Genomic DNA, 115343 nt, shown 5'->3' with positions numbered 1-115343 from the left:
CGGGCAAAGCTGGGCAGGCGCTCGACCTCAACGCGACGCTGGCCCGCGTCCCGATCTCGATAGCCAACAGTTTTTCGCCGGGCCTCGATGCCGCCGGTTCCATCTCGGGCACGGTGAAGGTGACGGGTGCGCCGGCCAATCCGGCCGTTGCTTTCAAGATCGATGCAGCAGGCGTTCAGACGTCGCAGACCCGTGGTGCAGGCTTCGGCGCCATGGGCGTTTTATCCTCAGGTACGTATTCGGGCAACAGACTGACCTTCGACGCCAACATGAGCGATGCCGCCGGCCTCGGTCTCAAGGGCGGCGGCACGATGACGACATCAGGCGCGCCCACCCTTGATCTCAACTTTTCCGGCAAGGTGCCGTTCGCATTCCTCACCAGGACACTCGCCGCGCAAGGCTTGTCCCTGAGCGGCACGGCCGACGTCGATATACAGGTACGCGGCCCGGCGACGTCGCCGGTGATCTCAGGCACGGTCCGCACGTCAGGCGCCCGCCTGCTCGACGCGCGTTCGGGGCTTGCGATCAACGACATCACTGCCGATGTCGCCGTCGGTGGCGGCGTGGCAAGGATCAATCGACTGACCGGCACGCTGTCGACGCGCGGCAGCCTTTCGGCCAGCGGCACCGTCGGCATCGATCCGGCTAAGGGTTTTCCGGCCGATCTGTCGATCAAGCTTGTCGACGGCCGCTATACCGACGGCAAGGTAGTCACCGCCAATCTTGGCGGCGACCTGACCGTTAAGGGGCCGCTCACCTCCGCGCCGATGATTTCCGGTACCGTCAACCTGGCCAAGACCGTCATCACCGTACCCGAAAAACTGCCCGGCTCGCTGGCCGAGCTCAACGTCAAGCACAAGAATGCGCCGGCCGCCGTGCGTGCGCAGGACAAGGCGTTGCGCCCGGCCGCTGCAAGCAGCGGTGGCGGCGGCAGCGGCCTCATTCTCGACGTCACGGTCAATGCGCCGAGCCAGATCTTCATCCAGGGCAGGGGCGTCGACGCCGAACTCGGCGGGTCGTTGCGGCTGACCGGCCCGGCATCGTCACCCCAGGCGGTCGGCACCTTCACCTTGCGGCGCGGTCGGCTGACGATCCTTGCCAAGCGGCTGACCTTCACCGAAGGCACGGTCGGCTTTTCCGGCTCTCTGGTGCCCTACCTCAATCTCACGGCGCAATCGAAGACGACCAGCGCCACCGTGACCATCGTGGTGTCGGGCGAGGCGACCAACCCGAAATTCACCTTCTCCTCGGTACCGGCGCTGCCGGAGGACGAGGTGCTGGCGCAGCTGATCTTCGGCCGTTCGATGTCGAACCTGTCGCCGCTGCAGATCGCTCAGCTTGCCGAGGCTGCCGGACAACTGGCCGGCATCGGCGGCTCGACCTCCCTGCTGCAGAACCTGCGCAGCGCGATCGGCGTCGACGACCTCGACGTGATCACCGACGAAGAGGGCGGCACCGCCGTCTCGGCGGGCAAGTATCTCAACGACCGCACCTACGTGACGATCCAGAAGGGCGACAGGCCGGGCTCGGGCAAGGCAACCGTCGATCTCGACGTTGGGCGCGGCGTCAAGCTGCGTGGTGAGGCAACCGACGCCGGCGAAGCCAAAGGCGGTGTTTTCTACGAACGGGAATATTGAAACCGGCCGTTCGCGCAGAACAGCTGGTTGCCCGATGAACGAGCGGCGCAGCAGCAAATGTCCCGGTTTAATTGCCCGTGGAGATTTCGGGCGAAATCCCTGGCGCACTAGCAAATTTGCGCCAAGACTGTCGTTAACGCGCGAACCGGCCTGCTTCCAAAGTTGCACATTCCTTGGCATGTTCCCAATCCGTGCCGTCTTTGACATCATGGCGCGGATGCGGAATGTTAAAAGGCAGAAAGCCAACAATGGGAGTTAGTCATGACGATCTACAAGAGTAACGGCGACCGCGTTCCCGATCACATCCTGGCCATGGCCGAAGACGCCAAGGCAGGCAAGATGGATCGTCGCGAATTTCTGGCTCTCGCCAGCGTCTTCGGAGCCTCGACGGCGATGGCCTATGGCATGCTTGGCCTTGCAGACCCGACGCCGGCCAAAGCGGAAGAGGTCCAGGGCAAGAAAGGCGGCGTGTTGAAGGTCGCGCAATGGATCAAGGATCCGAAGGATCCGCGCAAGGCCGACTGGTCGGAAATCGCCAATGCCGAGCGCCAGGCGCTCGAGCCGCTGGTCAAATATACCACCGAATACACATTCCGCCCCTATCTGCTGGAGAGCTGGGACGTGAATGACGACGCTACCGAATACACGCTGCATGTGCGCAAAGGCGTCACCTGGAACAACGGCGATCCGTTCACCGCAGACGACGTCATCTTCAACCTCAAGCGTTGGGCCGACAAGAAGGCCGAAGGCAATTCCATGCCGGGTCGCCTCGGTTCGCTGGTCAAGGACGACAAACTGGATGAGAGCGCGGTGACCAAGGTCGACGACCACACGATCAAGCTGACGCTCAGCAAGCCGGATATCGCCCTCATTCCCAACGTGTGCGACTATCCCGGCCTCATCGTCCACAAGACGTTCGATGAAAAAGGCGGCGACTTCAAGTCCTGCCCGATCGGCACTGGGCCGTTCGAGCTGGTCTCCTACGATGTCGGCCAGAAAGTGGTCTACAAGCGCCGCGAAGATAACAAATGGTGGGATGGTGAGGTCTTCCTCGACGGCATCGAGTTCGTCGACTACGGCACCGATCCGGCGGCCATGGTCAGCGCCTTCGAAGCAGGCGAGGTACACACCAATTTCGAGACGTCGGCCGACTATGTGTCGATCCTCGACGGCATGGACCTGGTGAAGTCGGAGATCGTCACCGCCTCGACGATCGTCTGCCGCACCAATGTGACCAACAAGCCTTATGGCGACCAGAAGGTTCGCAACGCCCTGCAGCTCGCGGTCGACAACAATGTCGTCCTCCAGCTCGGCTACGGCAATGCCGGCACGGTTGCCGAAAACCACCATGTCGCCCCGATCCATCCGGAATACTACGAACTGCCGAAGATTGCTCGCGACCCGGCCAAGGCGAAGGCGCTGATGGCGGAAGCCGGCCAGGCCGATTTCGAGCACGAGCTGATCACGGTCGACGAGGACTGGCACAAGAATACAGGCGATGCGATCGCCGCGCAGATGCGGGACGCCGGCATCAAGGTGAAGCGTACGGTGCTGCCGGGTTCGACCTTCTGGAACGACTGGACGAAGTATCCGCTGTCGATGACCAACTGGAACATGCGGCCGCTCGGCGTCCAGGTTCTGGCGATCGGCTACCGCACAGGTGAAGCCTGGAACGAGACGGCCTGGTCGAATCCGGAGTGGGATGCCAAGCTCAACGCTGCGCTCGCAGTCGCCGACGCCGCCAAGCGCAAGGAAATGATGAAGGATATCGAGCAGATCCTGCAGGATTCCGGCATTATCATCCAGCCTTATTGGCGCAAGCTCTACAGCCATTCGGTCAAGGCGGTGCAGAACTACAAGATGCACCCGACCTTCGAGCGCGACTATGGCAAGGTCTGGCTCGAGCAGGCCTGACCGGACGATCCGGAAAGGGGCGTCTCGCCCCTTTCCGTCGCTCTTTGCATGATCCATGGACCGGAAGTCGGCGCAGCAAAAAGTTGCGGACTCTTCGGCCGGGGTCTGCAATAAAAGGGTATTGCATCTGGGACTGGTCTGAAGGCTTGTTCTGCCGCTGGCGGCAGGGCGGCTTGCAAACCGGTTCCAACCCCCAACCCGACCGGCAGGGGACCGCCATGCTTTCTTTCGTTATCAGGCGTCTCGGCACCATGGCATTGACGATGCTGTGCCTGACGATGATCGTCTTCTTCCTGGTCAATCTCGGGCCCAATCTGAAGAAGCTGGCGATCAGCCAGACCGAAATGCACACATCCGCCGAGCAACTTGAGGCCTGGCTGGTCAACCATGGCTATCGGCAGAATTTCTTTGTCCGCTACGGCCAATGGCTGGGCATCATGCCAAAGCAGCCGGTGACCGACCCGGCGACCGGCAAGCCCGCACAGCGTTTCTCCTTCTGCAACGATCCGGTCGTGCCGACATTCTCCGGCATCCTGCAAGGCGATTTCGGATGCTCGACCAAGTTCAAGACGACGGTCGCTTCGAAACTCTTTCCGGCGCTCAGCGCCACCGGCATCCTGATGCTCTGCGTGCTGGCCGTAATGGTGCCGATCTCGCTTTTGATCGGCATTCTCGCCGGCATGCGCGAGGGCTCACGCACCGACCGTACATTGTCGGTGGCTTCGATCGCCTCGACGGCGACGCCCGAATACGTTTCGGGCGTCATCTTCACCGTGATCTTCGCCTCCTGGCTCGGCGTGCTGAACGGTTCGGCGGCCTCGGCCAGCCAGGGCATCACCTTCTACAATTTCACCTTGCCGGTAATGACGCTGGCGATCTACGGCATCGGCTACATCGCCCGCATGACCCGCGCCTCGATGGTGGAGGTGATGACACAGCAATATATCCGAACCGCCCGGCTGAAGGGCCTCTCCTTCGGCAGCGTGGTGATAAAGCACGCTCTGCGCAACGCGCTGATCGCACCGTTCACGGTCATCATGCTGCAGTTTCCCTGGCTGCTCACCGGTGTCGTTATCGTCGAGGTGATGTTCCGATACCAGGGTTTCGGCTACACGCTGGTCGAGGCTGCCGGCAACAACGACATCGATCTTCTGCTCGGCTGCTCGCTGGTCTCGGTGTTTATCGTCTTGATCACACAGCTCATCTCCGATGTCGGCTACGCGTTCCTCAATCCGCGCATCAGAGTTCAATAGGAGACCGGGCGGATGCAGGTCGAATATCTCAGCGCCCTCAACGTCGTACTCGGCGTGCTTGCCCGCTTCTGGCCGGTCTGGATCGCTCTTGCCCTGGTGATGGGAGCGAGCTTCGGCTACAAGAAGAAACTAGGCCTTTACGGCCAGCTTTTCGACAGCGGCGTCGGCATCGTCGGCGTCGGCATCTGCCTGTTCTGGCTGTTTACGGCGATCTTCGCGTCGACCATCTCGCCCTTCGATCCGCTTGCCCAGGTGCCGATCATGAAGGACGCGCTGCCGGGCGCGATCGAGCCGGCGTCGAAACTTGTATACTATTTCGGCGGCGACAAGCTCGCCCGCGACGTGTTCTCCCGCATGGTCTATGGCAGTCAGATCGTGCTGATCATCGCGCCGGCGGCGACCGGTTTTGCGCTGATGGTCGGTATTACGCTCGGCCTGCCGGCCGGCTATTATGGCGGCAGGATCGATACGGTGCTGTCCTTCCTCGCAAACCTTGTGCTGGCCTTCCCGGTGATCTTGCTGTTCTACCTGCTGGTGACGCCGGGCATCATGGACACGCCGATCCCCTACGCGATGGCAGGGCTGTTCTTCCTGTTTCCGATCATCTTCTTCAGTGTGTTGTTCTGGACGCGCTACAAGAACCGTCCCGACCGCCTCTATATCCTGCTTGGCCTGACGTTGGTGCTTGGCGGCTGGATCTATGCCGGCCTTGTCTTCGATGCCGATCCGTTCAAAATCATCCACATCGATCCCAACCAGCTCAACATCTTCGTGGCGGTGGTGTTCGCCTCCAGCCCGGGCGTGTTCCGCATCGTGCGCGGCCTGGTCATGGACATCAAAACGCGCGACTATGTTGCGGCGGCTCAAACGCGCGGTGAATCGCCCTGGTACATCATGCTGTGGGAGATATTGCCCAATGCGCGCGGGCCGCTGATCGTCGACGCCTGCCTGCGCATCGGCTACACTACGATCCTGCTCGGCACGCTCGGCTATTTCGGGCTGGGACTAGCGCCGGAAAGCCCGGACTGGGGCACGGCGATCAAGGATGCAAGCCGGCTGCTGCGCTCCTTCATCCACCCGGCGCTGCCGCCGACGATCGCGTTGATGTCGTTCGTGCTCGGCCTCAACCTCCTGGCGGATTCGCTGCGCGAACAGTCTATGAAAGATTGATGCCGGGAAAGATTGACGCCGGGAAGACCGATGCCGGGTTCGGCCCGACGTGCCTGAAGAACAAGGATTGGAGCGACCCATGAATGAGGCAGTTCGAAATCCCGCCAAGCCGACCAGTGGGCCGACCAATGAGCCGATCATCGAGATCGAGAACCTGTCGATCTCCTTCTTCACCCGTAAGGGCGAGATCCCGGCGGTCATGGATTTTTCCTGCACCGTCATGCCCGGCGAGGCAATGGGCATTGTCGGCGAATCCGGTTGCGGCAAGTCGACCGTGTCGCTCGGCATCATGCGCGACCTCTCCAACATCGGAAAGATCGTCGGCGGAAAGATCAAGTTCCAGGGCAAGGACATGGGAGAACTGTCCGATGAGGAACTGCGCGCCATCCGCGGCAACAAGATCGCGATGATCTACCAGGAGCCGATGGCCAGTCTGAACCCGGCAATGAAGGTCGGCCAGCAGCTGATGGAAGTGCCACTGATCCACGACAAGGTGTCGAAGGACGAAGCTTATAAACGCGCCTTGGAAATGGTGCGCGCGGTGAAGCTGCCGGATCCCGAACGCATGATGCGTTCCTATCCGCACCAGCTTTCGGGCGGCCAGCAGCAGCGCATCGTCATTGCCATGGCGCTGCTGTCGAAGCCGGCGCTGCTCCTGCTCGACGAGCCGACGACAGCGCTCGACGTGACGGTGGAAGCCGGCATCGTCGACCTGGTCAAGGGGCTGGGCGAGAAGTTCGGCACCTCGATGATCTTCGTGTCGCACAATCTCGGGCTGATCCTGGAGACCTGCGACCGCATTACGGTGATGTATTCGGGCGAAGCGGTGGAGACCGGCAAGATCAAGGACGTCTTCGACCGGATGCGCCATCCCTACACGCAAGGCCTGTTCCGCTCGATCCCGCTGCCCGGCGCCGACAAGAATTCGCGGCCGCTGATCTCGATCCCGGGGCAGTTGCCGCTGCCGCACGAGCGGCCGAAGGGCTGCAATTTCGGCCCGCGCTGCCACCATTTCGTCGAGGGCGTCTGCAACGCCGCCGAAATTCCGATGATCGCGGTCGAAGGCCATGACGGGCATTTCTCGCGCTGCGTGCGCTTCAACGAGATCGACTGGGAGGCGCTGCCGCCCGGCGCCAAGAAGGTCAACGAGCGCGTGGTGCCCGGTGCGCCGGTGCTCCAGATCGAAGACCTCAGGAAGTATTACAAGGTCGGCGGCAGCGAAGTGTTCGGCTCGAGCGAGGGCCGCGTCGTCAAGGCCAACGAGACGATCTCCTTCATGGCCCGCGAATCCGAGACCGTCGCTATCGTCGGCGAATCCGGCTGCGGAAAATCGACCCTGGCCAAGGTGCTGCTCGGCCTCGAAACGGCAAGCTCCGGCCGCGTTAAGCTCGGCAACAAGGAGATCCAGTCGACCGGGATCGAGAAGCGCAGCGTCGACACGGTGTCGTCGATCCAGATGGTGTTCCAAAATCCGTTCGACACGCTCAATCCCAGCCATTCGGTCGGTTCGCAGATCATCCGTACGCTGGAAAAGTTCAATGTCGGCAACACGGTGGCCGACCGCCGCAAGCGGATGCTGGAGTTGCTCGACCTGGTGAAGCTGCCGAGGGCGTTCGAGTCGCGCAAGCCGCGCCAGCTTTCAGGTGGCCAGAAACAGCGCATTGGCGTGGCGCGGGCTTTTGCAGGCGACGCCAAGGTGGTGGTGGCCGACGAGCCGGTCTCGGCATTGGATGTGTCAGTGCAAGCGGCGGTGACCGAGCTGCTGATGGATATCCAGCGCAAGAACAAGACGACGATGCTGTTCATCAGCCACGATCTGTCGGTGGTGCGCTACATCGCCGACCGCGTCGTCGTCATGTATCTCGGCTATATCGTCGAGCAAGGCACGACCGACCAGATCTTTTCGCCGCCCTATCACCCCTACACCGAGGCGCTGCTGTCGGCGATCCCGATCGCCGACACCAGCGTGGTGAAAAGGCACATCGTGCTTGAAGGCGACATTCCGTCGGCAATGAACCCGCCCTCGGGCTGTCCGTTCCAGACGCGCTGCGGCTATAAGAAGCTGGTGCCGGACAATCTTTGCGAAACCAAGGTGCCGCCGGTCAAGCATCTCGGCGACGGCCATATGAGCCTGTGCTGGCTGGCCGACGACGTGCTGGCGAAAATGGAGCCGGTGATCAAATTCGACAAGGAGCACGCCGCGAATGAGGGCGTGCCGGACGATGCGTCGCACGGTACTGGTCCGGGCTTTGCCGGTGATCCGCCCAAGCGTCCACACGGCAAGACCGGCAGCGCGGAAGCTGATGCCGAGGGCGAGGTAGCGGAGAATGGAGAAGCGGTCGCCAAAGCCCGCCGTCATGAGGTTCGCGACGAGGTTTCAGAGACCGGCGGCACCTCAAGCTCTGCCGATAGCGCGTCGGCACCAATCATGCCGCCGACAGTCGGCGACGGCCGCCAGGCGGACGACGCCACGCGCAAGCCACGCAAACCCAAGGGCGGCTGAGAGCCGTTAGTAGGCTAGGGCGCGCATTGCCGTAGCTGAGCGGCGTAGTCCTGCGCCATCTGCTCCGTGGCGTGCGCATAGCGCTGCACGTCGGCGTCGCCGCGACTGCCGCGCTTGTAGGCATTCCAGCCGAGATAGTAGGCGAGATACAGATTGTATGTGTCGTTGCGGGCGACGCCGAGCGTGTCGGCGGTCTTGGAATGATACCAGCCGACAAAATCCACGGCATCGGCAAACCTGGTGCGGCGCGCCGCCCAGCTGCCGGTCTCGTTCTGGTATTGCGCCCAGGTCCCGTCGAGTGCCTGCGAGAAGCCGGTGGCGCTGGAGATATGTTTCCAGGGAATGAAGCCCAGCAGCTTGGTGCGCGGCGGCCTGGCATTGCTCTTGAAGCCGGACTCCTTGCGCACCGTCGCCATCAGCACGGGAACCGGCACACCGTACTTCTGCTCGGTGCGTTGTGCCGCCGCCTGCCAATTGTCGAACCAGCCGTCATTCTGGTCGAAAACGGCGCACACATCGTTGATGTGGTTCGGCGGCGTCGCGCAGGCCGAAAGCGCCAGCGGCACGGCAATCGCTACAATTTTACTAAAACTCGACCTACGCATTGGAAAAGCATTAGGCCGAAAACATAAAAGGAATCTTGCTGTCTTCCTTAACGGCTCATCGGCCGCTTTGGCCGACACTGAACAGGTATAAATATTCCGACGTTTGCTGTCGCTTTTACCGACGTGAAATTCTCACAATGGCGCCTTGGCTAAAATCACGCCCGCAGGTGGCGGATTCTTGACAGCCCGATGCTCATGCCGGCGCTTTGATGCGCCGCATGAGCGAACCAAGACGCAAGCGCGGCGCCGAGCGAACCAGCAACAGGGGACCGACCGCCATCCCACAACTGCCGCTCAGGCGGGTGACAAACCCTTATCCGCCGATGGCGATGCTCTCGGCCGACCAGATCGAGGCGATCCATGAAGCCTCTATGCATATTTTGGAGAATTTCGGCATCGAGGTGATGAGCCTGCGGGCACTGTGGCTATTCGAGAAGGCCGGGGCCAAGGTCGATCATGCCTCGATGAACGTCCGCATCGATCGCGGCATGATCGAGGAAGCGCTGAAGACGACGCAGTCCAGCTATACGCTTACGCCGCGCAATCCCGCCCATGCCGTCCACCTCGGCGGCAATACCATCAACTTCACGCTTGTCGCCGGGCCGCCGAATGTGCACGACATGGAGCGCGGCCGCCGTGCCGGCAATTTGCGCGATTATTCCGATCTCGTCCGGCTGGCGCAGCATTTCAACTGCATCCACATGCTAGGCAACCAGGTCTGCGCGCCGGTGGAATTGCCGGCGAATTCCCGTCACCTCGACACCTATTTCGCCAATCTGACACTGACCGACAAAAGCTTTCACGTCTCGGCCATCGGTCGCGGCAGGGCGCTCGACGGCATCGAAATGATGGCAATCGCGCGCGGACTGACGCCTGACGGGATGCGCGACGATCCCGGCGTCACCACGATCATTTCGGTCAACTCGCCGCGCCGCTTCGACGAGATGATGGCCGAGGGGCTGATGACAATGGCCGAGTTCGGCCAGTCGGTGGCGGTAACGCCATTCACACTGATGGGGGCGATGAGCCCGGTGACGCTTGCCGGCGCGCTCGCCCAGCAGAATGCCGAGGCGCTGTTCGGCGTGGTGCTGACGCAGCTCGTCCGCCCCGGCGCGCCGGTGATGTATGGCGCCTTCACCTCCAATGTCGATATGAAATCGGGAGCGCCGGCTTTTGGCACGCCTGAAAACACCAAGGCGAATATAGCGTCCGGACAGTTGGCGCGGCGCTACAAGCTGCCTTACCGCACGACGCCGGGCTCGGCTTCCAATGCCGCCGACGCGCAAGGCGCCTATGAGACGCTGATGGCGCTGTGGGGCGCGGTGCTCGGCCACGGCAACCTCATTTACCACGCCGCCGGCTGGCAGGAGGGCGGGCTGACTGCGTCGTTCGAAAAGTTCATCATCGACGTCGAGATGATCCAGCACATGATGGAGTTTTTGCGCCCGATCGAAGTCAACGAGGCCGAGCTCGCCGTCGAAGCTCTGGGTGCGGTACCGACCGGCGGCCACTTCTTCGGCGAGCCGCACACGTTGGAGCGCTACGCCACGGCCTTCTACCAGCCTATGCTGTCCAACTGGCAAAATTTCGAGGCCTGGCAGGAGGCTGGCGGGCTCGATGCCACGGCGCGGGCGACGAGGCTTTGGAAGAAGGCGCTGGAGGACTATGTCGAGCCGGTGATGGAAATCTCCAGGCGCGAAGCGCTGGAGGCATACGTGGCCAAGCGCAAGGAAGCGATCGGGCAAAGCGAGCCGTGATGATCGAAGGCTCGCGCTCGTGGGGCTCCTCCCCGAATTCATCGTTTCCATCCAACTCGTTGACGTCAGAGAGAATCCCATGAAATCGCATGCAAAGGTCGTGGTTATCGGTGGTGGCGTCGTCGGGTGCTCCGTGCTGTTCCATCTGGCCCGGCACGGCTGGACCGACATCGTGCTTCTGGAGCGCGATGAATTGACCTCCGGCTCGACCTGGCACGCCGCCGGCGGCATGCACACCATCAATGGCGATCCCAATGTCGCCAAGCTGCAGAAATACACAATCTCGCTCTACAAGGAGATCGAGGAACTGTCCGGCCAGGCGACCGGCGTGCATTTGACTGGCGGCGTCTTGCTGGCAGCGACGGAGGCGCGGCTCGACTGGCTGCGCGGCGTCGTCGCCAAGGGCCGCTATCTCGGCATCGAGCTCGAGGAGATATCGCCTGACGAGGCGGCCGAGCTGATGCCGTTGCTCGATCCCAAGCAGTTCGTCGGTGCCGTGCGCAACAAGGAGGACGGTCATCTCGATCCGTCCGGCGTTACCCATGCCTACGCCAAGGCGGCGAGGAAGCTTGGTGCCGAGGTCGAGCGTTTCACCAAGGTCGAGGACATTGTGCGGCGCGCCGACGGGTTGTGGCGTGTCATCACCAACAAGGGTGAGGTGGTGGCCGAGCATGTGGTCAACGCGGGCGGCCTGTGGGCGCGCGAGGTCGGCCGCATGGTCGGGCTGGAGCTGCCGGTGCTGGCGATGGAGCACATGTACCTGATCACCGAGGACATGCCGGAAGTCGCCGCCTGGAACCAGAAGACCGGTACCGAGATCATCCATGCAGTCGATTTCGACGGGGAGCTCTATCTGCGTCAGGAGCGCGGCGGCATGCTCATGGGCACTTACGAAAAGGCCAACAAGCCATGGTCCGAGTTCCAGACGCCATGGAATTTCGGCCACGAACTGCTCGAACCCGACATCGACCGCATCGCACCGTCGCTGGAGGTTGGCTTCCGGCATTTCCCGGCATTCCAGAACACCGGCATCAAGCAGATCATCAACGGACCCTTCACCTTCGCGCCGGACGGCAATCCGCTGGTCGGGCCGGTGCGCGGCCTGCCGGGGTTCTGGGTGGCCTGTGGTGTCATGGCGGGGTTCTCGCAGGGCGGCGGCGTCGGCCTGGCGCTGTCGAACTGGATGATCGAGGGCGATCCCGGCGCCGACATCTGGGCGATGGATGTGTCGCGCTACGGCGACTGGGCGACGATGGCCTATACCAACGCCAAGGTGCGCGAGAATTATTCGCGGCGGTTTTCGATCCGCTTCCCGAACGAGGAGTTGCCGGCTGGGCGACCGCTCAAGACGACGCCGGTCTATGATCTGCTGTCGGCCGAGGGCGCGCAATGGGGCGTCGCCTATGGGCTGGAAGTGCCGCTGTGGTATGCGCCCGAAGGGGTCAAGGACGAATTCTCCTGGCGCCGCTCGAGCGACTTCGAGCATGTCGCGAAAGAAGTGGAGACAGTTCGGCAACGCGTTGGTCTGTCGGAAATCTCGTCATTCGCCAAATACAGAGTCACCGGTTTGGGCGCAGCAACCTGGCTCGACAGTATGCTCGCGTGCAAATTGCCAAGGCCCGGCCGCATGACGCTAGCGCCGATGCTGAAGGAAGACGGCAGGTTGATCGGCGATTTCACGCTGGCCAACCTCGGCGGTCCAAATTCTGCAAGTAAGGATTGGTTCCTGGCCGGCAGCGGTGTCGCCGAGCAGTACCACATGCGCTGGTTCGAAGCGCATCTGCCGAAGGACGGCTCTGTTAGCATCGAGGCGCTGGGAGCAAAACTCACCGGCCTGTCGATCGCCGGGCCGACCGCGCGGAACCTTCTTGAAAAGGTCACACGGTCGGACGTGTCGAATACGGCCTTTCCGTTCATGGCCATCAGCAAAATGGACGTCGGCATGGCGCCATGCCTGGTCGGGCGGGTCAGCTACACCGGCGATCTCGGCTACGAAATCTGGGTCGCGCCGGAATATCAGCGCGCCGCCTATCAGACGCTGATGGCCGCGGGGGAGGAATTCGGCATCGGCCTGTTCGGCTCGCGCGCGCTCAACGCATTACGACTTGAGAAGAATTACGGCTCATGGGCGCGCGAATACCGGCCGATCTATGGACCGTTGGAAGCCGGGCTCGACCGCTTCGTCGCCTACGGCAAGCAAGCCGATTTCATCGGCAAGCAAGCGGCGTTGGCCGAGCGCAAGCAAGGCGGCAGACTGCGGCTGCGGGCCTTTGTCGTCGATACTGTCGATGCCGACGTCATCGGCGACGAGCCAATCTGGTACGGCGGTGCCGTGCGCGGTTGGGTCACGTCGGGCGGCTACGCGCATCATTCGAAAAAGTCCGTCGCCATCGGCTATGTGCCGAAAGAGATTGCCGACGAAGCCGACGGCTTCGAGATTGAGCTTCTGGGCAAACGCCACGCTGCGCGCATGCAGCCGATCCCGCTGTTCGACGCGAATTTCGAGCGGATGCGTGGGTGACGTTTCAGGCACCGCGGCGGTTGTCCAGCGCCAGGGCGCCGGCGCCGGCAAACACCAGATAGAGGAAGATGAAGCAGAACGAGATCGCCGAATCGCCGCCATTGTTGACCGGGAAGAAACCCTGCGGCATGTGCGCCATGAAATAGGCGATCGCCATTTCGCCGCAGAGAAGGAACGCCACCGGCCTGGTCAAAAGCCCCAATGCCAGCAGGATGCCACCGGCGAATTCAAGTAGGGCAGCGGTCAGCGTCAGCCCGGTCAGAGCGCCCGCGTGATCGCTGACGGGAAAATTGAACAGTTTCTGGGTACCATGCTCGATGAACTGCAGCGCCGTCATGATGCGCAATGCGGCCAAAGCCTGCGGCTGATATCTGGCAAGACCGTCAAAAAGCTTCATCTAAAACTCCATTTTACCCCTCCCGGACCGGCCATAAATTATCGCCCGGAAATGGACTACTCACTTCCCATGGCCTGCCATCAACAATCGGTGATTGAAAATGATTCCCCAGTCTGACTTTCATATGTGCTCTCTCTATGGTTGCATTTACATATCTATGGTTGTATTGATGCATAGATACTCCAGACACGTGGGTTCACTTCGCCACGAAAAAAGTCGTCATCAGCCTATTCGCAATCCTTGCAGGTACCAGCTTCGCCATGGCCGGGGACGCCGGCTGTGATGCCTTCAAATGGCCGGTGACACGCGAGCAGGCATTGTTTCCGGCATTGCCCTCCGCACAGTCCGGCGGTGCCCTGACGATCGGGCAGGCGGTGGATTTCACGCTCGCAGCGGTCGATACGATCGGCTTTGCTGTTCCGCCGGAACGTGCGCCTGCAGCCGGTACATTCGGCGCGACGGCAAGCGTGGCCGTGCCCCTGGAGGGAGAGCTCCAGATCAGCCTGTCTAATGAGGCCTGGATCGATGTCGTTCAGGACGGCAAAGCCGTGAAGTCGGCGGGGTTCAGTGGTATGAAGACCCGTCCGGGGATCCGCAAGAGCGTGCGCTTTAAGCTGGCCGCCGGCCCGGCGACTATCCAGCTCAGCGGCGCCAAGAAAGAGACCCTCAAGGTTGCGGTGCTGGCGCCGGAATGACTTTGCGCCCTGAGACAATTCATTTGCTCGCATCGCACCAACGGTGCGGTGCGGCTGTTCAATTTTGATAGGTATCGGGCTGGTTCAGCGTCCCGGCGCGATCAGCGCGAAATGCGGGCGAACCGCCGCCATGGGCACGATAGATTTCGCCTAAAGAACGTCACCCGGATCGAATGGTACTCCGGCTCCCCGAAGCTCTTTCGCTAACTCGCGCTCCCAATTCTTGCCGTCGCCGAACGACACATAGCCGATGCCATCAAAGTCTGAAGGTCTCTCAACACCCTCGCCCATGAGTGCGCAGACGTTCTTTGATTCGAGCTTGCCGATGAAAAATCCTAGCTCGAACACTACGTTTTGTCGGGCTCGCTTTCCTGGGGTTGCACCCGCCAAGCCACCAACGTCTTCCGGCATCATGAGAACGACGGCGAACGAAGCACCCTCGGCTACCTCTTGGAACTTCGTCAGGAGCGATCTGCCCGCATTAGCACTCCGGTGAAGGATAATCGGTTCAAGCTTGAGGCGTCGCAAGAACACCTCGACTTCGTTCAGCGAACTTTTGTCGCGTCCATGAACGACAAACACCTTCCGCGATTTAGGTTGTGGCACTTCTGGTGGCTCCTTAACGGGCATCGCTGTAGATGAGCCGAGAGCCGCGCCCAAATCGCGCACCTGATCAGCGGTGAGTTGACCAACGGCTTTGTCAAATAGCGCTGGGTGAACGTTGCGAACACTTCGCACCGGGTCGCCAAAAAGAATTCTCGTGCCCAGTCCTGTGCTTACCGCATTCTTTGGCACCAGTTTGCCGTCGAGCATCTTCAAACCTTCGGTGTCCAACGCGATCCAAAAATCCATGCGGTTTTGAGCACTGACGTCGTTCAAAATTCCGTTGGGATAGTTCCTGTCCAAGTTCCCCGCTTTCTGGACAAGAAAAATATCCAACCGCTCCCCGTCCAAAGTCAATTCGGATGAGTTAGCTACCGCAAATCTTGCCAGCGCCATTGCACGCGCGAGACGGCCTCCCTTGTCTCGCCCAGCATCTATACCGTCGAGCCCAATCTCCAATATGAGTTGATCAAACTCAGAATGGCCTAGCGAGGCCAAAATGTTGCAAGCGCCGAGCACAAGCTTTCGCGCCAATTTGAATTCAAGCATAACTTCAATGCCTCGCCCAAAACCTCAGGCGCAACAATATACGAAGCGCCGAACGAACCGTAACCGATTTGGGACACGTTAACAAAAAGCACAAGGAAAAAACCTTGGCCGATCAGGCCAAAGCTCATTGGTTAGGGTTGATTTATTTCACAAATCGTCATCAGCCTATTCGCAATCCTTGCAAGCACCAGCTTTGCTATGGCCGATGATGCTGCGCCACCTTTAAATGGCAGGTTGCGCGTGAGCAGGCGCTGTTTGCGGCCGCGCACGCCGCGCCAAGAGGCGTAACAGAACGGCCAAGGCTCTAATCGCCACTGGATGACAGTTCAGTGGCAGGTCACTGGCACTCGTGCCGGTTAATACGATCAGCTTTGCCGTGCCGCCGGAACATACGCCCGCAGCCGGCACGTTCGGCGCGACGGCAAGCGTGACAGTGCCGCCGGAGGCGAGCTCCAGATCAGCCTGTCCGGCGAGGGCTGGGTCGATGTCGTTCAGGACGGCTATGCCGTCGCTCGGTCGATTTCAGCGGCGTGAAACCCTGTCCTGGCATTCGCAAAAGCGTGCGTTTCACGCTTGCGGCGGGTGCGGCGACCGTCCAACTCAGCGGCGCCAAAAAGGCCGGTCTCAAAGTTGCGGTGCTGATGCTGGAATGATCCAGCAGCAGCACTCGGTTGGTCAGGACGCCTACCGCACCGGCGCCATCAGCGCGAAATGGGCACCTTGCGGGTCTGTGCACTGTACGATCCAGCTGCCGCCGGGGACCTCCATCGGACCCATCAGGATCTTGCCGCCATTGTCGGTGACGCGCTTGGCTGCCGCGTCGATGCCGGGCACGTTGAAATAGAACTGCCAGACCGGCGCCGGGATCTGCTCGGGCTTGTTCATCATGCCGCCAACGGGCTCGCCGCCGAAGGCGAAAAGCTGGTAGACGCCCATCGGACCCATGTCCATGGCGTCGCCCTTCTCCCAGCCGAACTGGCTGGAATAGAAATCGAACGCCGCCTTCCAGTCTGACGTGTAGAGCTCATGCCAGCCGATGTTGCCGGGGGTCGCCAACGGTAGCGGCGGCTGGTCGGGGCCGCTGGGCTGCAGGAAGTTGAACATCGCGCCTTGCGGGTCTGCAACGACGGCGAAGCGGCCGACGCCAGGAATGTCGTCGGGTTCGCGGTGAACCGCGCCACCAGCCTTCTTGAGGGAGGCCGTTGCGGCATCGACGTCCCTGGTGAGGATATAACCGACCTAGGCCGGCGGCATGCCCATCTTGCGCGCGTCATCGGGCAGCGTCATCAACCCGCCGACGCCGCGCTCGCCGACATTCATGACGATATAGCGCGGCATGCCCTGGGCCCCTTCGAAAGGCTGCCCCCTCCAGCCCACCACGGAGGTGTAAAACGCCTCGGCGGCGTCGAGATCGGTGGTCATCAGCTCGTACCAGAAGAAGGGCATGGGGGACTGTGGCATTGTCGTGCTCCTTGCGGTTTGTACATCGATCATGCGCGATCCATTCTAGGACGATCTTCACGACGAAAATCCGACAGCGGCCAAAAAAGATGACGGCAAATTGGAAATGTTACCGGGTTGCGCGCCCTGCGGTTTTCGACTTTGCTCTCAGTCAACGAGGGGTTGTTGATCCATGCGCCGGATGTCGCTCATTCCCTGACCAGAGCGGACCATCACCAGTCTAAGGCCTATCCCGCTGCCCGGAATGGTTGTGGAAGGCGTGGTGCGAAGCGAGGGGTCAGATCCAAGCAGCTATGGCTTCACGAGCAATCACCTCTACCGTGCATTCGAGACTGAGCAATAGGAAATGCGAACAGTCGTCTGTCGGCCCGGGTATTGATCGCAACCAGTGCGAGTTCTCGACTCGGAGGAGGGGCCATCTATAGGAGGCTTGCCCGCCAGAGCCAATCAATGGGATTGAGCTGCTAGCGCTGACATGGGTCACTCCCAACATGTCGTCATGAGCCGAAAGTGCTAGCACTCCGTGGAAGTTGATCTTGAGGGTTCGTTCGGATGCCCCGACGAAGAAGTCGCCTTCGACGGCCAATTCAAAGTAGTTGTCGGATTTCAGACGTCACACCTGACAGGCAGCCAGCGGTAAATCTTCCACAGGCTCCCACCGCTGAACCGCCTCCTGAACAATGTCCATCACCTTCTCCAATGTTTGAAAATCGCGCACGATGCTCAAGCGCCTACCGCCCCGTAAGCGCTTTCGAACAGCTTGTCGCCACTGGTAGCCAATTCTGGGCGCCGCATCCATTGAGGCGCAACGGACGGTGCTCAAAAACATGAGTGCATTTATCATGTTTTTATCGAGAGGTTTCAGCAGTTGCGCCGAAAATTGACCAATTGATAAAAAAATAAAACGTGCTAGCCTTCCCCAAAACAAGAACATGGGGAACTGACGATGCCAGAAGGCCAGTTCAAGCAAGGCATTGCCGGCGGGCGGCTCTCGCCGGACCAATATGCCGACAATTTCGCCGACCTGCACCCGCCGCTCGATCATCACGAGGCGCTGGTCGAGTCCGACCGCTGCTATTTCTGCTATGATGCGCCGTGCATGAATGCATGCCCGACCTCGATCGACATCCCGCTGTTCATTCGCCAGATTTCGACGGGCAATCCGATCGGCTCGGCCAAGACTATTTTTGACCAAAACATTTTGGGCGGCATGTGCGCCCGCGTCTGCCCGACCGAGACGCTATGCGAAGAAGTCTGCGTGCGCGAGGTGGCCGAAGGCAAGCCGGTGCAGATTGGTCGCCTTCAGCGCTACGCCACCGATGTCGCCATGGCCGAAAACAAGCAGTTCTACAAGCGCTCCGAACCGACCGGCAAAACGGTCGCCGTGGTCGGCGCCGGACCGGCCGGGCTTGCGGCCGCGCATCGGCTTGCCCGTCATGGCCACGACGTGACCATCCTGGAAGCCCGCCCGAAGCCCGGCGGCCTCAATGAGTACGGTATAGCCGCCTATAAAAGCGTCGACAATTTTGCCCAGGCCGAAGTCGACTATGTCACGTCGATCGGCGGCATCGACATCCAGAACGGCAAGGCGCTCGGCCGTGATTACCAGCTGTCGGACCTGACCAGGAATTACGATGCGGTGTTCCTCGGCATGGGGCTTGCCGGCGTCAATGCCTTGCGAGCGGATGGCGAGGAGGCCCCGGGCGTCAGCAATGCTGTCGAGTTCATTGCCGAGCTTCGTCAGGCCAGTGATCTGGCCAGCCTGCCGGTCGGCCGGCGTGTTGTCGTCATCGGCGGCGGCATGACGGCGATCGACGCGGCGGTGCAATCGAAGCTGCTCGGAGCCGAAGAGGTGACGATCTGCTATCGGCGCGGCCCGGAGCACATGAATGCCTCCGAATTCGAGCAGGATCTGGCTGCAGCCAACGGCGTCATCATCCGGCACTGGTTGCAGCCGAAGCGGGTCATTGCCGACGCTGGCAAGGTGTCGGCGATCGAGCTCGAATACACCGCGATGGACGGCGACCGGCTCGTCGGCACCGGCGAGCGGCTGACGTTGACCGCCGACCAGGTGTTCAAGGCGATCGGCCAGAGTTTTGTCCCGGCTGCGCTCAACGGCAGCGGTGCGGAGGTCGCGCTGGAAGCCGGCCGCATCAAGGTCGATGCGGAAGGGCGCACCTCGCTGCCAAACGTCTGGGCCGGCGGCGACTGCATTTTCGGCGGCGATGACTTGACTGTTTCAGCTGTCGCGCAAGGCCGCGATGCGGCGGAGAGCATTCATCGGGCACTGACCTCGAACGGGAGGGCATGAGCATGGCAGACATCCGCAACAATTTCGTCGGCATCAAGTCGCCGAACCCGTTCTGGCTGGCTTCGGCGCCGCCGACCGACAAGGCCTATAACGTCATCCGCGCCTTCAAGGCGGGCTGGGGCGGCGTGGTATGGAAGACGCTCGGCGAAGAGGGCCCGCCGGTGGTCAACGTCAACGGTCCGCGCTACGGCGCGATCTGGGGCGCCGACCGTCGTCTGCTCGGCCTCAACAACATCGAGCTGATCACCGACCGCGACCTGCAGGTCAATCTGCGCGAGATCAAGCAGGTCAAGATGGACTGGCCCGACCGGGCGATCGTCGTCTCGCTGATGGTGCCTTGCGAGGAGCATGCCTGGAAGGCGATCTTGCCGGTAGTCGAGGAGACAGGCGCCGACGGCATCGAACTCAATTTCGGCTGCCCGCACGGCATGTCGGAACGCGGCATGGGTGCGGCAGTCGGCCAGGTGCCGGAGTACATCGAAATGGTGGTGCGCTGGTGCAAGGCCAACACCCGCATGCCTGTCATCACCAAGCTGACGCCCAACATCACCGACATACGCAAGCCGGCACGCGCTGCCCTTGCCGGCGGCACCGACGCGGTATCGCTGATCAACACCATCAATTCGATCACCGGCGTCAATCTCGATAGTTTCGCACCGGAGCCGACGATCGACGGCAAGGGTTCGCATGGCGGCTATTGCGGCCCGGCGGTGAAGCCGATCGCCATGAACATGGTGGCCGAGATCGCGCGCGATCCGGAAACGCATGGCCTGCCGATCTCCGGTATCGGCGGCATTACCACCTGGCGCGACGCCGCCGAGTTCATGGCGCTCGGCGCCGGCAATGTGCAGGTGTGCACGGCGGCGATGACCTATGGCTTCAAGATCGTGCAGGAGATGATCGCCGGCCTGGAAAACTGGATGGACGAGAAGGGCCATGCCTCGCTGGACGACATCGTCGGCCGCGCCACGCCCAACGTCATCGACTGGCAGTATCTCAACCTCAACTACGTCGCCAAGGCGCATATCGACCAGGACGCCTGCATCAAATGCGGCCGCTGCCACATCGCCTGCGAGGACACCTCGCACCAGGCGATCACCAGCATGGTCGACGGCGTCAGGCATTTCGAGGTGATCGAGGCCGAATGCGTCGGCTGCAATCTCTGTGTCAATGTCTGTCCGGTCGAGAATTGCATCACCATGGAGCCGCTGGCGGCCGGCGTGATCGACCAGCGCACCGGCAGGCCGGTGTCGCCGATCTATGCCAACTGGACGACGCATCCGAACAATCCGATGGCCAAGGTGGCGGCGGAGTAGCATTGCGGAAAAAAAACGGCGTTCATGGGCGCCGCTTTTTAACTTTCCTATTGCAGATAAAAGTTATCCACGATAATCTATATCCATGAACAGGAGAGCGAAATGAAGCTGGGCGAAGGGGTCGAGGCGGCTATTCATTGCGCCGCTATGCTTGCCGGCGTTGATGGCGCCGCGACCTTGCCAGGTGCTGCCATGGCCGAAGCGTTCGGGCTGTCGCCGAGCTATCTGCTTAAGCATCTCAACGCGCTGACTGCGTCCGGCATTCTGGATTCAGTGCCGGGGCCGTCCGGCGGCTACCGGCTGGCGCGGCCGGCGGAGCGCATAACGCTGCTCGATATCGTGCTGGCCGTCGAGGGGCGTGAACCGGCGTTCCGCTGCGCCGAAATCCGCCAGCGCGGCCCAGCGAAGCTCGATGCCTCGGTCTATGTCAAACCCTGCGGCATCAACGTAGCCATGCTGAAGGCCGAGCGTGCCTATCGCGCCGCGCTCGCCGACGCCCGGCTGTCCGACATCGTTGCAGAATACACGGCCGATGCCGATCCCCGTTCGGTCGCCGCGAACTGCGCCTTCGTCGAGCGCCATCGGCGGCCGCAGAAATCAAGTTCAACCAAGCAAGCATGAAAGGCTACAGACGATGAAACAGAGGCTGCAATTTTTCGGCGCGGCGCCGGAGATCATGAAGGCGGTGTCGGCGCTCAACAAGGCAGTCGACGAATGCGGGCTCGAAAAAAGCCTGTTGCATCTGATCAAGCTCAGGGCGTCGCAGATCAACGGCTGCTCGTATTGCGTCGAGATGCATAGCCGCGAAGCGCGCCGCGACGGCGAAAGCGAGCAGCGGCTCTATCTCGTCTCCGCCTGGAAGGAATCGCCGCTGTTTTCAGAGCGCGAACGCGCGGCCTTGGCCTGGACCGACGCGCTGACCAGGATTGCCGACAACGGTGTGTCGGACGAACTCTATGCAAGGACGCTCGAATATTTCTCGGAAGAGGAGCTGGTCAAGCTCTCGGTGGCGCTCGGCATGATCAACACCTGGAACCGGCTTTGCGTTCCGTTCCATGCAATCCATCCGATGCCAGCGGTCTTGGCCGCCTGAGGACAAGGTGCGCGGCCTTGCGCCGCGCGCCTCTTTTCTGCCCAAGGACCCCCGACAGCATGTTTTTAAACTTTGATAGTGAGATCCTATTCGCCGCCCGCCTGCTGCTTGGCGGCGCCTTTGTCTTTGCCGGCCTGCGCAACATCCAGAATGCGGCGTTGGTGAGCCAATTGATGACGACGCGCGGCGTGCCGCAGGCACGGCCGGTGCTGTGGCTGGGGATCGTCCTGCAGATCATCGCCGGAGCACTGGTGATCGCGGGCATCTGGACCGCTCCGGCGGCGGCATGCCTGATCCTGTTCCTGATCGTCGCCACGCCGATGTTCCATAACTTCTGGGATCATCAGGGCCCGGAGCGCGCGTCCCGCATCAATGGCTTTGTCGGCAACGTCGCGCTGGCCGGAGGATTTCTGGCGCTGATCGCGCAGTCGCTTTGACAACGACTGATGCCTCTTGGAGGCAGCCGCTCACGCCGCATACCGCAAGCCGCCGTCGCAGGTCAGGATCTGGCCGGTGACGAAGCTGTTCGAAACCAGGAACGCGATCGCCTCGGCGACGTCCTCGGCGCGGCCGATGCGGCCGACCGGCGTCCTGCCGGCATAATCGGCAAACACCGCATGGCGCTGTTCATCGGGTAAAAAGTCCCACCAGGGCGTGTCGATGACACCTGGCGCCACGACATTGACGCGTAACGGCTTCAGCTCCATTGCCAGGATCGGCACCACGGTCAGCAGCATGCCGTTGACGGCGGCGATGCCGGCGACACCCGGCGCCGACAATTGCGCCGACACCGCCGAGATGAAAGTCACCGAGCCGCTCTTGTTCAGCGTCGGCAAGGCGGCCTGCAGGCAGGAGAGCTGTGGCCGGACTTTCTCGTCGACGCCGCCGCCGATGTCGGTCAGGTCAAGCGTTTCGAACGCGCCGAGGCCCTTGCCGCCGCTGGCGGCCAGCACCAGGTGATCGAAAGGGCCGAGATCGCTGAAGAACCGGCGAACCTCGTCCGGCTTCGCGGCGTCGAAGGCAGCTTTTTCGACTGTGCCGCCAAGGCTTTGCCATGCGTTGTCGAGCTTTTCCCTGCTGCGCCCGGTGATCGTCACCTTCATCCCCGGGCCGAGCAGCTTTGTCGCGGTGGCGAGGCCGATGCCGGAGGAGCCGCCGACGATCACGGCGTGCTGCGTTTTCTCGATCATGAATTTTCTTTCTTCGATGTTGCGGAAGCGGGTGCGAGCCCGACAAGGCCGAGGCTCAATTCGCGCAACTGCTGCCTCGCCTTAGCGTCATAGGCTTGCGCATCGGCGCGGGATTTTCTTTGGCCGTCGAAATAGAGGCCGCTTCGCCCCTCAAGCGCCGGCGATGTGGCGAGGTTGATGATGGCCTCGGCGCCGGTTTCGACGGAGCTCCAGGGTGTGATGCCCGCCTGCCGCACCATCGTAGTGTTCATGTAGCTTGCCGGATGCAGGCTGTTGACCGTGACACCGGTGCCGTTCAGCTGCTCCGCCAGATCGATGGTGAACATGATCTGCGCCAGCTTGCTCTGGCAGTAGGCACGGACGCCGCCATAGGAGCGGGTCAGCATGACGTCGTCGAAGTCGATCGCCTGCTGGCCGGCCGAGGCGACGTTGACGATGCGCGCCGGCACGCTGGACTTGAGCAGCGGCAGCAGCTCCGTGGTGAGCAGGAAACCGGCGAGATAGTTGACGGCAAAGCGCAACTCGTAGCCGTCGGCGCTGACCTGCCGTTTCGCGTTTGGGCCGGCGGTGCCGACGCCGGCATTGTTGATGAGGACATCGAGCCGCTTGGTCCTTGCGCGCACGGCCTCGGCGAGGCGGCGAACTTCCGCCAGGGAGGAGAGATCGGCGACCAGCAGCTCGGCCTTGCCGCCGGCGGCTTCGATTTCGGCCCCGATCGCCTTGCCCCTTGTCGCGTCGCGGCCATGCACCAGGATGCGCGCACCGCCGGCGCCGAGCCTTTGCGCGACGACGCGGCCGACGCCGTCGGTAGACCCTGTGATGAGGATTGTCTTGTTTTTCAGTTCCATGTTCGGAGCCTCCATCTCGTAGCTCTGAGCGGAAAGATGGGGCACCAGCCACTTGCCAAACAGTTCAAACTTTATCCTGGTATCGGTACTGCTATAATAGCGCCGATGGATTCCACCACGCATTCCGCCGAAGACAGCCGCCGCCGCGAGCTTGGCGCCTTCCTGCGCTCGCGGCGCGAAAGGCTGACGCCTTCGGCCACCGGCATATCGACCGGATTGCGCCGGCGCACGCCCGGGCTGCGGCGTGAGGAAGTGGCGATGATCGCCGGCGTCGGCACGACCTGGTACACCTGGCTGGAGCAGGGCCGCGACGTTCGGCCATCGGCAGAGGTGCTGACGGCGCTCAGCCGGGCGCTGCGCCTGGACACGGCCGAGCAACGGCATCTGTTCATCCTTGCCGGCCGACCGCAGCCGGAGCGTCGCGTCGACGCGCCGGAAAAAGTCGATAGCCCGTTACTGCACATGCTGCAGAGCCTGGTCCTGCAGCCGGCCTATGTCCTTGGGCGGCGCTGGGACGTGCTGGCCTGGAACTCTGCCGCGGCAGCCGTGTTCGGCGACTATGGTCTGCTGGAGGGCGATGCCCGCAACATCGTCCATATGGTTTTCACCAGCCCGCAGCACCGGCGCCTGCTCGTCGACTGGGAGGAACTGGCGCGTGCCGTGCTGGCGTCATTCCGGGCAGAAAGCGCCAGATATGTCGGCGATCCGGATTTCGAGCGGCTGATCGCGCTGATGACGCGCTCGAGCCCGGAGTTTCGCGCCTGGTGGCCGCTACGCGACGTGGCCCGCAACCTATCGGGTGTGAAGCATGTCCGGCACCCGATAGCGGGCGCCATGGCGTTCGAGCATATGAGCCTGTCGATCGACGACGGCTCGGACATGAAGCTGATCGTCTACACGCCGCTCGCCGAGCAAAACTCGATCGCCAAGCTCGAACAACTGCTGGAGACGCTTCCGGCCGAGCGGCGCAGCGCGTGATGCCCATCGCTTCGCTGAAGCCTCAGCCCTTCGGCTTCAGCCCGTCAATGAACAGTTGCTCGAGAAACCTTGCGGCATCCTCGAAGCGGCCGTCACCGCCGCGATCGGGGCCGAGCACGGCGCGGACCTGGACGTCGAAATCGGCATAGTGCTGCGTCGTCGCCCAGATCGAGAAGATCAGGTGCCAGGGGTCGGTGCGGGCAATCTTGCCGGCGCGCATCCAGCCCTTGATGACGTTGGCCTTCTCGTCGACCAATGTCTTCAATTCGCCCTCCAGCATCGGCATGATGCGCGGCGCGCCCTGCAGGATCTCGTTGGCGAACAGCCGGCTCTCGCGCGGGAAATCGCGCGCCATTTCGAGCTTGCGCCTGATATAGCTGCGCAGTTCGGTCAAGGGATCGCCAATGTCGTCGAGTTCGCGCAGCGGTGCCAGCCAGGTGTCGAGAAGCCGCTGCATCAGCGTCTCGTGGATGTCCTCCTTGCGGCGGAAATAATAGAGCAGGTTCGGCTTCGACATGCCGGCGGCTTCGGCGATCTGGTCGATGGTCGAGCCGCGAAAACCGTTGGTGGAGAAGACTTCGAGCGCTGCCTCTAGGATGAGCTCGCGCTTTTCCAGCTGGATGCGGGTGCGGCGAGGAGCGGAGCTTTCGACCGCCCCCGTCACCTCGAAAAACCTTCGCCGCGAGGAGTGTCTGGACCAATTCTCTGGACCAGTTTTTCTCCGCCCTGTGGAGCGCACTTCGAAAGCCGCATTTCCGCTAGTAATCCCTTGACCGCTGATAAGGCGGTGCTAACGTTTGTCCAACCGGTCAAAAATTTGCGTAGCACGAAAACGCAGCAAAGACCAAGTGTTGGAAAGACCAGGCGTTAGCCGCACCGAAACGGGTTACAAGGGGAAGTCTTGGTCATGTCCAACCGGCTGAAAGTCACGCCGAACGATCTCAGCGCATTCTGGATGCCGTTCACGGCAAACCGGCAGTTCAAGCAGGCGCCGCGCATGTTCGTGTCCGCCAAGGACATGCATTACACGACCAGCGACGGGCGCAAGGTTCTCGACGGCACCGCCGGCCTGTGGTGCGTCAATGCCGGCCACTGCCGTCCGAAAATCACCGAGGCGATCCAGAGCCAGGCGGCAGAGCTCGATTATGCGCCGGCGTTCCAGATGGGTCACCCGATCGTGTTCGAGCTTGCAAATCGGCTGGTCGATATCGCGCCGAAGGGCATGGACCATGTGTTCTTCACCAATTCCGGATCGGAATCGGTCGAGACCGCGCTGAAGATGGCCATCGCCTATCACCGCGCAAAAGGCGAGGGCTCGCGCACCCGCCTGATCGGCCGCGAACGCGGCTATCACGGCGTCAATTTCGGCGGCATTTCGGTTGGCGGCATCGTTACAAACCGCAAGATGTTCGGCACGCTGCTCGGCGGCGTCGATCACATGCCACACACCCATCTGCCGGAAAAGAACTCCTTCACCAAGGGCGTGCCCGAACATGGCGCCGAACTGGCGAACGAATTAGAGCGTATCGTTGCCCTGCACGACGCCTCGACAATCGCCGCCGTCATCGTTGAGCCGGTTGCCGGTTCCACCGGCGTCATCCTGCCGCCGAAGGGCTATTTGCAGAAGCTTCGCGAGATCTGCACCAAGCATGGCATCTTGCTGATTTTCGATGAGGTCATCACCGGCTTCGGCCGTCTCGGCACGCCGTTTGCCGCCGACTATTTCGGCGTCACGCCCGATATCATGACCACCGCCAAAGGCGTCTCCAACGGCGTCATCCCGATGGGCGCGGTGTTCGTGAAGAAGGAAATCCACGACGCCTTCATGACCGGGCCCGAGCACATGATCGAGTTCTTCCACGGCTACACCTATTCGGGCAATCCGATCGCCTGCGCCGCGGCGCTGGGCACGCTCGACACCTACAAGGAAGAGGGGCTGCTGACGCGCGGCGAGGAACTGGCGCCGTACTGGGAGGACGCGCTGCATTCGCTGAAGGGCGAGCCGAATGTCATCGACATCCGCAATATCGGCCTGATCGGTGCGATCGAACTGGCGCCGATCGCCGGCCAGCCGACGAAACGCGCCTTCTCGGCTTTTGTGAAGGCGTTCGAGCGCGGTGCATTGATCCGAACCACCGGCGACATCATCGCGCTGTCACCGCCGCTGATCATCACCAAAGGCCAGATCAACGAATTGATCGACCATGTGCGCGAAGTGCTGAGGGCGGTGGATTGAAGAACCGGGCGCGGATATCCCTCCCCCTTGAGGGGAGGGTGGCCGCGAAGCGGCCGGGTGGGGTCGGTGCGGCAGTGCGCCGACCTGATCTTTTGCTGCGAGGTCGTTTTTGATGCCCCGTACCCGTGTGAGCTTCGAAATGCGCCAAAAGGCACGGGCGCTGCGAGTTCACGCGACCAAGGGCGAATCCCTGCTTTGGTATGAACTGCGCGAGCTGAAATCGGCCGGCATCAAGTTCCGGCGCCAGTGCCCCATCGGACCGTATATCGTCGACTTCGCTTGCCTCGCTGTAAAGCTGGTGGTGGAAGTGGATGGCGACTTGCACGAACAGGAGAAGGGCAAACGGCACGACGCCGTCCGTGATGCCTATCTGCGATCGCTTGGGTTCGATATCTTTCGCGTCGATGAGCCCGATGTCATAAACACCGCTTGGCATGTCGCACAGGTGGTCAAGGAGAAGGTCGCGCGCATGTCAGCCGACCCCACCCGACCGCTTCGCGGCCACCCTCCCCTCGAGGGGGAGGGGGAGGCTGGCGTGCCGCAACCGATGAGGTTTTAGAATATGGCCGCCCCCGGCGAGAATCTGCGAATCAATTCAGACCGTTTGTGGGATTCGATAATGGAGATGGCGAAGATCGGCCCCGGCATCGCCGGCGGCAATAATCGCCAGACCGTTACCGACGAGGACGGCGAAGGGCGGCACCTGTTCAAGCGCTGGTGCGATGAGGCGGGGCTCGAAATGGGCGTCGACGAGATGGGCACGATGTTTGCCCGTCGGGAAGGCGCCGACCCCAGCCTGCCGCCGGTCTATGTCGGAAGCCATCTCGACACCCAACCGACCGGCGGCAAGTATGACGGCGTGCTCGGCGTGCTCGGCGGCCTGGAGGTCGTGCGCTCGCTCAACGATCTCGGCATCAAGACCAAGCACCCGATCGTCGTCACCAACTGGACCAACGAGGAAGGCGCGCGCTTTGCGCCGGCGATGATGGCGTCGGGGGTATTCGCCGGCGTGCTCGACCAGGCCGACGTCTATTCACATGTCGACAAGGACGGCAAGAAATTCGGCGAGGAACTCGAACGGATCGGCTGGAAGGGCACCGAGAAAGTCGGTGACCGCAAGATCCACGCCTTCTTCGAATTGCATATCGAGCAGGGCCCGATCCTCGAGGACGAGGGCATCGACATCGGTGTCGTCACCCATGGGCAAGGGTTGAAATGGCTACAGGTGACGCTGACCGGCAAGGAGGCGCACACCGGCTCGACGCCGATGCCGAAGCGGCGCAATGCCGGGCTCGGCATGGCGCGGGTGATCGAATTGGTGCACGAGATCGCCATGGACTACCAACCCGACGCCGTCGGCGCGGTCGGCCATATGGAGGTCTATCCGAACTCGCGCAACATCATCGCCGGGCGCACCGTCTTCACCATCGACATCCGCTCGCCGGAAAAGGAGGTGCTGGACGCCATGGACGGGCGCATCCGCGAAGGCATCGACACGATCTGCGAGGCGCTCGACATCAAATATCAAATCGAGCAGGTCGGCCATTTCGACCCGGTCACCTTCGACGCGGGCTGCGTCAAGGCTGTGCGGGATGCGGCGGAGCGCTTGGGATATACGCATCGCAATATTGTCTCGGGCGCCGGCCATGACGCTTGCTGGATCAACCGCGTTGCGCCCACCGCAATGGTGATGTGCCCTTGCGTCGACGGTCTCAGCCACAACGAGGCCGAGGAAATCACCAAGGAATGGGCAGCGGCCGGCGCCGACGTGCTGTTCCATGCGGTGGTGGACACGGCGGAGATCGTAGGGTGAGAGGTTTGGGCTGGAGCAGACGGATTCTTGCGAAGAGGGACCCCCACCCTAACCCTCCCCACAAGGGGGAGGGAACTCCTGTCAGCGCCGATTTGCGGCAAATTACCAACGTTTCCAACGCCAAGGTCGTAAGTCGGATTGCGCGGCAGCATTCCCTCCTCCTTGTGGGGAGGGTTAGGGTGGGGGTCCCTCTTCGCAAAAAATTCGTACGCGATTTCTCTGCCTTTGCGGGAAGAGATTGAGGGTGGGGGTACTCGTTTTGGCACCGACCGGTATCGACCCCGCCGCCATCAAACGTGCCAGGGCATTACGCCGAAACATGACGGATGGCGAACGCAAGCTCTGGTCGGAATTGAAAGAGTTCCGTCATCTCTACGGCCTGCATGCCAGGAAGCAGGCGCCAATCGGGCCTTACATTGCGGACTTCGTTCTGCATGAGAAGAACCTCGTCATCGAAGTAGACGGAGAGCATCACTTCACGCCGGAGCAAATGGACAAGGATCGGATACGCGATGCATGGTTTAGCCGGCAGGGCTATCGTGTGCTGCGGTTTTCGACCGGAGATCTGGCGGAATCTTTCGACGGGTGTATCGAAGAGATACTGCGGGAAGTTGGAGTCATGTAGAGGCCATTTACAGCCCCGTTGGTCCTGACCCCACCTGTAACACCAACAAGACGCTCACAAGAAGCGCGAGAGAACAAGGGAACAAGAAAATGACCAAAGTCATCCGAAACGGCACCATCGTCACAGCCGACCGCACCTGGAAGGCCGATGTGCTGATGCAGCACGGCAAGATCGTCGCCATCGGTTCCAATCTTCACGGCGACCATGAGTTCGACGCCAGCGGCTGCTATGTGATGCCGGGCGGCATCGATCCGCACACCCATCTCGAAATGCCGTTCATGGGCACCTATTCGGCCGATGACTTCGAATCCGGCACCCGCGCGGCCCTTGCCGGCGGCACGACGATGGTCGTCGATTTCTGCCTGCCGTCGCCGCAGCAATCGCTGCTCGAGGCCCTGCAGATGTGGGACAACAAGACCTCGAAGGCGTCCTGCGATTATTCCTTCCACATGGCGATCACCTGGTGGGGCAAGCAGGTGTTCGACGAAATGGCCACCGTCGTCGACAGGGGCATTACCTCGTTCAAGCATTTCATGGCCTACAAGGGCGCGCTGATGGTCGACGACGACGAGCTCTATTCGTCGTTCCAGCGCTGCGCCGATCTTGGCGCGCTGCCGCTGGTCCATGCCGAGAATGGCGACGTGGTGGCCGCCCTGTCGCAGAAGCTGCTGGCGGCGGGCAACAACGGCCCGGAGGGGCACGCCTATTCGCGCCCGCCGGAAGTGGAAGGCGAGGCGACCAACCGCGCCATCATGATCGCCGACATGGCTGGCGTGCCGCTGTATGTCGTGCATGTCTCCTGCGAGCAGGCGCACGAGGCCATCCGCCGCGCGCGGCAGAAAGGCATGCGGGTGTTCGGCGAGCCGCTGATCCAGCATCTCACGCTGGACGAGAGCGAGTATTTCAACAAGGACTGGGACCATGCGGCGCGCCGTGTCATGAGCCCGCCCTTCCGCAACAAATGGCACCAGGATTCGCTGTGGGCCGGCCTGCAGGCCGGGTCGCTGCAAGTGGTGGCGACCGACCATTGTGCCTTCACCACCAAACAGAAGCGCAACGGCGTCGGCGACTTCACCAAGATTCCGAATGGCACCGGCGGGCTCGAGGATCGTTTGCCGGTGCTGTGGACGACCGGCGTCAACACCGGCCGGCTGACGATGAACGAGTTCGTCGCGGTGACCTCGACCAACATCGCCAAGATACTCAACATGTACCCGAAGAAGGGCGCCATCGTCGAAGGCGCGGACGCCGACATCCTCGTCTGGGACCCGAAGCGCAAGAAGAAGATCACGGCCAAGAAGCAGCAGTCGGTGATCGACTACAACGTCTTCGAAGGTTTCGAGGTGACCGGCCTGCCGCGCTTCGTCTTCTCGCGCGGCGAACTGTCGATCGAGGAAAACGAAGTCAAGGCAAAGCCCGGCCATGGCGAGTTCGTCGCTCGCGAGCCCAACGCGGCGGTCAACCGGGCACTGTCGACCTGGAAGGAGATTTCCGCGCCGCGCAAGGTGGAACGTACAGGCATCCCGGCGACGGGCGTTTGAGCTTGGCGAGCCACGGTGTGATTATCTCACTGGCCGCGGTGATCCTTGCCGCCGGGCCGGCGGCGGCTGACGTCCTTGCCGGTTCCTATGGCAATGAGGTCGGTTGCGCCGGCGTACGGCTCGGTTATCAGGACAGCGACGATTATGTCGTGCTGACCGCCGACGGCGTCGAAACCTATGGCAGCGGCTGCGAGTTCGCACAGCGATTGACGACGATGCCTGGCACCCAGTTGTTGAACTCCACCTGTTTCGCCGAGGGCGAGGAGGGGACGACCACGGATGTCGTCAAGGTCGTCAACAAACGAGAGGACGGTTTCTTCGTGACCATCCCCGGCCTTGATGAGATAGGGCCGCTGAAATCATGTTCGTGACGGTGCCGATGACGGCCGCCGCCTCGATGCCGGCTTCAGGCGACCAACCCGTCCAGTGCCGGCAGCAGGACGACGCTTTCCTGTTCGTTGGGATCGGTGCGGGCAATGACCGCCGAGGCGGGGCTGTCGCTCAGATTGGCCGGCAGATGCGGCACGCCGGCCGGAATGTAGAAAAGATCGCCGGCCTTGACCACGATATGCTGTTCAAGCCGGTCGCCATACCAGGTATGGACTTCGCCGGAGAGCACATAGATCGCGGTTTCATGGTTTTCGTGCAAATGCGCCTTGGCGCGGGCACCCGGCGGCATGGTCAGCAGATGCATGCAGATGCCGGACGAGCCGACTGTTTCGGCGGCGATGCCGGCGAAATAACTCAGGCCCTGTTTGCCTTCATAAGAGCTTTCAGGGCGGATAAGATGGCACGTCGGTTTGGGCGACATCGGGGCAACTCCGGGCGTCTATCTGATGGGACAAGGGCGCGTCGAACTGGGGCGAGTAGGACTGGGCGAGTGGAAAGCAACATCGGGGTAAAATCAATGGGATTCCGGCCGGCGCCGCAGTGGCCGGAAGCGACAGGCTACGGCCGATGACGGGAGTATCGCCAGCCGTTGTTTCGGCAAGCAAGCTTGGCCTGACCTTCCAGACGAACGATGGTCCGGTGCAGGCGCTGTCTAATGTCGACCTGACCATCGGCAAGGGCGAATTCGTGTCCTTCATCGGGCCCTCCGGCTGCGGCAAGACAACTTTGCTGCGCGTGATCGCCGATCTGGAGAAGCCGACATCGGGAGCCATCTCCGTCAACGGCATGACGCCCGAGCAGGCGCGCCAGAGCCGCGCCTATGGCTATGTCTTTCAGGCGGCCGCACTTTATCCGTGGCGCACGATCGAGCGCAATGTGGCGCTGCCGCTGGAGATCATGGGCCTGTCCAGGGCCGAGCAGGCGGCGCGCATCAAGCGCACGCTCGATCTCGTCAACCTCTCGGGCTTCGAGAAGAAATATCCCTGGCAGCTGTCGGGCGGCATGCAGCAGCGCGCCTCGATCGCACGGGCGCTCGCTTTCGATGCCGACCTTCTGCTGATGGACGAACCGTTCGGTGCGCTGGACGAGATCGTGCGCGACCATCTCAACGAACAGCTGCTGGAGCTTTGGGAACGGACCAACAAGACCATCTGCTTCGTCACCCATTCGATCCCCGAGGCGGTCTATCTGTCGACGCGCATCGTGGTCATGTCGCCGCGCCCCGGCCGCGTCAGCGACGTCATAGACTCCACGCTACCGAAGAAGCGGCCGCTCGACATCCGCGAGACACCGGAGTTCCTGGCGATCGCCGCACGGGTGCGCGACGGGCTGAGAGCAGGGCACAGCTATGATGATTGAGGCGGCGCGGAACGGGCTTGCGCGTTCGGAGGTGCATCGCCCTCGCGAGGGAGGCGCTAACCGTGCATTCGTCATCCTAGGGCGGAGCCGCCGCGAAGCGGCGTGCGCAGAGCCTAGGATCCATGCCGTGACGTCGGCCGAAACGCGCAAGCGGTCGAGAATAAGCGCCGGGCAAGCCAGCGCAAGCGCCGTTCCTTCCAGAGAGGGAGCTATTTTCAGCACCGCTTCGGAACGGGAAGGTAACGGAATGGATCCTTGGGTCTGCGCCGCGTCGCTTCGCTCCTCGCTGCGCCCTAGGATGACGAAGGGGTGGTTGGGGGCGCCCTTTACGCACGCCGCTTCGCGGCTGCTCCGCCCTTCGAAAGAAACGAATGCCGGGGCGAAAGTGCCCGGCCTCCGCTTCGCTCCAGCCACCCTCTCCCCGTTGGGGAGAGGAGGGCGCTTACCCGGCGAGGCCTGCTAGAATGGACTCGTTTCGCGACAAGATCGTTCCGGTGACCTCGATCCTCCTGGGCGTCGTCGTCGTCTGGTACGTTATGGCTGTCATCCTCAACACGCCGTTCCAGCGCGATCTCGACCGCCGCGCCAATCAGACACCGGGTATTGTGGAATTCATCGGCAAGACGCTGGCGCAGCCGAAGCCGACGCTGCCGGCGCCGCATCAGGTGGCAGTGAATTTTTTCGAAAACACCTTTCTGCGCAGCATCACCTCGAACCGCAGCCTTGTCTACAATGCCTGGGTGACGCTGTCGTCGACGCTGCTCGGCTTTGCCTTCGGCACGGCGCTCGGCATCGTCATCGCCGTCGGCATCGTGCATGTGGCGACGCTCGACCGCAGCCTGATGCCGTGGATCATCGCGTCGCAGACCATTCCGATCCTGGCGGTGGCACCGATGATCATCGTTGTGCTGGCGGCTGTCGGCATCACCGGGCTGATCCCGAAGGCACTGATCTCGACCTATCTGTCCTTCTTCCCGGTGGCGGTCGGCATGGTGAAGGGGCTTCGCTCGCCCGAGCTTACCCATCTCGACCTGATGCACACCTATAATGCCAGTCCTTCGCAGACCTTCTGGAAATTGCGGGTGCCGGCCTCGGTGCCGTTCCTGTTCACCTCGATGAAGGTGGCGGTGGCCGCCAGCCTGGTCGGCGCCATCGTCGGCGAGCTGCCGACCGGCGCCGTCGCCGGCATCGGCGCCAAACTGCTCGCCGGTGCCTATTACAGCCAGACCATCGACATCTGGTCGGCGCTGGTTGCCGGGTCGGTGGTCGCGGCGCTGCTGGTTATGCTGGTCGGCATTGCCGGGCGCCTTGTCGACCGCGCCATGGGCGGGAGGCCGGCATGAGCTCGCTCCTGAGCCTTTCCTCAATCACGCCTCGATCCTGGCAGGGGTATGCCGCGCTTGTCCTGTTTGTCGGCGCGCTGCTTGTTTTGCCGCTCGTCAGTGCTACGCCCGGTTACGGCATGGCGACTACGCTTTCGATTTTCATTCTGCTGCTCGTGGCAATCGAGGCCGACAACTTTCCACCGATGATCGGGGTGATGTTGCTGTTCCTTGGCGCGCATGGCGCGGCGTGGATGCTGCTCGCCGGCATAACCGGCAATGAGGGCAGCGCTCGCGCATCCTTCTATCTGCTGCTCGCCGCCGCGTGGTTTTTGGCCTGGCGCTGCGTCACGGTCTTGTCGTCGTTTCGCCCGATATCGCGCTGGGCGTCAACCGCCCTGCGCCTGATCATTCCGGCCATCTTCGGCGCCTGGATCCTGATCATCTGGGAAGCGGTGACGCGTGGTGCCGGCATTCCCTTCATCCTGCTGCCGCCGCCAAGCGCCATCGGTGCCCGCATCGTCGGCTCGCTGCCGGTGCTGGGGGCCGATGTCAGGCAGACCATCTTCAAGGCGGTCATCTTCGGCTATGTGGTGGGGAGCAGCGCCGGCTTCCTCGTTGCCATCGCCGCCGACCGCGTGCCGTTCCTGCGGCGCGGGCTTTTGCCGATCGGCAATATGGTATCGGCGCTGCCGATCATCGGCGTCGCGCCGATCATGGTCATGTGGTTCGGCTTCGACTGGCAGTCGAAGGCAGCGGTGGTCATCATCATGACCTTCTTCCCGATGCTGGTGAACACCGTCGCCGGGCTTGCCGCCTCCGGCCATATGGAGCGCGACCTGATGCGCACCTATGCCTCGAGCTATTGGCAGACGCTGTTCAAGCTGCGGCTGCCGGCGGCCGCGCCCTTCATCTTCAATGCGTTGAAGATCAATTCGACGCTGGCGCTGATCGGCGCCATCGTCGCCGAGTTCTTCGGCACCCCGGTGGTCGGCATGGGGTTCCGCATTTCGACGGAAGTCGGCCGGATGAACATCGACATGGTGTGGGCCGAAATCGCAGTTGCAGCACTTGCGGGTTCGGTCTTTTATGGCGTGGTCGCTTTTTTCGAGAGAGCAATCACGTTTTGGCATCCCTCTGTCCGTGGTGGATAGGGGCGGTGGGTTTAGGGCGCTAACTTCAGAGGGTAAAAACATGAAAAGACTAGTTGTTTCGATGCTGGCCGGCGCGATGTCGCTTGCCGCGTTCCAGGCGATGGCCGCGGACAAGGTGACGCTGCAGCTGAAATGGGTCACGCAGGCCCAGTTTGCCGGCTATTATGTCGCCAAGGACAAGGGCTTCTATGAGGCCGAAGGCCTCGACGTCGAGATCAAGCCCGGCGGTCCTGATATTGCGCCGGAGCAGGTCATCGCCGGCGGCGGTGCCGACGTTATCGTCGACTGGATGGGCGGCGCGCTGGCTGCCCGCGAAAAGGGCGTGCCGCTGGTCAACATCGCCCAGCCGTTCAAGAAAGCCGGTATGGAGCTGGTCTGCCCGAAGGACGGGCCGGTCAAGACAGAAGCCGACTTCAAGGGCCACACGCTCGGCGTCTGGTTCTTCGGCAACGAGTATCCGTTCTATGCCTGGATGAACAAGCTTGGCCTCAAGACCGATGGCGGGCCGGACGGCGTCACCGTGCTCAAGCAGAGCTTTGACGTGCAGCCGCTGATCCAGAAGCAGGCGGATTGCATTTCGGTGATGACCTATAACGAGTACTGGCAGCTCATCGACGCCGGCTACAAGCCGGAAGAGCTGACCGTCTTCAACTATTCCGCCATGGGCAACGATCTGCTCGAAGACGGGCTCTATGCCCTGGAGGACAAGCTCAAGGATCCGGCCTTCGAGGACAAGATGGTGCGTTTCGTGCGCGCTTCGATGAAGGGTTGGAAATACGCCGTCGACAATTCCGACGAAGCGGCCGGCATCGTCATGGACAATGGCGGCCAGGACGAGAATCACCAGAAACGCATGATGGGCGAAGTCGCCAAGCTGATCGACAATGCCGATGGCAAGCTCGATCCGGCGACCTACGAGCGCACCGCCAAGGCGCTGCTCGACCAGAAGATCATCAGCAAGGAGCCTACCGGCGCCTACACGACGGCGATCACCGACAAGGCCATCAAATAGGGCTGTCAAACTGGCTTGTAGCGGAAAAGGGGCGGGCGACCGCCCCTTTTTAGTGGGATGTAAAATGAACGTTACCGGCGGAAACATCCGCTCGCAAAATCGTTGTGCCGGTGCATCCGCCTCAAGGGTGTCACAACGGAGGTTTCCATGCGCATCCAGTCCTTCACGCCGATGCTTTCGGCGCTGGCCATTTCTGCAGCCATCTTCTCTGCTTCACCGGCCCTGGCCGAAACCATAAAGATGACTGCGACGCTCGATGGTGCTCAGCAGAGCCCGCCCGTCACAACGAAGGGCAAGGGCACCGCCACGCTCAGGTTCAACACCACAACCAAGAAACTCAGCTGGACAGTGAGATATTCCGGCCTCAGCGGGCCGGCGAAGGCCGCACACATTCACGGCCCGGCGGCAAAGGGCGAAAACGCCGACCCGGTGATACCGTTCGAAGGCAAGCTGAGGAGCCCGATCAAGGGCTCGGCGACGTTGACCGATGCCCAGGCGACCGATTTGGAGGCGGGCAAGTACTACGTCAACATCCACACCGCGGCCCACGCGGATGGCGAGATCCGCGGGCAGATCGAAAAGGCGCCATCGACGATGTAGCGCAGCGATCATAGCGCTGTATCAACCTGTTGAAGTTTGGGAAGGGAATTCGACCTATCCCTTTGGCGCTTAGGCCCTGTCCCGTATCTGGGTCATGGTCCGCGTCGGCGTGATTGCCTCGGGATCGAGCCTGATCTCGACGATCGACGGTTTGCCGCTCGCGCGGGCGCGTTCGAAGGCCGGCGCGAAGTCGGCGGTCTTCTCGACTGTTTCGCCATGACCGCCATAGGCACGCGCGAGCGCCGCGAAGTCGGGATTCTTCAGATCCGTGGCGACGACACGGCCGGGATATTCGCGCTCCTGGTGCATCCGGATCGTGCCGTAGATGCCGTTGTTGACGACGATGACGATGATCGGCAGTGCGTATTGCACGGCGGTGGCGAATTCCTGGCCGTTCATCAGGAAACAACCGTCACCGGCAAAGGCGATCACGTCGCGATCCGGATAGAGCTGCTTGGCGGCGACCGCCGCCGGCGTGCCGTAGCCCATCGAGCCGGATGTGGGTGCTGCCTGCGTGCCGAAACGCCGGAAGCGATGGTAACGATGCACCCAGGTGGCGTAGTTGCCGGCACCGTTGGTGAGGATGGCGTCGTCCGGCAGTATCGTTTCGAGATAATTCATGATCGGCCCCATCTGGACGGCGCCGGGGCCGCTCTCCGGAGGCGTTGACCAGTCGAGATAGGCGGAATGCAGCTTCGCTGCCTCAGCCGCCCACACCGGCGTTGCAGCCGGCTTGCTCCGGGCAAAGGCTTCGACGAAAGCGGCAGGCGAGGCATTGATCGCCAGCGCCGGCCGGTAGACGCGACCAAGCTCGCCGGCGTCGGCATGGACATGGACCAGCGTCTGGTCGGGGTAGGGGCTCTTCAGCAGCGTGTAGTCGGATGACGGCATCTCGCCCATACGGCCGCCGATGAGCAGCACGAGGTCGGCCTGCTTGATGGCGGTTGCTACCTTGGGGTTGATGCCGATGCCGACATCGCCGGCATAATTCGGGTGGAGATGGTCGAACAGCATCTGGCGGCGGAAGGAGCAGCCGACCGGCAGCGACCAGGCTTCGGCTATCGTCCGCATCTGGGCAACAGCCTGCGCATCCCAGCGCGTACCGCCAAGGATGACGAAGGGCTGCTTTGCCTTGTTGAGCAACACTTCCAGCGCGTCGAGCTCGACTTCGCCGGGCCGCGTCTCGACAGGGGTGTAATGCCGGGCTTGCGGTGCCTCGGCGAGGCTGGTCAGCATGTCCTCGGGCAGCGAGATGACGACCGGGCCGGGCCGGCCGGAGGTCGCCACCGAAAAGGCCCGCGTGACAAATTCGGGGATGCGTGCGGCGTCGTCGATCTCGACCACCCATTTGGCGATATCACCGAAGAACCTGACGTAGTCGACTTCCTGAAAAGCCTCGCGCCCCTTGGCGTGGCTGGCGACCTGGCCAATGAACAGGATCAGGGGGACCGAATCCTGCATCGCGATGTGGATGCCGGCCGAGGCATTGGTGGCGCCTGGGCCGCGGGTGACGAAGCAGATGCCGGGCTTGCCGGTCAGGCGGCCGTGGCAGTCGGCCATCATCGCGGCACCGCCCTCCTGGCGGCAGACGATGGTGCGGATCGGCGAGTCGTGCAGCGCGTCGAGCACCGCCAGATAGGATTCGCCGGGCACGCAATAGATACGGTCCGTTCCGTTGGCTTCGAGCGCATCGACGATGAGTTGTCCGCCGGTCTTCATTTTCCTGACCTCTCCAGTTCGGCAAGGATTTCTTCGGTGTGTTCGCCGAGACGCGGTGACGGACGTTCATAGACCAGCGGCGTGCCGGACATGACCATCGGCGCCCGCACCGAGGGCAAGAGATTGCCATGGCCGTCATCGAGGTCGAGCCGCATGCCGCGCGCTATGGTCTGCGGGTCGGCAAACATCTGGCCGATGTTATTGATCGGGCTGGCAGGAACCCCAGCGGCTTCGAGCCTGGCCAGCAGCGGATCGCGATCGAAGGCCTTCAGCGCCTCTATCATGTGCTCGCGCAGCTTTGCCCGGTTGGCGACGCGGGCGGGATTGGTGGCGAAGTCAGGATTCGACGCCAGCTCGTCGAGGCCGACGGCAGCGCAGAACTTTGCGAACTGGCCGTCATTGCCGACCGCCAGGATGATGTGGCCATTTTTCACCGGCACCACTTCGTAGGGCGCGATGTTCATATGCGCATTGCCCATCTGCACCGGCGACTGTCCGGAGACGAGGTAGTTGAGGTTCTGGTTGCCGAGCGTCGAGATCTGGGTGTCGTAGAGCGCCATGTCGATATGCTGGCCTTCGCCCGTCTTCTCGGCATGGCGAAGCGCCGCCTGGATGGCGATGACCGAATAAAGCCCGGTGAAAACATCCGATATAGCGACGCCCGCCTTTTGCGGTTCGCGCCCGGCTTCGCCGGTGATCGACATCATGCCGGCCATGCCCTGGATGATGAAATCATAGCCGGCGCGCGGCGCGTACGGCCCCGACTGGCCAAAACCGGTGATCGAGCAATAGATCAGCCGTGGGTTGATTTTCCTCAGGCTGTCATAATCGAGGCCGTATTTCTTCAGTCCGCCGACCTTGAAGTTTTCGATCAGCACATCCGATGTCGCGACCAGCCGGCGCACCGTCTCGGCACCCTCGGGCGTCGAGAAGTCAATAGCGATGGAGCGCTTGCCGCGGTTGCAGGAATGGTAATAAGCGGCTGAAAGGTTCTCGCCGTCATGGCCGATGACGAAGGGCGGTCCCCATTTGCGGGTGTCGTCGCCGCCGTCCGGGCTCTCGACCTTGATCACGTCGGCGCCGAGGTCGGCAAGCAGCTGCCCGGCCCATGGCCCGGCAAGGATGCGTGCGAGTTCGATGACGCGGATGCCTTTGAGCGGCGGCTCAGTCATGGATCACCATGGTTGGTCGAAAGCGCAGCCTCTATCAATCCCGCGCGCCGCTGTCACGGCCCTTGCAATGGGCCAGTATCACTGTGCCCTCAGCACGCGGTCGGCCCAGGCGGCAAAATCCTCCATGATGACGTCTCGGTTGATCTCGTTCAGGCTTTCATGGCGAGTTTTGGCGTAAACCTTTGAAACGAGATTCGAAAAACCCATCATGTGCATCCGGCCGGCAAGATGGCTGACCGCCTTGCCGCTGTCCGAGGCCCGATCTTGCTCGCCTCCGACCAGATTGACGAACAGGTCGCGCCGCACGCCGGAAAAATTGCGGTCGCTGCCGCAATGCAGCGTCATCTTGACGATGTCCTGCCACATCGACACCGATGCGTCCCAGCCGCAGAGCGGGTCGGCGATGTATTTCTCGACTTCGGCGGCATCGCGCGACAGCCAGTCGAATGGCGTCCGGCGATCGGGCACTGCCTTGCCCCAGGCCCGGAACGTCAGCCGGGGCAGCATGCGCGACGGGACGTCTGAGCCAAGCCGGAACCTTTCCCAGGCAAGCACGCCCAGCGCGATTTGGCCGAGCAGTCCGGCCGAGAAATTGCCGTTCCAGATCGCGGCGGCATGGATGCGTGGCGAGTGGCGGAGGACAAAGTTCAGCGCGACCGACGCGCCCAAGGAGTGACCGAAGACGATGACCGGCAGGCCAGGTTGTTCCCTGGCGATGAGATCATGGACGGCGGCGACATCGGCGATGACCTTGGCACCGCCATCCGCATCGGCGAACCTGCCCGGTGGCGCATCGGGCGCCTTGGTGGCGCCGTGGCCACGGTGGTCGTGCGCGTAGACCTGGTAGCCGCGCTCGCCGAGGAAATCGGCGAAGCGGGCATAGCGCGCCGCGTGCTCGGCCAGCCCGTGATTGATCTGGACAATGGCGTGCGGTTGGCCGCTGGCGTGTTTCACATAAAGGTTGAGCTCGGCGCCCGTCGGCGATGCCAGCATCCTCTGCTTGTCAAATGGCATGTCTCGCTCCCGTCGGCGACTGTTGGGCGACGCAGCGATCGACGTCAAGGGACGTAGGTGCCCATTCGACGTAATTGACAGCATGCTGTCAATGTGATTGCATGACAGCATACTGTCAAATGGTCAGCGGCAGATTGGCGGTATGACTGTGAAAACCACCGGGGCCATTTCGCGGCGTGCAATCTTGCTGGCGGGCTTCGCCTTCACGACGGCCACCCTGTTGTCAGGGATTGCTGCTTTCAGTCAGGAAACCAGGGAGATGACCATGATGACGTCCACTGTTCCAGGCCCGCAAGGCCAGCTTGCCACTTACAGGATCAAGGCCGGCAATGGCCTGCCGATCATGTTCCTGCATGGAGATTGCAGCCGCGCTTCCCACTGGGACCGCGTGATGCAGCTCTCCGTCGAAGGCCGCGAGGCGGTAGCCTTCGATTTTCGCGGTCATGGCGCCTCCGCGCCGGCGCAGGACGGTGACTACGGTTATGACGGTCGTGCAATGGATGTCGGTGCCGTGGCCGACGCGTTTGGCCTGAAGCGGTTTCTCATTGTCGCGCACAGCGGCGGCGGTGGCGTGGCGCTCGCTTATGCCGCCAGCCATGCCGACCGGGTCGCCGGTGTCTTGCTCGTCGACCCGGCGACCGATCCTCGTGCGCTGCCGCAGGCGATTCGTGACGGCTTTGTCCGCGATCTGGCCGGTCCGCAAGGCCGTGATGTCCTGAACGCCTATTACACGTCGATTGCCGGCCCTAACGCGGCTGTTCGCCAGCGTGTTCTGGCCGATGCGGCAGTGGTCGATCCGGCGGCGAGGGCAGGTGTCGGCAAGGCGCTGGCCGAATGGAACCCGGAGCCGGCACTCGATGCGTATCGCGGGCCTATGTTCGTTTTGGCTACCGAGGCCAGTGACACTCCAGCCGCGCTCCACCGGCTGCGCACGGACATTCCGCGCCAGATCGTGGCGGGCAGCGGCCATTGGGTGATGCTTGACAAGCCCGAGGTCGTAGCCGAAGCCGTTAATAATTTCGTCGCGACCATCGAGGCCGGCCAGAAATGACGACCAGGACCGAAGCGGCAAATGTGCTCACCGAACTGGTGCTTGCCGTGTTCAGGATGAACGGCAGTCTTCTGGACGCGGCCGACCGGCTGGCCGCTCCAACCGGGCTGACGGCAGCGCGCTGGCAGGTTTTGGGTGCAGTTTTGAAGGAGCCGAAATCTGTGGCCGACATCGCCCGCGACATGGGTCTCGCCCGTCAGAGTGTACAGCGGCTGGCCGACATACTGGCTGCGGAGGGGCTTGCCGTCTACGCCGACAACCCGGCGCATCGCCGCGCCAAGCTGTTGTCGATAACCGATGCCGGCCGGGCAGCGGTCAAGAATATCGGCACACGCCAGCATGTTTGGGCGAACCGCATTTCGGAGGGTATGGACGCCGACGCGCTGAAAGCCTCGCTTGATCTGCTGCGCACCCTGACGGAACGGGTGGAGGCGGGCGGATCCTGATCCACCACGCGGGAGCCTCTCAATGCGCTGGCGATTGTTTTTACGGCCGGCGAAAGAAATCGTAATTCTGACATGTCGCAAGTTTCTAGCTTGCGGCGTGAATCACGAGGAGTGCCGGAATGCGGATTTGGGCGATATGGGGGACGGTGTTTCTTGCGTTTGCTGGCGCAAGCGCGGCGCGGGCCGATGTGAAGATGACCGGCTCTTTCGTCGCCGATGCCGCCTGTCCGGCAACGCAGGCGATCAAGAGCGCCAAGAATCCCGGCAATGTCTCGACCGCGGCTGGTCAGAGTTATGATCTGCTGGCCGGCAACAAGGACGCGCCCACGCACTATCTCATTCGCGTGCCGGGCGCCGATCCGGAGCGCCGCTGGGTCAAGATCAGCTGCGGTCATGTTTCGGGCGACAGCGCGTCGACGATGCCGGCTGCACCGGCGCCTGCCGAGCCGAACAAGCCATCGGCGTCCGGAAAGCCGGAATATGTCTTCGCGCTGAGCTGGCAGCCGGCTTTCTGCGAGACCAAATCCAGCAAGACCGAATGCCGGGCGCAGACCGCCGCCGGTTTCGATGCGACCCACTTCACCTTGCATGGATTGTGGCCGCAGCCGAACGGAAATTTCTATTGCCAGGTCGCGGCAAGCGACAAGGCGAACGACGATCCGGCACACTGGCGGGATTTGCCGCCGGTCACCCTCGACCCGAAAACGCGATCGGAACTCGACCAGGTGATGCCCGGCACCGCGTCCGCACTCGAAAGGCACGAGTGGATCAAGCACGGCACCTGCTACGGCAAGAGCCAGCAGGAGTATTTCTCCGACGCCTTGAACCTGATGCGCGCGGTGAACGCTTCGCCGGTGCGCGATCTCTTCATCAAGAACATCGGCAAGCAACTGACATCCGATCAGATCCGCAGCACCTTCGACGTTACCTTCGGCAAAGGCGCGGGCGACCGGGTCCGCGTTTCCTGCGTGGTCGATCCCTCGAACGGCAGGCGGCTGATCGGCGAGCTGACGCTCGGCCTGACCGGCCCGATCGCTTCCAACGCTTCGCTCGGTGCCCTGCTGCTTGCCTCGGCGCCTACAGCCAAGGCCGGCTGCCCGAAGGGCGCGGTCGATGCCGTCGGGTTCCAGTAAACAGGCCGTACGCGACTGTCGCTTTGCACCGGGGATGGTATGATCCCGGGGGGTATCATTCGCAGGGGGTGGCGATGAGTGGCGTGACGAGCGGCGCGCTGGCGCGGTTGGCGTTCTGGGCCAAGGGCATGACGGCGACCCGCGACGGCCATATGGAGTGGCCGGGCTTTTCCTACACCGAAGTGGAGTGGGCGCGCATGGCCACGCTCGCCAAACCCGTCGACGGCGGCACGTACCAATTGTTCACGCTGGTCAACGCGGCGATCTTCATCGCCATCGCCGCGTTCGGGATATTCTGTATCTTCCTGCCGCTGGCGGCGCTGCTGTTCCCGCTACCGGCCGAAACCAATGCGCTCAAGTTTTCGCTGCTCCTGGCGGCATGCGCCTTGCTGATCATCGGCATCGGCCTGCCTATCTCGCTGCGTCTTTCGACCGCGCTGGTGGCGCCGAAGGCAATGCGGGCCGCACTTGTCGCCGTGCCCGGCGATCAGGCGCTTGCGGCAAAAGTGTCATGGCAGATCAACCGGATCACGCTCGTGCTCTGCGGCCTGCTGGTACCGGGCATTCTTCTGTTCATTGCCTACGACATCGAAGCCGGCCCGATTATTACCGCGTTGAAATGGCTGGCGATCGCGCTGATGGCGGTTTCGGTTGCGATCGGCGCATGGCAGCGGCGCAAACAACCCTGATTGAGCCAATCGCAGGCCAGGGTAGCGTTACGCGCCGGCGCTGCGCTCCGGCCTGGTCCATGTGTTGCGCCCGTCTGCTTCGTTGCCGCCCGGTTCGCCGACAACGCGATCGCGTCCCGTGGATTTGGCCTTGTAGAGACGCTGGTCGGCCAGCGCGAAGAGATCGGCAAGGCAACGGGTCGTCTCGCTGACCGTCGAGATGCCGGCGCTGACGGTAATGTCGAACCGGCTGGTGCTCGCGGACGTCTTGACCGCTTGCCTGACGGTCTCGCCCAGCAGTCTGGCGAGCGGCTGCGGACGCCAGCCGAGGATGGCGAATTCCTCGCCGCCGATCCTGAACAATTGATCGTCGGTCCCGACAAGTTCGCCAAGCAAAATTGCCAGGGCTTTCAGCACCCTGTCGCCCTCGGCGTGGCCGAAGCGGTCGTTGATCGATTTGAAGTGGTCGACATCGATGATCAGCAGGCTGAGCGGCCTGGCGGTCCGCAGGCTGGTGGCCACGGCGGCCTCGCCGTCGCTGTCGAAGCGCCCCCTGTGGAGCAGGCCGGTGAGGCCGTCGCGACCGACATGCTCGACCAGCGCCTCATAGCGCTCGCGATAGGTCAGCGTGTCGAAAATGTCGGAAAGCCCGCGCGGCGCCGGCACCTGCCGCGCCTCGAACCACCTGATATAGGCGACCAGCATGGTGCTGTAGACCAAGGCCGCTGCCATCTTGGCGAACCAGCCGCCGAAAAACACGGCGACCGGCGCACCGGTGACGAAATGCAGCGCCGTGAAAAAACCTGCCTGGTCGAAGGTGAGCACGCACGCAACGGAGACCAGGATGCGGGTGAAAAGCGCCTTGCGCAGATATTTGCCGAGCTTTTCATAGAGCAGGATGATCAGGATGGCGTCGACGAACAGCAGCGTCGTGCCCCACACCATCAGCCAGCCCATCTCGTCGATGAAGCCGATGTCGGGAAGCTTGCCGTCGGGCAGCGGTGCGATGTCGTGCAGGCGCAGGATCAGCACGAGCCCGATCATCAGGCCATTGCCGAGCAGCAGGCCGTAGATCGGCTGGCGGACGGTCGCCGCGTCCTCCTTGATGTAGAGCAACAGAAGCATGACCAGCTTGCCGGAAAACAGCACAGCCGAGCCCGGCGATACCATGCCGAACGGCAGCGCGACGTAGAAGACGCTGGCGAGATAGGTTTCCAGGAAATGCATGACGCCAAGGGCGCAAACAAAGACGCCGAGGCCGATGCGGCCCCTGAACCGGAAAAGCGTGACCATGATGCCGAAATAGAGAACCGCTTCGGCAAAAAGCAGGAAACTGTTCAACACGGCCCGATCTCTCTCCCCGAAATCGCGGCTGCCAGCGATTTCCTATCCAACATTGTTTGACGCGGAATGGTTAACCGGAGCTTTCGCCTGGGTGCCGGCACGAAATGAAGCGGCTAAGCGTTTGTGGGTGCGACCAAATCCGCTTGGGGCCAAAACTGTTTGCCGTTCGGGGCCGCATCGCTTACATAGCCCCCAACTTCCATTCAATCCGACATCAGTCGACTTTTCAGGGAAAGCGCGCGTGGCACGCCAGTTCATCTATCACATGGCCGGCCTCAACAAGGCCTACGGCACCAAGAAGGTGCTCGAGAACATCCATCTGTCCTTCTACCCGGACGCCAAGATCGGCATCCTCGGCCCCAACGGCGCCGGCAAGTCGACGATCCTCAAGATCATGGCCGGCATCGACAAGGAGTGGAGCGGCGAGGCCTGGCTGGCCGAGGGTGCTACCGTCGGTTACCTGGCGCAGGAGCCGGCGCTCGATCCGAACAAGAACGTGTTCGAAAACGTCATGGAAGGCGTCGCGGCCAAGACCGCCATCATCGAGCGCTACAACGAATTGATGATGAACTATTCCGACGAGACGGCGGACGAGTCGGCCAAGCTGCAGGACGAGATGGACCGGCTCAACCTCTGGGATCTCGAACAGCAGGTCGAGATGGCGATGGAAGCGCTCGGCTGTCCGCCCAAGGAGGCCGATGTCACCAAGCTGTCGGGCGGCGAGCGCCGCCGTGTCGCGCTCTGCCAGCTCTTGCTGCGCCAGCCCGATTTGCTGCTGCTCGACGAGCCGACCAACCATCTCGACGCCGAGACGACGGCGTGGCTGGAAAAGCATCTGCGTGCCTATCCAGGCGCGGTGATGATCATCACCCACGACCGCTACTTCCTCGACAATGTCACCGGCTGGATCCTCGAGCTCGATCGCGGCCGCGGTATCCCGTACGAAGGCAACTACACCAAATATCTCGAAGCCAAGGCCAAGCGGCTCAAGCAGGAAGGCCGCGAGGACGATGCCCGCCAGCGGGCGATCGGCCGCGAGCGCGAGTGGATACAGTCCAGCCCGAAAGCCCGGCAGACCAAGTCGAAGGCCCGTATCCAGGCCTTCCAGGATCTGCTGGATGCAGCCGACAAGCGGCGTCCGAGCGACACGCAGATCGTCATTCCGCATGGCGAGCGGCTCGGCAATGTAGTGATCGAGGTCGAGGGCCTGTCGAAGGGCTTTGGCGACACGCTTTTGATCGAAGACCTCGAATTCAAGCTGCCGCCGGGCGGCATCGTCGGCGTCATCGGCCCGAACGGCGCCGGCAAGACGACGCTGTTCCGCATGATCACCGGCCAGGAAAAGCCGGACGCCGGCACCATTCGCGTCGGCGAGACGGTCAAGCTCGGTTATGTCGACCAGAGCCGCGACGCGCTCGACCCGACCAAGACCGTCTGGGAAGAAATCTCGGGCGGCGCCGAAGTGGTCAAGCTCGGCAAGTTCGAGGCCAACACGCGCGCCTATTGTGCGTCGTTCAACTTTCGCGGCGGCGATCAGCAGCAGAAGGTGGGCAACCTGTCCGGCGGCCAGCGCAACCGCGTGCATCTGGCCAAGATGCTGAAGACCGGCGGCAATGTGCTGCTGCTCGACGAACCGACCAACGATCTCGATACCGAAACGCTGGCCGCACTCGAAGACGCGCTAGAAAACTTCGCCGGCTGCGCCGTCATCATCTCGCACGACCGCATGTTCCTCGACCGCCTGGCAACGCACATCCTCGCCTTCGAGGGCGACAGCCATGTCGAATGGTTCGAAGGCAATTTCGAGGATTACGAGCAGGACAAGATCCGTAGACTCGGGCCGGAAGCCGTCAACCCGCACCGCATGACGTATAAGCGGCTGACAAGATAGTCCGTGCGCCTCGTTTAGAATTCTCTGTCGAGTGTCTCTATGAAGTCCTCGGCGAGTTTGGCTGAAGAGAACCGCGCAACTTCCCGGTAGTCGGGGTGGTGTTCTGCCGTCGGTGGCGAGTTAAGGACTATAAACGCGTCGTTCTCTTGAACCACAATGTTGGTCAGATCGACGCTATCGATGGCTGTCGCATTGCGCGCTTGGCAATATGGACACTCGTCGTCACAGGCGCAGGACCAATCAGTAGCCCAATACCTGTGACATTTATAACATCTGTAGTTGTTGAGATACCAAGCCATTGTTAGACCTGACCAAAAACGATCTGACGTAGATCACCTGCGTTATCGCGCTACCTGATATCGACCACGGGACAGGAACCTAAGATATCCCTTGTCGCGAAGAAACTGAAGTTGTTGACGGATTTTAGGTCTAATATTCTGGTTGTTCGGGTAAAGGAGAGCCAACTGTGGCTCAAATGCGTAGGCCTGGTCGATGTCAAATTCGTCTGTGCCGATCGACTCGATACATCGCATGACCTCAACGAGCCATCCCCTGGTGTCATGGGGCGCATCGCGTAGGAACACAGTTCGCTTCCAAGCTGCCAAAACCTCTTCTTTCGAGGTGATCACACCGTTTCTGACAAGGTGGATTCTTCCCGCTTCAGGGACCCGGCTAAGAAGGATATTCGAACCAATCCAGCCGGCGCGGCGTGCTGCTTGGGAGAGCGGCGTCCTGCGTTCTACGATTGCTGGCGTGAAAAAATGTTTTGGGATAACGCAGACGGACTCCACCAGTCGCTGGTTAAAATCGTATTTGAGTAGAAAAAAGTTGGGGTTCGTTGACGAATTCAGCCGCTCGATTTTTCTGCTATACGCACCATTGGCGAGTTTTCTGCCGAACGGTTTCTTTGCGCTTTTTAGTTCGTATTGATCATCGCACTTATCGCAGTAAAAATCGGCACAGGGAGATTTGCCGGAAACTGCGTCAGGCGCGAATTCCCGCAGTTGGGGCAGTACAGCCATTCTGACGCCCACCGCTCCGTCCAGATTCTCGCGCTTTGCGAACCGCTGTCGTATGCTGCTTGAGTCTCTTGGAATCCCATTTTCATGGTCAAAGGGTCTACGCAATATGCGTGAACGTCAATCAACGCATGGCGGCGAGTCGTTATGACGGCACAGAAAGATTCACGGGGCGGAAAGTTAACTTTCAAAACAGGAAAAGACTGGTCCGCCGCCCTCTACCTGAAATTCGAGGATGAGCGCACGCGGCCCGCGCGCGATCTCGTTGTGCAGGTGCCGGTGCCAGAACCGCGCCGGGTGGTCGATATTGGCTGCGGACCGGGCAATTCGACCGAATTGCTGGTCGCGCGCTGGCCGCAGGCGCAAATCAGCGGCTTCGATACCTCGCCCGACATGATCGAGAAGGCCAAAGTGCGTCTGCCCGGCGTCAGCTTTGCGCTGGCGGATGCGGCGGCGTGGCAGCCGACCGAACCCGTCGACGTGATCTTTGCCAATGCGGTGTTTCAATGGCTGCCGGAGCATCCGGCAGTCTTCCAGCGGCTGATGGGATTTTTGGCGCCCGGCGGCGCGCTTGCCGTGCAGATGCCGGACAACATGGCTGAGCCCTCGCACCGGCTGATGCGCGAGACCGCGGCCGAGATGCCGTTCACCGAAAAGCTCGAGCGCGCGGCTCGCGCGCCGCTGCTGCCGGTCTCGTTCTATTACGACCTTCTGTCGCCGTTCTCGGATCGGCTCGATATCTGGCACACGATTTACAACCATCCGCTGGCCGATGCCGAGGCGATCGTCGAATGGGTGAAGTCGACGGGGCTGAAGCCGTTCCTCGATCCGCTCGACGAAGACGAGCGGCAGCTTTTCCTGAAGCGCTACGCGGCCAGGATCAGCGAAGCCTATCCGAAAACGGCAAGCGGCAAGGTGTTGCTGCGCTTTCCCCGTCTCTTCATCGTGGCGCGGCGCGCTGCTTAGGAACTTTTAGACCCTTTCCAGGGACTTGATTTAAGCCGGCATAAACTGGCTAGGTGCAAAAGAGGTTGCGCCGAGCTTTTTGCGGCGCCGACATGAAGCCGCAACGCCTGCGCACGGGACGAACTGAAAATGCATCGCGTCATCATCAGCGGCATCGGCGTTGAAATCCCCGAGGCTTCGATCACCAATGAGGAACTCGTCGCCAGCTTCAACAGCTGGGTGGACATGGAGAACGTCCGCCGCGAGGTGTCCGGCGAGCCGCTGCTGCAGAAATCGGACAGTGCCTTCATCGTCCATGCCTCGGGCGTCCAGACCCGCCATGTCATCGAACGGGAGGGCATCCTCGACCCGACCCGCATGGCGCCGCGCTTCCCGGCGCGGCCCGACGATGCGCTGTCGCTGGAGGCCGAATTCGGCATCGCCTCGGCCAGCAAGGCGCTCGATCATGCCGGGCTGAAGCCAGGGGATATCGACCTGGTGATCTGCTCGGCCTCGCACCATCAGCGGCCCTATCCGGCGATCGCCATCGAGATGCAGCAGGCACTGGGTACGAAAGGCGCCGGTTTCGATATGGGGCTTGGCTGCTCGTCGGCGGCGGCCGCGTTGCACATCGCCGTCAACCTGGTGCGGGCAGGGGCGCACAAACGCGTGCTGGTGTCGACGCCGGAGATCATCACCGGCCATCTCAATTTTCGCGACCGGCAGACGCATTTCATCTTTGGCGACGCTTCCGTGTCGATGGTCGCCGAAGGGCTCGCCCAGGGCGAGAAGCGGCCGGGCCGATTCGAGGTGCTGGATACGCGTACCTGGACGCAGATGTCGAACAGCATCCGCACCAATCTCGGTTATTATACCCGCGCCACCCAGGACGATCCGTACATGATCGATCTGGAAGGCAATCTGATCAAGCAGATCGGCAACAAGGTGTTCAAGGAAGTCACCGTTGCCGGCCACAAATTCATCGTCGAGTTTCTGGCCGAGCACGGGCTGACGCCGCAAGCGATCCGGCGTTTCTGGCTGCATCAGGCCAATGCGCGGATGAACGCCATGATCCTGAAACTATCTTTCGGTCATGAGGTCGACCATGACCGCGCGCCGATGGTGCTGGAGCGCCTCGGCAACACCGCCGCCGCCGGCGCCATCATCGCCCTGTCGGAGAACCATGCCGACATGAAGGCCGGCGACTACGGCCTGCTCTGCGCGTTCGGCGCCGGCTACTCGATCGGCGGCGCGCTGTTGCGCATGCTCTGACTATTTCGGCACGGACGGCACCGGCATCGGAGCGCGCCTGGCAAATCGCATCAGTCCGCTTGATCGGAGCATCAGCGCTTTCGACTGGACCTGATGAGCTGACCGCGGCTAATTGCGCGTATCACGCGAGGCACGAACCCATGCTGGATCTTTTTCCCGAAGCCGAAACTCCGGTCGAGATCGTGGCCGCGCGAAAACTCGCCGCCAGGGTGGCAGCGCTTTACCTCGCACCGTTCGATCATTTCGAGACACGGGCAGTGGACATGTTGCAGCTCGGCTTCGACGGCATCGACGGCGATTTCCACGCCGGCACGACGCGGCGATCCGGCGGGCGGGAACCCTGGTATCCGCGCGGCACCGAGATGCGCAACGAACGGCAATTGTCGATCGTGGCAGCGGACGAACTGGCAATTGTCGCCGAACGGATGGGCATCGCCGAGATCAAGCCGGAATGGATCGGCGCCAATCTCGTGATCGAAGGCCTGCCGCACCTCTCGATGTTGCCATCCGGCACGCTGCTGTTCTTCAAAGGCGGCGCGACCGTCAAGGTCGACGCGCAGAACGGGCCTTGCCGGATCGCGGGAAGGTCGGTCGCCGAGAATGCCGGGATGGCCGACGTCGAGGCCGGCGCGCTGCTGTTCCCGAAAGCGGCGAAGCGGTTGCGCGGGCTCGTCGCCTGGGTCGAGAAACCCGGCACGATCACTGCCGGCGAGGAGATTTCGGTGCGTGTGCCGGAGCAGTGGATTTACCGGGCCTGATTGTTTGCTAGGCAAGCCGGCAAAGCCAGTCAAAGCCGCGCGCGGCGTATTTTGTTCTTGCTTTGTGCCGGCAGCTATGCTACTAATTTCGGTATGGTGCTAATTGGCTCCAACGATCCGCCCTCCGAGGCGGTTTTTTTGTTTCTGGCTTTGAAAGTTCCGATGTTGCCGGCCTGACGTCGGCAGGACAGAGGGGGGCGCCGTAGAACTCGACGCGTGTGTCTGCCATCGCTCTATTCCTCGTCCTCATCATCGAGCAGACGGGTGGCACGCCAGCGGGTTAGCACGATGTTGGTTTGCTCGATGACGAAGAAGCGCGCGGAATCGCGGTCATATCCTTCGGCCAGCAGCTTTTCGTAGTCGGTATGGGCATGGCGAATATGCGCTATCGTCGCCAGCCACACGGCAATGCTCGGTGGCAAGGTCTTCATGTGCACGGCGCCGGCATCGGCACGGATCTTTTCCATGTCGGCATAGGGCGCCAGCGGCAGGAGCGCTGTCAGTGCCTTGGCGATGGCGCGGCGGCGGCCGGTCGGGGCGCTCACTGCCCGTCCGATCTGGACAACTCGTCCCGCCCGGCCATGGTCGCCGCGGCGAAGGCATCGGTCGAGGCGAAGTAGGGCTTGATGTCGATGACCGGCGTGCCGTCGAGCACGTCGATGGCATCGAGATCGATGCGGCCGGTATCGATATCGACGGCAACCAGCCTGGCGACATGCAGCCCAATTGGGTTCGGCCGGGCAGGGGAGCGCAGCGAAAAGACGCCTTTCGGCTCCATGGCATGGCGGGGTTTCTGGATAATCAGTTGCCGCGGCGCATGGTGCAGCCAGGACAGGACGATCACGTGGCTGGCGCGTTCCAGCCCAAGCAGGCCCTCACGATAAAGCGGGTCGATGACCAAGTGCGCCGGCTGTCCCGTCTCCCGCGCGGCCTTCATGTTTTTGGGGCAAGTCTCCCGCGTGATCCAAGGCGAAGCGATGCGGCCGATGAAGACGACATGGCCATCCGGCGGCATCGTTGCCGGGTCGGTTTCCAGGAGCTTTTCGCCGCTGCGCGTTTCGACCATGGGCCTCGCCTCGATGCATCCGGCTTTGCGCGATCCGCTGCGCATGCGTCATTTTCTTGTCCGGAAGCGACATAGCGCTTGCAAGCCTATCAAAACCGACATAAACATATGTTTATATCTTTTCAAAGAGAATGCTCGCATGCATGTCGCTCTCGACACGATGGTAGATACATTGAAGGCGGCTGCCGAATCCAGCCGGCTGCGTATATTGGCGCTGCTGTCGCGCGGCGATCTGACCGTTTCAGATCTCACCGAAATCCTCGGCCAGTCGCAGCCGCGCGTCTCGCGGCATTTGAAATTGCTGCTGGAGGCAGGGCTGATCGGCCGCTACCAGGAGGGCTCGTGGGCTTTCTTCCGGCTTTCGGATTCCGACACGTCGCGCGATTTTGTGCTCAGGCTGGTCTCCGGCATCCGCGGCGCCGATCCGCAGGTCGAGCGTGATCTCGAACGGCTGGCCGCGGTCAAGCGCAAGCGGCAGGACCGGGCTGCCGAATATTTCTCGGTCAACGCCGCAAGCTGGGACCATATCCGCTCGCTGCATGTGCCGGACCGCGCCGTCGAAGCAGCCCTCATCAAGCTCGTCGGCAAGCGGCCGTTCCAGTCGATGCTCGATCTCGGCACCGGCACCGGACGGCTGCTCGAGATCTTTTCGCCGCTCTATCGGCGCGGTATCGGCATCGACATGTCGCGCGAAATGCTGACGGTGGCGCGCGCCAATCTCGACAAGGCCGGCATTTCGAATGCGCAGGTGCGGCAGGGCGACATTTTCGCGCCGCCGGTCGAACGCGACGCCTTCGATCTCGTTACCATCCATCAGGTGCTGCACTATCTCGACGATCCTGCCCGCGCCATCCGAGAGGCGGCGCGTCTGTTGCGCCCGGCTGGCAGGCTGGTGATCGTCGATTTCGCGCCGCACACGCTGGAGTTCTTGCGCGAGGAGCACGCGCATATGCGCCTCGGCTTTTCCGACCGGCAAATCGCCGACTGGTTTTCCGAGGCCGGCCTCGAGCTCGAGGACAGCCAGGAATTCGAACCGCGCGGTGGCAACGAGGCCAAGCTCACCGTCAAACTCTGGCTCGGCCGCGATCGGCGCATGCTGATTGCCGAGCCTTCCAACGACAGACAACCGGCCAATGCGTATCCGATAGGGGAAACCGCCTGATGAACCAGTTCCGCTTCTCCCGCCGTCCCGACATCGGCGACAAGGTCAGGGTGTCGTTCGAGTTCTTTCCGCCGAAAAACGACGAGATGGAAGCAAGGCTGTGGGACACGGTCACCCGGCTGGAGCCGCTCAAGCCGAAATTCGTCTCGGTCACCTATGGCGCCGGTGGTTCGACCCGCGAGCGCACGGCCCGCACCGTCAAGCGCATCCTCAACGAAACGTCGCTGACGCCGGCGGCGCACATGACCTGCGTCGACGCGGCGCGCCACGAGGTCGATGCGGTGATCCGGGAGTTCGCCGATATGGGCGTCAAGCGTTTCGTCGCCCTGCGCGGCGATCCGGCCGAGGGCGTCGGCGCGGCTTACCGGCCGCATCCGGAAGGCTATGCCAATGGCGCCGAACTGGTCGATGCGCTGAAGGGCGCCGGCGATTTCGACATATCGGTCTCGGCCTATCCGGAAAAACATCCGGAGAGTCCGGATTTCGCCACCGATTTCGACATGCTGAAGCGCAAGGCCGACAATGGGGCGACGCGGGCGATCACCCAGTTCTTCTTCGACAACGATCTCTATGAGCGCTATGTCGAGCGGGCACGGCGGGCCGGCATCTACATACCGATCGTGCCGGGCATATTGCCGGTGCACAATTTCACCCAGGTCGCCAACTTCTCGGCGCGGTGCGGCGCCTTGGTGCCGGCATGGCTGGCCGAGCGTTTCGATGGGCTGCAGAACGATCCGCAAACGCATGCGCTGGTGGCATCTGCCGTGGCCGCCGAGCAGGTGCTGGACCTTGTCGAGCGCGGCGTCGGCGATTTCCACTTCTACACGATGAACCGGGCCGATCTGGTCTTCGCCATCTGCCACATGATCGGCATCAGGTCGCACGAAGTCGAGGCTGCGGGATCCGCCGCGGCGTAAGGCGGCAAGCTCCTTTTTGAAATGTCAAAGATCGGGGGAATGCAAAGGCCGGGCAAAATGCCCGGCCTTTTCAATGGTTTGTAATATTCGGTGCTGGTCTTCCCCCGCTCAGCGGCCTTATGGAAGGACGCCCATAATGAGGGCGCCGATGAATGCAAACGCAGCACAAATCATCAATGCGTTGATCGGCCTCGTCAGTCCCATGTCATAGCCTCCTCTTAAGAGCTATGGCGAGAGTCTAGGGTCATTTGTGCCACAGGCAAGCAGAAACTTTGCTGCAATGCGACGAGATTGTGGAATTTGCGACCTGCCGTTTGCCGTTAGGTATTGAAACTCTTGGTCAAAAGCCGGCGTTGGACCTGTGAATAATTTGTGGCGAAGCCGGGGCAGCAACGAGCATGGCAGCGCTACCGCGGCGGAAATCGGAATCGATTTCGAGCTGAGAGTCGGGGAACATGCTCTAACGCCGCCCGAACAAGCGACCGTCGATGGTGACGAGGCCGAGCGCAATCAGCGCCATGCCCGCCAATTCGAACAGTTCGAGCCGCTCGCCCAGGAACAGCAAGCCGAGCAGGATGGCACTGGCCGGCACGATGAGCGTGACCAGCGAGGCGTTGGTGGCGCCGGCCGAGGCGACGAGGTTGAAATAGAGGATGTAGGCGAAGGCGGTCGACAGCAGCGCCAGCGCCAGCACCGCCGCCCATACCGGCGGCGAGGCCGAAAACAGAGTGGCAGCGTCATAGGTGAACAGAACGACCGGGATCATGATGATGGTCGAGCAGGTCAATTGTCCGGCGGCAATGACCGGTGACGGCACACCCTTGAAGCGGCGGGCGATCATCAGCGCAACCGCATAGGAGACCGAGGCACCGATGAGCGCGAATTTCGCCCAGACCGGCCCGCCGAGCCCGGCGACAAGGCCAGGACCGATCATCACCGCCGTCCCCGCGATACCGAGGGCGATGCCGGCAAGCTTGTTCCACGACAGTTTTTCGTCGCTGGTCAGGGCGTTGGCGAGGATCAGCGTCCAGAACGGCGTGGTCGAATTAAGCACCGAGGCGACACCGGCGCCGAGCTCGGTCTGGCCGGCAAAGATCAGCGAGAAAGGGATGACATTGTTGGCGAGCGCCAGCAGGAAAAACAGTCCGGCATGCGGCAAGGCGAGGCGAAACGACGGACCGCGAACCGCAAGGTAGAGCTGCAACGCGGTCGCCGCGATGGCGACGCGAAACAGCACCAGCACCAGCGGAGGGAGTTCCGACACCGCAATGCGGGCAAAGAAGAACGAACCGCCCCAGATGGCGCCGAGCAGCAGAAGCTGGGCCCAGTCCTTGAGCACCATCGGCCCGCGCATCGTGGTGGTGGCAGCTATCGCCATTGGTCGTCCTCCCAGACGAGATGCCTTGCTCTCTTCAGGCATCTGTTCACGCTCTACCGGTCCGGCGGCAAGGGCCACCCGAAACCTGAGTGATGGCCTAGCTCGCTCATAACCGGCGCACAGAACGGCGTAGCGCCGCGAAGCCAGGGCGGCGAGACATAGAATTGTTTTCATTAGCCGCTAGCTTGGATTAATTGTGCGCAGCCTCAGTCAAGGGATTCGTCCATGCAGCGATTCGAAAATGCCCGCGAGGCAGCGCTGGCGCTTCGCCCGGACGATCCGATCTATTGCTTCCGCCCGCAGGTGCTGAAGGCGGACGCCAAACAGTTCATGGGCATGTTTCCCGGCAAGACCGCCTATGCGGTCAAGACCAATGGCGAGCAGATCGTGCTCAACGCGCTGGTCGAGGCCGGCGTCAGCGCCTTTGATGTGGCCTCGCCCGGCGAATTCGCCGCCGTGCGCGCCGTCTCGCCGGACGCCGAGATGCTCTACATGCACCCGGTGAAGGCGCAGTCGGACATCAGGCTGGCGCTGGAAAAATACGCCATTCGCGTCATTTCGCTCGACCATGAGGACGAGATCACCAAGCTGACCAGGGTGGTGCGGGCTCTCGACATCGATCCGGGCGCCATCACCGTGTTCGTGCGCATCCAGACGAAAGGCTCGGCGGCCTACGAACTGTCGAAGAAGTTCGGCGCCGGACCGGCCAATGCGGTCGAACTGGCCGAACGGCTGAACCGAACCGGCTACAAGGTCGGGCTGTGCTTTCACGTCGGCAGCCAGATCGAGGATCCCGACACCTACGAGCGGGCGCTGGCCTCCGCCGACTGGGTGCGCAACCGCGTCGGCTTCGACATTGCCGGGCTCGATGTCGGCGGCGGCTTTCCCGCCGAATACGGTCATGATCCGAACAGCCGCAAGCCGGAAATGCCGTCGCTCGGCCAGATCATGTCGCGGCTGTCGGGCGACCTCCAGGAGTACCAATTCGACCAGATGCAGCTGGTGGCCGAGCCCGGCCGCGTGATCGTGGCGCGCTGCCTGTCGCTGATCGTGCGCGTGCTGCTGCGCAAGGGCAAAAGGCTCTACATCAATGACGGCATCTGGGCGTCGCTGTCGGATTCATGGACCGGCAAGATCACGCTGCCGGCACGCTTCATCCCCGATCCGGCGATCCGCTCGCGCAATGGCGAGGACAGGACCATCGTGCCGTTCAAGGTCTGTGGCGCGACCTGCGATTCCGTGGATATACTGTCGCGGCCGTTCTGGCTGCCCGAAACCGTCGATACCGGTGACTGGATCGAGATCGGCCATATCGGCGCCTATTCGCTGTCACTCCGGACACGGTTCAACGGCTTCTATCCCGATACTTTCGTCGAGGTGGCGACGCCATTCGACGAAGGCGATGCACCGCAGGGGTTTGCCAGCCTGGAGACGATGGCCGATTAGTTGATGGTGAATGGAAGCAGTTCTTGCGTTCCGTCCGCTTCGGTGAATCGTCACCACCATTCATATTCACCTCCCCGTAGTCAGGCTACTCCGCCGCCGGCCTGGATGTTCTCGCCGGTCAGCCAGCGAGCTTCGTCCGAAGCCAGGAAAACCGCGACATCGGCGACGTCGCGCGGTGCTCCGATCCGGTCGAAGGGCGACATGCCTGCGGCCACGGCCCGGTCCCGCTCCGGAAGCAGGTCGGTGTCGGTGAAGCCTGGCGACAGCGCATTCACGGTAACGGCGCGCGGGCCGAGTTCGCGCGAGAGGACGCGGACGAACTGCTCGACGGCTCCCTTGCTGCCGAGATAGAGCGCCGTCTGCGTGAAAAACATCTTGGTTCCACCGGTGGAGACGGCAATGATGCGGCCACCGTCGCGAACGCGGCGCGCGGCCTCCTGAAGCGTGAAGAAGGTGCCTTTGGCATTGGTGCCGAACACATGGTCGAAGTCTGCTTCGGTAGCCTCGACGAGCGGCTTTATGACGGCGACGCCAACATTGGCGACGACGATGTCAATTGGCCCCATCTGCATTTCGGTTTCGTCGAACAGCCTGCGAATGTCGGGGATGCTGGAGACGTCCGCCTGGATGGCGACGGCTTTTCCGCCATTCCCTTCAATGGCGGCAACGACTTCCCTGGCGGCTTTCTCGTTGCCGACATAGTTGACGACCACGGCAGCACCCTTGGTTGCCAGCCCCTCCGCGATGGCGCGTCCGATGCCGCGCGAACTGCCGGTCACAAGTGCGGTTTTGCCTTCGAGTGGACGATGCATGGCTGTTCCTTCCGTCTGGATACGGCCGCCCCGATCGAGCGGCGTTCCAGCGATAGCTAGGGGCATGCTATTGCTCAGAGAATAGCCTATTATCTAACTGTTATTAAGCCTGGGGTACATAATGCGCGGAACCGAGTTTTCCGAACTCACGGCATTTGCAACAATCATCGAAGAGGGCAGCTTTGTCCGCGCCGCGGCCAAGCTCAGAATTTCGCCTCCAGCACTCAGCCAGACGATACGCGGGCTGGAAGAGCGTCTCGGTGTCCGCCTGCTCAACCGTACCACGCGCAGCATGTCGCCGACCGCTGAGGGTGAGAAGCTGTTTGCCCGCATCGCGCCGGCGTTGAGCGAACTGGAAGGGGCCGTCGCCGACGCGCATGCATCACGCGGCCGGCCGGCAGGCTCGCTGCGCATCAATGTTCCGCGCATCGCCGCCACGCGTTTCATCGCGCCGATCCTCGGCGACTTCCGCCGCGCCTATCCCGATATCGCCCTCACCATCATCGTTGACGACATGCTCACCGACATCGTCGAAGGTCGCTTCGATGCCGGAATCAGACTGGGTGAGCGGCTGCACAAGGACATGGTGGCGGTGAAGCTCAGCGAGGAACTCGAGATGGCCGCAGTGGCGGCGCCGAGCTATCTGGAGCATCGCCCGATACCCCGCCATCCCGCGGACCTGCATCAGCACCAGTGCATCAATTTCCAGTGGCCGAGCGGCGGCAATCTCTACCGCTGGGAGTTCGCCCGAGGCCAGCGTGCCTTGGAAGTGGCCGTCAGCGGCGGCCTGACGGTAAACGATACGGACCTGATGATGGGGGCGGTTCTGGATGGGGTCGGGGTGGCGTACATGCTGGAATATCAGGTCCGGCCGTGGATCGAAGCGGGAAAGCTCATCCGCTTTCTCGAAGCCTGGTCGCCGAGATTTCCGGGCTTTTATTTATACCACGCGAGTTCCCGGCAGGTTCCCGCGCCGCTGCGAGCCTTCATCGATTTCCTGCTTGCGAGGCGGTGATGTGAATAGTGAATGGTGAATAGTGGTAGCTCTGGTGCTCAATGCGGCTCCGGCGCCATTCTTTTTACCAATCACCATCCTCACAGCCTGGCCAGCAGCTCCGGCGTCGGCCAGCCGTCGACCGGCAAGCCCAGCCGCATCTGCTCCTTGCGGATCGCTTCGCGGGTGTTGGTGCCGAGGATGCCGTCGACGGTGCCGACGTCATAGCCTCTCGCCTCGAGCTTGGTCTGTAGCGCCTTCATCTGGTCGCCGTCGAGGCCCGGGTCGGGGTTGCGCGGATCGAATCGCGGAGCGCCCCCCAGCCGGGCGGCAAGATTTGCCGCTGTCAGGGCATAGGTAAAGGACTGGTTCCACTCGAGATAGACGTCGAAATTGTCGTAGGTCAGGAAGGCTGGCCCCTTGCGACCCATGGGCAGCGCCAGGCCGGCCTTCAGGCCGTTGTCGAGAAGCGGCGTGCCGTCTGGCCTGGTAACGCCCCACTGGCTCCATTGCGTCAACGGCAGCTTGTTGGTGCGTCCCGTCTGCTCCCACGGCAAGTTGTCGGGCACACGGACTTCCTCGATCCAGGGCTGGTCGCGCTTCCAGCCGCGCGACCGGATCTTGCTGGCCGTGCTCATGATCACGTCCGGCGCGCTGCCGCGCAGGTCGACCAGGCCATCCCCGTCGCCGTCGACGCCGTGGCCGAGATAGTCGGAAGGCAACATCTGCGTCTGGCCGATCTCGCCGGCCCAGGCACCGGTCACGTCGGCCGGCACCACACCGCGATCGATCAAGATCAGCAGCGGCACGATCTGCGGCCGGAACAACTGCGGGCGGCGGCAGTCATACGAGAGGCTCACCAGCGCATTCAGTGTGTGAAAAGCGCCTTGCACGGCGCCAAAATCGGTTTCCAGGGCCCAGAAGGCGGCAATGACCGGCGCCTGGACGCCGTATTCGCGATCCGCGCGGGCAAAGACCTCGGCATGTTTTTGCAGATTGGCCGCACCCTGCTTCAGCCGATGCGACGAGATCATGCGGTTCGAGAATTCGATGAAGGTCTGGGTGAAGACGCCCTGGGCGCGGTCGCGTGCCAACGCCTTCTCATCGAGGGTGGCGTTTTCCAGCGCGTCAAGGCCGGCAGCGCCGACGCCGGCTGCCCTGGCCTCCGCCGCCACGCCCTGCTTCCATGCCTCGAAATCGCCGCCGCATTGCTGTGCCGCGGCCGGCACGGCGCTCAGGAGCAGCGCCGCGAGAAGTCCAAAGCGCAATCGCATCGCCATCCTTCCGAAAAGATTACCAGCGGTTGCAGGCATTTGTTATTGGCTGTGTCGAAAAGCAGGCGGCAGGCCCGGTGTCAACGGGTGTTCTGCCGCAACCACTTCTTCCACGCGGCTTCGGAGCCGTTGAAGACGTTGATGTCGGCGTTTCCGGCCATGCCCGGCACGACGCCCGTTCCGGTATACTGCCAGAAGGTGAAGGGATGGCTGCCGTATTTCTGGCGCGGATGCCCGGCGACGGAGCGCAGCCAATAGGGGTAGCCGCGGAAACCCGACAAACCATTATCTTCGAAGAAGTCGACCGACGTGTAGATGATCGGCTTCTTGCCGTAGTGTTTTTCGACGATTTCGAGGAACGTGCTCATCTCGCTGCGTACCGTGGCAGGATCGGGCCGCAGCTTGCAGGTCGGCGATTTCGGGTTCCATTCCATGTCGAGAACTGGCGGCATCGCCGAGCTGTCTTTGGGCACGTTCTGGATAAACCAGCGCGCCTGGGTCGCGGCCGGCGTGCAAAAGTAGAAGAAGTGATAGGCGGAGCGGGGGATGCCCGAGGCCTTGGTGCGGCTCCAATGCTCGTTGAAAGCTTCATCGAACCGGTCTCCGCCCTCGGTTGCCTTGATGAAGGCGAAGGAGATGCCGCCGGCCCTGGCCGCCGGCCAGTCGATCGAGGTCTGGTATTTGGAGACGTCGGTGCCGTGGACGGCATAGCTCCACGGTGCGCCGCTGTCCCATTCATGCGGGTCGGAATCGGCAAAACGCGGCGCGCGTACCGCAACCGTCGGGGCACTGGACGACGATGGCGTCAGATCCTCGACCGTCGAGCAGGCACCAAGCAGCATCAGCGTGATGAGGACCGCGAAACGGCGCATCGCTACTTCCCGAGCCGGTTTCAGCCGGCCGCTGATGGGTCTTTCCGCGGGTGGCCCCTCGACCGGGCGCAGCGTGTCTGAAACCGACTTACGCGACGCGCCTGGATCTTCGTTTCATGCATTTCCCAAACCCTTGCGCAGTTTTGGGACGCATGCATTCAAGCCCCGCCGGACGGTCACCCCACAGGATCGCCCGGTCTGTCCAAGCGCGTCGCTTCGACGCGCTTGGCTCTTTTGTCTGTGCATGTCGTGGTCCCAAAACCGCTGCGCGCTTTTGGGCGACATGCACCTGTGATCGCCGATCATGGTTGATATTCGGTTGACGGCGCTCGACAGGAGCCGCGATTTTGCCGAAACAATGGCGGCAAATCGATGACATAGATCGAGCGCGCCGGGGGAACTCAAAATGCAGATCCTTTTGAAGTTCATCAAATGGCTGCTCGGCCTGGCTATGCTGGCCGCCGCGATACTCGCCGGCTGGCTGTATTTCGCGCCGCCGGAACTGATCCGCGTCGGTTCCGGCTATGCGGCCAAGATCGTCTGCTCGAACGTCTTCATCGCCGGGCGCGACGCCAACGACGTGCTCGCCGTCGATGTGCAGGCGCCGGGTCATCCGCTGCTGAAGCTGATGAGAGTGTCGGTGGACAAGGAGAAGGGAACGGTTTCGGCGGGCCTGTTCGGCGCGCTCGGCAAAAGTGTCGCGGTCGCTCGCGAGGGGCTCGGCTGCGCCTCGGTTCCCGACGGGGATATTGCCGCCGCCAAGGCTATCGCCGGCGCTCCACCGACGCCGGCGCCGCTGCCCGATGCGATGTGGCCGGAAGGCGACGATGTCGGTGCCTCCCAGGATCTCGAGGTCGTGAAGGTCCTCGACGATCCAGCAATGACCGGCGCCGGGATGCGGGCGGTGGTGGTGGTCAAGAGCGGCCGCATCGTCGCTGAGCGCTATGGCGACGGCTTTTCCGAGAAGACGCCACTATTGGGCTGGTCGATGACCAAGACGGTGAATGCGGCGATCGTCGGCACGCTGGTGAAGGGCGGCAAGCTGGCGATGACCAACCAGGGCCTGTTCGGTCCCTGGAAGGGAGATGGCCGCGCCATGATCAGCCTCGCCGACATGATGGCGATGTCGAGCGGGCTGGAATTCAACGAGGATTATGGCGACGTCGCCGATGTGACGCGTATGCTCTATCTCGAACCGGACATGGCGGGCTTTGCCGGATCCAAGCCGCTGACCGGCGAGGTCGGCAGGGTGTTTTCCTATTCGAGCGGCACGGCGGTGATGCTGTCCCGATTGTGGCAGGACGCGATCGGCGACAAGGACAAGGCGCTGGCCTGGCCGAGGGCCGCGCTGTTCGATCCGCTCGGCATGCACAGCGCGGTGCTTGAAGCCGACGAGCACGGCACCTTCGTCGGCTCGTCCTATCTCTATGCCACGGCACGCGATTGGGCGCGCTTCGGCCAGTTCCTGCTGCAGGGCGGCGTCTGGAACGGCAAAGAGATACTGCCCGCCGGCTTCGTCGACTGGATGCGGGAACCGGCAACTGCCTCGAAGGTCTACGGCAAGGGGCAATTATGGATCGAAGGACCGGGCGACGAAGAAAACCCCGGCGCCGGCATTGCCGCCGGCCTGCCCAAGGACACCTATTGGATGGAGGGGCATGACGGGCAAACGGTCGCCATCGTCCCCTCGGAGCAGTTGGTTGTGGTGCGGCTCGGCCTGACGCCGGCCAGGCTCGGCTACCGGCCGCAGGCAATGGTGGCGGCGCTGGTCAAGGCGCTGCATTAGGCTGTATCGATATTCAGGTCAGGCCAAGTCGAAAACGGCGGTTTCCTGCGCTTGCGGCCTTCGCCGGCCAAAGCACTCATGAGCGGTCGTGGCAGTTAAGGCTACGGCCGGCGTAGGCCGGTGCTCACGTACCCAAAAGGACGCTCCGCTCCGGTTCTCGGAACCCCCGTTTTCGACTTGGCCTGACCTGAATCTCAACACATCCTGGCTATCGACCTGGGCCGATCACGGCGAGCCACGCATAGCCGCGACAAAGCGTTTGGAAACGGAAGCTTGCGCCGGTTCTTCCAGATTCCGAATCCAGAACCGCGCGCAACGATTCACGCGGCTCGACGTGGAATTTTTTCAGCCAGCCGCGCAACAGCGTGCGGAACCAGCTGGGCAAGGTTTCCTGCTGGCCAAAATCGACGACGTGCAGCGAGCCACCCGGTGACAGGGCAGCAAGTGCCGCAGACACCGTCTTCTCCCAGCCGGGAATCATCGACAGCGAATACGAGATAAAGACGCGGTCGAAACTTTTGACGCCGAACAGCGCCTTTGCGTCGAAATCAGTGGCGTCGCCGCGCGCCAGGGTGACGCGGCCGGAGAGGCCTTCGCGCGCGAGGGCGGCGGTGGCCGTCTCCAGCATCTCGGCCGAAATATCGAGGCCGAAGAAGCGCGCGCCGGGATAGCGGCGGGCAGCGAGGACAATGTTGCGGCCGGTGCCGCAGCCAAGCTCGAGCACCGTGCTGCCGGCCGGCACATCCAGTCCGGCGATAAGCCGGTCGCGGCCAAGCAGATAATATTTGCGGGTCAGGTCGTAGATATGACGCTGCCAGCGGTAGACACCGTCCATCAGTTCGGCATGGCTGGCCGGCAATTCGGTCGTGCTCATGCGGACCGCTTCACATAGAGATGGAAGCCGCCATAGATGGCCGAGCGATCGCAGGCCGAAAACTCGCGCGAGGCGTCGTTCTCGTAGCGCCACTGGTCGAGCAGCGAATTCGAGACGCGGCCGGGCAGCAGGCTGGGTTCCGCTGCGGTGCGGAAGATGACGCGGGCGCCTGTCGAGGCGGTTCGGGTGATCTCGGCCCACAACCCGTTGAGCTGGCCGTCGGTCATCCAGTCCTGTGCATCGAGCAGCACGAAGCGGTCGACCGAGCCGGCATCCTTGCCGGCAAGGAACTCGATCAGATTGGCGTGGTGGATGGCAACGCGATCGACATTGTTGCGGATCGTCTTGTAGTTGCGCTTTTCGAGGTAGGTGGGCAGGGCGGCTTCGCCCGGATTAGGGTAGCGGCGGGCGAAAGCCTGCCAGGCGAAATAATTGGTCTTCAGCGGAAAATCGCAGGCGAGCTTTTCCAGTCGTGCCTTCAGCACGCTGGCCATGGTGCCGTCACCCGAGGTGATCAGCGAATCGTACTGGGCCGGCGGAATGCCGAGGCCGAACAGCGAGGCTTTTCGCGAGGTCGCCCATTTCAGCAGCGGTTTTTCGAAGACCGGCGCCAGCTCTTCGTCGAAGAAGCGGCGCTGATCGGCGATGCTCTTGGCGTCCATGATGCCGGCCGGGTCGACGCCGAAGAATTTTGCGGTGCGGTGGCCCATGGCGATGAACAGGCCAAGCAGGCCGGTCTGGTAGAAATTGCGGTCGAAGACAGCGATGCGGCGACGACCGCGCCAGTTGCGGCGCTCCCAATAATGGCGGCTGACGGGGTCGAGATGCGGTGCGATGAAGCGATCATAGGCCTGCGAATTGTGCCCGGTCCCAGCCGCACCGAAGAAACGGAACAGGTCGCCCTGCGACGGCAGGTGACGCACCGCTGCGAGCTTCATGCGGTTCAGCGCAATATGCGCGGCGTTGAGGTCGACGGCATCGATCCTTTCTGGCGACCGGGTGAGATAGGAGAGGATGTTACAGCCGCCGGAGGCAATGGTGACGATGCGGTGGCCCTTGCCGAGTTGCATCGCGTCCATGTCGATTTCGGGGTCTTCCCAGATCTGCGGGTAGACAAGGCCGGAGAACAGGAAGGCGAACAAGCGCTCGGAGATGCCAGCTTTCGACAGCGGGCGGTTCTGGTAGACGGCCTTGCCGACCTCCTTGCCGCGGCGAAAAACCAGTTCCCCAGAAATGTCCGTCATGGCAACGCGATTCCCCGTTTGCTTTGCCGCAAGCGGGTAACGCAGGTGGATGACAGGCCGGTGACAACCTGTTGAAGCGAGTTCAGGCCTCGCCAAATCCGCCTGCGGTGGGTGTCGTCACAATGACTGCCTCGCCGGCGTCGAGCACTGTTTGATCGCAGGCTTTCAGCGTCTCGATCGCGCCGGTCTTGCGGCGGACCTTGGTCGAACCGGTCTCGCCATCACCGCCGCCGTCCAGCCCCCGCGGCGGGTGGCTGCGATGCGAGGACAGGATCGCGCATTCCATCTTTTCGAGGAAGCGGATGATGCGCTTGGTGCCGTCGCCGGCATTCCATTTGCCTTTGCCGCCGGAGCCTTCGCGGATATGGAAATCCTCGAGCAATACCGGGAAACGCAGTTCCAGCACTTCCGGATCGGTCAGGCGCGAATTGGTCATATGGGTGTGGACGCCGGAGGTGCCGGCAAAGCCGCGGCCGTCGTTCATCCGGCCGGCCGGCGAGCCCGAGCAGATCGTCTCGTAATACTGGTACTGCTTGTTGCCGAAGGTGAGATTGTTCATCGTGCCTTGCGCATTGGCCATCGCCTTCATGGCGCCGAACAGCGCGTTGGTGACATGTTGCGAGGTCTCGACATTACCGGCCACGACTGCCGCGGGATAGGTGGGCCTAAGCATCGAGCCGTCGGGAATGATGATGTTGATCGGCCGCAGACATCCGGCATTCATCGGGATGTTGTCTTCGACCATGACGCGGAAGGCATAAAGCACCGCGGCTCGGGCGACCGGCTCTGGCGCATTGAAATTGTTCTTCATGACCGGCGACGTGCCGGTGAAGTCGACGGTGGCTTCGCGCTTCCGCCGGTCGATAGTGATCTTCACTGTGATCTTTTGCCCGGTGTCGGTCGGATATTCGTATTCGGAACTGTCGGGCAGCCGCTCCAGCACGCGGCGCACGCTTTCGGCGGCATTGTCCTGAACATGGCCCATGTAGGCTTCGACCACATCGAGGCCGAAATGCGCGACCATCTTGCGCAGCTCGGCGACGCCCTTTTCGTTCGCGGCGATCTGCGCCTTGAGGTCGGCGATGTTCTGGTGCGGATTGCGCGCCGGGTAGGGGTGGTCGGTGAGCAGCGTCTCCAGGTCCTTCTCGCGGAACCGGCCGCGATCGACGATGCCGAAATTGTCAAACAGCACGCCTTCCTCGTCGACGGTGGTGGCAAGCGGCGTCATCGACCCGGGCGCGGTGCCCCCGATGTCGGCGTGGTGGCCACGCGAGGCGACGTAGAAGAGGATGAGGGGTTCCTCCCCCTTTGAGGGGGAGGTGCCGCCGAAGGCGGCGGAGGAGGTCGCCGCGGCAGTGCTCGACACTCTTGTGGTGCCTCCTGAGATGACCCCACCGGGCCGCTCCGCGGCCATCCTCCCCTCAAGCGGGAGGGAAAAAACAGGCGTCACCACGGTGATATCAGGCAGATGCGTGCCGCCATTGTAAGGCGCGTTCAGCGCAAAGACGTCGCCGGGGTGAATGTCGCCGGCATTGAGCCGGATGATGGTCTCCACCGAGCGATCCATGGAACCGAGATGCACCGGCATGTGCGGTGCATTGGCGACCAGCGCGCCGTTCCGGTCGAAGACGGCGCAGGAGAAATCAAGCCGCTCCTTGATGTTGACGGAATAGGCAGTGTTTTGCAGCGTTACGCCCATCTGTTCGGCGATCGACATGAACAGGTTGTTGAAGACCTCCAGCATCACTGGATCGGCTTCGGTGCCGAGTGCGGCGTGCCGGCGCTTCTTCTCGACGCGCCGCATCAATACGTGGTCCTTGGCGGTGATCTCGGCCTGCCAGCCCGGCTCGACGACAATGGTCTGGTTCGGCTCGATGATCAAAGCAGGGCCGGCGATCTTGTTACCAGGCTTCAGCGTTTCGCGAGGGAAGATGCCAGCGTCGCGCCAGACGCCGTCGACAAAGATTTTCCGGTTCCCGGAAGGACTTGCGGCCATATCTGCAACAACTGAATCGCTTTCATCGCGGCCGGTGCCGCCGGTATCGGTACCTTCGACGCCGATCGATTCGACGATCATCGGCTTGTCGTCGTAGACAAAGCCGAACTGCGCCTTGTGCGCCGATTCGAAGTCCGTCTTGGCTTGCGCGATCGAGCCGTGACCAAAGTTCACAGGCAGCGCGGTATCGGTGCCGTCATAGCGGACCTGCAGCACCGGCTTCGAGGCGACCGCGTCTTCGGCGATGCCTTGTGCGGCGAGTTCGTCGATGACGGCTTTGCGCAGCGTTGCGATGAGTTCATCGATCGCCGCCCCGGAGTCCTCCACCAGCGGCTTCAGCAGCGCCTGCTGGCGTGACGCAAATACAGAGGACAGGCCGATGCCGTATGCCGATAGCAGGCCGGAGAACGGATGGATCAGCACCGCCTCCATGCCCAGCGCATCGGCAACCAGGCAAGCGTGCTGGCCGCCGGCGCCGCCGAAACAGTTCAGGAGGTATTCGGTGACGTCGTAGCCGCGCTGCACGGAAATCTTCTTGATGGCGTTGGCCATGTTTTCGACGGCGACGGTGACGAACCCCTCCGCGACGGCTTCCGGCGAGCGGCCGTCGCCGATCTCGGCGGCAAGCGCGGTGAATTTTTCGCGAACCGTCTGCACGTCGAGCGGTTCGTCCTGCCCTGGTCCAAAAATAGCCGGGAAGAACTCGGGCTGCAGCTTGCCCAGCATGACATTGGCGTCAGTGACGGCCAACGGGCCCCCGCGCCTATAGGCGGCCGGGCCGGGGTTGGCGCCGGCCGAATCCGGCCCGGCGCGAAAGCGGCCGGCCTCGTAATGCAGGATCGAGCCGCCGCCGGCGGCGACGGTGTGGATGCGCATCATCGGCGCACGGATGCGCACGCCGGCGACCTCGGTGTCGAAGGCGCGCTCGTAGTCGCCATCATAGTGGGCGACATCGGTGGAGGTGCCGCCCATGTCGAAGCCGATGACCTTGCCGAAACCGGCGAGTTTTGCCGTCTCGACCATGCCGACGACGCCGCCGGCCGGGCCGGATAACAGCGCGTCCTTGCCTTGGAACATGTCGGCGGCGGTGAGGCCGCCCGACGACATCATGAACATGAGGCGAGGGCTTTCCCTCCCCCCCGAGGGGAGGGTGGCGGCGAAGCCGCCGGGTGGGGTCGTTGCGGCAGTGCTCAACGTTCTGGCGGTGCCTTCTGAGATGACCCCCTCTGGCCGCTGCGCGGCCATCTCCCCCTCGAGGGGGGAGAGGACGCCGAGCTCCTTCGCCACCTTCTGCACATATCTTGACAGAATGGGCGACAGGTAGGCGTCGACCACCGTGGTGTCGCCGCGGCCGACCAGCTTGATCAGCGGCGAGACCTCGTGGCTGACCGAGACCTGGGAGAATCCGAGCTTTCGACAGACTTTGGCGACGGCCTTTTCGTGCTCGGGGTGTTTCCAGGCATGCATGAAGACGATCGCGACCGCATCGATGCCGTCCGCCTTGGCTTGCTCAATAGCCGGGCGTACGGAAGCAATGTCGAGCAGGCGCTCGATACTGCCGTCGGCGCGAACCCGTTCGTCGATTTCGACGACACGCTCATAGAGCTGTTCGGGAAGGATGATCTGCTTGGCAAAGATATCGGGCCTGGCCTGATAGGCGATCCTCAGCGCATCGCGGAAGCCTTTGGTGATGAGCAGCAGCACGCGGTCGCCTTTGCGCTCGAGAAGCGCATTGGTGGCGACCGTGGTGCCCATCTTGACATCGCCGATCAGCGCGGAGGGGATCGGGGCGCCGGGCTGGACGCCGAGCAGTTCGCGAATGCCCTGGATGGCTGCATCGGCATAGGCTTCGGGATTTTCCGAAAGGAGTTTCCTTGGATGCAGCCCGCCTTGCGGGTCCCGGCCGATGACGTCGGTGAAGGTACCGCCGCGGTCGATCCAGAAATCCCATTTTGCGGTCATGGCAGCGCCTCCGGGCATTTTCATTTAGGCATCCTGTTAGTGCTCAACGCTTTGTACTGCCAAGCGCTTGATGTTACACGCGGAAACGCAACGTTACGAAACTCATCATGCGCTGATGCATTGTGCCCTCGATCGTCGCCGGCAACGGTGGCGTGATTAGAGGAGAGATAATCATGAAGAAACTCATTCTTGCGTCGGTCTCGGCGCTTGCCTTGCTTGGCGTTGCGGCCTGCAGCGACAGCGGCACCGACAACACCACGACGCAGAGCACCAACCCGCCGGCATCCGACCAGACGATGAAGCCGGCTGCTCCTGACGCCAACAAGCCTGCCGAGCCGGCTCCGGCTCCGGCACCTGCGCCGGCTGCCCCGGCGCAGTAGTCAACGTGACAACCAAGAAAGGCCGGCCTCACACGCCGGCCTTTCTGCTGCTTACGATACCCGCGCATTGTGGCCGAGTGCGACGACGCGGGTTTGCGTGCAGCGGTTTCCGTCTGCCGATTTCCATGGGCAAGCACTAGCGCTAGCCGTCTCAGGCATTCCGCCAAATCGATTGGGCCAGCCCTGCGGCACTGTCTTGGCTTGATAGCGATGGGTGGTTGGTCCTATGAAGCCCCCATGTCGATTTGGGACCGCCTCGGCGACTTCGTCACACGCGTTTCATCTTCAGCGTCGTCAGGCGTCGCCGAAGTGGTCGAAGCCGTGCGTACGGTTTTCTCCGGCGATGCCGATTTGCGCCGGCGTGTCGCCTTCTCGGTGGCGATGATCGCGCTTTCGGCCAAGATGGCCAAGGCCGACGGCATCGTCACGCAAGACGAGGTGCGCGCCTTCCAGGAAATATTCGAGGTGCCGAAGGAACAGAGGCGCAATGTGGCGCGGCTCTACGATTTGGCCAAACGCGACATTGCCGGTTTCGAAACCTATGCCGAGCGGATGGCGCAGCTTTGCGGTTCGGGCCATACCAACTGCCTGATGCTGGAGGATATACTCGACGGGCTGTTCCACATCGCCAAGGCCGACGGGCTGGTGCATGAGCGCGAGGGCCAATTCCTGCACCGGATCGCCGAGATCTTCCGCATCGATGAGGCGCATTACCAGAGCATCCTGGCGCGGCATGTCAATCTGGGTGCCGCCGACCCCTATGTCGTGCTCGGCATCGAGCGTGGGAAGCCGTTCGAGGAGGTCCGCAGGCGCTACCGCAAGCTGGTTTCCGACAATCATCCGGACCGGCTGATCGCACGCGGCCTGCCGCAGGAATTCATCAAGATCGCGACGACCAGGCTGGCGGCGATCAACGCGGCCTATGAAATGATCGAGCGAGGCCTGCGGCACGCATGAGCGGCTTTCCGCCCGACGAGCCGAGCGCCGAGGTCAGGGTATCGCCGAATTTCGGACCAAGACGCGGGATGCCCGGACCCGATATGATCGTGCTGCACTACACCGGCATGGCAACCGGGGCCGCTGCCGAGGCATGGCTGTGCGATCCGGCCAGCGAGGTGTCGTCGCACTATCTGGTCCATGAGGACGGCCGCATTGTTCAGATGGTGAGGGAAAGCGACCGCGCCTGGCATGCCGGCAAGAGCTCGTGGTTCGGACAGAGCGACATCAACTCCTGCTCGATCGGCATCGAGATCGTCAATCCGGGGCATACGCTCGGCTATCGCAACTTTCCAAAACCGCAGATCGACGCGGTGATCGGCCTGTGTGCCGGCATCGTCGAGCGCCATTCCATTCCGGCCCAGCGGGTGCTCGCCCATTCCGACGTGGCACCCGGGCGCAAGGTCGATCCGGGCGAGAAATTTCCATGGAAGACCTTGTTTGCCGCCGGCATCGGCCATGTTGTGCCGGCAGCACCGATCCGGCGCGGCGCCGTGCTGAGGCCAGGCGATACCGGCGCCGATATTGAGGCACTGCAGTCGATGCTGGCGCTTTATGGTTATGGCGTCGAGATCACCGGCGCTTTCGACCGGCAGACCGAAATCGTGGTCGAGGCATTTCAACGGCATTTCCGGCAGCGCCTGGTCGACGGCGTGGCTGACGGATCGACGATCCGCACGCTGGAAAGGCTGCTCGCTTCCGTAAGGATAGCCTCTCTCAAATAACCTTTTGCCAGATTAAAAGTTACAATCTGTTACTCAAAGTGACTTGCGTCGCCTTGTTTGGCGCCAATTCCATTGTCAAAGGCGATCCGTACAGATTGTCGGACGTCTATCCCCCCAGATGTTCCGATGTTGATTGAGGGTATCTGCGCGAAGTTCTTTGTGCGGATCAAACAGAACAGGATCACATGCAGAAATTGACCGTTTTAACGGCAGCCATTGCTGCCGGCGTAATGACTTTTGCCTTCAGTGCGGCAAACAGCGCACCGCTGAGCCAGCGGGCCGATCAGGGCTTCAGTGCCGCAGCCGGCAAAACCGCCATGCCGAAGGGTGGTGCAAAAGTAGAGAAGACCGCCACCGCGAAAGTGGAAAAAGCGGCCGCGGTAAGGACGAAAAAGCCAGTCTCCGCGAAAGGGCCAACCGCTGCGAGAAAGACAATCGCCAAACAGCATTTGAAGCGTAACCGCAAACGCATCGACCGCATGGCAACGGCGTCAGTCGCTCCGAAGAGCAGGCCAGCGCCCCAGGCGGCGGTTGTCGACGGCGGCGGACAGTATTCGGCGATCATTGCGCGTTATGCCGCCAGCTATGGCGTGCCGGTGTCGCTCGCCAATGCCGTCATCAAGATCGAAAGCAACTACCAGCCGAACCAGGTCGGCAGCGCCGGCGAGATCGGCCTGATGCAGATCAAGCCGGCGACGGCAAGAATGATGGGCTATAGCGGTCCGGTTCAGGGTCTCTACGATCCCGATACCAACATCAAATACGGCATGAAGTACCTAGCCATGGCGCGGGATCTCGGCGGCGGCACGACCTGCGGCACGATCCTGAAATACAATGCCGGCCACGCCGCCACACGGATGAACCCGGTGTCCGCAGCCTATTGCGGCAAGGTCAAGGTGCAGCTGGCAGCGCTTGGAGCGCCCGCCTGACAAGGGATAACTTGCTTTTTCGTTTGCGTTTTCGGGCCCGAACCCCTTTATACGCCTTGCCAGCTGGCCGGGCGGCCGCACCCGCGAAGCCGAAAGGCTGCGGGTGAGGAAAGTCCGGGCTCCATGGAGACACGGTGCCGGTTAATGGCCGGCGGGGGCGACCCCAGGGAAAGTGCCACAGAAAGCAAACCGCCACGATCCAATCGTGGCAAGGGTGAAAGGGTGGGGTAAGAGCCCACCGCGCGACTGGCAACAGGAGCGGCACGGTAAACCCCACCGGGAGCAAGACCGAATAGGGACGGTGCGAGGGGAAACCCTCGGGGGCTGTTTCCGGCTCACCGTCCGGGTAGGTTGCGTGAGGCGCATGGCAACATGCGCCCAAGATGAATGGCCGCCGCGTTCTCGCACCGCAAGGGGCGAGGGCCATACAGAACCCGGCTTACAGGCCAGCTGGCAGTTTTCTACCCATGTCGCGCAAGACAGCGAGGCTGCGGCCGATCGGTTGCTCGATCAAATCGAAGCCCGCTGGCAGCAAGTGGCCACTTATCCCTTCTCAGGTGAGCCGCGCGAAGACATCGCAACCGGAATCCGTCACCTGATCGTCGGCGAATACCTCACCTTGTATCATGTCCGCGAAGAGGCGATCGAAAATCATTCGCGTGCTGCACGGCCGGCGCAAGATCGACGCCGGCTCAGCCACCGATTGCGTCCAGCGACGCCTCGATCGCCTGCCAAAGCTCTTCCACCGGCTCGCAGCCGACCGACAGGCGAACGAAGCCGGGCGGTACGGCATCTCCCCTTCTTGATCGCCGTTCGGCCGAGGTGTGTACGCCGCCGAACGATGTCGCTGCCTGCATCAACGCGCAGTTGTTGATGAAATCCTCGGCCTTGTCCTCCGAGGCGAGCACGAACGAGATGAGAAAGCCGAAGCGCTCCATCTGCGCGCGGGCAAGATTGTGCGATGGGTCGCTCTCCAGTCCCGGAAAGCGCAAGCCGCTGATCGCGCGATGGGTCTTCAGCCGTCGCGCTATCATTTCGGCGGAAGTGCACATGCGGTCGAAGCGCACGTCCAGCGTTTCGAGACCGCGATGCACCAGCCATGCCTCGAACGGCCCGGGGATGGCGCCCGACGTCTCGCGCCAGTCGGTCACCCTCGAGATAATGTCCGCGTCGCGGCTGGCAACATGGCCGAACAGCACATCGGAATGGCCGTTTGGCGCCTTGGTGTCGGCAGCAATGACGATATCGGCGCCGAGATCGAGCGGGCGCTGGCCGAAAGGTGTCATCGTCGTGTTGTCGACCACAAGCACCGCACCCGCTCTATGCACGGCTTCGGCGACGGCTGCGATGTCACATATTTCCAGTCCTGGGTTGGCGGGTGTTTCGACGAAGGCAAGCCGATAACCGTCGAAGCCGCCGTCGAGGAAGCTCGACGTCGGCCGGACATCGTAGGCAACGCCGAAGGATTTCAGAAAACGGTCTGCCAGCGCTCGCGTCGTATGATAACCGTCGGACGGCAGCAGGATACGGTCGCCGGCTTTGAGCAGGCCGAAAAATATCGCCGAGATGGCAGCCATTCCCGAGGGAAAGGCAACGCATGGGGCGTCTTCCAAATGCGCCAGCATGTGCTCGACCGCATCCCACGTCGGATTGCTGAAGCGGCCATATTGATCGAAGCCGGTGGCGTCGCCGGGCGCATGAAAGATGGCGGCCATGGTCAGGGGCAAGGGGATCGGGTCGCCCTTGGCCAGCCCGCCGCGGCGCAGATGAGGAAGTGCTGCGGCGCGTGACTTGGCTGTTTCGGACATGATTTCAAACCTCGTTACTGACCGGAAAAGGAGATGCCGAGGCTATGCGCGGCAGCGATCCGCAGCAAGTCGGCTCCGGTTGGGCCACACGGCTCTAAACGCTTCGTTAGGCTTAATAGAGGATAAAGACGGGAGTGCCGTCAAAGCTGCTCTCCCCAGTTGTGGCAGGCGCGTTTTGAAGACTGTTCCCGTTGACGCCCATAGCACCCCATGATATCCCATTCCGATACTCAAGCCTTCGTTCCGTGTCAGGGTGAAGCGTACGCCAATCGGGCAGCCGCGGCGGCTGCGCGTTTGCCTGCGTTCGCCCGTCATAACGAAGTGGGTTTTGGACGCCGACCGGGCTGGGGCGGCGCGGACAGGAAGATGCAGAGGGGTGCGGCGGCGCAAGCGGCCGTAACGCGCAATGGACCGGTTTCTGTCGAACGCGGTGAACAGGATCGATGCGAAGGGACGGGTGTCCGTGCCGGCGCATTTCCGTGCCGTTGTGCAGAAACGCGGCTATTCGGAACTTTATGCGCTACGCTGCCTGGATCGCCCGGCGATGGATGTCGGTGGGCTCGACCTGCTCGATCGCTACGAGCAGCGCATCGCCCAGGAAGACCCGTTCCTGCAGACGGCGGACGACATGTCGTTCTTCTGCCACGGCGATGGAACGTTTCTGAAGCTCGACCAGGACGGCCGTATCACGATGAGCGATTTCATTCGCGAGCATACCGGCATTTCAGCGGAAGTGGCCTTCGTTGGCCGCGGCAATTTCTTTCAGATCTGGGAGCCCGGACGGCTCAGCGCCTATGGGACGGAAGCACGCGCCCGGCTTTTGCAGCTTCGGCAGGGGACGAAGCCCGGGGAGCGGCCGGAATGATGGCGGGCGACGGCGATGAAGTTCATGCCGCTGGCGGACCAGCCCGCCACATTCCGGTCCTCCTTGCCGAAGTTCTGGAGGCGCTGGCCCCGACAAAAGGCGAGGTGATCGTCGACGGCACGTTCGGTGCCGGCGGCTACACCAAGGCCATTCTGGCAAGCGGAGCCTCGGTCGTCGCAATCGACCGCGATCCGGATGCGATCGCGGCGGGGCGGGCCCTTGAACAGCAGTCCGGCGGCAAGCTCAGGCTTGTCCAGGCACCGTTCTCGACGCTCGACGAACAGGTTGAAAGTGCCGATGGCGTCGTGCTCGACATCGGCATCTCCTCCATGCAGATCGACCAGCCGGAGCGCGGCTTTTCGTTCCAGGCCGATGGACCGCTCGACATGCGCATGGCGCAGGCGGGCCTGAGCGCCGCCGACGTCGTCAACACCTTCAAGGTGGGCGATCTTGCCCGCATCTTCGGTTTTCTTGGCGAGGAACGCCATGCCGGGCGCATCGCCCGCATGATTGAAAGCCGTCGTGAAAAACGCCCCTTCGAGCGCACGCTCGACCTTGCCGATGCCATCGAGACGCATATCGGTCGCGCGCCAAAAGACAAGATCCATCCGGCCACCCGCGTTTTCCAGGCGCTGCGCATCTTCGTCAATGACGAGCTCGGCGAACTGGCCAAGGCACTGTTTGCCGCCGAGCGCGCGCTGAAACCGGGCGGGCGGCTTGCCGTGGTGACCTTCCATTCCCTGGAGGACCGCATTGTCAAGCGCTTCATCGCCGACAGAGCCGATTCAGCGACCGGATCGCGGCATCTGCCCGAGGCCCAGGCGCGCACCGCCACCTTCAGCAAGAAGGGCGGCGGCGTGACGCCTGGCGATGCCGAGATATCGGCAAATCCGCGGGCGCGTTCGGCAAGGCTGCGCGCTGCGATCCGTACAGAGGCGCCGGCGCGTGCCGGCGATTTTTCGATTTTCGGCCTGCCAAAACTGCCTGGCCCAAAGCTTCCCGGCGCCGATCGACCGGGAGAGAGGTGAGCACGTGTTTCGTACCAGCGACATAGTCCTGATCGCCGTCATGGTTTCGGCGGCTGCCCTGACCTACAAGACCAAGCGCGAGGCCGAGGAGCAACTGGCGGCAGTGCACAAGATCCAGGCGCAGATCCGTTATGAAGAGGACACGATCGACCTGCTCAAGGCGGACTGGAGCCTGCTTACCCAGCCGTCGCGCCTGCAAAAGCTCACCGAAATCTACAAATCGCAACTCGGACTCGAGCCGGTCAATGCGCGGCAGATCGTCGGGCTGGACGATCTGCCGGCGAAACCCGTCAACATCGAGGACCTTTCATCGCAGCGGCTGGGCGGCATGGCCGATGTCGGCGGAAAGGATCCCGTGGTGACCGGAGGCATCATCCAATGATCAGCGGATTTCCAATCGCCGCCAGATTTCCAAAGGTTGGGAAGCTGCTGAAGCGCGGTTCGAAGCCCGGTGGGGGCGGATCGATCGTCGTCGAAGGAGCCCGCAAGGCGACCGGTGGCAAGGGCAGGACCCGCATCGTCATGACGATGGCGGTGTTCTTCGGCATCTATTCGACCATTGCCGGGCGGTTGGTCTATCTGGGTTTCCAGAATCCCGACCTGTCGGGCGGCCCGCAGAGCCGGGTGACGGCATCGCGACCCGACATCGTCGACCGTAACGGCGAAGTGCTGGCGACCGACATCAAGACGGCGTCGCTGTTTGCTGAGCCGCGCCGCATCGTCGATGCCGACGAGGCGATCGAAAAACTGTCGACGGTGCTTCCCGAGATCGACTACGAGCAGACATACAACAAGCTGAAGAGCGGCGCCGGCTTCGTCTGGCTGCAGCGGCAACTGACGCCGAAGCAGCAGGCCGACATCATGCAGCTCGGCATCCCCGGCTTCGGCTTCCGCACCGAAAAGCGCCGGTTCTATCCGGCCGGCGAAACCTCGTCCTACATTGTCGGCCTCACCAACATCGACAATCAGGGCATCTCCGGCATGGAGAAATACATAGACGAACAAGGCTTGAGCGACCTTCAGGCGTCGGGCCTGGCGGTGGCCAAGGATTTGAAACCGGTGCAGCTCTCGATCGACCTGCGCGTCCAGCATATCGTGCGCGACGAGGTCGCCACCGGCATGGAAAAGTACCACGCGATCGCGGCGGGTGCCGTCGTGCTCAACGTCAAGACGGGCGAGGTGCTGGCGATGGCCTCCGTTCCGGATTTCGATCCGAACAACCCCTATAATGCGCAGGACAAGGACCGGCTCAACCGAATGTCCGCAGGCCTCTACGAAATGGGGTCGACCTTCAAGAGCTTCACCACCGCCATGGCGCTCGATTCCGGCAAGATAACGCTGCAAAGCCGCTTCGACGCGTCGCGCCCGATCAGGATCGGCCATCAAACCATCCATGATTTCCATGCCAAGGGCCGGATACTGTCAGTTCCGGAAGTGTTCATCTATTCGTCCAATATCGGTTCTGCCAAGGAAGCCGAAGCGGTTGGCATCGACGGACACCGCGAATTCCTGCATCGCCTGGGAATCCTCGAGAAGATGCAGACCGAACTGCCGGAAGTCGCTCGGCCGACCGAGCCCAAGGTCTGGAAGCAGGTCAATTCGATCACCATCGCCTTCGGCCACGGCGTGTCGACGACTCCGCTACAGACAGCGGTCGGCTGCGCCGCGCTGATGAATGGTGGCTATCTGATGGACCCAACCTTCCTGCCTCGCACGCAGGAGCAGGCGATGGCGGTCGCCAAGAAAGTGGTCAGCGACAAAACGGTCGAGGGTATGCGCTATCTCTATGCACTCAATGCCGAAAAGGGATCCGGTCGCAATGCACGGGTGCCAGGATACCGGGTGGGCGGCAAGACGGGAACGGCGGAGAAGGTCGTCAACGGCCGCTACTCGAAGGAAAAGAATTTCAACGCCTTCGTTGCAGCTTTCCCGATGGACGATCCGCAATACATAGTGCTTACGATCGCCGACGAACCGAAGCCGGAAAAGCCCGGCATGGGTGCTACGGCCGCCTCGAACGCGGGCATCATGGCTGCAAACATCATCCGACGTGCGGCTTCCATGCTTGGCGTGAAGCCAGATTTCAGCCATGAAAATGGTGCAACGCTGGTTTCCTATCAGTGATTCTTCGGGCGCGCCGGCAACTGCGCGTTATTTTGTTGCGATGAACGGGGTTCGATGAAGCTGAAAAATCTAGCCGGTATCCTGCCTGTCGATGGGACAGCTCCCTTCGACATGGAGGTTACAGGGATTTCGTCGGATTCCCGCCAGGTAACAGAGGGCGTCGTCTTTTTCGCGCTCACCGGCTCCAAGGCGGATGGCGCAGCCTATGCAGCCGACGCCGCGAGCCGCGGCGCCGCAGCGATCGTGGTCGGCAAGGGCAGTGCGGTCGCCGGGCTGCCAGTGCCGGTTCTTGTCGTAGACGATCCGCGCCTTGCGCTGGCGCAGAGTGCGGCCCGTTATTTCGGCAAGCAACCACAAACCATGGTCGCGGTGACCGGAACCAGCGGCAAGACCTCGGTCGCCGCATTCACCCGGCAGATATGGGAGCAGGCGGGTTTCGCCGCCGCCTCGATCGGCACGACCGGCGTGGTGGCGCCGGGCCGCAACGAATATGGCTCGCTGACCACGCCGGATCCGGTGGCATTGCACAGGCTGCTCAAGGAGCTGGCGGAGGCCGGCGTCACCCACGCCTCGATGGAAGCGTCCAGCCATGGCCTCGACCAGCGCCGGGTCGACGGCGTCAAGCTTACGGCCGGCGGCTTCACCAATCTCGGCCGCGACCATATGGACTATCATCCGACGGTCGAGGACTATCATCGCGCCAAATTGCGTCTGTTCGACGCGCTGCTGCCGAAGGGCGCGCCGGCCGTTATCTTTGCCGACGACCCGTGGTCGGAGCCGACAATCAAGGCGGCGCATGCAGCGGGACTGAATGTGCTGACGGTCGGACGCCACGGCGATTTCCTGCGGCTGAAGCGGGTCGAGCACGAGCGCCACCGCCAGCGCGCCGAGGTTGAAGCGGACGGCGTTCTCCATGAAGTCGACTTGCCGCTGGCTGGCGACTTCCAGATTGCAAATGCGCTGGTGTCGGCCGGCCTCGCCATTTCGACTGGAACATCTGTTGCCAAAGCGTTGATGGCGCTGGAGAAATTGAAGGGCGCGCCGGGACGGCTCGACCTTGTCGGGACGGCCGCCAACGGGGCGCCCGTCTATGTCGACTACGCTCACAAGCCAGATGCACTGGAAAACGTGCTAGCTTCGGTGCGCCCCTTTACCACTGGCCGCGTCATCGTCGTATTCGGTTGCGGCGGCGACCGCGACCGGGGCAAGCGGCCGATCATGGGCGAGATCGCCACAAGGCTGGCCGATGTCGTCATCGTCACCGACGACAATCCCCGCTCGGAAGTCCCCGAGACGATCCGCGCCGCGATCCTGGCGGCTGCACCGGGGGCGATCGAGATCGGCGACCGGCGCAAGGCCATCCACCAGGCAGTCGGGATGCTTCACGCCGGCGATACGCTGATCGTGGCCGGCAAGGGCCATGAGGAAGGCCAGACCATCGGCGCCGAGACGCTGCATTTTTCCGATCATGAGGAAGTTCGCTCGGCGCTGCGGGAGCAAACGGCGTGAGCCATCTGTGGACCTCCGAGGCGCTGGTTGCCGCCATGGATGGCCGGCCGCTCGGTCCGATGCCGGAAGGCATCGCCGGCATTTCCATCGACAGCCGCAGCCTGCAGCCTGGAGACGCCTTCTTCGCCATCAAGGGCGAGGCCATGGACGGCCATGATTTCGTCACCGCCGCCATCAAGGCGGGCGCCGGCGTGCTGGTCGTCGCAGAGGGCAAGCTGCCGTCGCTGGGGCGGCTGACGGCACCGATGATCGTCGTGGAGGATGTGCTCGTCGCGCTGGAAAAGCTCGGCGTTGCGGCGCGCGCACGCTCAAAGGCGAGGGTGATTGCCGTGACCGGATCGGTGGGCAAGACCACCACCAAGGAAGCACTGCGCCACGCTCTCTCCGCGGTCGGTACCGTGCATGCATCGGTCCAGTCGTTTAACAATCACTGGGGTGTGCCGCTGACGCTGGCGCGCATGCCGCAGGATTGCGATTTTGCCGTCTTCGAGATCGGCATGAACCATCCGGACGAGATCCGGCCTCTGGTCAAGATGGTCCGGCCGCATGTCGCCATCATTACGCTGATCGCGGCCGCTCACCTCGGCTTCTTCCGCAACCTGGATGAGATCGCCAAGGCCAAGGCAGAGATTTTCGAGGGACTGGAACCCGGCGGCGCCGCCCTTCTCAACCGCGACGATGCGCGCTGGAAGCTGCTGGAGAAGATGGCGAAAGAGGCCGGCGTCGAGCATGTTTACGGATTCGGCGAGAATGCCCGGGCGACCTTCAAACTGATCAAATGCGAACTCGATGCCGACCATTCCGTGATAACCGCCAAGATTGGCGGGCACGAGATCGTCGCCAGGATCGGCGCGCCGGGCCGCCATATGGTGCAGAATGTGCTGGCGGTGCTGGGTGCAGCGCATCTGGTCGGAGCCGACGTCACCAGGGTTGCGCAGGCGCTGGCCGATCTGTCGCCCGAACGCGGACGCGGCAAACGCTATATGTTGCGCCACCCCAAGGGGCCGATCACGCTGATCGACGAGAGCTACAACGCCAATCCGGCGTCGATGAGCGCTGCAATGGCGCTGCTCAACACGACGCCGGTGTCGGGCGAGGGCAGGCGCATTGCCGTGCTCGGCGATATGCTCGAGCTCGGCAGCCATTCGGCGAAATTGCATGCCGCCCTTGCCGACCTGATCGTCGGCACCGACACGCGCACGGTTTTTCTCGGCGGCCCGGAAATGCGGGCGCTGGCCGACGTTTTGCCCGGCGAGATCAGGACGGAGTACCGCGCCGGCGCGGAAGATCTGAAACCGGTGCTTCTGTCGGAGTTGAGGCCGGGTGACGTGGTTATGATCAAATCGTCGAAAGGCATAGGCTTTTCAAAGCTGGTCGAGGCATTGCTCGGCAAGTTTCCGGCGGAAGCCACAACCAGTAGACAGACCTAGGATCGGTCCGGGGGACGCAAGCGCATGTTAACACTGCTCGTCGAATTTGCGGACAAGATCTCGGTCTTCAATGTCTTCCGCTACATAACTTTCCGCACCGGCGGGGCGCTGATCACAGCGGCGCTGATCGTGTTCATCTTCGGACCGACCATCATCAATTCGCTGAGGCTGCGGCAAGGCAAGGGACAGCCGATCCGCGCCGATGGGCCACAGACGCATTTCAAGAAGGCGGGAACGCCGACCATGGGCGGGCTGATGATCCTGTCCGGCATCATCGGTTCGTCACTGCTGTGGGCGAACCTGTCGAGCATCTACGTCTGGGTGGTGATGCTGGTGACGCTGGGGTTCGGCTCAATCGGCTTTTACGACGACTACCTCAAGGTGACGAAGCAATCGCATCTCGGCTTTTCCGGCAAAGCGCGGCTGGGGCTCGAATTTGCCATCGCAGGCATCGCCGCCTGGGTGATCATGCATAACGGCCAGGCGCCGTTCTCGTCATCGTTGACATTCCCTTTCGCCAAGGAGTTTCTCGTCAATCTCGGCTGGTTCTTCATCCCGTTCTCGTGCTTCGTCATCGTCGGCGCCGGCAATGCGGTGAACCTGACCGACGGCCTCGACGGACTGGCGATTGTGCCGATCATGATCGCGGCGGCGTCCTTCGGCGTCATCGCCTATCTCTCCGGCAACGCGGTATTCGCCGAATATCTTCAGATCCATTTCGTGCCCGGTACCGGCGAACTGGCGGTGGTCCTTGGAGCGGTGATCGGCGCCGGGCTCGGCTTCCTGTGGTTCAATGCGCCGCCGGCGGCCATCTTCATGGGCGATACCGGCTCGCTGGCGCTGGGCGGGCTGATCGGCACGGTCGCGGTGGCGACCAAGCACGAGATCGTGCTGGTCATCGTCGGAGGCCTGTTCGTTGTCGAGATATTCTCGGTCATCATCCAGGTCGGCTATTTCAAGATGACCGGCAAGCGCGTCTTCCTGATGGCGCCGATCCACCATCATTTCGAAAAGCTCGGCTGGACCGAAAGCCAGGTGGTGATCCGCTTCTGGATCATCGCCGTCATCCTGGCGCTGGTCGGCCTGTCGACCCTGAAGCTCAGATAGGAGGCCGCTTGATCCCCGCCGCATCCTTTTCAGGCAAGCGCGTTTCGCTCTTCGGGCTCGGCGGCTCGGGGATCGCCACGGCGCGCGCGCTGATCGAAGGCGGCGCAGATGTGCTGGCCTGGGACGACAATCCCGACAGCGTCGCCAAGGCTGGCGCGGTCGGTATTGCAACCGCGGACCTGCGCGGCGCGGACTGGGCGAGGTTTTCCGCCTTCGTGCTGTCGCCCGGCGTGCCGCTGACGCACCCGAAGCCGCACTGGACTGTCGAGCTCGCGCGGGGCTCCGGCGTCGAGATCATAGGCGATATCGAGCTTTTCTGCCGCGAGCGGACGGCGCGGGCGCCGGAAGCACCTTTCATTGCGATCACCGGCACCAACGGCAAGTCGACGACCACGGCATTGACGGCGCACATACTCAAGTCGGCCGGGCGCGACACGCAGATGGGCGGCAATATCGGCCGTGCGGTGATGACGCTCGATCCGCCGCAGCCCGAGCGGCACTATGTGGTTGAGTGCTCTTCCTACCAGATCGACCTTGCCCCCTCGATCAATCCGACGGCCGGCGTCCTGCTCAATCTGACGCCGGACCATCTCGACCGCCATGGCACGATGCAACACTACGCCTCGATCAAGGAGCGGCTGGTGGCCGGCAGCGAGACGGCAATCATCGGCGTCGACGATTCCTGGTGCGCCCAGATCGCCGACCGGCTGGAGCGGGCAGGCCGGCAGGTCATTCGGATTTCCAAGCGCCTGCCCCTGACCGACGGTTATTTCGCCGACGGCACGAATTTAATGGAAGCCGTGCACGGCCGCTACAGCCGGGTCGCCTTCCTCGAAGGCATCGGCTCCTTGCGCGGCCAGCACAATGCGCAGAATGCACTGGCCGCCGCCGCCGCCTGCCTCAAGGTCGGGCTCGAACTCGGCGAGATCCAATCCGGACTGGAGAGTTTCCCCGGGCTGGCGCACCGCATGGAGCAGGTCGGCCGCAAAGGGCATGTGCTGTTCGTCAACGATTCCAAGGCGACCAATGCCGATGCCGCTGCACCGGCGCTGTCGAGCTTTGCGCGTATCCATTGGATTGCCGGCGGCCTGCCGAAGGAGGGCGGCATCGAGCAGTTGCGCGGCTTCTTCCCGCGCATCGCCAAGGCCTATCTGATCGGCGAAGCTGCACCGGCCTTTTCGGCGACGCTGGGCGAGGCGGTGCCTTACGAGATCTCAGGCACGTTGGCCGCGGCAGTCGAACACGCCGCCCGTGATGCGGCCAGGGATAGTAGCGGCGAGGCGGTGGTGCTGCTGTCGCCGGCCTGCGCCAGTTTCGACCAGTTCAAGAATTTCGAAGTGCGCGGCGAGGCGTTCAGGCAGGCCGTAACCGCCATTGATGGCGTGATGCCCATCGGAGGGACACGATAATGCAAAGCCGTCTCGACAAAAGCCCGGTTGCGACCTGGTGGTGGACGATCGATCGCTGGTTCCTGGCGGCGTTCCTGTCGCTGATGGGGCTCGGCATCGTTTTGTCCTTCGCCGCAAGCCCGGCGGTGGCCGAGCGCATCGGGCTCGACAGTTTCCACTTCGCGACGCGCCAGATTATCTTCACCATTCCGGCACTTGGGGTGATGCTGGCTGTCTCGTTCCTTGAATCCAGGCAGATCCGGCGCATGGCGCTGGTCATGCTGTGCATCATGCTGTTTCTGATGGTGGCAGTGCTCTACATCGGCGTCGAGGTGAAGGGCGCGCGGCGCTGGGTGTCGCTTGCCGGTCTGTCGATCCAGCCATCCGAGTTCCTGAAACCGGCCTTCGTCATCATCTGCGCCTGGCTGTTCGCCGAGCACAAGCGGCAGCCCGACATTCCCGGCAATCTGTTCGCCATGTTGCTGCTTGCACTGGTTATCTCGCTGCTGGTGGCGCAGCCTGACCTGGGGCAGACCATGCTGGTGCTCGGCACCTGGGGGGTGATGTTCTTCATGGCCGGGTTGCCGTGGCTGTGGATCGTCGCGCTGGGTGCTGCCGGCGTCGGCGGCGTGTTCGCCGCCTATGCGGTGTTCCCGCACGTTGCCGGCCGCATCGACCGCTTCATGACCGGCGAGGGCGACACGTTCCAGGTCGACATGGGCCGCGAGGCGCTGATCAATGGCGGCTGGTTCGGCGTCGGGCCGGGCGAGGGTACCGTCAAGCGGGTCATCCCCGACAGCCACGCCGACTTCGTCTTCTCCGTCGCCGGCGAGGAATTCGGGTTGATCATGTGTTTCTTCATCATGTCCATCTTCGGCTTCATCGTGCTGCGCGGTCTCAACACGGCGCTCAAGGAGCAGGACGATTTCACCCGCTATGCGGTTGGCGGCCTGGTCACGGTCTTCGGCCTGCAGTCGGTCATCAACATGGCCGTCAATCTGCAGCTGATGCCGGCCAAGGGCATGACACTGCCGTTCATCTCCTACGGCGGCTCTTCGCAGATCGCGATCGCCATCTCGATGGGCATGGTGCTGGCGCTGACGCGCAAGCGCCCGGAAAAGCGCAAGCAGCTGGGCTTCATGCCGTCGCCGCGTGCGATGCCGGCGGAGTGAGATGGCGAAGGGGGTCATCCTGCTGGCGGCAGGCGGCACGGGCGGACACCTGTTCCCGGCCGAGGCGTTGGCGCACGAACTGACCAGGCGCGGCTGGACGGTGCATCTGGCGACGGACGAGCGCGCCGAGCGCTTTACCGGACAGTTCCCGGCAGCCGCCATCCATCCGATCCAGTCGGCGACGATGGGGTCGAAAAATCCTTTTGCCGTGCTCGCCGCGTTTTGGAAAATCTGGCGCGGCGTGCGGCAGGCATCGGCCGTCATCGCCAGCATCAAGCCCGCCATCGTGGTCGGCTTCGGCGGTTATCCGACACTGCCGCCGCTTTACGCGGCGACCCGGCGCAAGGTGCCGACGCTGATCCACGAGCAGAATGCGGTGATGGGCCGCGCCAACCGCGCGCTTGCCGGCCGCGTCGACGCCATTGCCGGTGGGTTCCTGCCTGAAGACAGCAGTGCCGCAGGCGCCAAGACGGTGACCACCGGCAATCCGGTCAGACCGCAAGTGCTGGAGGCGGCGAAGACACCTTATGCCGCATCGGCCGGCGAAGAGCCGTTCCGATTGCTGGTGTTTGGCGGCAGCCAAGGCGCGCAGTTCTTTTCCGACGCGGTGCCGGCGGCAATCGCCCGGCTTTCCGACGCACAGCGCAGGCGGCTGGCGATCACACAGCAGGCGCGCGCCGACGATGTGACGCGGGTGAAAGCCGCCTATGCCGCACTTGGCATTGGGGCCGAGGTGTCGCCGTTCTTCACCGACATGGCAAAGCGGCTGGCGGCGGCGCATCTGGTGATGTCGCGCTCCGGCGCATCGACCGTATCGGAAATCGCGGTGATCGGCCGGCCGGCGCTGCTGGTGCCCTATCCGCACGCGCTCGACCACGACCAGGCGGCGAATGCGGCGGCCCTTGCGGCAGCGGGCGGCGCCGAGGTGCATCCGCAATCCACGCTTTCGCCCGAGCACATTGCTGCGTTGATCGGGGCCTTGATGGATGATCCGGGCAGGGCGGCGACAATGGCCGCGGCGGCGAAATCATCCGGAAAACCGGATGCCGCGCGGTTGCTCGCCGATCTGACAGAGGCTATTGCGTCCAGGAAATCCGTTTCGGAATTCAGGAAGGAGACGCACGAATGAAGATGCCACAGACGATCGGCCTCGTGCATTTCATCGGCATTGGCGGCATCGGCATGAGCGGCATCGCCGAGGTGCTGCACAATCTCGGCTACAAGGTGCAAGGGTCCGACCAGGCCGACAGCGCCAATGTGCAGCGGCTGCGCGACAAGGGCATCGAATGCTTCGTCGGCCACCAGGCCGAAAACCTCGGCGAGGCCGAGGTGGTCGTCGTCTCCACCGCAATCAAGAAATCCAATCCGGAACTGAAGGCGGCGAGAGAGAAGTTGCTGCCGATCGTGCGGCGCGCCGAAATGCTAGCCGAGTTGATGCGGTTCCGCCAAGCGGTCGCGATCGGCGGCACGCATGGCAAGACGACGACGACTTCGATGGTGGCGACGCTACTCGAAGCCGGCGGGCTCGACCCGACGGTGATCAATGGCGGCATCATCAATGCCTATGGCACCAATGCCCGCATGGGCGACGGCGAATGGATGGTGGTCGAGGCCGACGAGAGCGACGGCACCTTCCTCAGGCTGCCGGCCGAGATTGCCGTCGTCACCAATATCGACCCCGAGCATCTCGATCATTACGGCTCCTTCGACAAAGTGCGCGAGGCGTTTCGTCAGTTCGTCGAGAATGTGCCGTTCTACGGCTTCGGCGTGATGTGCACCGACCATCCCGAGGTGCAGGCGCTGGTCGCCCGCATCGAGGACCGGCGCGTCATCACCTATGGCGAAAATGCGCAGGCCGACGTGCGCTTCACCAATCACCGCATGGACGGCCCGACCTCGGAATTCGACGTGGTGATCCGCGATCGCAAGACGCACGGCCAGATAACGATATCAGGTCTGCGGCTACCCATGCCCGGACGTCACAATGTCTCCAATGCGACGGCGGCGATTGCCGTCGCGCATGAGCTCGGCCTTCCGGCTGAGGCAATTAAGAAGGGCCTGTCGTCCTTCGCCGGCGTCAAGCGGCGCTTCACCCATACCGGTTCGTGGAACGGTGTCGATGTGTTCGACGATTACGGTCATCATCCGGTCGAGATCACGGCGGTACTGAAGGCTGCGCGCAGCGCCACCAAGGGCCGCATCATCGCCGTTACCCAACCGCACCGCTTCACCCGGCTGCGCGATCTGTTTGACGAGTTTTCCGTCTGCTTCAACGACGCCGATACGGTAATGGTGGCGCCCGTCTATGCGGCCGGCGAGGAACCGATCGACGGCGTTACGTCCGACGCACTGGTGTCGCGCATCCGCTCCGGCGGCCATCGCGACGCACGCTACATCGAAGGTCCGGCGGCGATCGGGCCGATCGTTCGCGAGGTGGCGAAGCCGGGCGATTTCGTCGTTTTCCTCGGCGCCGGCAACATCACTCAATGGGCCTATGCGCTGCCCAAGGAACTCGGCGGGACCATCTCATGATGCGCGGCCAGGCGTTGATCGAGAAGCTTGGCGACCGGCTTGCCGGACTGCGCGGCCGCATCACGCCCAATGCCGAGATGGACAAGATCACCTGGTTTCGAGCCGGCGGGCTCGCGGACGCATTGTTCCAGCCGGCCGACGAGGACGATCTTGCCGCGTTCCTGAAGGCGGTGCCCGAGGAAATACCACTGACCATCGTCGGCGTCGGCTCGAACCTGCTTGTCCGTGACGGCGGCATTGCGGGCTTCGTCATCCGGCTTTCGGCCAAAGGCTTTGGCGAGACCGAAGTAATTGCGCCGACCATGATCAAGGCGGGCGCCGCAACGCCCGACAAGCGTCTTGCGGCCGTTGCCTACGAGGCCGGCATTGGTGGCTTTCACTTCTACCACGGCATTCCCGGCGCCATTGGCGGAGCGCTGAGGATGAACGCCGGCGCCAATGGCGTCGAGACACGCGAGCGTGTGGTCGAGGTGCGGGCACTCGACCGCAAGGGCAATGTTCATACGCTGAGCAATGCCGACATGGGCTATGCCTATCGCCATTCAGCGGCGCCGTCGGGGCTGATCTTCACATCGGCGCTGCTCGAAGGCGTTCCCGAGGACAAGGCGGCGATCAAGGCCGCGATGGATGCTGTCCAGAACCATCGCGAGACCGTGCAGCCGATCCGCGAAAAAACCGGGGGCTCGACCTTCAAGAATCCCGAGGGCACCTCGGCCTGGAAGGAAATCGACAAGGCCGGCTGCCGCGGCCTGATGGTCGGCGGGGCGCAGATGTCGCCGATGCATTGCAACTTCATGATCAACACCGGAACCGCCACCGGCTACGAGCTTGAATATCTCGGTGAGACGGTGCGTGCGCGCGTGCTCGAAAAATCGGGCATCCGGCTGCAGTGGGAGATCAAGCGCATCGGTAATTTTCGGCCGGGCCATGCGGTCCAGGAATTTCTCGGGCAGTTGCTTTAGGCAAGTCGACCGCCGTTGCTTTTCGGACTCATGAATTCACATTTTGCTGCCGTTTTTGCGGAAAGTGAATCCATCGGAATCGTAAGCACTTGCCAGCGAATCAACTCTCTGATTCTCTGCCCTGAAGCGTTTCCTGATTTGAGTCGTTTCGACGCGTTGCTCGCGTTTCCGTCTGGGGGGCAACCTGCCGGGAGACTCGGACTCAATGTTGCGGAAACACGGAGCGAAGTTGCTCGGCGCGTATGAGTGTGCGCGATGCTTTTCGGGTCATGCACGATAGTGCAGGCCTGCTGCGAGAGGAAATGACGGGGAATGACAAGCAAGCACGTGGCCGTCCTTCTGGGAGGATTCTCGTCCGAGCGGCCCGTGTCCCTGTCGTCGGGCAAAGCCTGCGCCGATGCGCTCGAGGGAGAGGGCTACCAGGTCACCCGCGTCGACGTCTCGCGCGACATCGGCTCGGTGCTCAGCGCGCTCAAGCCTGACGTCGTCTTCAACGCACTGCACGGCCCTTTCGGCGAGGACGGCACCATCCAGGGCATCCTCGAGTACCTCGCCATTCCGTACACGCATTCGGGCGTGCTTGCCTCGGCGCTCGCGATGAACAAGGAACAGGCCAAGAAGGTCGCCAAGGCGGCCGGCATTCCGGTGGCGGAATCGAAGGTGGCCAATCGCTTCGCCATCCAGAACAAGCACCCGATGAAGCCGCCCTATGTGGTCAAGCCGGTCAACGAAGGGTCGAGCTTCGGTGTCGTCATCGTGCATGAAGGCCAGTCGCATCCGCCGCAGATCATCGGCTCGTCCGAGTGGAGATACGGCGATACGGTCATGGTCGAGCGTTATGTGCACGGGCGGGAATTGACCTGCGCGGTGATGGGCGATGTGGCGCTCGGTGTCTGCGAGATCATCCCGACCGGCCATTCCTTCTACGACTATGATTCAAAATACGTCGCGGGAGGATCAAAACACGAATGCCCGGCAAAACTTTCACCGAATATTTACCAAAAAATACAGACACTGGCACTCAAGGCTCATCAAGCTATCGGCTGTCGGGGCGTTTCCCGATCGGACTTCCGTTATGACGATCGTCACTCCGAAAACGGCGAAATTGTCTGGCTCGAGGTCAACACCCAGCCGGGCATGACGCCGACGTCTTTGGTGCCGGAAATCGCCGCGCAAGCGGGACACTCGTTCGGCGATTTGTTGAGTTGGATGGTGGAGGACGCTTCGTGTCTGCGTTGAAGTGGGGACAGGGCAGGGGGAAGGGCGCGGCCGGGCCGGCGCTGTTCGGCATGCCGTTGTCGTTCGACCATTTCGTGCTGCCGCGCCTGCTCCGCCGGCCGGTGCGCGTGCTGGCGCGCCTCGGCGAGGGCGACTTCGAAGCGCCGCCCTATTGCGCTGCCATGCTGTCGGCGGCGTTGCTTATTTCGAGCAGTGCCTATGGCGCCTATCTCGGCGGACATGCCGACGCCATCGTCCAGAGTGTCACCGCCCGAACCGGCTTTGCCGTCGATCAGGTCAAGGTCGTCGGCAACCGCGAAACATCCGAGATCGATATTCTCGACAGGCTGGAACTCGACGGCTGGACCTCGCTGATCGGCTTCGACGCCGAAACCGCGCGCGAACGCATCACCACGCTACCCTGGGTCGAAGCCGCGGCAGTGCGCAAGGTCTACCCGCATACGCTGGAAGTGCGCGTCGAGGAGCGCGAGCCGTTCGCGCTGTGGCAGCAAGGCAGCGCGCTTTCGGTCATCGAGAAATCCGGCGCCGTCATTGCGCCGTTCTCCGGCGGCAAGCAGATATTGCTGCCGCTGATCATCGGCACCGGCGCACCGGCCAAAGCGCCGGATTTCCTAGCGAAGATCAAGAATTATCCGGAGCTCGCCGCGCGGATCAAGGGCTATATCCGCATCGGCGAACGGCGCTGGGATCTCAAGCTTGAAAACGGCATCACGATCAAACTTCCCGAAGACGGCGAGGATCAGGCGATTGCCGACCTGGTCAGGATGGACCACGAGAACGGGCTTTTGACGCGCGACATCGCTGCCGTCGACATGCGCCTTTCCGATCGTCTGGTCGTCCAGCTGACGCCGGAGGCGGCGACACAGCGCGAGGCCGCGCTCAACGAAAAGCCCAAGATGCTGAAGCGCAAGCCGGAGACGAAAATATGAGCTGGCTTGGCGGCAATAGCGATGCTTCGGCGCGCCGGTCCGGCATCTTGACGGTGCTGGATGTCGGCTCCAGCAAGGTCTGCTGCGTGGTGGCCAAGCTCAAGCCGCGCGAGGATGGCAAGCTGCTGCGCGGACGCTCGCATCGCGTCCAGGTGATCGGCATCGGCCACCAGAAATCGCAAGGCGTGAAATCGGGCGTCGTCATCGATCTCGACCGCGCCGAGCACGCCATCCGTCTTGCCGTCGACGCCGCCGAACGCATGGCGGGACTGACGGTCGATTCGCTGATCGTCAACATGACTGCCGGCCGGTTGAAGAGCGAGGCTTTTTCGGCCACCATCAATCTCGGCGGCCATGAGGCCGACGAGGCCGACATCAAGCGCGTGCTTGCCGCCGGCGCCAAGCAGGCTCTGCGGGCCGAGCGCGAGGTGATCCATTCGCTTCCCGTAGCCTTTTCTCTGGATGCCGAGCGCGGTGTGCGCGATCCGCGCGGCATGGTTGGCGACCAGCTTGGCGTCGACATGCACGTGCTGACGGGCGACGCGGCGCCTTTGCGCAATCTTGAGCTCTGCATCAACCGCTCGCATCTGTCGGTCGAGCGCATGGTGGCGACGCCTTATGCCAGCGGGCTTGCCGCGCTGGTCGACGACGAGCTCGAAATGGGCGCGGCCTGCATCGACATGGGCGGCGGCACGACGACGATCTCGGTATTTTCGGAAGGCAAGTTCGTCCACGGCGACGCCATCGCGATCGGCGGCAACCACGTCACGCTGGATATGGCCAAGGGCCTGTCGACCTCGCTCGATGCCGCCGAAAGGCTGAAAGTGATGCATGGCTCGGCGCTGCCTGGCAGTGCCGACGACCGCGACCTGGTTTCCATCCATCCGATCGGCGAGGACGGCGAGGTGCCGTTGCAGATCCCGCGCTCGGTGATGACACGCATCATCCGCGCCCGCATCGACGAGACGCTGGAATTGCTGCGCGACCGCCTGAACAAGTCCGGCTACGGCAATGCCGTCGGCAAGCGTGTGGTGCTGACCGGCGGCGCCAGCCAGCTTGCCGGCCTGCCCGAAGCAGCACGCCGCATTCTCGGCCGCAATGTGCGCATCGGACGCCCGCTTGGCGTGGCAGGCCTGCCCGAGGCGGCCAAGGGGCCGGCTTTTTCGACGCCCGTCGGGCTTCTGATCTACCCGCAGATGGCGAGCTTCGAGAGCCGCCCGGCGAAGGGAATTTCCGGTCTTCGGATGACCGGAACAGGCGGAAAACTGCATCGAATGAGTCAGTGGTTGAGAGACAGTTTTTAATTTGACGGGGACAGCCCCATAGGCGGCCGCGGCGGCGAAGCGGCGGGAAAGGCAAAGGACGAAGACAATGACCATCAATCTGCAGAAGCCGGACATCACCGAGCTCAAGCCGCGCATCACCGTGTTCGGTGTCGGCGGCGGCGGCGGCAATGCCGTCAACAACATGATCACCGCCGGCTTGCGCGGCGTCGAATTCGTGGTGGCCAACACCGACGCACAGGCACTGACGATGTCGAAGGCCGAGCGGCTGATCCAGCTCGGCGCGCATGTCACCGAGGGTCTCGGCGCCGGATCGCAGCCTGAAGTCGGGCGCGCGGCGGCGGAAGAGTGCATCGATGAGATCATCGATCATCTCTCCAACACGCATATGTGCTTCGTCACTGCCGGCATGGGCGGCGGCACCGGCACCGGGGCGGCTCCCGTCGTTGCCCGCGCTGCCCGCGAAAAGGGTATCCTTACCGTCGGCGTCGTCACCAAGCCGTTCCACTTCGAAGGCCAGCGCCGCATGAAGACGGCCGACATGGGTATCGAGGAACTACAGAAATGCGTCGACACCCTGATCGTCATTCCCAACCAGAACCTGTTCCGGCTGGCCAATGACAAGACCACCTTCGCCGATGCCTTCGCCATGGCCGACCAGGTGCTCTATTCGGGCGTTGCCTGCATTACCGACCTGATGGTCAAGGAAGGCCTGATCAATCTCGACTTCGCCGACGTCCGCTCGGTCATGCGCGAAATGGGCAAGGCGATGATGGGAACCGGCGAGGCTTCGGGCGAGGGCCGCGCAATGGCCGCGGCTGAAGCCGCCATCGCCAACCCGCTGCTCGACGAGACCTCGATGAAGGGCGCCAAGGGCCTGCTGATCTCGATCACCGGCGGCCGCGACCTGACCCTGTTCGAAGTCGATGAGGCCGCAACCCGCATTCGCGAAGAGGTCGACCAGGACGCCAACATCATTCTGGGTGCCACCTTCGACGAGGAACTCGAAGGCGTTATCCGCGTGTCGGTGGTCGCCACCGGCATCGACAAATCGGCGGCCGAAATCGCTGCCGCGCCGATCGCCATCCGCGCGGCTCCGCCGAAGCCGGTCAGCCGCCCGGCGGCCCAGGTCACGGAAATGCGCCCGGCGCCTGTCCAGCAACCGATCTATGAACCACGTGCTGCCGATCCGGTCGCCGAGGCCATTCAGCTCGCCGAGGCGAATGCGGCAGCGATGGCGCAGGCCCGCCCGGCACCGGTCGCCCATGCGGAAGACTTCCGTCCGCAGAGCAAGATCTTCCAGGCGCCTCCCGCTCAGCCGCAGCCAATGATGCAGCCGGCGGTTCAGCAAGCGATGCAGCCCGCTCCGCATCGTGAAATGCCGCAGCCGGTTGCCGCGGCACCCCAGCGCATGCCGCGGGTCGAGGATTTCCCGCCGCAGGTGAAGGCCGAAGTGGAAGCCAAGGCCCGCCCGGCCGACCACGAGAACAGCGGCCCGATGGGCTTGCTCAAGCGCCTGACCAACGGCTTGACCCGCCGCGAAGAGGAACCTGCAAGACTGCAGCCGGCGCAGCCTCGCGAACCGAAACTGCGCCAGGCGCCGGCGGAAGTGCGCCGCCTAGCCAGCCAGGATCCGCAGCTTTACGCACCGCGTCGCGGCCAGCTGGATGAGCAGGGCCGCCTGACGCCGCAGAGCCGGGCTGTCCAGGAAGACGATCAGTTGGAGATTCCCGCCTTCCTGCGCCGACAGGCCAATTGATCTGTTAACGGTTCGTAACAGTTGTTAACAGGCGAGCAGGAAACTGTTCGCCTGTTAATATTAAAAATACTTTTAAAACAAAGACTTATGCGGCAATCCCGCGCTGGGCCGCGGTTACAACGAGTAAGAAACCGTGATTTGGAGTCTCCCCGCGGGACCATTATCTTCGCCACCGACCAAAGTCGGTTTGCTGGGAGTCTCGGGGAAGTGGCCCTGCCTGCCGATCAATTAAGAGCCGCGCCCTCAGGGCAGATGAAGCGGACCTAGGCAGTACGGGCTATGGGGATTGTTTTGCACGACTATCAGACGACACTTAAATCGCGTGCGACGCTGACCGGCATCGGCGTTCACAGTGGCAATCCGGTCACTGTCCATTTCCTGCCGGCAGACGCCGATACGGGTGTCGTCTTCCAGCTTTCGAATGCAAACGGAAGCCACGAATTTCGCGCGCTCGTTTCCGAGGTCGGTGCCACCGACCTCTGCACCATGCTCGGCGATCCGCAAGGCGAGCACATCGCCACCGTCGAGCACCTGATGGCGACGCTTTTCGGGCTTGGGATCGACAATCTCGTCATCGAAATCGATGGCCATGAGGTGCCTATCCTCGACGGCAGCGCAGTGATGTTCGTCGAGGCCATTGACCAGGCAGGCATCGAAACGCTGCCGGTCAAGCGTCGCTACATCAGGGTGGTCAAGCCGGTTCGTATCGAGAACGGCGCCTGCTGGGCGGAGTTCCGGCCCTATGACGGCACGCGCTTCGAGATCGAGATCGATTTCGAAAGCCCGGCGATCGGGCGCCAGCTTTTTGCATCCGACATGAACGCCGACATTTTCCGGCGTGACGTCGCGCGGGCCCGCACTTTCGGTTTCATGAAGGACGTCGAGCGGCTGTGGGCGGCCGGCTATGCGCTCGGCTCCTCGTTGGAAAACTCCCTGGTGATCGGCGACGACAACCGCGTGATCAACATCGGAGGCCTGCGCTATCCGAACGAGTTCGCGCGCCACAAGACCATGGATGCGATGGGCGATCTGGCGCTCGCCGGCGCCCGGTTCATCGGCTGCTTCCGCTCCTATCGTGGTGGCCACAGGCTGAACGCCGCTGCGCTGCGCCGTCTATTGTCGGACCGTTCGGCTTTCGAGATCGTCGAGACGACGCGCCGCGAGCGCGGGCGTACCGCGGAGATGAGCGCCGTCAACGCACCCCTCTATGCGCCCTGGATGATCTGATTCTTAAGGTCTTACGGCCCACGTTGCGGTCAAGCTGTGTTGCATGGATGCATCACTGGCCGGCCAAATTACACGGCTTTCCAGGTGGCGCCAAACCGCCACAAAAATGTGCGATTGGCCGGGGATAGCGTTGCCGGGCAAGGCAATTATGGTTTATGGCTGCTGCCGTCGACTGAAATGACGCCGAAAGGGCGGAATCCAAACATGTTTTTCAAGCGAGTTGGTCAATCGAAGGCGCTGCGGCGGGCTGTTTTCCTGGCGCTTTCGGTGGTCGTTCCATCGCTGTTTCTGTCGGCCTGCATGTCGTCCGAGAAGGACGTCGACCTGTCGACCTATGTCGATCAGACCGAGCCGGCCGACGTGCTCTACAATCAGGGTCTCGCCAATCTGAATGCCGGGCGACTGCAGGAGGCAAGCCGCAAGTTCGATGCCGTCGACCGCCAGCATCCATATTCCGAATTCGCCCGCAAATCGATGGTGATGGGTGCCTTTGCCGACTACCGTCAGGGCAATTACGATGAGGCGATCGGTTCGGCCAAGCGCTACCTGACCCTCTACCCGTCGACCGACGATGCAGCCTATGCCCAATATATTATCGGGCTGAGCTACTACCGCCAGATCAAGGACGTCACCCAGGACCAGAAGGAAGCGCGTCTTACCGCGCAGACGATGCAGGACCTGGTGACGCGCTGGCCGACTTCCGAATATGTCGATGATGCCAAGGAGAAGATCCGCTTCGCCAACGATCAGCTCGCAGGCAAGGAGATGCAGATCGGCCGCTACTATCTCGAGCGCCGCGAATACATCGCGGCCGTCAAACGGTTCCGCAACGTCGTGGAGAACTATTCCAACACACGCCATGTCGAGGAAGCGCTGGCGCGTCTTACCGAGAGCTACTATGCGATGGGGCTGACGTCGGAAGCACAGACCGCTGCGGCCGTGCTCGGCACCAACTATCCCGACAGCCAGTGGTACAAGGACTCCTACAAGCTCCTGCAGAGTGGTGGGCTCGAGCCGCGCGAGAATGCCGGATCGTGGATCTCCAAGGCCGGGAAGCTGATCACCGGCGCCTGAGCGGCGCGTCACCATGCTCTCCAGACTGTCGATCCGCGATATCGTTCTGATCGAAAAGCTGGACATCGACTTCTCGTCCGGCCTTTCGGTCCTTACCGGCGAAACCGGCGCCGGAAAATCTATCCTGCTCGACGCTTTGTCGCTGGCGCTTGGCGCCCGCGGCGACGCTTCGCTGGTGCGGCATGGCGCGGCACAAGGCCAGATCATCGCCGTGTTCGACGTACCGCGCAACCACGCGGCTCGCATGCTGCTTGCCGAGAATGCCATCGAGGACGACGGCGACATCATCCTGCGCCGCGTCCAGACGGCTGACGGCCGCACGCGCGTGTTCGTCAATGACCAGCCGTCCAGCGTGACGCTGATGCGCGACATCGGCCGTGCGCTGGTCGAGATCCACGGCCAGCATGACGAGCGCGCTTTGGTCGATCCCGGCGCCCATCGCGAGTTGCTCGACAGTTTCGGCGGCCATCTCGGCGCTGCTCGGGCAACCGGCGAGGCGTGGCGGCATTGGCGTACCTGCGAGCAGGAATTTTCACGGCACCGGGCCAAAGTCGAGGCAGCTGCCCGTGAGGCCGATTATCTGCGTGCTGCGGTCGCCGAATTGACCAGGCTCGATCCGCAACCGGGCGAAGAGACCGAACTGGCCGAACTGCGCGCCTCGATGATGCGTGCCGAAAAGATCGCCTCGGAAATCCACGATGCGCAGGATGTGCTCTCGGGCCCGTCCTCGCCCTTGCCGCAACTGGCCAGCCTGCTCAGGCGGCTGCAGCGAAAGGCGACCGAAGCGCCGGGGCTGCTCGAGGACGTCGTCAAATCGCTCGACGAAGCGATGCTGTCGCTCGACGCGGCGCAGTCGGGCGTCGAAGCAGCACTTCGCGCGACCGAATATGATCCGCAGCGGCTGGAGAAGGCTGAGGAGCGGCTGTTTTCGCTGCGTGCCGCCTCGCGCAAGCACAGCGTCGCCGTGGATGACCTGGCGCAATTGCGTGACACCATGGCTGCCGACCTTGCCGATCTCGACGCCGGCGAGGAGCGCCTGCATGCGCTGGAGAAACAGGCTGCAGCGGCGCGCCAGGCCTACGACATTACGGCGGCCCAGCTGTCGTCGTTTCGCCATGCGGCGGCCGTCGGGCTGACCAAGGCGGTAATGGCCGAACTGCCGGCGCTGAAGCTCGAACGGGCCGAGTTCATCGTCGAGATCGCAAGCGATGCCGAGAGCCGCATGGAAGAAGGCATCGACCAGGTCGAGTTCTGGGTGCGCACCAATCCCGGCACCAGGCCCGGCCCAATGATGAAGGTCGCTTCCGGCGGCGAGCTTTCGCGCTTCCTGCTGGCGTTGAAAGTCGCGCTGGCCGATCGCGGGTCGGCGCCGACTTTGGTCTTTGATGAGATTGACACCGGCGTCGGCGGCGCGGTTGCCGACGCCATCGGCCAGCGGCTGGCGCGGCTGGCAAAACGCGTGCAGGTCCTTTCGGTCACGCATGCACCGCAAGTGGCCGCGCGCGCGGCGACGCATTTCCTCATCTCCAAATCAGGCGGTGCCGACCGGGTCTCGACCGGCATCGCCGAGATGGACCGGGCGGCACGGCAGGAAGAGATCGCACGCATGCTCGCCGGCGCCACCATTACAGACGAGGCGCGCGCGGCGGCCGAGCGGCTGCTGCGGGAGAACACCGCGGCAGCCTAGAGCGGTTCATCCTTCCGGAAACGCCGAACCGCTCTACCTCTTTGTTTTGCGCAATTCCGGACGGAAAACCGTTTCACAGTTTTCCTGGAATTGCTCCAGACGAGTTCGTTTCCGGCGCTCGCGACCTGAGTCAGGGTATGGCGCCATCCTGCTGTTCAGGAATGATTTTCGGCGTCTGGTCTCTCCCTGACGAGAGAATCCTGTTCTATTGTGTCGCGCCACCGTGGAGGGAGCAGTGCATGGACGAAAAACCAGTCGGTTCGCTCAGCGAAAGCGAGGCGGCAAGCGAGTTGATGCGGTTGGCGCAGGAGATCGCCGAGCACGACCGGCGCTACCATGGCGAGGACGCGCCGATAATCACGGATGCGGAATATGACGCGCTGACCCGGCGCAATCTCGCCATCGAACAGCGGTTCCCGCATCTTGTGCGCGAGGATTCGCCCTCGCGCAGGGTCGGCGCGCCGCCGGCGGAAGGTTTTGCCAAGGTGCGGCACGCGGTACCGATGCTCAGCCTGGCCAAGGCCTATACCGACCAGGACGTCGCGGACTTCATAGAACGGGGCCGGCGATTCTTTGATCGCGACAAGGATCTGAACATCGCCTTCACGGCAGAGCCGAAGATCGACGGGCTATCGGCTTCCCTGCGGTATGAAGGCGGTGTGTTCGTGCAGGGGGCAACGCGCGGCGACGGCGTCGTCGGCGAGGACATCACCGCCAATCTCAAGACCATCGCCGACATTCCCAAGACCTTGAAGGGATCGGGCTGGCCCGAGGTCATCGAAATACGCGGTGAGGTCTATATGACCTACGCGGAATTCGAGGCGCTGAAGCAACGCTCGGCGGCGATCGGCGGCCAGGATTACGTCAATCCGCGAAATACGGCGGCCGGGTCGCTCCGTCAGAAGGACCCGTCCGTTACCGCCAGCCGCAACCTCAAATTCTTTGCCTACGCCTGGGGCTATACTTCGAAGGATCCAGCTCCGACCCAATACGATTCCGTGCAAAAATTCGCGGAATGGGGGTTCAAGGTCAGTCCACTGATGGTCCGGGCAAAGTCGGTCGACGAACTGATCGCGCATTATCACCTCATCGAGGCCCAGCGCTCCTCGCTTGGCTATGACATCGACGGCGTGGTCTACAAGGTCGATCAATTGGAGCTGCAGCGCAGATGGGGCTTCGTCACCGGCGAACCACGCTGGGCCATCGCTCACAAATTTCCGGCCGAACAGGCGATGACGACCGTGCGCAGGATCGACATTCAGGTCGGCCGTACCGGTACGCTGGCGCCGGTTGCCCGGCTTGCCCCCATCACGGTCGGCGGCGTCGTGGTCGAAAATGTCACGCTTCACAACGAAGACTACATCAAGGGTCTGGACAGCAACGGCCAGCCGATCCGCGACGGCAACGACATACGTATCGGCGACACGGTGGTCATCCAGCGGGCGGGGGACGTCATTCCGCAGATCGTCAGCGTCGTCGTCGACAAGCGTCCGCCAGACGCCGTGCCCTACGAATTCCCGCACAAATGCCCGATCTGCGGCTCGCCGGCAACGCGCGAGATCAACGAGAAGACCGGCAAGGAAGATTCCCGCCGACGTTGCACCGGCGAGCTGATCTGCCCCGCCCAGGCCGTGGAAGGATTGCGTCACTTCGTGTCACGCGGCGCCATGGATATCGAAGGCCTGGGCGCTGAAAACATTGACCTGTTCTTCAATGCCGGGTTGGTCAAGACAGCAGCCGATATCTTCACTCTCCGGGATCGCCGTCCCGCCGTCATCAAGGCATTGGCGGAGCGGCGGGAGGAGCAGGCCAGACAGCGTGAGGCCGCATCGGGCAAAACGCGGAAGAATGTACGCGGTGTCGAAGAACGCAACTATGAAGGTCTCGACAAGCTCTTCGCTGCCATCGACGCTCGCCGCGAACCGGAACTCGATCGCTTCATCTTTGCGCTGGGCATCCGCCATATCGGCGAAACGACGGCCGCTGTGCTCGCCCGAACCTTCTCGACGGTCGAGGAGTTGATCCGCATTGGCAAGGAGACAGCAGCGGCAGCCGATCCACACAGCGTTTTTCCTTCGATCAACGGCATCGGCGATAGCGTGATAGGCGCTCTTCGCGATTTCTTCGGCAATGAACGCAACGACGCCGTGCTTGAAGCGCTGCTCACACAGGTCCACCCGAAGCCGTACATCGTGAACGTCTCAGCCGATAGTGCGGTCGCCGGCAAGACGATCGTGTTTACAGGCACGCTCGAAAAGATGACGCGCCCCGAGGCCAAGGCGATGGCTGAACGTCTCGGCGCGAAGGTCGCCGGCTCGGTTTCCGCGAAGACCGACCTCGTCGTCGCCGGGCCCGGTGCTGGCTCCAAGCTCAAGCTGGCTGCCGAACACGGTATCGAAGTCATCGATGAGGATGCCTGGCTCGAGCGGATCGGCAAGGGCTCGTGATGCCGGCTGAATTCAATGGTTTCGGTGGCAAGGCCATTCCCTTCCTCAAGGCACTGGATTTTCATCAGAGCCGGGAGTGGTTTTTGGAAAACCGCGAGCTCTTCGAGCGGGACCTGCGCAATCCCTTCGGCGATCTGGTCGAGGCGCTCTCCGAGCGCTTCACGGCATTGGGGCTCGGCCTGCGCGGCGACCGCAAGAAGTCGCTGTTCCGGATTAATCGCGACGTGCGTTTCGCCAAGGACAAACGGCCTTACAACCGGCATCTGTCGGCGATCCTTTCGCCCGACGGCACCAAGATGGAACAGGGCGTGTTTTACATCCACATCGGGCTCGAGCGCTGCTTTGCCGCTGTTGCCTGGTGGCAGCCCGGACCGGAGCTATTGCTGGCGCTGCGCAACGCCATCGCAAAGCGGCCCGCTGAGTTCCGCACGCTCGTCGCGGCGCTGAAGAAGAATGATCTCGAGCTCGACCCGGACGGCTGTATGAAGCGCACGCCGCGCGGCTTCGAGCACGTTATCGAGCCCGATCTCGTGGCCGCCATCCGCAACCGGCATTTCGCCGTCCGGCACGCAATCGAGCCGGCGGATATCTACGGAGCTGGATTGGTCGACGAACTCGTCGACTTCGTCATGCGGGCAAAACCGCTGCTCGACTGGGGCAGGGCGATCGAAGGCAAGGCTTCGCAGCGCTAGCGGAAAAGTCAGACGGTCAGCTGCGCCGCGCAGTGTAGAGGCTGGTGGTCATGTTGCGGGTTATGGAGCCTTGGAACTCGTCGCGGACGATGCGACCCAGCTCCGCCAGGATTGCTTCGCGGTCACTGCGGATGTTGATATTGGAAAAAGTGGCATAGAGGGCGACCGTCTGGTCAGGATCGAGGACGAGCGACCAGACACTTGTCCGATGTTCGATGGCATCGAACGCGCCGGTTCGCTCCAGTGCCGCCACGCGGGCCTCGGCATCAAGGGCGAACGGAATACCATTTGAGCCCGCCGACGGGCTCGAAGGCCCGTCAAGCAGCGCCTTGGTCGCATCATGAAAGGGATCGGGGCGACTGTCGTCGCCGAATACATTCCAGACCATTGCCCACCAGCCGCCCGGCCGAAGCAGCTCTGCGACCTTGATCAGCGCCGTGTCCTCATCCAGCCAATGAAAGGCAGTGGCGCTGACACCGAGATCAAAACCGGCCTTCTCAAGGACGGCATCCTCAAAGGCAGAGACGCTCACCGAGAGCGCCTTGTCCTGAATAGTCTCGCAAAGGAAAGTCGCGAGGCGGGAATCCGGCTCAATGGCGAGCAACGGGCTCGCGCCCAGTTCGAGTAAGCGGCGCGTTGCAGTTCCTGTACCTGCGCCAATCTCGAACGTCGCCGTGCCATGCGCGAGACGGCACCGCTCACATAGAATTTCGAATACCCAATCAGGATACCCAGGTCGCGTCGCGTGATAGCTGCCGGGATCGGCGCCGAAGGCCAGGCGGCCGAATTTTGGATCGATGAAAAATTCGCTCATTGGAACCACCTGTCCGGCCCAGCAGGTTGGTCTATGGCCGTCGCTTCGGCAAGGACCGATCGTCGCCAACGAATATGCGCTCAGGTACCAAGCCTCTGATTTTGTCCACAAGTCTGGAAGCGAACTTGCCGCGATGCTTCAGCTATCATTTCCGCTGATCGTTTGCCTCAAGCGAATTGGTGTGACAAGCCGGACCGCCCTCTCTACATACGGCCCTTCCCAAGGAGCGGTCGATGTCGGCGGAAGCAATCTCCGAAAACGGTGCGAGAAGCGATTTCTGGGACGGCGTGCGGCTGAGCATGCCCGTCGTGGTGGCGTCGGCATCGTTTGCATTGCTGTTCGGGGCGCTCGCCGTCGACAACGGCTTTTCCGTGATCGAGGCGTTCTTGATGAGCGCGACGGTGTTCGGCGGCGCCAGCCAGATGGTCGGCATCGAGCTGTTCGGGCAGCATGTCGCGCCGTGGCTGATCGTGCTGTCGATCTTCGCCGTGAATTTTCGGCATGTGCTCTATTCGGCCGGTATCGGCCGGCGAATCGCGCATTGGCCGCTGGTGCAGCAGGCGATAGGCTACTTCGTGCTGACCGATCCGCAGTTCGCGGTGGCCGAGCGCAAGGCGGAGGCCGGCGAGACCGTCGGCTTTGCCTGGTATATGGGGCTCGGGCTGCCGGTCTACGTGTTCTGGGTCATCGAAAGCGCGCTCGGGGCGGTGTTCGGCAAACTTATTCCCGACACCCACGCGCTGGGCATCGACTTCCTGCTGCCGATCTATTTTCTCGGCCTGGTCATGAGCTTCCGCAAGCGGCCGCTGTGGCTGCCGGTGGTCGTCGCAAGCGCTGCCGCCTCCATCATTGCCTACAAGACGGTCGGCTCGCCCTGGCATGTCTCCATCGGCGCGCTGGCCGGCGTGCTGCTCGCCGTCATCCTGCCGCCCCGCCACAGCGGCGTGGAGGTACGACCATGAGCACGACGTTGTGGATCATCGTCGCCGCTTCGATCGCGACCTATTTGACACGCATTGGCGGTCATCTGGTGATCTCACGCTTCGACCATATCCATCCGCGTGTTGAGGCCGGGCTGAACGCCGTGCCGGCGGCGGTGCTGACCACGCTTGTGGCGCCGGCAGCGCTGAGCGCCGGACCGGCGGAATGGGGGGCCTTGGTCGTCGCCGGCCTGGTCTCGCTGCGCGGCGGCCTTATGGCGATGTTCCTGGCGGGTGCTGCCGTGCTGATCCTCGCGCGGCAGGTCGTCGGCTGATCGACTTTTGCCTTGGCGGCGAGAGCACACATGCGCTTTACCGCAGCGACTATTGCGGCGCTGACCCGCGACAGGCTCAGCCGGATCGCCTCCGATCTCTTCTGGTGGGCGCGACGGACGGCGTCGCTATAGAGCGCTTCGCGCTGCTTCGGCGTCAATGCGCTTAGATCGGTCGGCTGGATGCCGAAGGGCTCACGCGACATTTCCATCTCGCCAGGTTTGCCGTGTTCATCGGCAGCTACACCGGCGATTTACGGGAAAGGCATAATCAGCTAAAATGAATAATTAAGATCGTTATGTTCTCCAGGAGAGATGTATGGACTTGGCCGATCTGCGCATCTTCCGCACGGTGGTGCGCGAGGGCGGAATCACCAGGGCGGCGGAAAAACTGTTTCGCGTGCAATCGAACGTGACCACACGCATCCGGCAGCTCGAAGAGGATCTCGGCGTGCAGCTGTTTATCCGGGAGGGCAAGCGCCTGCACGTATCGCCCGCCGGTCACAAATTGGTCGGGTATGCGGATCGGTTGCTGGCGCTTGCAGAGGAGGCGCGAACGGCGATGCTTGATCCACGCCCGCGCGGCACGCTTCGCCTAGGTGCCATGGAGAGCACCGCCGCGGCACGGCTTCCAAGTCTGCTCGCCGAATATCACGCACGTCATCCCGACGTGGAAATCCAGTTGCGCACCGGCAATCCGCAGGTTCTCGCGACGGCCATGCTTGCCGGCGACCTCGATGCAGCGTTCGCCGCCGAGCCGATCGCCGACGCTCCGTTCGAAAAGCTGCCCGCATTTCACGAGCAGCTGGTCATTGTCTCGGCGGCATCGCGCGTTTCGATCGACGACCGCCTGGACATGCCCAAAACAATGATAGCCTTCGAGCACGGCTGCCCGCACCGCCGGCGGCTGGAACAATGGTATGCGCGAAGAGGGTTCATGGCCGAGAAAACCATCGAGCTTGGTTCATACCATGCCATCCTTGGTTGCGTGGTGGCTGGCATGGGCATAGCGCTGATGCCGAAAAGTGTGCTTTCGGGTTTCCCAGAGAGCCACTGGCTAAATCTGCACGAACTGCCCGCTGACGAAGACAACGCCGTCACGGTGTTGTTTTGGCGCAAGGGAGCCGATTCTCCCAACGTCACGGCTTTGCAGGGACTGCTTGCGGAGCAAAGTCTGTCACTCGGCGTTGCGGCCGCGGCTATTGCTTGAAGTCGTGCGGCAGAGGGGCGGTTGCTTTTTCCAGCCAGGCCAGCGTTTCGCCGTCGAGCATCGGTCCAATCTCGGCCAGTACGCGCGCATGGTATTCGTCAAGCCAATGCAACTCGTCGCGGGTTAAAAGGTCCGATCGGACCAGCCGCTTGTCGATCGGCGCCAGCGTCAGTGTCTCGAAGCCGTGCATGGCGATGTCGCCGCCCTCGATTGCCTCGGCCGGTGTCACCAGAATCAAGTTCTCGATGCGGATGCCGTAGGAACCTTCCTTGTAATAGCCGGGCTCGTTGGAGAGGATCATGCCGGCTAGCAGCTTTTCGGTGCCGGTCTTGGCGATACGTTGCGGGCCCTCATGCACGGCAAGATAGGACCCGACACCGTGCCCGGTACCATGGGCGAAATCGCAGCCGTGTCTCCATAGCGCCAGGCGCGCCACCGCATCGATTTCGGAGCCGCGCGTGCCCTGGGGAAAGCGCAGCATGGAGATGCCGATCATGCCTTTCAGCACCAGCGTGAAGCGTTCGCGCATCTCTTCGGTCGGCGCGCCGATCGGCACGGTGCGGGTGATGTCGGTGGTGCCGTCCTGGTACTGCCCGCCGGAATCGAGCAGGAACAGCTCGCCATCCCCCAGCTTGCGATTGGTGGCGCGGGAGACGCGGTAGTGCATGATGGCGCCGTTAGGGCCGGCGCCGGAGATGGTGTCGAACGATACGTCGCGCAGCGGCATCTGCGTTTCTTCGCCGGTCTGACGGCGCGTCTCCTCAAGCCTGGTGACAACGGCGATTTCGTCGAGCGTGCCGGGCTTCTGGCGGTCGAGCCAGCACAGCAGCTTGGCGACCGCGGCGCCGTCGCGGCGATGTGCGGCGCGGGCGCCGGCGATCTCAGCTTTGTTCTTTGTTGCGCGTGGAATGCGGGCCGGATCGGCCGTGGCAATGACGGTGCCGCCATTATCCTCGACCAGCATTCTGAGCTTGTCCGCCGCGAGAACCGGGTCCAGCGCGATTTTTGCGCCGCCCTTGGCCCGGGTGACGATTGCCGATCCGAATTCACCTGGTTCGTGCAATTCGGCGAGCTGCGTCAGGTAGGCCGCAACGGTGCGCGAAAACTTGCGCTGGTCCATGAAAAGCAGATGCGAGCCGTCGGCGGCCAGCACGGCAAAGCCGAGCGCCAGCGGTGTGTGCGGTACGTCACCGCCACGGATGTCGAAGGCCCAGGCAATCGAGGAGGGGTCGGTCAGCACGGCATGGGTGGCGCCATCCTTCTCGATGGCCGCTGCCAGCCGCACCAGCTTGTCCTTAGCCAGTTCGCCGGCAAAGCCGATCGGGTGGATCTCGACCGGCGCCAGTGGCGGTCCAGGCTGGTCCTGCCAGATCGCGTCGATCGGATTCTCTTCGAGCGGCACCAGTGTCGCGCCGGATTTCTCGGCCGAGGCTTTCAGCGCCTTGACGTCGCTGATCGTATGCAGCCACGGATCGAAGCCCAATCGCACGCCCTTGCCGAGATTGTCCTTGATCCAGTTGGCCGGCGGGTTGTCGACAAGGCTCTCGATCGAAAAGATGTCGAGATCGACCTCCTGGCGCACCTGCAGCGTGTAGCGCCCGTCGACAAACATGACGGCGCGCTCGCCAAGTACAATGACGACACCGGCCGAGCCGCTGAAGCCGGTCAGCCATTTCAGCCGTGCCGAGCGGTCGGCGACATATTCGCCCTGGTGCTCGTCGGCACGGGGCACGATGAAGCCATCCAGCCCGTTCGACGCCAACCATTGGCGCAGCATTGCCACGCGCGGCTTGCCAACGGCCGGATCGCCGGCGGAATCGAAGGACTGGAACATGTCGGCTCTCCTCGAATGATGGCGCGACCGTAGCGCATGACTTCGAAAATCGGAATCGATTTTCGGAACGATCATCCCTGGTCGCCGCAGTGTCTTTTTGTGCATGGAGGCCATGCAGAATCGGCGATTTCAAAAAGCGTCAGCAGAGCTTACCTTCTTAACGTGGAGGAAAAGTCCTGTTGCCCTGCAAAGGAGACCGTCATGTCCTCGATTTCAGCCAGACGCGGATTTTTCAGAAACGCTGTGAAAGCGCTGATCGAAGCTCGCCAGCGCGAAGCGAGCCGGTATGTGAGCGGCGTTCTGCTTGGCTTTGATGACGAAACGCTGAAAGCTCACGGCTACGATCGCGAACAGCTGAAGAAAGCGGCGAACTCGCGCTAGGTCCGAGCAGGTTCCGGCTTGCGTTGAAAGCGTCGCGCCTCAGCGCTTGAGGTGAATCGTCACCCAGCCCTCGCGGTGCAAGGTGCGGACGTGCCGGAATTTCTGGCGGACATAGGCCGCGATTACCGCATCGCGCTGGCGCTCGAGGATGCCCGACAAAACAATCGAGCCACCGAGCGCGATATGCCCGGCCATTTGCGGCGCCAGACGCATCAGCGGCCGCGCCAATATGTTGGCGACGATCAGGTCGAAGGGCGCACGCGCGGCAAAGATCGGATGATGAAAACCGGGCGCCGCTACCGTTTCAATGAGCCCCTTGACGTGGTTCAGCCGCGCATTGGCAGCGGCCACCTTGACGGCGACCGGGTCGATGTCCGTTGCCAGCACCGGAACATGCGCGAGCTTGGCCACCGCGATGGCGAGCACCGCGCTGCCAGTGCCAAGGTCGAGCGCGTTGCGCGGATGCTCGCGCTGTATGACCTGCTCCAGCATTTCGAGGCAGCCGGCGGTGGTGCCGTGATGGCCGGTGCCGAAGGCAAGGCCGGCCTCGATCTCGATGGCGAGTTCGCCGCTGTGGCGCTTCCTGCGGTCATGCGCGCCGTGGACGAAGAAGCGCCCGGCCCGTACCGGCTTCAATCCCTCCAGCGAGCTCGCCACCCAGTCGATGTCGGGCAGCGCTTCTCGCTCTATCGGTTTCGACAGCGACAGTCCGGCCAGGATGTCCCTAAGCCGTGCCTCGACCGCATCGACGTCGTCGTCGGCATAGAGCGATACTTCGTGGATATCGCGGTCCTCGTCGACCTCGAGCACCGCAACCGGCAGGCCCTCTTCGTCGAACGCCGCACCGAGCGCCGCGAAGATGCGATCAGCCTCGATCTTGCCCGCGGTGAAATACAAACGCGTCTGCGTCATTCCCGGATACGTCAACCTTCCGCCGCCAGCCGCTTGAGCTTGGCGATGGCGGCGTCCGGGCTTTCGCCATAGGCAATGGTGCCGGCGAAATCGCCCTTGCCGTTGAGCAGCAGCACCGAAGCGGTGTGGTCCATCGTGTAGTCGCCGTCGTTCGTGTCGACTTTCTTCCAGTAGATGCCGAAGGACTTGGCCATGGCGTGGACCTTGTCCGGATCGCCTGATATGCCGAGGATGCGATCGGAGAAATTGCTGACATAGGTGTTCATGATTTCGGGCGTATCGCGCTCCGGGTCGACCGTAACGAAATAGGCACGCAGGTTCTTGCCGTCGTCGCCCATTGTCTTCAGCCAGCCGGCCAACTCGAAAAGCGTGGTTGGACAGACTTCCGGACAGTGCGTGAAGCCGAAGAAGACGACGCTGGGGTGGCCGCGAAACGCGGCTTCGGTGACCGGCGCGCCCTTCTGGTCGACCAGCGTGAACGGTGCTCCGAACGGCTCGCCGCCATAATGTCCGCGGTACCAGTCGAAGGTGAGCCAGCCGATTCCGGCGGCCATCAGGACGAGAATACCGACCAGAATTGAACGCATCATCAGTGAAAGTCCGTCGTTATTCCATCGGGCGCCGGGTTGGCGCCGTGAAGGCCCTGGCTTGGCGAACACTCTTAGCGGTTCGGTCGCGCCGACGCAAAGATGTCGCGTTGCCGCAACCGGCAATCCTGTGGGAGGCGATCTGCTTGCAAAGCGCTGCCGTTCGTCCCACCTGAGGTCGGCAAAATTTGAACCGCAGGAGGCCTCTTTGCGAAAACTGATTGGCGGCGCGTTAGCCGCATGCCTTGTCATTGGCGCCGGCGCGGCCGCCGCCGAGGAAGTCGGCAAGGTCGGCGTCGATTGGCTCGGCAACGATATCATCGTCGAGGCGATCAAGGATCCGAAGGTCGAGGGCGTGACCTGCCACGTCTCCTATTTCGACCGTGGCATGATCGACCGCCTGCAGAAAGGCAACTGGTTCGAGGACCCGTCCGATTCCTCGATCTCCTGCCGCCAGACCGGGCCGATCACCATTGGCGACATCGACATGAGCGAGGCCGGCGAGGAGGTGTTCAAGCAAGGCATCAGCCTGATCTGGAAAAAGCAGGTGGTGAACCGCATCTACGACAAGGCCAACGAGACGCTGATTTACCTGTCGCATTCACGCCAGGTGCAGGATGGCTCGGCAAAAATGTCGGTCACCACCGTGCCGCTCTACGGCCAGAACGTGGTGTGGACCAGCGGCAAGCCGAAATAGAGACTGAAGGTGCTACAGGGTCCTTGGCGCGTCCAAACGGATGCGCGGCGCTGCACTCGGCTTGCGAGACTATGCGCGCGGGCGTAAAGCGCGCGCATGGACCGTCCCGAACACCTTGTCCTGAAAGATCCCGAGCCGCGCATCCATCCGACGGCGGAGCTGAAGGCGTGCAAGCTTGGACGCTACGCGTCGATCGGCGAGCGGGTCATCCTGCGCGAGGTGACGGTCGGCGACTTTTCCTACTTCGAGCGCCACGCCGAGGCGATCTATACGACGATCGGCAAATTCTGCTCGATCGCCGCCAACAGCCGCATCAATGCGCTGGAGCATCCGGTCGAGCGGCTGACGCAGCACAAAATCAGCTATCGGCCCAACGAGTACTTCCGCTGGCTGGGTGTCGATCAGGCATTCCGCGACCGGCGGCGGGCGAGAGCCGTCAGCATCGGCCATGATGTCTGGATCGGCCATAGCGCCGTGATCATGCCTGGCATAGTGATCGGCAACGGCGCGATCGTCGGTGCCAACGCGGTGGTGACGCGAGACCTGCCGGCCTATGCAATCGTCGCCGGCGTTCCGGCCAGGCCATTGCGGCAGCGCTTCAGCGCGGGAACTGCGGCCCGGATCGAACGTCTTGCCTGGTGGGACTGGCCGGTCGAGAAACTGGCCAGGGCAGTCCCCGACATGCAGGCCTTGCCCATCGAGGCTTTCCTCGACCGCTGGGAAAACGACGCCGCCTGAGTTCGGGCTATCTGCAAGCGGTCCGACGGCCTGCGCGATCTGCTCCTCCAACAATGTACCCGCGACCTTCCGCCGCGAGGGAACCAGGAGCGGCTGCCAACTGTTTCTGCAGACACAATGAACTCGGCTTCCGTCCGGGTTCGTCGCCCGGCTGCTGAGGGAGTTTGAATGATTGAGAAGCTTTTCACCAGGATCGCCAACAACGTCGCCCATTTTGCCGGCCTGCCGCCGACGTTTGCCGTCTGTTTCCTGATCATCGTCGTCTGGGCTGCAAGCGGGCCGATGTTCGGCTTTTCGGACACGTGGCAGCTCGTCATCAACACCGGCACGACGGTCGTCACCTTCCTGATGGTGTTTCTCATTCAGAACACCCAGAACCGCGATGGCGCCGCGATCCAGGCGAAGCTCGACGAATTGATCCGGGTCAGCACAGCCCAGAACACCTTCATCGGTATCGAACACCTGACTGAGACCGAAGTCGAAGAGATCCGCAAGAAATGCGAACAGGCAGCGAAGCGGCATGATCAGAAGCTTGCCGAGTTGGCAGCCGAGAAAGCCATGGCGAAGAAGCGGAACACGAAGAAGCATGCGGCGGCGTGATATAAAGGTCCGGCGCATACCTGCGAACATCGGATCCGATTCTTTGCTACGGTGATCTTCGGTTCGGGATCATGCGCTGCGTGTCATGAATGCCGCGAAAGCATCCTTGTAGTCCGGATGCCAGCGCGACAGAGCAGGACGGTTCTCAATGATGTCGCCAATCGCCCAGGCCATGCGCTTTTCGTCCATGGACCGGGTCGCCTCGTTATCGGGACACAGGATGTAGAAATCGCCACGCAACAGCGAGGCCAGCATGAAGTCGATGACCTGCTCGCCGGTCCAGGCTCCGGCCGGCTTTTCGGCGGCGCCTTCGGTCAGGCCGGTAAAAGTGAACCCGGGGATAAGCAGATGCGCCGCGACACTGGCGCCCGGCTCGTTGCGCAGCGCGTGCGCCAGGCCTTCGGTATAGGTCTTCACGCCCGCCTTGGAAACGTTGTAGGCGAGGTTGCCGGGCGGCGTGGTAATGCCTTGCTTGGAGCCGGTGTTGACGATCAGGCCGGGCTTTCCCGCCGCCAGCATGCGCGGCGCGAACGCCTCGACGCCATGGACGACGCCCCAGAAATTGATGTCCAGCAGCCGTTTCCAAGCGTCGCGGCTTTCCCACGGCTTGCCGGGATTGTTGCCGACGCCGGCATTGTTCATCAGCAGCGAGACGTCGCCGAAAGTGCCGGACGTCCTTTCGGCGAGGCGGTCGAGCTCGTCGGCTTTCGAAACGTCGGTGGCAATGGCAATCACGGCGCTGTCGCCGGCGATGGCGGCGACGGCGCGCCGGGCCTCATCGAGGCGTGCGCCGCCGATATCGGCCAGCACGATCTTCATGCCCATCGCCGCCAGCCTTTTGGCGGCGGCAAGGCCGATGCCGCTGGCCGCGCCGGTAACGACGGCGACATTGCCTGAGGCAAGTGCGGGCAGGGCGGTCTGGATCTCGGCGTCGGTGGTCATGATTTTCTCCTGTTCTGGCCGCGGCGAACTTAGCGCGGAACGAGACTCGCGCAGGCCGGTGCCGGCATCTTCGGGTTGACCGCGTCGGCGGGCGCTGCGCATGCTGATATCGAAAAAGGAGACCTGACGATTGACCGACTGGATCGAGATCCTGAAAGAACAGACCGCAACCGGCGACCAGATGAGCCGCGAGGTGCCGCAGATGCTCGCCAATCCCGACATCAGCGAAGCGCAAGTGAAAACGCTGTTTTCGGCGCTCGAAAAACAGGCCGAATTTGTCGAAAAGCTGCGCATGGCGCTGGAAAAATTCGGCCATGATTTTTCAGTGATCAAGGCGGCCGAGCGGCTGGAGGAGCGCTACGCCGACCTTGCCGCTTCGGTAGCGGAAAAGCTGAAAGCAATGCGAGGCTAGAGGGGGCCTATTTCTCGATCAGCCGCTCGAAGCGCCTGTCCGGCACGAACCAGATCATCGCCACCAGGACATAGATCGAGACACCGATCCAGTGATTGACGAAGGTCAGCGCGATGGCGGAAAGATAGAGGACCAGCGAGATCTTTCCCTTGAGGTCATTGCCCAACGCCCTGGCGAAGAGAGTCTCGTTGCCGTGCAGTCGATGCAGGGCCAGGGTGAGGATGTTGAAGCCGATGGCGCAGAGCGCCAGGTCGACGCCATAGACGGCAACCGGCACCGGCGCGAAATGGTTCTCACCCATGAAGGCTGTCGTCGCCGGCATCAGCGATAGCCAGAACAGCAGGTTGAGGTTCGCCCACAGCACGCGGCCGTCGACCCGCTGCACGGTATGGAACATGTTGTGCAAATTATTCCAGTAGATGCCGACATTGATGAAGGACAGCACATAGCTGAGGAATATCGGCCAGACTGGTGCCAGCGCGGAAAAATCCTCGCCATGCGGCACCTTCAATTCCAGCACCATGATGGTGATGATGATGGCGACCACGCCATCGGTGAATGCCTCGACTCGTCCCTTGCCCATGAATCTCCCCTGACAATCCGCTGAAGTTAAAAGAGGATCTCGCTCAGCGCCATCGGCAAAGATGCCAAACTTGTCAGGAGCAAGCCGGGGAGGGGGAACGGCTGACGCGAAAAAGGCGTTAGGATGTCAGATCCCGAACAGCAAAAGGTCGAAAAAATGACAGCTCACGCTCAAGTCATGACGCGCGATCACGAACTCGGCGGCCGCGCTGCAGCGGCCGCCGTGGCCGCCATGATTGCGGCCCTTTTCGCCGGCAGCACGGCGCTGACGCCACTTTACATCATCTACAAGCAGGTCTTCGGCTTCTCGCAGATCACTTTGACGCTGGTCTACGCCGTCTATGTCATCGGCAATCTGGCAGCGCTTCTGATGTTAGGGCGTGTGTCCGATGTCATCGGGCGCCGTCCAATGGCATTGGCCGGGATGGCGGTGGCCGTCGTCAGCGCGGTGGTTTTCCTGTTCGCCGAAAATGTCGCCTGGCTCGACATCGCCCGAATTCTGAGCGGACTGGGAATCGGCGTCGGCGCGGGCACCGGCACCGCCTGGCTCGCCGAATTGCTCCCGACCGACGACAAGTCACAGGCGGCGACGATTGCCACCAGCACCAATTTTCTCGGCCTCGGCCTCGGTGCGCTGGGGGCCGGGTTGCTCGCCGAATACGCGCCCTGGCCGCTCAGGCTGACATTCGTCGTCTACCTGGCGATGCTCGCGACTGTAACCCTGCTGGTCTGGCGCACGCGGGAAACCGTTTCGCGGCCGGGGAAACTGGCTGACGTTTCGATGCGGCCGCGGCTTTCCGTGCCCGATGACATCCGCGCAAGTTTCGTTGCGCCGGCGGTGACCGGCTTTGGCGCAATGGCGCTGGTCGGCTTTTATGCAGCACTCGCACCGAGCATTTTGGCGCAGCAGCTGCAGGTAACCAACCATGCCGAAGCCGGCGCTCTGTTCTTTGAATTGGCAATCGTGACGGCCGCCACCATTGTAGTGACGGCACGTCTTTCGAGCCGAGCCGCGATGTTCGCGGCGCTTGCGCTGATGATCCCAACCGTCGCGCTGATTGTTGCGGCGCAGGTCTTCGCCTCGATGGCCATAATGATTGCCGGGACCGCCTTGTGCGGCGTGGCGGCAGCGCTCGGCTATCGCGGCGGCTTGCAAGTGGTGAACGAGATCGCGCCGGCGGCCCGGCGCGCCGAAGTCGTCTCGGCCTTCTTCATCTGCTGTTTTTGCGGCAACGCGCTGCCGGTCATCGGCATCGGCGTTCTGTCGACGGTGGCAGGTGCGACCGTGGCAAGCCTGGCCTTTGCCGGCATGATTGTCGTCTTTTCCCTGGTCGCTCTCGGGTTTGGCGCGAAATACGCGCGCTGAGCCGACCTTTCAGCCGTTCGGTGTCTCGGGCGAAAGATGCGCGCGCTGGCGCGGTACGCCGAGGCCGGTATCCGGCGGTTCGCCGGCAGCCGGCCGGCTTTCGATCATGTGCAGGCTGCGCCAGCGGCCGAAGCGATAATAGGCCGCGGCCAGCACGAGCGAGGTTATAGAGCCGGCCGGAAAGCTCCACCACAACGCTTCCTCACCGATCGCACTTCGAAAGAAATAGGCGAAGCTGGTGCGCACCAGAAGTACCGAGATCACCAGGATGATCAGCGGCGGCATCACCGCGCCCGTGGCACGCACAGTGGCGAAGAGCACGATGGTGATGCCGAACAGGATGAAGGACCAGGATGCGACCTTGTTGATGTGAGTGGCGATGTCGATCGCTGCACTGTCGCTGCTGAGGAAGAGGCTGAGCACCGCGCGATCGAATACGAACAGCAGCGCGACAAGCACGCCGGTAAGCACAAGGTTGAAGCCGACGCCGGACGCGGCGATGCGGCCGATCCGGTCCCAGCGCCCGGCGCCGACATTTTGCGCCGCCATGGACGAGACCGCGGCGCCGATGGCGAGCGCCGGCATCTGGATATAGGTCCAGAGCTGGGCGGCTATGCCGTAGGCAGCCGCGACCTGCGAGCCGTAGGCATTGACCATGCCCATCACAGTCAGCGCCGCGGACGAGACGACGATCATCTGCAGGCCCATCGGCACGCCCTTGAAGACGACAATGCGCAGCAGCGCCGGGTCCGGCCGCAGCAGAGCAAGATTGACGCCGGCCAGCCGCAGCGGGTGCTTGCGCGCATAAAGCACGATCAGGATGGCAAGCACGCTTACCGTCTGGCCGATCAGCGTCGAGGTGGCCGAGCCGGCGATGCCGAGTTCGGGGAACGGGCCGATGCCGAGAATAAGCAACGGGTTCAAAATGACGTCGAGCACGACGGCCAGCGCCATGAATAGGAAAGGCGTGCGCGAATCGCCGGCGCCGCGCAGCACCATCATGACGAAGGACAGCAGGTTCATCATCGGTACGGCGAGAAAAATGATACGCAGATAGGAACGCGCCAGCGGCAACGCATCGGCCGGCGTGCCGAGCGCATTGAGGATTGTATCGACCCAGATCCAGCCGCAGACCGCGAACACCACCGAGACAAGGAAGAAGAAGGTGGCACTGGTGCCGACGATGCGGCGGGCTTCGGGCAGATCGCGGGCGCCGACCGATTGCGCGACCAGGATGGTCGCCGCCATGCCGATGCCGAAGACGGTGCCGAGGATGAGAAACAGCACGAGGTTGGCATTGGACGTGGCGGTCAGCGCCGCTTCGCCGAGGAAACGACCGACCCAGACGGCATTGATTGAGCCGTTGAGCGACTGCAGAACATTGGAGCCGAGCACCGGCAGGGCGAACAGCAGCAATGTACGCGGGATAGGTCCACTGGTGAGGTCGCTGGTCCGCCGGCGTGCGGGCATCTTGTCGTCCATGGCAGGCAACTCGGCGAAGGCTATCTTGAGTCCGGTCCGCAATGATTGCCGATTTAACGAGACAGGTCGACGCAGCGTTGCGAATTCCGCCTGGCGTGCCTTGATCCAATCATGTTCTCAAAGCTTCCGGAATCGTATATTGATCCTGCACGCGTGGGGCCGCATCTTTCCTAGATCTCATGGGCAAGCCGGGGGTTCATGTCCGATATTCCGCTGTTTTTTGAGCGCCTGAACCGGCGTGCGTTTCTTGGTGCATCCGCTTTGGGCGCGGCCTCCGTGGCTCTTTCGGCGTGCACCACGACGGACGTAGCGGCGCCGCCAGTGACCGCGGCGCCAAGCGATCCGGCTTTCGGCGATGCCGCAAGTATGTATGCGGCGCGCGTCGACGAGGGCTATCAACTGCCGGCAATCCCGGTAGCCAAGGTCGATCCGAAATTCGTGCGCCAAATCGTGTCCGATCCGACCGGAGAAAAACCCGGCACGATCGTCGTCGATACCTCCGAGCACTTCCTCTATCTGGTGCGCGACGGCGGCAAGGCAATTCGCTATGGCGTCAGCCTCGGCAAGGCCGGTTTCGGACCGGCAGCGCCGTGGTTCAGGCGAGGAAGAAGTGGCCGGTCTGGACGCCGCCGCCGGAGATGATCCAGCGCCGGCCGGAACTTGCGAAATACAAGGACGGCATGCCGCCCGGCCCGCACAGCCCGCTGGGCGCACGCGCGCTATATCTCTTCCGCGACGGCAAGGACACGATGTACCGGCTGCACGGCACGCCGGAGTGGGATTCCATCGGGAAGAACGCTTCCTCCGGCTGTGTGCGCTTCATGAATCAGGACATTATCGACCTCTACAGCCGCGTCGACGGCGTCGCGCCGGTCTTCGTGCGCCCGAACCTGTCGGCCGCCGGGAAGATCGCCGCCGTGTCGGACAGGACGGCCGAGCCGATCGATGCGGGCGTGCCAAAGGACGCGGAGATGTTGAGGTAAGTGCCTTCGACGGATCATCAGTCTTAGGTTTTGCAAACCCACTAGAACACAATCCTTGTGCCGGCGAGCCGCAACTGAAGGGCCCGACCGTTCGATCGTGCCAGGCAGGCGGGCGCGTTAGGGGCGGGCGCCAGCCGGGGGGGGTGGCTTATTTCCCGCGCGGGCGGGGAGCCGGGACGGATATACAAGGG

Annotated in this window: 102 protein-coding genes, 1 other RNA gene and 4 pseudogenes (1 of these 107 running past the window's edge); 75 read left to right on the top strand and 32 right to left on the bottom strand. The window is 62.6% G+C overall.

Going from position 1 to position 115343, the window contains the following annotated elements:
- The 5 genes from NKI63_RS22635 to NKI63_RS22615 all read left to right on the top strand — a co-directional run.
- Window positions 1–1637 carry the end of a translocation/assembly module TamB domain-containing protein gene (locus NKI63_RS22635; RefSeq protein WP_352505543.1) on the top strand. It extends 4414 nt beyond the left edge of the window, so 1637 of the gene's 6051 nt are visible here — the last part of the coding sequence; the start codon falls outside the window, past its left edge; it ends in the stop codon at window positions 1635–1637.
- 261 nt (window positions 1638–1898) lie between these two features.
- On the top strand, window positions 1899–3551 hold the full coding sequence (locus tag NKI63_RS22630; RefSeq protein WP_352505544.1) for an ABC transporter substrate-binding protein: 1653 nt from the start codon (window positions 1899–1901) through the stop codon (window positions 3549–3551).
- 218 nt (window positions 3552–3769) lie between these two features.
- The gene (locus tag NKI63_RS22625; protein WP_352491082.1) at window positions 3770–4804 is read left to right on the top strand and encodes an ABC transporter permease; all 1035 of its coding nucleotides are present in this window, start codon (window positions 3770–3772) and stop codon (window positions 4802–4804) included.
- A gap of 12 nt (window positions 4805–4816) precedes the next feature.
- Window positions 4817–5974 carry an ABC transporter permease gene (locus NKI63_RS22620; RefSeq protein WP_254819057.1) on the top strand — a complete coding sequence of 386 codons (1158 nt, stop codon included), beginning with the start codon at window positions 4817–4819 and terminating at the stop codon, window positions 5972–5974.
- Window positions 5975–6053: 79 nt separating this feature from the next.
- The gene (locus NKI63_RS22615) at window positions 6054–8477 is read left to right on the top strand and encodes a dipeptide ABC transporter ATP-binding protein (RefSeq protein ID WP_352505545.1); all 2424 of its coding nucleotides are present in this window, start codon (window positions 6054–6056) and stop codon (window positions 8475–8477) included.
- Window positions 8478–8491: 14 nt separating this feature from the next.
- Here the strand turns inward: NKI63_RS22615 and NKI63_RS22610 are convergent, their stop codons facing one another.
- Window positions 8492–9082, bottom strand: a complete 591-nt coding sequence (locus NKI63_RS22610) for a transglycosylase SLT domain-containing protein (protein ID WP_352505546.1) — start codon at window positions 9080–9082, stop codon at window positions 8492–8494.
- 218 nt (window positions 9083–9300) lie between these two features.
- Between NKI63_RS22610 and NKI63_RS22605 the strand changes: the two genes are divergently transcribed.
- Window positions 9301–10839, top strand: coding sequence for a trimethylamine methyltransferase family protein (locus NKI63_RS22605; protein ID WP_352505547.1), 1539 nt, complete (start codon window positions 9301–9303; stop codon window positions 10837–10839).
- Window positions 10840–10918: 79 nt separating this feature from the next.
- On the top strand, window positions 10919–13360 hold the full coding sequence (locus NKI63_RS22600) for a GcvT family protein (RefSeq protein WP_352505548.1): 2442 nt from the start codon (window positions 10919–10921) through the stop codon (window positions 13358–13360).
- 4 nt (window positions 13361–13364) lie between these two features.
- On the opposite strand, the gene NKI63_RS22595 is transcribed toward NKI63_RS22600, so the two are convergent.
- Window positions 13365–13757: a DoxX family protein gene (locus NKI63_RS22595; protein WP_352687533.1), complete on the bottom strand. Its 393-nt coding sequence runs from the start codon at window positions 13755–13757 to the stop codon at window positions 13365–13367.
- A 260-nt stretch (window positions 13758–14017) separates the two neighbouring features.
- Here NKI63_RS22595 and NKI63_RS22590 point away from each other — a divergent pair, with 260 nt between their 5' ends.
- On the top strand, window positions 14018–14452 hold the full coding sequence (locus tag NKI63_RS22590; RefSeq protein ID WP_352505550.1) for a hypothetical protein: 435 nt from the start codon (window positions 14018–14020) through the stop codon (window positions 14450–14452).
- A gap of 150 nt (window positions 14453–14602) precedes the next feature.
- Here NKI63_RS22590 and NKI63_RS22585 read toward each other — a convergent pair whose 3' ends face one another.
- From NKI63_RS22585 to NKI63_RS22575, 3 genes and pseudogenes are all read right to left on the bottom strand, one after another.
- Window positions 14603–15604, bottom strand: coding sequence for a TIR domain-containing protein (locus tag NKI63_RS22585; protein WP_352505551.1), 1002 nt, complete (start codon window positions 15602–15604; stop codon window positions 14603–14605).
- Between the two features lie 684 nt (window positions 15605–16288).
- A pseudogene (locus NKI63_RS22580) lies at window positions 16289–17065 on the bottom strand (VOC family protein).
- A gap of 613 nt (window positions 17066–17678) precedes the next feature.
- Complete coding sequence (locus NKI63_RS22575) at window positions 17679–18035, bottom strand: hypothetical protein (protein ID WP_352823331.1); 357 nt, start codon at window positions 18033–18035, stop codon at window positions 17679–17681.
- On the opposite strand from NKI63_RS22575, the gene NKI63_RS22570 reads away from it, so the two are divergent.
- The 5 genes from NKI63_RS22570 to NKI63_RS22550 all read left to right on the top strand — a co-directional run bounded on the left by NKI63_RS22570 (window position 18012) and on the right by NKI63_RS22550 (window position 22222).
- Window positions 18012–19376, top strand: a complete 1365-nt coding sequence (locus NKI63_RS22570; protein ID WP_352505553.1) for an NAD(P)-dependent oxidoreductase — start codon at window positions 18012–18014, stop codon at window positions 19374–19376. The genes NKI63_RS22575 and NKI63_RS22570 overlap by 24 nt on opposite strands.
- Before the next feature lie 2 nt (window positions 19377–19378).
- Window positions 19379–20692: an NAD-dependent dihydropyrimidine dehydrogenase subunit PreA gene (gene preA / locus NKI63_RS22565; RefSeq protein WP_352687536.1), complete on the top strand. Its 1314-nt coding sequence runs from the start codon at window positions 19379–19381 to the stop codon at window positions 20690–20692.
- Window positions 20693–20794: 102 nt separating this feature from the next.
- Window positions 20795–21313, top strand: coding sequence for an RrF2 family transcriptional regulator (locus NKI63_RS22560; RefSeq protein ID WP_352505555.1), 519 nt, complete (start codon window positions 20795–20797; stop codon window positions 21311–21313).
- Between the two features lie 13 nt (window positions 21314–21326).
- Window positions 21327–21785: a carboxymuconolactone decarboxylase family protein gene (locus tag NKI63_RS22555; protein ID WP_352505556.1), complete on the top strand. Its 459-nt coding sequence runs from the start codon at window positions 21327–21329 to the stop codon at window positions 21783–21785.
- Between the two features lie 59 nt (window positions 21786–21844).
- Entirely contained in the window at window positions 21845–22222 is a 378-nt protein-coding gene (locus NKI63_RS22550; protein WP_352505667.1) for a DoxX family protein, read from the top strand.
- A gap of 30 nt (window positions 22223–22252) precedes the next feature.
- Here NKI63_RS22550 and NKI63_RS22545 read toward each other — a convergent pair whose 3' ends face one another.
- Together NKI63_RS22545 and NKI63_RS22540 are read right to left on the bottom strand one after the other, a co-directional pair.
- A complete protein-coding gene (locus tag NKI63_RS22545; protein WP_352505557.1) occupies window positions 22253–22975 on the bottom strand; it encodes an SDR family oxidoreductase in 723 nt (240 codons plus the stop codon).
- The gene (locus NKI63_RS22540) at window positions 22972–23823 is read right to left on the bottom strand and encodes an SDR family NAD(P)-dependent oxidoreductase (protein WP_352505558.1); all 852 of its coding nucleotides are present in this window, start codon (window positions 23821–23823) and stop codon (window positions 22972–22974) included. The genes NKI63_RS22545 and NKI63_RS22540 overlap by 4 nt, the downstream gene beginning before the upstream one ends.
- Window positions 23824–23928: 105 nt before the next feature.
- Between NKI63_RS22540 and NKI63_RS22535 the strand changes: the two genes are divergently transcribed.
- The gene (locus NKI63_RS22535) at window positions 23929–24801 is read left to right on the top strand and encodes a helix-turn-helix transcriptional regulator (protein WP_352687538.1); all 873 of its coding nucleotides are present in this window, start codon (window positions 23929–23931) and stop codon (window positions 24799–24801) included.
- A gap of 22 nt (window positions 24802–24823) precedes the next feature.
- Here the strand turns inward: NKI63_RS22535 and NKI63_RS22530 are convergent, their stop codons facing one another.
- On the bottom strand, window positions 24824–25465 hold the full coding sequence (locus tag NKI63_RS22530) for a TetR family transcriptional regulator C-terminal domain-containing protein (protein ID WP_254819042.1): 642 nt from the start codon (window positions 25463–25465) through the stop codon (window positions 24824–24826).
- Window positions 25466–25708: 243 nt separating this feature from the next.
- Here NKI63_RS22530 and aptA point away from each other — a divergent pair, with 243 nt between their 5' ends.
- The 6 genes from aptA (at window position 25709) to NKI63_RS22500 (ending at window position 31387) form a co-directional block, all read left to right on the top strand.
- Complete coding sequence (aptA, locus tag NKI63_RS22525; protein ID WP_254819041.1) at window positions 25709–27037, top strand: omega-aminotransferase AptA; 1329 nt, start codon at window positions 25709–25711, stop codon at window positions 27035–27037.
- 139 nt (window positions 27038–27176) lie between these two features.
- Entirely contained in the window at window positions 27177–27596 is a 420-nt protein-coding gene (locus NKI63_RS22520) for an endonuclease domain-containing protein (RefSeq protein ID WP_352823325.1), read from the top strand.
- A 3-nt stretch (window positions 27597–27599) separates the two neighbouring features.
- A complete protein-coding gene (locus NKI63_RS22515) occupies window positions 27600–28850 on the top strand; it encodes a Zn-dependent hydrolase (RefSeq protein ID WP_352823323.1) in 1251 nt (416 codons plus the stop codon).
- Between the two features lie 244 nt (window positions 28851–29094).
- Window positions 29095–29475 carry an endonuclease domain-containing protein gene (locus NKI63_RS22510; protein ID WP_352823320.1) on the top strand — a complete coding sequence of 127 codons (381 nt, stop codon included), beginning with the start codon at window positions 29095–29097 and terminating at the stop codon, window positions 29473–29475.
- An 89-nt stretch (window positions 29476–29564) separates the two neighbouring features.
- Window positions 29565–31016 (top strand): dihydropyrimidinase, encoded by a 1452-nt coding sequence (gene hydA, locus NKI63_RS22505; protein WP_352823317.1) that lies wholly within the window; start codon window positions 29565–29567, stop codon window positions 31014–31016.
- A 17-nt stretch (window positions 31017–31033) separates the two neighbouring features.
- Window positions 31034–31387, top strand: coding sequence for a hypothetical protein (locus tag NKI63_RS22500; protein WP_352823314.1), 354 nt, complete (start codon window positions 31034–31036; stop codon window positions 31385–31387).
- 35 nt (window positions 31388–31422) lie between these two features.
- Here the strand turns inward: NKI63_RS22500 and NKI63_RS22495 are convergent, their stop codons facing one another.
- Complete coding sequence (locus NKI63_RS22495) at window positions 31423–31827, bottom strand: cupin domain-containing protein (RefSeq protein WP_254819033.1); 405 nt, start codon at window positions 31825–31827, stop codon at window positions 31423–31425.
- A 146-nt stretch (window positions 31828–31973) separates the two neighbouring features.
- Between NKI63_RS22495 and NKI63_RS22490 the strand changes: the two genes are divergently transcribed.
- From NKI63_RS22490 to NKI63_RS22470, 5 genes are all read left to right on the top strand, one after another.
- Entirely contained in the window at window positions 31974–32765 is a 792-nt protein-coding gene (locus tag NKI63_RS22490; RefSeq protein ID WP_352823311.1) for an ABC transporter ATP-binding protein, read from the top strand.
- A 464-nt stretch (window positions 32766–33229) separates the two neighbouring features.
- Entirely contained in the window at window positions 33230–34108 is an 879-nt protein-coding gene (locus NKI63_RS22485) for an ABC transporter permease (protein ID WP_254819031.1), read from the top strand.
- Window positions 34105–35241, top strand: coding sequence for an ABC transporter permease (locus NKI63_RS22480; RefSeq protein WP_352740440.1), 1137 nt, complete (start codon window positions 34105–34107; stop codon window positions 35239–35241). Before NKI63_RS22485 ends, NKI63_RS22480 begins: the two co-directional genes overlap by 4 nt.
- 40 nt (window positions 35242–35281) lie before the next feature.
- Complete coding sequence (locus NKI63_RS22475) at window positions 35282–36253, top strand: ABC transporter substrate-binding protein (protein WP_254819029.1); 972 nt, start codon at window positions 35282–35284, stop codon at window positions 36251–36253.
- A gap of 147 nt (window positions 36254–36400) precedes the next feature.
- On the top strand, window positions 36401–36853 hold the full coding sequence (locus tag NKI63_RS22470) for a CHRD domain-containing protein (protein WP_254819028.1): 453 nt from the start codon (window positions 36401–36403) through the stop codon (window positions 36851–36853).
- A 69-nt stretch (window positions 36854–36922) separates the two neighbouring features.
- Here the strand turns inward: NKI63_RS22470 and NKI63_RS22465 are convergent, their stop codons facing one another.
- From NKI63_RS22465 to NKI63_RS22455, 3 genes are all read right to left on the bottom strand, one after another.
- Entirely contained in the window at window positions 36923–38572 is a 1650-nt protein-coding gene (locus NKI63_RS22465; RefSeq protein WP_352823308.1) for a thiamine pyrophosphate-binding protein, read from the bottom strand.
- Complete coding sequence (locus tag NKI63_RS22460; RefSeq protein ID WP_352505567.1) at window positions 38569–39744, bottom strand: CaiB/BaiF CoA transferase family protein; 1176 nt, start codon at window positions 39742–39744, stop codon at window positions 38569–38571. The genes NKI63_RS22465 and NKI63_RS22460 overlap by 4 nt, the downstream gene beginning before the upstream one ends.
- Window positions 39745–39822: 78 nt before the next feature.
- Entirely contained in the window at window positions 39823–40758 is a 936-nt protein-coding gene (locus NKI63_RS22455; RefSeq protein ID WP_352505568.1) for an alpha/beta fold hydrolase, read from the bottom strand.
- Window positions 40759–41023: 265 nt separating this feature from the next.
- Here NKI63_RS22455 and NKI63_RS22450 point away from each other — a divergent pair, with 265 nt between their 5' ends.
- The 4 genes from NKI63_RS22450 to NKI63_RS22435 all read left to right on the top strand — a co-directional run bounded on the left by NKI63_RS22450 (window position 41024) and on the right by NKI63_RS22435 (window position 44077).
- Window positions 41024–41809, top strand: coding sequence for an alpha/beta fold hydrolase (locus NKI63_RS22450; protein WP_352505569.1), 786 nt, complete (start codon window positions 41024–41026; stop codon window positions 41807–41809).
- Complete coding sequence (locus NKI63_RS22445; RefSeq protein ID WP_352505570.1) at window positions 41806–42255, top strand: MarR family winged helix-turn-helix transcriptional regulator; 450 nt, start codon at window positions 41806–41808, stop codon at window positions 42253–42255. Before NKI63_RS22450 ends, NKI63_RS22445 begins: the two co-directional genes overlap by 4 nt.
- Before the next feature lie 119 nt (window positions 42256–42374).
- Complete coding sequence (locus tag NKI63_RS22440) at window positions 42375–43388, top strand: ribonuclease T2 (protein WP_352505571.1); 1014 nt, start codon at window positions 42375–42377, stop codon at window positions 43386–43388.
- A 74-nt stretch (window positions 43389–43462) separates the two neighbouring features.
- Window positions 43463–44077, top strand: a complete 615-nt coding sequence (locus NKI63_RS22435) for a hypothetical protein (RefSeq protein ID WP_352505572.1) — start codon at window positions 43463–43465, stop codon at window positions 44075–44077.
- Window positions 44078–44104: 27 nt separating this feature from the next.
- On the opposite strand, the gene NKI63_RS22430 is transcribed toward NKI63_RS22435, so the two are convergent.
- On the bottom strand, window positions 44105–45400 hold the full coding sequence (locus tag NKI63_RS22430) for a GGDEF domain-containing protein (RefSeq protein WP_352505573.1): 1296 nt from the start codon (window positions 45398–45400) through the stop codon (window positions 44105–44107).
- 241 nt (window positions 45401–45641) lie between these two features.
- Here NKI63_RS22430 and ettA point away from each other — a divergent pair, with 241 nt between their 5' ends.
- Window positions 45642–47291: an energy-dependent translational throttle protein EttA gene (ettA, locus tag NKI63_RS22425; protein ID WP_352505574.1), complete on the top strand. Its 1650-nt coding sequence runs from the start codon at window positions 45642–45644 to the stop codon at window positions 47289–47291.
- Between the two features lie 341 nt (window positions 47292–47632).
- Here the strand turns inward: ettA and NKI63_RS22420 are convergent, their stop codons facing one another.
- Window positions 47633–47824, bottom strand: a complete 192-nt coding sequence (locus NKI63_RS22420) for a hypothetical protein (protein ID WP_352505668.1) — start codon at window positions 47822–47824, stop codon at window positions 47633–47635.
- A gap of 96 nt (window positions 47825–47920) precedes the next feature.
- A pseudogene (locus NKI63_RS22415) lies at window positions 47921–48393 on the bottom strand (DpnI domain-containing protein); the annotation flags it as partial.
- Between the two features lie 64 nt (window positions 48394–48457).
- On the opposite strand from NKI63_RS22415, the gene tam reads away from it, so the two are divergent.
- The 3 genes from tam (at window position 48458) to NKI63_RS22400 (ending at window position 51285) form a co-directional block, all read left to right on the top strand.
- A complete protein-coding gene (tam, locus tag NKI63_RS22410; RefSeq protein WP_352687549.1) occupies window positions 48458–49276 on the top strand; it encodes a trans-aconitate 2-methyltransferase in 819 nt (272 codons plus the stop codon).
- 129 nt (window positions 49277–49405) lie between these two features.
- The gene (locus tag NKI63_RS22405) at window positions 49406–50527 is read left to right on the top strand and encodes a beta-ketoacyl-ACP synthase III (protein WP_352823302.1); all 1122 of its coding nucleotides are present in this window, start codon (window positions 49406–49408) and stop codon (window positions 50525–50527) included.
- A 140-nt stretch (window positions 50528–50667) separates the two neighbouring features.
- Window positions 50668–51285: an MOSC domain-containing protein gene (locus tag NKI63_RS22400; RefSeq protein ID WP_352505577.1), complete on the top strand. Its 618-nt coding sequence runs from the start codon at window positions 50668–50670 to the stop codon at window positions 51283–51285.
- Between the two features lie 233 nt (window positions 51286–51518).
- Here NKI63_RS22400 and NKI63_RS22395 read toward each other — a convergent pair whose 3' ends face one another.
- Both NKI63_RS22395 and tsaA read right to left on the bottom strand, forming a co-directional pair.
- Window positions 51519–51830 carry a DUF2293 domain-containing protein gene (locus NKI63_RS22395; protein WP_254819015.1) on the bottom strand — a complete coding sequence of 104 codons (312 nt, stop codon included), beginning with the start codon at window positions 51828–51830 and terminating at the stop codon, window positions 51519–51521.
- Entirely contained in the window at window positions 51827–52351 is a 525-nt protein-coding gene (tsaA, locus tag NKI63_RS22390; protein WP_352505578.1) for a tRNA (N6-threonylcarbamoyladenosine(37)-N6)-methyltransferase TrmO, read from the bottom strand. Before tsaA ends, NKI63_RS22395 begins: the two co-directional genes overlap by 4 nt.
- Before the next feature lie 139 nt (window positions 52352–52490).
- On the opposite strand from tsaA, the gene NKI63_RS22385 reads away from it, so the two are divergent.
- Window positions 52491–53513, top strand: coding sequence for an ArsR/SmtB family transcription factor (locus tag NKI63_RS22385; protein WP_254819013.1), 1023 nt, complete (start codon window positions 52491–52493; stop codon window positions 53511–53513).
- Complete coding sequence (metF, locus tag NKI63_RS22380; protein WP_254819012.1) at window positions 53513–54430, top strand: methylenetetrahydrofolate reductase [NAD(P)H]; 918 nt, start codon at window positions 53513–53515, stop codon at window positions 54428–54430. The genes NKI63_RS22385 and metF overlap by 1 nt, the downstream gene beginning before the upstream one ends.
- 460 nt (window positions 54431–54890) lie before the next feature.
- Here metF and NKI63_RS22375 read toward each other — a convergent pair whose 3' ends face one another.
- Window positions 54891–55808, bottom strand: a complete 918-nt coding sequence (locus NKI63_RS22375; RefSeq protein WP_352505579.1) for a DMT family transporter — start codon at window positions 55806–55808, stop codon at window positions 54891–54893.
- A gap of 225 nt (window positions 55809–56033) precedes the next feature.
- On the opposite strand from NKI63_RS22375, the gene NKI63_RS22370 reads away from it, so the two are divergent.
- A complete protein-coding gene (locus NKI63_RS22370) occupies window positions 56034–57254 on the top strand; it encodes an alanine racemase (protein WP_352505580.1) in 1221 nt (406 codons plus the stop codon).
- 80 nt (window positions 57255–57334) lie between these two features.
- On the opposite strand, the gene NKI63_RS22365 is transcribed toward NKI63_RS22370, so the two are convergent.
- A complete protein-coding gene (locus NKI63_RS22365; protein ID WP_352505581.1) occupies window positions 57335–58066 on the bottom strand; it encodes an SDR family oxidoreductase in 732 nt (243 codons plus the stop codon).
- A 121-nt stretch (window positions 58067–58187) separates the two neighbouring features.
- On the opposite strand from NKI63_RS22365, the gene NKI63_RS22360 reads away from it, so the two are divergent.
- Complete coding sequence (locus tag NKI63_RS22360) at window positions 58188–59081, top strand: LysR family transcriptional regulator (RefSeq protein WP_352505582.1); 894 nt, start codon at window positions 58188–58190, stop codon at window positions 59079–59081.
- Between the two features lie 80 nt (window positions 59082–59161).
- Here the strand turns inward: NKI63_RS22360 and NKI63_RS22355 are convergent, their stop codons facing one another.
- On the bottom strand, window positions 59162–60334 hold the full coding sequence (locus tag NKI63_RS22355) for a lytic murein transglycosylase (RefSeq protein ID WP_352505584.1): 1173 nt from the start codon (window positions 60332–60334) through the stop codon (window positions 59162–59164).
- An 80-nt stretch (window positions 60335–60414) separates the two neighbouring features.
- The gene (locus NKI63_RS22350; protein ID WP_352505585.1) at window positions 60415–61206 is read right to left on the bottom strand and encodes a glycoside hydrolase family 25 protein; all 792 of its coding nucleotides are present in this window, start codon (window positions 61204–61206) and stop codon (window positions 60415–60417) included.
- Window positions 61207–61612: 406 nt separating this feature from the next.
- Between NKI63_RS22350 and NKI63_RS22345 the strand changes: the two genes are divergently transcribed.
- Window positions 61613–62992 carry a serine hydrolase domain-containing protein gene (locus NKI63_RS22345; RefSeq protein WP_352505586.1) on the top strand — a complete coding sequence of 460 codons (1380 nt, stop codon included), beginning with the start codon at window positions 61613–61615 and terminating at the stop codon, window positions 62990–62992.
- Between the two features lie 208 nt (window positions 62993–63200).
- On the opposite strand, the gene NKI63_RS22340 is transcribed toward NKI63_RS22345, so the two are convergent.
- The 3 genes from NKI63_RS22340 to NKI63_RS22330 form a co-directional block, all read right to left on the bottom strand.
- Window positions 63201–63866 (bottom strand): class I SAM-dependent methyltransferase, encoded by a 666-nt coding sequence (locus NKI63_RS22340; RefSeq protein WP_352505587.1) that lies wholly within the window; start codon window positions 63864–63866, stop codon window positions 63201–63203.
- Window positions 63863–65110 carry a BtaA family protein gene (locus NKI63_RS22335; RefSeq protein WP_352505588.1) on the bottom strand — a complete coding sequence of 416 codons (1248 nt, stop codon included), beginning with the start codon at window positions 65108–65110 and terminating at the stop codon, window positions 63863–63865. The genes NKI63_RS22340 and NKI63_RS22335 overlap by 4 nt, the downstream gene beginning before the upstream one ends.
- Before the next feature lie 82 nt (window positions 65111–65192).
- Window positions 65193–69068 (bottom strand): hydantoinase B/oxoprolinase family protein, encoded by a 3876-nt coding sequence (locus NKI63_RS22330; protein ID WP_352823342.1) that lies wholly within the window; start codon window positions 69066–69068, stop codon window positions 65193–65195.
- A 173-nt stretch (window positions 69069–69241) separates the two neighbouring features.
- Here NKI63_RS22330 and NKI63_RS22325 point away from each other — a divergent pair, with 173 nt between their 5' ends.
- The 6 genes and pseudogenes from NKI63_RS22325 to NKI63_RS22300 form a co-directional block, all read left to right on the top strand.
- Window positions 69242–69448 (top strand): hypothetical protein, encoded by a 207-nt coding sequence (locus NKI63_RS22325; protein WP_023721215.1) that lies wholly within the window; start codon window positions 69242–69244, stop codon window positions 69446–69448.
- 237 nt (window positions 69449–69685) lie between these two features.
- On the top strand, window positions 69686–70405 hold the full coding sequence (locus tag NKI63_RS22320; protein WP_352505589.1) for a TerB family tellurite resistance protein: 720 nt from the start codon (window positions 69686–69688) through the stop codon (window positions 70403–70405).
- Complete coding sequence (locus tag NKI63_RS22315) at window positions 70402–71169, top strand: N-acetylmuramoyl-L-alanine amidase (protein WP_352505590.1); 768 nt, start codon at window positions 70402–70404, stop codon at window positions 71167–71169. The genes NKI63_RS22320 and NKI63_RS22315 overlap by 4 nt, the downstream gene beginning before the upstream one ends.
- A gap of 185 nt (window positions 71170–71354) precedes the next feature.
- A complete protein-coding gene (locus tag NKI63_RS22310) occupies window positions 71355–72098 on the top strand; it encodes a lytic transglycosylase domain-containing protein (protein WP_352505591.1) in 744 nt (247 codons plus the stop codon).
- A gap of 59 nt (window positions 72099–72157) precedes the next feature.
- Window positions 72158–72556, top strand: an RNA gene (rnpB, locus tag NKI63_RS22305) — RNase P RNA component class A.
- Between the two features lie 44 nt (window positions 72557–72600).
- A pseudogene (locus tag NKI63_RS22300) lies at window positions 72601–72681 on the top strand (type II toxin-antitoxin system RelE/ParE family toxin); the annotation flags it as partial.
- Between the two features lie 109 nt (window positions 72682–72790).
- Here NKI63_RS22300 and NKI63_RS22295 read toward each other — a convergent pair.
- Window positions 72791–73906 (bottom strand): cystathionine gamma-lyase, encoded by a 1116-nt coding sequence (locus NKI63_RS22295; RefSeq protein ID WP_352505592.1) that lies wholly within the window; start codon window positions 73904–73906, stop codon window positions 72791–72793.
- A 406-nt stretch (window positions 73907–74312) separates the two neighbouring features.
- Between NKI63_RS22295 and mraZ the strand changes: the two genes are divergently transcribed.
- The 21 genes from mraZ to NKI63_RS22190 all read left to right on the top strand — a co-directional run bounded on the left by mraZ (window position 74313) and on the right by NKI63_RS22190 (window position 100360).
- Complete coding sequence (mraZ, locus tag NKI63_RS22290) at window positions 74313–74771, top strand: division/cell wall cluster transcriptional repressor MraZ (protein WP_254818997.1); 459 nt, start codon at window positions 74313–74315, stop codon at window positions 74769–74771.
- On the top strand, window positions 74768–75799 hold the full coding sequence (gene rsmH / locus NKI63_RS22285) for a 16S rRNA (cytosine(1402)-N(4))-methyltransferase RsmH (protein ID WP_352505594.1): 1032 nt from the start codon (window positions 74768–74770) through the stop codon (window positions 75797–75799). Before mraZ ends, rsmH begins: the two co-directional genes overlap by 4 nt.
- Window positions 75800–75803: 4 nt before the next feature.
- On the top strand, window positions 75804–76181 hold the full coding sequence (gene ftsL, locus NKI63_RS22280; RefSeq protein WP_254818995.1) for a cell division protein FtsL: 378 nt from the start codon (window positions 75804–75806) through the stop codon (window positions 76179–76181).
- Complete coding sequence (locus tag NKI63_RS22275; RefSeq protein ID WP_352752491.1) at window positions 76178–77923, top strand: peptidoglycan D,D-transpeptidase FtsI family protein; 1746 nt, start codon at window positions 76178–76180, stop codon at window positions 77921–77923. The genes ftsL and NKI63_RS22275 overlap by 4 nt, the downstream gene beginning before the upstream one ends.
- Window positions 77924–77977: 54 nt before the next feature.
- The gene (locus tag NKI63_RS22270; RefSeq protein WP_352505596.1) at window positions 77978–79432 is read left to right on the top strand and encodes a UDP-N-acetylmuramoyl-L-alanyl-D-glutamate--2,6-diaminopimelate ligase; all 1455 of its coding nucleotides are present in this window, start codon (window positions 77978–77980) and stop codon (window positions 79430–79432) included.
- Window positions 79429–80862, top strand: a complete 1434-nt coding sequence (locus NKI63_RS22265; RefSeq protein WP_352505597.1) for a UDP-N-acetylmuramoylalanyl-D-glutamyl-2,6-diaminopimelate--D-alanyl-D-alanine ligase — start codon at window positions 79429–79431, stop codon at window positions 80860–80862. The genes NKI63_RS22270 and NKI63_RS22265 overlap by 4 nt, the downstream gene beginning before the upstream one ends.
- A 24-nt stretch (window positions 80863–80886) precedes the next feature.
- Window positions 80887–81969, top strand: a complete 1083-nt coding sequence (mraY, locus tag NKI63_RS22260; RefSeq protein ID WP_254818991.1) for a phospho-N-acetylmuramoyl-pentapeptide-transferase — start codon at window positions 80887–80889, stop codon at window positions 81967–81969.
- An 8-nt stretch (window positions 81970–81977) separates the two neighbouring features.
- Window positions 81978–83378 (top strand): UDP-N-acetylmuramoyl-L-alanine--D-glutamate ligase, encoded by a 1401-nt coding sequence (murD, locus tag NKI63_RS22255; protein WP_352505598.1) that lies wholly within the window; start codon window positions 81978–81980, stop codon window positions 83376–83378.
- On the top strand, window positions 83378–84529 hold the full coding sequence (ftsW, locus tag NKI63_RS22250) for a putative lipid II flippase FtsW (protein WP_023676765.1): 1152 nt from the start codon (window positions 83378–83380) through the stop codon (window positions 84527–84529). Before murD ends, ftsW begins: the two co-directional genes overlap by 1 nt.
- Window position 84530: 1 nt before the next feature.
- On the top strand, window positions 84531–85658 hold the full coding sequence (gene murG, locus NKI63_RS22245; RefSeq protein ID WP_352505599.1) for an undecaprenyldiphospho-muramoylpentapeptide beta-N-acetylglucosaminyltransferase: 1128 nt from the start codon (window positions 84531–84533) through the stop codon (window positions 85656–85658).
- Window positions 85655–87061, top strand: coding sequence for a UDP-N-acetylmuramate--L-alanine ligase (gene murC / locus NKI63_RS22240; RefSeq protein ID WP_352505600.1), 1407 nt, complete (start codon window positions 85655–85657; stop codon window positions 87059–87061). Before murG ends, murC begins: the two co-directional genes overlap by 4 nt.
- Complete coding sequence (gene murB / locus NKI63_RS22235; RefSeq protein ID WP_352505601.1) at window positions 87058–88023, top strand: UDP-N-acetylmuramate dehydrogenase; 966 nt, start codon at window positions 87058–87060, stop codon at window positions 88021–88023. Before murC ends, murB begins: the two co-directional genes overlap by 4 nt.
- A 312-nt stretch (window positions 88024–88335) precedes the next feature.
- Window positions 88336–89262 carry a D-alanine--D-alanine ligase gene (locus NKI63_RS22230; protein WP_254818986.1) on the top strand — a complete coding sequence of 309 codons (927 nt, stop codon included), beginning with the start codon at window positions 88336–88338 and terminating at the stop codon, window positions 89260–89262.
- Entirely contained in the window at window positions 89250–90191 is a 942-nt protein-coding gene (locus NKI63_RS22225; protein WP_352505602.1) for a cell division protein FtsQ/DivIB, read from the top strand. Before NKI63_RS22230 ends, NKI63_RS22225 begins: the two co-directional genes overlap by 13 nt.
- Window positions 90188–91495, top strand: a complete 1308-nt coding sequence (gene ftsA / locus NKI63_RS22220) for a cell division protein FtsA (protein ID WP_254818984.1) — start codon at window positions 90188–90190, stop codon at window positions 91493–91495. Before NKI63_RS22225 ends, ftsA begins: the two co-directional genes overlap by 4 nt.
- Window positions 91496–91562: 67 nt before the next feature.
- Window positions 91563–93233, top strand: coding sequence for a cell division protein FtsZ (gene ftsZ / locus NKI63_RS22215; RefSeq protein ID WP_254818983.1), 1671 nt, complete (start codon window positions 91563–91565; stop codon window positions 93231–93233).
- 279 nt (window positions 93234–93512) lie between these two features.
- Window positions 93513–94460 (top strand): UDP-3-O-acyl-N-acetylglucosamine deacetylase, encoded by a 948-nt coding sequence (lpxC, locus tag NKI63_RS22210; protein ID WP_352505603.1) that lies wholly within the window; start codon window positions 93513–93515, stop codon window positions 94458–94460.
- 204 nt (window positions 94461–94664) lie between these two features.
- Window positions 94665–95534 carry an outer membrane protein assembly factor BamD gene (locus NKI63_RS22205; protein WP_254818981.1) on the top strand — a complete coding sequence of 290 codons (870 nt, stop codon included), beginning with the start codon at window positions 94665–94667 and terminating at the stop codon, window positions 95532–95534.
- 13 nt (window positions 95535–95547) lie between these two features.
- Window positions 95548–97221, top strand: coding sequence for a DNA repair protein RecN (recN, locus tag NKI63_RS22200; protein WP_352505604.1), 1674 nt, complete (start codon window positions 95548–95550; stop codon window positions 97219–97221).
- Window positions 97222–97460: 239 nt separating this feature from the next.
- On the top strand, window positions 97461–99668 hold the full coding sequence (ligA, locus tag NKI63_RS22195) for an NAD-dependent DNA ligase LigA (RefSeq protein ID WP_352505605.1): 2208 nt from the start codon (window positions 97461–97463) through the stop codon (window positions 99666–99668).
- Window positions 99668–100360, top strand: coding sequence for a DUF2461 domain-containing protein (locus NKI63_RS22190; protein WP_352505606.1), 693 nt, complete (start codon window positions 99668–99670; stop codon window positions 100358–100360). The genes ligA and NKI63_RS22190 overlap by 1 nt, the downstream gene beginning before the upstream one ends.
- Before the next feature lie 16 nt (window positions 100361–100376).
- On the opposite strand, the gene NKI63_RS22185 is transcribed toward NKI63_RS22190, so the two are convergent.
- Window positions 100377–101174, bottom strand: a complete 798-nt coding sequence (locus tag NKI63_RS22185) for a class I SAM-dependent methyltransferase (protein ID WP_352505607.1) — start codon at window positions 101172–101174, stop codon at window positions 100377–100379.
- 233 nt (window positions 101175–101407) lie between these two features.
- On the opposite strand from NKI63_RS22185, the gene NKI63_RS22180 reads away from it, so the two are divergent.
- From NKI63_RS22180 to NKI63_RS22170, 3 genes are all read left to right on the top strand, one after another.
- A complete protein-coding gene (locus tag NKI63_RS22180) occupies window positions 101408–102136 on the top strand; it encodes an AzlC family ABC transporter permease (protein ID WP_352823285.1) in 729 nt (242 codons plus the stop codon).
- Window positions 102133–102429, top strand: coding sequence for an AzlD family protein (locus NKI63_RS22175; protein ID WP_254818975.1), 297 nt, complete (start codon window positions 102133–102135; stop codon window positions 102427–102429). Before NKI63_RS22180 ends, NKI63_RS22175 begins: the two co-directional genes overlap by 4 nt.
- 316 nt (window positions 102430–102745) lie before the next feature.
- A complete protein-coding gene (locus NKI63_RS22170; protein ID WP_352752497.1) occupies window positions 102746–103636 on the top strand; it encodes a LysR family transcriptional regulator in 891 nt (296 codons plus the stop codon).
- On the opposite strand, the gene NKI63_RS22165 is transcribed toward NKI63_RS22170, so the two are convergent.
- Complete coding sequence (locus NKI63_RS22165) at window positions 103626–105470, bottom strand: aminopeptidase P family protein (RefSeq protein WP_352505611.1); 1845 nt, start codon at window positions 105468–105470, stop codon at window positions 103626–103628. The two genes, NKI63_RS22170 and NKI63_RS22165, sit on opposite strands and share 11 nt — an antisense overlap.
- Before the next feature lie 36 nt (window positions 105471–105506).
- Between NKI63_RS22165 and NKI63_RS22160 the strand changes: the two genes are divergently transcribed.
- The gene (locus NKI63_RS22160; protein ID WP_254818972.1) at window positions 105507–105851 is read left to right on the top strand and encodes a hypothetical protein; all 345 of its coding nucleotides are present in this window, start codon (window positions 105507–105509) and stop codon (window positions 105849–105851) included.
- A gap of 39 nt (window positions 105852–105890) precedes the next feature.
- Here NKI63_RS22160 and NKI63_RS22155 read toward each other — a convergent pair whose 3' ends face one another.
- Both NKI63_RS22155 and NKI63_RS22150 read right to left on the bottom strand, forming a co-directional pair.
- On the bottom strand, window positions 105891–106763 hold the full coding sequence (locus tag NKI63_RS22155; RefSeq protein WP_352823281.1) for a 50S ribosomal protein L11 methyltransferase: 873 nt from the start codon (window positions 106761–106763) through the stop codon (window positions 105891–105893).
- Between the two features lie 11 nt (window positions 106764–106774).
- On the bottom strand, window positions 106775–107353 hold the full coding sequence (locus tag NKI63_RS22150) for an SCO family protein (RefSeq protein ID WP_352505613.1): 579 nt from the start codon (window positions 107351–107353) through the stop codon (window positions 106775–106777).
- 205 nt (window positions 107354–107558) lie between these two features.
- Here NKI63_RS22150 and NKI63_RS22145 point away from each other — a divergent pair, with 205 nt between their 5' ends.
- The 3 genes from NKI63_RS22145 to NKI63_RS22135 all read left to right on the top strand — a co-directional run bounded on the left by NKI63_RS22145 (window position 107559) and on the right by NKI63_RS22135 (window position 109385).
- On the top strand, window positions 107559–108047 hold the full coding sequence (locus NKI63_RS22145) for a CreA family protein (RefSeq protein ID WP_254818969.1): 489 nt from the start codon (window positions 107559–107561) through the stop codon (window positions 108045–108047).
- 96 nt (window positions 108048–108143) lie between these two features.
- Window positions 108144–108785, top strand: a complete 642-nt coding sequence (locus NKI63_RS22140; RefSeq protein ID WP_352505614.1) for a DapH/DapD/GlmU-related protein — start codon at window positions 108144–108146, stop codon at window positions 108783–108785.
- Window positions 108786–108953: 168 nt separating this feature from the next.
- On the top strand, window positions 108954–109385 hold the full coding sequence (locus NKI63_RS22135; protein ID WP_031211766.1) for a low affinity iron permease family protein: 432 nt from the start codon (window positions 108954–108956) through the stop codon (window positions 109383–109385).
- 69 nt (window positions 109386–109454) lie between these two features.
- Here the strand turns inward: NKI63_RS22135 and NKI63_RS22130 are convergent, their stop codons facing one another.
- Complete coding sequence (locus NKI63_RS22130) at window positions 109455–110327, bottom strand: SDR family NAD(P)-dependent oxidoreductase (RefSeq protein WP_352687592.1); 873 nt, start codon at window positions 110325–110327, stop codon at window positions 109455–109457.
- A 130-nt stretch (window positions 110328–110457) separates the two neighbouring features.
- On the opposite strand from NKI63_RS22130, the gene NKI63_RS22125 reads away from it, so the two are divergent.
- Window positions 110458–110739, top strand: a complete 282-nt coding sequence (locus NKI63_RS22125; protein ID WP_029351415.1) for a hypothetical protein — start codon at window positions 110458–110460, stop codon at window positions 110737–110739.
- A gap of 7 nt (window positions 110740–110746) precedes the next feature.
- Here the strand turns inward: NKI63_RS22125 and NKI63_RS22120 are convergent, their stop codons facing one another.
- Complete coding sequence (locus tag NKI63_RS22120; protein ID WP_352505617.1) at window positions 110747–111322, bottom strand: TMEM175 family protein; 576 nt, start codon at window positions 111320–111322, stop codon at window positions 110747–110749.
- A gap of 156 nt (window positions 111323–111478) precedes the next feature.
- Between NKI63_RS22120 and NKI63_RS22115 the strand changes: the two genes are divergently transcribed.
- Window positions 111479–112687 (top strand): MFS transporter, encoded by a 1209-nt coding sequence (locus NKI63_RS22115; RefSeq protein ID WP_352687594.1) that lies wholly within the window; start codon window positions 111479–111481, stop codon window positions 112685–112687.
- Window positions 112688–112696: 9 nt separating this feature from the next.
- Here NKI63_RS22115 and NKI63_RS22110 read toward each other — a convergent pair whose 3' ends face one another.
- Complete coding sequence (locus NKI63_RS22110) at window positions 112697–114169, bottom strand: MATE family efflux transporter (RefSeq protein WP_352505619.1); 1473 nt, start codon at window positions 114167–114169, stop codon at window positions 112697–112699.
- A 198-nt stretch (window positions 114170–114367) separates the two neighbouring features.
- On the opposite strand from NKI63_RS22110, the pseudogene NKI63_RS22105 reads away from it, so the two are divergent.
- A pseudogene (locus NKI63_RS22105) lies at window positions 114368–115152 on the top strand (L,D-transpeptidase).
- The last annotated feature ends 191 nt before the right edge of the window (window positions 115153–115343 follow it).

It is taken from the genome of Mesorhizobium sp. M0410 (genome assembly GCF_040321435.1).
Classification (GTDB): domain Bacteria; phylum Pseudomonadota; class Alphaproteobacteria; order Rhizobiales; family Rhizobiaceae; genus Mesorhizobium.
This window is presented reverse-complemented; position numbering and strand designations above follow the sequence as displayed.

Coding starts and splice junctions, on each gene's coding strand:
- NKI63_RS22630 (WP_352505544.1), top strand. CDS start 1,899: ATGACGATCTACAAGAGTAACGGCGACCGCGTTCCCGATCACATCCTG.
- NKI63_RS22625 (WP_352491082.1), top strand. CDS start 3,770: ATGCTTTCTTTCGTTATCAGGCGTCTCGGCACCATGGCATTGACGATG.
- NKI63_RS22620 (WP_254819057.1), top strand. CDS start 4,817: ATGCAGGTCGAATATCTCAGCGCCCTCAACGTCGTACTCGGCGTGCTT.
- NKI63_RS22615 (WP_352505545.1), top strand. CDS start 6,054: ATGAATGAGGCAGTTCGAAATCCCGCCAAGCCGACCAGTGGGCCGACC.
- NKI63_RS22610 (WP_352505546.1), bottom strand. CDS start 9,082: ATGCGTAGGTCGAGTTTTAGTAAAATTGTAGCGATTGCCGTGCCGCTG.
- NKI63_RS22605 (WP_352505547.1), top strand. CDS start 9,301: ATGAGCGAACCAAGACGCAAGCGCGGCGCCGAGCGAACCAGCAACAGG.
- NKI63_RS22600 (WP_352505548.1), top strand. CDS start 10,919: ATGAAATCGCATGCAAAGGTCGTGGTTATCGGTGGTGGCGTCGTCGGG.
- NKI63_RS22595 (WP_352687533.1), bottom strand. CDS start 13,757: ATGAAGCTTTTTGACGGTCTTGCCAGATATCAGCCGCAGGCTTTGGCC.
- NKI63_RS22590 (WP_352505550.1), top strand. CDS start 14,018: ATGGCCGGGGACGCCGGCTGTGATGCCTTCAAATGGCCGGTGACACGC.
- NKI63_RS22585 (WP_352505551.1), bottom strand. CDS start 15,604: ATGCTTGAATTCAAATTGGCGCGAAAGCTTGTGCTCGGCGCTTGCAAC.
- NKI63_RS22570 (WP_352505553.1), top strand. CDS start 18,012: ATGCCAGAAGGCCAGTTCAAGCAAGGCATTGCCGGCGGGCGGCTCTCG.
- preA (WP_352687536.1), top strand. CDS start 19,379: ATGGCAGACATCCGCAACAATTTCGTCGGCATCAAGTCGCCGAACCCG.
- NKI63_RS22560 (WP_352505555.1), top strand. CDS start 20,795: ATGAAGCTGGGCGAAGGGGTCGAGGCGGCTATTCATTGCGCCGCTATG.
- NKI63_RS22555 (WP_352505556.1), top strand. CDS start 21,327: ATGAAACAGAGGCTGCAATTTTTCGGCGCGGCGCCGGAGATCATGAAG.
- NKI63_RS22550 (WP_352505667.1), top strand. CDS start 21,845: ATGTTTTTAAACTTTGATAGTGAGATCCTATTCGCCGCCCGCCTGCTG.
- NKI63_RS22545 (WP_352505557.1), bottom strand. CDS start 22,975: ATGATCGAGAAAACGCAGCACGCCGTGATCGTCGGCGGCTCCTCCGGC.
- NKI63_RS22540 (WP_352505558.1), bottom strand. CDS start 23,823: ATGGAACTGAAAAACAAGACAATCCTCATCACAGGGTCTACCGACGGC.
- NKI63_RS22535 (WP_352687538.1), top strand. CDS start 23,929: ATGGATTCCACCACGCATTCCGCCGAAGACAGCCGCCGCCGCGAGCTT.
- aptA (WP_254819041.1), top strand. CDS start 25,709: ATGTCCAACCGGCTGAAAGTCACGCCGAACGATCTCAGCGCATTCTGG.
- NKI63_RS22520 (WP_352823325.1), top strand. CDS start 27,177: ATGCGCCAAAAGGCACGGGCGCTGCGAGTTCACGCGACCAAGGGCGAA.
- NKI63_RS22515 (WP_352823323.1), top strand. CDS start 27,600: ATGGCCGCCCCCGGCGAGAATCTGCGAATCAATTCAGACCGTTTGTGG.
- hydA (WP_352823317.1), top strand. CDS start 29,565: ATGACCAAAGTCATCCGAAACGGCACCATCGTCACAGCCGACCGCACC.
- NKI63_RS22495 (WP_254819033.1), bottom strand. CDS start 31,827: ATGTCGCCCAAACCGACGTGCCATCTTATCCGCCCTGAAAGCTCTTAT.
- NKI63_RS22490 (WP_352823311.1), top strand. CDS start 31,974: ATGACGGGAGTATCGCCAGCCGTTGTTTCGGCAAGCAAGCTTGGCCTG.
- NKI63_RS22485 (WP_254819031.1), top strand. CDS start 33,230: ATGGACTCGTTTCGCGACAAGATCGTTCCGGTGACCTCGATCCTCCTG.
- NKI63_RS22480 (WP_352740440.1), top strand. CDS start 34,105: ATGAGCTCGCTCCTGAGCCTTTCCTCAATCACGCCTCGATCCTGGCAG.
- NKI63_RS22475 (WP_254819029.1), top strand. CDS start 35,282: ATGAAAAGACTAGTTGTTTCGATGCTGGCCGGCGCGATGTCGCTTGCC.
- NKI63_RS22470 (WP_254819028.1), top strand. CDS start 36,401: ATGCGCATCCAGTCCTTCACGCCGATGCTTTCGGCGCTGGCCATTTCT.
- NKI63_RS22465 (WP_352823308.1), bottom strand. CDS start 38,572: ATGAAGACCGGCGGACAACTCATCGTCGATGCGCTCGAAGCCAACGGA.
- NKI63_RS22460 (WP_352505567.1), bottom strand. CDS start 39,744: ATGACTGAGCCGCCGCTCAAAGGCATCCGCGTCATCGAACTCGCACGC.
- NKI63_RS22455 (WP_352505568.1), bottom strand. CDS start 40,758: ATGCCATTTGACAAGCAGAGGATGCTGGCATCGCCGACGGGCGCCGAG.
- NKI63_RS22450 (WP_352505569.1), top strand. CDS start 41,024: ATGATGACGTCCACTGTTCCAGGCCCGCAAGGCCAGCTTGCCACTTAC.
- NKI63_RS22445 (WP_352505570.1), top strand. CDS start 41,806: ATGACGACCAGGACCGAAGCGGCAAATGTGCTCACCGAACTGGTGCTT.
- NKI63_RS22440 (WP_352505571.1), top strand. CDS start 42,375: ATGCGGATTTGGGCGATATGGGGGACGGTGTTTCTTGCGTTTGCTGGC.
- NKI63_RS22435 (WP_352505572.1), top strand. CDS start 43,463: ATGAGTGGCGTGACGAGCGGCGCGCTGGCGCGGTTGGCGTTCTGGGCC.
- NKI63_RS22420 (WP_352505668.1), bottom strand. CDS start 47,824: ATGCGATGTATCGAGTCGATCGGCACAGACGAATTTGACATCGACCAG.
- tam (WP_352687549.1), top strand. CDS start 48,458: ATGACGGCACAGAAAGATTCACGGGGCGGAAAGTTAACTTTCAAAACA.
- NKI63_RS22405 (WP_352823302.1), top strand. CDS start 49,406: ATGCATCGCGTCATCATCAGCGGCATCGGCGTTGAAATCCCCGAGGCT.
- NKI63_RS22400 (WP_352505577.1), top strand. CDS start 50,668: ATGCTGGATCTTTTTCCCGAAGCCGAAACTCCGGTCGAGATCGTGGCC.
- tsaA (WP_352505578.1), bottom strand. CDS start 52,351: ATGGTCGAAACGCGCAGCGGCGAAAAGCTCCTGGAAACCGACCCGGCA.
- NKI63_RS22385 (WP_254819013.1), top strand. CDS start 52,491: ATGCATGTCGCTCTCGACACGATGGTAGATACATTGAAGGCGGCTGCC.
- metF (WP_254819012.1), top strand. CDS start 53,513: ATGAACCAGTTCCGCTTCTCCCGCCGTCCCGACATCGGCGACAAGGTC.
- NKI63_RS22375 (WP_352505579.1), bottom strand. CDS start 55,808: ATGGCGATAGCTGCCACCACCACGATGCGCGGGCCGATGGTGCTCAAG.
- NKI63_RS22370 (WP_352505580.1), top strand. CDS start 56,034: ATGCAGCGATTCGAAAATGCCCGCGAGGCAGCGCTGGCGCTTCGCCCG.
- NKI63_RS22365 (WP_352505581.1), bottom strand. CDS start 58,066: ATGCATCGTCCACTCGAAGGCAAAACCGCACTTGTGACCGGCAGTTCG.
- NKI63_RS22360 (WP_352505582.1), top strand. CDS start 58,188: ATGCGCGGAACCGAGTTTTCCGAACTCACGGCATTTGCAACAATCATC.
- NKI63_RS22355 (WP_352505584.1), bottom strand. CDS start 60,334: ATGCGATTGCGCTTTGGACTTCTCGCGGCGCTGCTCCTGAGCGCCGTG.
- NKI63_RS22350 (WP_352505585.1), bottom strand. CDS start 61,206: ATGCGCCGTTTCGCGGTCCTCATCACGCTGATGCTGCTTGGTGCCTGC.
- NKI63_RS22345 (WP_352505586.1), top strand. CDS start 61,613: ATGCAGATCCTTTTGAAGTTCATCAAATGGCTGCTCGGCCTGGCTATG.
- NKI63_RS22340 (WP_352505587.1), bottom strand. CDS start 63,866: ATGAGCACGACCGAATTGCCGGCCAGCCATGCCGAACTGATGGACGGT.
- NKI63_RS22335 (WP_352505588.1), bottom strand. CDS start 65,110: ATGACGGACATTTCTGGGGAACTGGTTTTTCGCCGCGGCAAGGAGGTC.
- NKI63_RS22330 (WP_352823342.1), bottom strand. CDS start 69,068: ATGACCGCAAAATGGGATTTCTGGATCGACCGCGGCGGTACCTTCACC.
- NKI63_RS22325 (WP_023721215.1), top strand. CDS start 69,242: ATGAAGAAACTCATTCTTGCGTCGGTCTCGGCGCTTGCCTTGCTTGGC.
- NKI63_RS22320 (WP_352505589.1), top strand. CDS start 69,686: ATGTCGATTTGGGACCGCCTCGGCGACTTCGTCACACGCGTTTCATCT.
- NKI63_RS22315 (WP_352505590.1), top strand. CDS start 70,402: ATGAGCGGCTTTCCGCCCGACGAGCCGAGCGCCGAGGTCAGGGTATCG.
- NKI63_RS22310 (WP_352505591.1), top strand. CDS start 71,355: ATGCAGAAATTGACCGTTTTAACGGCAGCCATTGCTGCCGGCGTAATG.
- NKI63_RS22295 (WP_352505592.1), bottom strand. CDS start 73,906: ATGTCCGAAACAGCCAAGTCACGCGCCGCAGCACTTCCTCATCTGCGC.
- mraZ (WP_254818997.1), top strand. CDS start 74,313: ATGGACCGGTTTCTGTCGAACGCGGTGAACAGGATCGATGCGAAGGGA.
- rsmH (WP_352505594.1), top strand. CDS start 74,768: ATGATGGCGGGCGACGGCGATGAAGTTCATGCCGCTGGCGGACCAGCC.
- NKI63_RS22275 (WP_352752491.1), top strand. CDS start 76,178: ATGATCAGCGGATTTCCAATCGCCGCCAGATTTCCAAAGGTTGGGAAG.
- NKI63_RS22270 (WP_352505596.1), top strand. CDS start 77,978: ATGAAGCTGAAAAATCTAGCCGGTATCCTGCCTGTCGATGGGACAGCT.
- mraY (WP_254818991.1), top strand. CDS start 80,887: ATGTTAACACTGCTCGTCGAATTTGCGGACAAGATCTCGGTCTTCAAT.
- ftsW (WP_023676765.1), top strand. CDS start 83,378: ATGCAAAGCCGTCTCGACAAAAGCCCGGTTGCGACCTGGTGGTGGACG.
- murG (WP_352505599.1), top strand. CDS start 84,531: ATGGCGAAGGGGGTCATCCTGCTGGCGGCAGGCGGCACGGGCGGACAC.
- murC (WP_352505600.1), top strand. CDS start 85,655: ATGAAGATGCCACAGACGATCGGCCTCGTGCATTTCATCGGCATTGGC.
- murB (WP_352505601.1), top strand. CDS start 87,058: ATGATGCGCGGCCAGGCGTTGATCGAGAAGCTTGGCGACCGGCTTGCC.
- NKI63_RS22230 (WP_254818986.1), top strand. CDS start 88,336: ATGACAAGCAAGCACGTGGCCGTCCTTCTGGGAGGATTCTCGTCCGAG.
- ftsA (WP_254818984.1), top strand. CDS start 90,188: ATGAGCTGGCTTGGCGGCAATAGCGATGCTTCGGCGCGCCGGTCCGGC.
- ftsZ (WP_254818983.1), top strand. CDS start 91,563: ATGACCATCAATCTGCAGAAGCCGGACATCACCGAGCTCAAGCCGCGC.
- lpxC (WP_352505603.1), top strand. CDS start 93,513: ATGGGGATTGTTTTGCACGACTATCAGACGACACTTAAATCGCGTGCG.
- NKI63_RS22205 (WP_254818981.1), top strand. CDS start 94,665: ATGTTTTTCAAGCGAGTTGGTCAATCGAAGGCGCTGCGGCGGGCTGTT.
- recN (WP_352505604.1), top strand. CDS start 95,548: ATGCTCTCCAGACTGTCGATCCGCGATATCGTTCTGATCGAAAAGCTG.
- ligA (WP_352505605.1), top strand. CDS start 97,461: ATGGACGAAAAACCAGTCGGTTCGCTCAGCGAAAGCGAGGCGGCAAGC.
- NKI63_RS22190 (WP_352505606.1), top strand. CDS start 99,668: ATGCCGGCTGAATTCAATGGTTTCGGTGGCAAGGCCATTCCCTTCCTC.
- NKI63_RS22185 (WP_352505607.1), bottom strand. CDS start 101,174: ATGAGCGAATTTTTCATCGATCCAAAATTCGGCCGCCTGGCCTTCGGC.
- NKI63_RS22180 (WP_352823285.1), top strand. CDS start 101,408: ATGTCGGCGGAAGCAATCTCCGAAAACGGTGCGAGAAGCGATTTCTGG.
- NKI63_RS22175 (WP_254818975.1), top strand. CDS start 102,133: ATGAGCACGACGTTGTGGATCATCGTCGCCGCTTCGATCGCGACCTAT.
- NKI63_RS22170 (WP_352752497.1), top strand. CDS start 102,746: ATGGACTTGGCCGATCTGCGCATCTTCCGCACGGTGGTGCGCGAGGGC.
- NKI63_RS22165 (WP_352505611.1), bottom strand. CDS start 105,470: ATGTTCCAGTCCTTCGATTCCGCCGGCGATCCGGCCGTTGGCAAGCCG.
- NKI63_RS22160 (WP_254818972.1), top strand. CDS start 105,507: ATGACTTCGAAAATCGGAATCGATTTTCGGAACGATCATCCCTGGTCG.
- NKI63_RS22155 (WP_352823281.1), bottom strand. CDS start 106,763: ATGACGCAGACGCGTTTGTATTTCACCGCGGGCAAGATCGAGGCTGAT.
- NKI63_RS22150 (WP_352505613.1), bottom strand. CDS start 107,353: ATGATGCGTTCAATTCTGGTCGGTATTCTCGTCCTGATGGCCGCCGGA.
- NKI63_RS22140 (WP_352505614.1), top strand. CDS start 108,144: ATGGACCGTCCCGAACACCTTGTCCTGAAAGATCCCGAGCCGCGCATC.
- NKI63_RS22135 (WP_031211766.1), top strand. CDS start 108,954: ATGATTGAGAAGCTTTTCACCAGGATCGCCAACAACGTCGCCCATTTT.
- NKI63_RS22130 (WP_352687592.1), bottom strand. CDS start 110,327: ATGACCACCGACGCCGAGATCCAGACCGCCCTGCCCGCACTTGCCTCA.
- NKI63_RS22120 (WP_352505617.1), bottom strand. CDS start 111,322: ATGGGCAAGGGACGAGTCGAGGCATTCACCGATGGCGTGGTCGCCATC.
- NKI63_RS22115 (WP_352687594.1), top strand. CDS start 111,479: ATGACAGCTCACGCTCAAGTCATGACGCGCGATCACGAACTCGGCGGC.
- NKI63_RS22110 (WP_352505619.1), bottom strand. CDS start 114,169: ATGGACGACAAGATGCCCGCACGCCGGCGGACCAGCGACCTCACCAGT.